Annotated in this window: 73 protein-coding genes; 28 read left to right on the forward strand and 45 right to left on the reverse strand. The window is 70.1% G+C overall.

Features of this window, described 5'->3' with window-relative positions; genetic code table 11:
* Positions 1-130: 130 nt before the first annotated feature.
* The gene (locus ABZY89_RS18700; RefSeq protein WP_355229587.1) at positions 131-1027 is read left to right on the forward strand and encodes a LysR family transcriptional regulator; all 897 of its coding nucleotides are present in this window, start codon (positions 131-133) and stop codon (positions 1025-1027) included.
* Positions 1028-1044: 17 nt separating this feature from the next.
* Here ABZY89_RS18700 and ABZY89_RS18705 read toward each other — a convergent pair whose 3' ends face one another.
* Complete coding sequence (locus tag ABZY89_RS18705) at positions 1045-1977, reverse strand: AraC family transcriptional regulator (protein ID WP_355229589.1); 933 nt, start codon at positions 1975-1977, stop codon at positions 1045-1047.
* Positions 1978-2168: 191 nt separating this feature from the next.
* On the opposite strand from ABZY89_RS18705, the gene ABZY89_RS18710 reads away from it, so the two are divergent.
* Both ABZY89_RS18710 and ABZY89_RS18715 read left to right on the forward strand, forming a co-directional pair.
* Positions 2169-2744 carry a flavin reductase family protein gene (locus tag ABZY89_RS18710; protein ID WP_160027567.1) on the forward strand — a complete coding sequence of 192 codons (576 nt, stop codon included), beginning with the start codon at positions 2169-2171 and terminating at the stop codon, positions 2742-2744.
* A gap of 32 nt (positions 2745-2776) precedes the next feature.
* Positions 2777-4357, forward strand: a complete 1581-nt coding sequence (locus ABZY89_RS18715) for a 4-hydroxyphenylacetate 3-hydroxylase N-terminal domain-containing protein (protein WP_355229591.1) — start codon at positions 2777-2779, stop codon at positions 4355-4357.
* 54 nt (positions 4358-4411) lie between these two features.
* Here the strand turns inward: ABZY89_RS18715 and ABZY89_RS18720 are convergent, their stop codons facing one another.
* Positions 4412-4747 carry a hypothetical protein gene (locus ABZY89_RS18720; protein ID WP_355229592.1) on the reverse strand — a complete coding sequence of 112 codons (336 nt, stop codon included), beginning with the start codon at positions 4745-4747 and terminating at the stop codon, positions 4412-4414.
* Between the two features lie 57 nt (positions 4748-4804).
* Between ABZY89_RS18720 and ABZY89_RS18725 the strand changes: the two genes are divergently transcribed.
* Positions 4805-5263: a MarR family transcriptional regulator gene (locus tag ABZY89_RS18725; protein ID WP_355229593.1), complete on the forward strand. Its 459-nt coding sequence runs from the start codon at positions 4805-4807 to the stop codon at positions 5261-5263.
* 122 nt (positions 5264-5385) lie between these two features.
* Entirely contained in the window at positions 5386-6144 is a 759-nt protein-coding gene (locus tag ABZY89_RS18730) for an SDR family NAD(P)-dependent oxidoreductase (RefSeq protein WP_355229594.1), read from the forward strand.
* 12 nt (positions 6145-6156) lie between these two features.
* Here the strand turns inward: ABZY89_RS18730 and ABZY89_RS18735 are convergent, their stop codons facing one another.
* On the reverse strand, positions 6157-6504 hold the full coding sequence (locus ABZY89_RS18735) for a metalloregulator ArsR/SmtB family transcription factor (RefSeq protein ID WP_355229596.1): 348 nt from the start codon (positions 6502-6504) through the stop codon (positions 6157-6159).
* A gap of 89 nt (positions 6505-6593) precedes the next feature.
* Here ABZY89_RS18735 and ABZY89_RS18740 point away from each other — a divergent pair, with 89 nt between their 5' ends.
* Entirely contained in the window at positions 6594-7916 is a 1323-nt protein-coding gene (locus ABZY89_RS18740; RefSeq protein ID WP_355229597.1) for an NAD(P)-binding domain-containing protein, read from the forward strand.
* Here the strand turns inward: ABZY89_RS18740 and ABZY89_RS18745 are convergent.
* Both ABZY89_RS18745 and ABZY89_RS18750 read right to left on the reverse strand, forming a co-directional pair.
* Positions 7903-8352: an arsenate reductase ArsC gene (locus ABZY89_RS18745; RefSeq protein WP_355229599.1), complete on the reverse strand. Its 450-nt coding sequence runs from the start codon at positions 8350-8352 to the stop codon at positions 7903-7905. The two genes, ABZY89_RS18740 and ABZY89_RS18745, sit on opposite strands and share 14 nt — an antisense overlap.
* A gap of 33 nt (positions 8353-8385) precedes the next feature.
* Complete coding sequence (locus tag ABZY89_RS18750; RefSeq protein WP_355229600.1) at positions 8386-9093, reverse strand: ArsR family transcriptional regulator; 708 nt, start codon at positions 9091-9093, stop codon at positions 8386-8388.
* Positions 9094-9103: 10 nt separating this feature from the next.
* On the opposite strand from ABZY89_RS18750, the gene ABZY89_RS18755 reads away from it, so the two are divergent.
* Both ABZY89_RS18755 and chrA read left to right on the forward strand, forming a co-directional pair.
* Entirely contained in the window at positions 9104-9820 is a 717-nt protein-coding gene (locus ABZY89_RS18755; RefSeq protein WP_355229602.1) for an MIP/aquaporin family protein, read from the forward strand.
* Between the two features lie 36 nt (positions 9821-9856).
* The gene (gene chrA, locus ABZY89_RS18760; RefSeq protein WP_355229604.1) at positions 9857-11221 is read left to right on the forward strand and encodes a chromate efflux transporter; all 1365 of its coding nucleotides are present in this window, start codon (positions 9857-9859) and stop codon (positions 11219-11221) included.
* On the opposite strand, the gene ABZY89_RS18765 is transcribed toward chrA, so the two are convergent.
* The 7 genes from ABZY89_RS18765 to benA all read right to left on the reverse strand — a co-directional run bounded on the left by ABZY89_RS18765 (position 11208) and on the right by benA (position 21819).
* Positions 11208-11939, reverse strand: coding sequence for an alpha/beta hydrolase (locus ABZY89_RS18765; RefSeq protein WP_355229606.1), 732 nt, complete (start codon positions 11937-11939; stop codon positions 11208-11210). The two genes, chrA and ABZY89_RS18765, sit on opposite strands and share 14 nt — an antisense overlap.
* A 2-nt stretch (positions 11940-11941) precedes the next feature.
* A complete protein-coding gene (locus ABZY89_RS18770; protein ID WP_355229608.1) occupies positions 11942-13159 on the reverse strand; it encodes a benzoate/H(+) symporter BenE family transporter in 1218 nt (405 codons plus the stop codon).
* Positions 13156-15822 carry a LuxR family transcriptional regulator gene (locus tag ABZY89_RS18775; RefSeq protein WP_355229610.1) on the reverse strand — a complete coding sequence of 889 codons (2667 nt, stop codon included), beginning with the start codon at positions 15820-15822 and terminating at the stop codon, positions 13156-13158. Before ABZY89_RS18775 ends, ABZY89_RS18770 begins: the two co-directional genes overlap by 4 nt.
* A gap of 20 nt (positions 15823-15842) precedes the next feature.
* Complete coding sequence (locus ABZY89_RS18780; RefSeq protein WP_355229611.1) at positions 15843-17135, reverse strand: aromatic acid/H+ symport family MFS transporter; 1293 nt, start codon at positions 17133-17135, stop codon at positions 15843-15845.
* Between the two features lie 70 nt (positions 17136-17205).
* Positions 17206-19911 (reverse strand): benzoate 1,2-dioxygenase electron transfer component BenC, encoded by a 2706-nt coding sequence (gene benC, locus ABZY89_RS18785; RefSeq protein WP_355229613.1) that lies wholly within the window; start codon positions 19909-19911, stop codon positions 17206-17208.
* Positions 19912-19921: 10 nt separating this feature from the next.
* Positions 19922-20449: a benzoate 1,2-dioxygenase small subunit gene (benB, locus tag ABZY89_RS18790; protein ID WP_355019247.1), complete on the reverse strand. Its 528-nt coding sequence runs from the start codon at positions 20447-20449 to the stop codon at positions 19922-19924.
* Between the two features lie 2 nt (positions 20450-20451).
* Positions 20452-21819 carry a benzoate 1,2-dioxygenase large subunit gene (gene benA / locus ABZY89_RS18795; RefSeq protein WP_355019248.1) on the reverse strand — a complete coding sequence of 456 codons (1368 nt, stop codon included), beginning with the start codon at positions 21817-21819 and terminating at the stop codon, positions 20452-20454.
* Between the two features lie 193 nt (positions 21820-22012).
* Between benA and ABZY89_RS18800 the strand changes: the two genes are divergently transcribed.
* The 4 genes from ABZY89_RS18800 to catC are packed head-to-tail and all read left to right on the forward strand — an operon-like array spanning position 22013 to position 25214.
* Complete coding sequence (locus ABZY89_RS18800; protein ID WP_355229615.1) at positions 22013-22924, forward strand: LysR substrate-binding domain-containing protein; 912 nt, start codon at positions 22013-22015, stop codon at positions 22922-22924.
* Entirely contained in the window at positions 22921-24024 is a 1104-nt protein-coding gene (locus ABZY89_RS18805) for an enolase C-terminal domain-like protein (RefSeq protein ID WP_355229617.1), read from the forward strand. Before ABZY89_RS18800 ends, ABZY89_RS18805 begins: the two co-directional genes overlap by 4 nt.
* Before the next feature lie 36 nt (positions 24025-24060).
* Positions 24061-24936 carry a catechol 1,2-dioxygenase gene (gene catA, locus ABZY89_RS18810; protein ID WP_355229619.1) on the forward strand — a complete coding sequence of 292 codons (876 nt, stop codon included), beginning with the start codon at positions 24061-24063 and terminating at the stop codon, positions 24934-24936.
* Positions 24936-25214: a muconolactone Delta-isomerase gene (gene catC, locus ABZY89_RS18815; protein ID WP_355229621.1), complete on the forward strand. Its 279-nt coding sequence runs from the start codon at positions 24936-24938 to the stop codon at positions 25212-25214. The genes catA and catC overlap by 1 nt, the downstream gene beginning before the upstream one ends.
* Here the strand turns inward: catC and ABZY89_RS18820 are convergent.
* The gene (locus ABZY89_RS18820) at positions 25211-28429 is read right to left on the reverse strand and encodes a BTAD domain-containing putative transcriptional regulator (protein ID WP_355229623.1); all 3219 of its coding nucleotides are present in this window, start codon (positions 28427-28429) and stop codon (positions 25211-25213) included. The genes catC and ABZY89_RS18820 overlap by 4 nt on opposite strands.
* 99 nt (positions 28430-28528) lie before the next feature.
* Between ABZY89_RS18820 and ABZY89_RS18825 the strand changes: the two genes are divergently transcribed.
* The gene (locus ABZY89_RS18825) at positions 28529-29236 is read left to right on the forward strand and encodes a dienelactone hydrolase family protein (protein ID WP_355229624.1); all 708 of its coding nucleotides are present in this window, start codon (positions 28529-28531) and stop codon (positions 29234-29236) included.
* Between the two features lie 206 nt (positions 29237-29442).
* A complete protein-coding gene (locus tag ABZY89_RS18830) occupies positions 29443-30483 on the forward strand; it encodes a 2-oxoglutarate and iron-dependent oxygenase domain-containing protein (RefSeq protein ID WP_355229625.1) in 1041 nt (346 codons plus the stop codon).
* Here the strand turns inward: ABZY89_RS18830 and ABZY89_RS18835 are convergent.
* The 7 genes from ABZY89_RS18835 to ABZY89_RS18865 are packed head-to-tail and all read right to left on the reverse strand — an operon-like array spanning position 30467 to position 39564.
* Entirely contained in the window at positions 30467-32539 is a 2073-nt protein-coding gene (locus ABZY89_RS18835; protein ID WP_355229627.1) for an MMPL family transporter, read from the reverse strand. The two genes, ABZY89_RS18830 and ABZY89_RS18835, sit on opposite strands and share 17 nt — an antisense overlap.
* 49 nt (positions 32540-32588) lie before the next feature.
* On the reverse strand, positions 32589-33590 hold the full coding sequence (locus tag ABZY89_RS18840; RefSeq protein WP_355229629.1) for an SDR family NAD(P)-dependent oxidoreductase: 1002 nt from the start codon (positions 33588-33590) through the stop codon (positions 32589-32591).
* A complete protein-coding gene (locus ABZY89_RS18845; RefSeq protein ID WP_355229631.1) occupies positions 33587-34933 on the reverse strand; it encodes a TIGR01777 family oxidoreductase in 1347 nt (448 codons plus the stop codon). The genes ABZY89_RS18840 and ABZY89_RS18845 overlap by 4 nt, the downstream gene beginning before the upstream one ends.
* Positions 34930-36279: a deoxyribodipyrimidine photo-lyase gene (locus ABZY89_RS18850; RefSeq protein ID WP_355229633.1), complete on the reverse strand. Its 1350-nt coding sequence runs from the start codon at positions 36277-36279 to the stop codon at positions 34930-34932. Before ABZY89_RS18850 ends, ABZY89_RS18845 begins: the two co-directional genes overlap by 4 nt.
* Positions 36276-37544, reverse strand: coding sequence for a cyclopropane-fatty-acyl-phospholipid synthase family protein (locus tag ABZY89_RS18855; RefSeq protein ID WP_355229635.1), 1269 nt, complete (start codon positions 37542-37544; stop codon positions 36276-36278). Before ABZY89_RS18855 ends, ABZY89_RS18850 begins: the two co-directional genes overlap by 4 nt.
* Positions 37541-38296, reverse strand: coding sequence for a DUF1365 domain-containing protein (locus tag ABZY89_RS18860; RefSeq protein WP_355229637.1), 756 nt, complete (start codon positions 38294-38296; stop codon positions 37541-37543). The genes ABZY89_RS18855 and ABZY89_RS18860 overlap by 4 nt, the downstream gene beginning before the upstream one ends.
* Positions 38293-39564 (reverse strand): FAD-dependent oxidoreductase, encoded by a 1272-nt coding sequence (locus ABZY89_RS18865; protein WP_355229638.1) that lies wholly within the window; start codon positions 39562-39564, stop codon positions 38293-38295. Before ABZY89_RS18865 ends, ABZY89_RS18860 begins: the two co-directional genes overlap by 4 nt.
* Before the next feature lie 102 nt (positions 39565-39666).
* On the opposite strand from ABZY89_RS18865, the gene ABZY89_RS18870 reads away from it, so the two are divergent.
* The 4 genes from ABZY89_RS18870 to ABZY89_RS18885 all read left to right on the forward strand — a co-directional run bounded on the left by ABZY89_RS18870 (position 39667) and on the right by ABZY89_RS18885 (position 43149).
* Positions 39667-40104: an SRPBCC family protein gene (locus tag ABZY89_RS18870; protein WP_355229639.1), complete on the forward strand. Its 438-nt coding sequence runs from the start codon at positions 39667-39669 to the stop codon at positions 40102-40104.
* Between the two features lie 8 nt (positions 40105-40112).
* Positions 40113-41009 carry a MerR family transcriptional regulator gene (locus tag ABZY89_RS18875; protein WP_355229641.1) on the forward strand — a complete coding sequence of 299 codons (897 nt, stop codon included), beginning with the start codon at positions 40113-40115 and terminating at the stop codon, positions 41007-41009.
* Positions 41010-41113: 104 nt separating this feature from the next.
* Complete coding sequence (locus tag ABZY89_RS18880; RefSeq protein WP_355229642.1) at positions 41114-41497, forward strand: DoxX family protein; 384 nt, start codon at positions 41114-41116, stop codon at positions 41495-41497.
* 392 nt (positions 41498-41889) lie between these two features.
* Positions 41890-43149, forward strand: coding sequence for a DUF222 domain-containing protein (locus ABZY89_RS18885; protein ID WP_355229643.1), 1260 nt, complete (start codon positions 41890-41892; stop codon positions 43147-43149).
* A 677-nt stretch (positions 43150-43826) separates the two neighbouring features.
* Here ABZY89_RS18885 and ABZY89_RS18890 read toward each other — a convergent pair.
* Positions 43827-44276 (reverse strand): MarR family transcriptional regulator, encoded by a 450-nt coding sequence (locus ABZY89_RS18890; RefSeq protein ID WP_355229645.1) that lies wholly within the window; start codon positions 44274-44276, stop codon positions 43827-43829.
* A gap of 64 nt (positions 44277-44340) precedes the next feature.
* Between ABZY89_RS18890 and ABZY89_RS18895 the strand changes: the two genes are divergently transcribed.
* Positions 44341-44925: a hypothetical protein gene (locus ABZY89_RS18895; protein ID WP_355229647.1), complete on the forward strand. Its 585-nt coding sequence runs from the start codon at positions 44341-44343 to the stop codon at positions 44923-44925.
* A 31-nt stretch (positions 44926-44956) separates the two neighbouring features.
* On the opposite strand, the gene ABZY89_RS18900 is transcribed toward ABZY89_RS18895, so the two are convergent.
* A complete protein-coding gene (locus ABZY89_RS18900) occupies positions 44957-45706 on the reverse strand; it encodes an enoyl-CoA hydratase/isomerase family protein (RefSeq protein WP_355229648.1) in 750 nt (249 codons plus the stop codon).
* 274 nt (positions 45707-45980) lie between these two features.
* On the reverse strand, positions 45981-47873 hold the full coding sequence (locus ABZY89_RS18905; protein ID WP_355229650.1) for a right-handed parallel beta-helix repeat-containing protein: 1893 nt from the start codon (positions 47871-47873) through the stop codon (positions 45981-45983).
* A gap of 233 nt (positions 47874-48106) precedes the next feature.
* Here ABZY89_RS18905 and ABZY89_RS18910 point away from each other — a divergent pair, with 233 nt between their 5' ends.
* Positions 48107-48871 (forward strand): FadR/GntR family transcriptional regulator, encoded by a 765-nt coding sequence (locus tag ABZY89_RS18910; protein WP_355229652.1) that lies wholly within the window; start codon positions 48107-48109, stop codon positions 48869-48871.
* Between the two features lie 35 nt (positions 48872-48906).
* Here the strand turns inward: ABZY89_RS18910 and ABZY89_RS18915 are convergent, their stop codons facing one another.
* The 3 genes from ABZY89_RS18915 to ABZY89_RS18925 are packed head-to-tail and all read right to left on the reverse strand — an operon-like array spanning position 48907 to position 52052.
* On the reverse strand, positions 48907-49779 hold the full coding sequence (locus tag ABZY89_RS18915; protein ID WP_355229653.1) for a carbohydrate ABC transporter permease: 873 nt from the start codon (positions 49777-49779) through the stop codon (positions 48907-48909).
* Positions 49779-50753 carry a sugar ABC transporter permease gene (locus tag ABZY89_RS18920; RefSeq protein WP_355229655.1) on the reverse strand — a complete coding sequence of 325 codons (975 nt, stop codon included), beginning with the start codon at positions 50751-50753 and terminating at the stop codon, positions 49779-49781. The genes ABZY89_RS18915 and ABZY89_RS18920 overlap by 1 nt, the downstream gene beginning before the upstream one ends.
* A gap of 39 nt (positions 50754-50792) precedes the next feature.
* Complete coding sequence (locus tag ABZY89_RS18925) at positions 50793-52052, reverse strand: extracellular solute-binding protein (protein WP_355229657.1); 1260 nt, start codon at positions 52050-52052, stop codon at positions 50793-50795.
* Between the two features lie 215 nt (positions 52053-52267).
* Between ABZY89_RS18925 and ABZY89_RS18930 the strand changes: the two genes are divergently transcribed.
* From ABZY89_RS18930 to ABZY89_RS18940, 3 genes are all read left to right on the forward strand, one after another.
* Positions 52268-53254 (forward strand): hydroxyacid dehydrogenase, encoded by a 987-nt coding sequence (locus tag ABZY89_RS18930; RefSeq protein WP_355229658.1) that lies wholly within the window; start codon positions 52268-52270, stop codon positions 53252-53254.
* Positions 53251-54726: a hypothetical protein gene (locus ABZY89_RS18935; protein WP_355229660.1), complete on the forward strand. Its 1476-nt coding sequence runs from the start codon at positions 53251-53253 to the stop codon at positions 54724-54726. The genes ABZY89_RS18930 and ABZY89_RS18935 overlap by 4 nt, the downstream gene beginning before the upstream one ends.
* A gap of 74 nt (positions 54727-54800) precedes the next feature.
* Entirely contained in the window at positions 54801-55496 is a 696-nt protein-coding gene (locus ABZY89_RS18940; protein ID WP_355229662.1) for a TIM barrel protein, read from the forward strand.
* A gap of 19 nt (positions 55497-55515) precedes the next feature.
* On the opposite strand, the gene ABZY89_RS18945 is transcribed toward ABZY89_RS18940, so the two are convergent.
* The 7 genes from ABZY89_RS18945 to ABZY89_RS18975 form a co-directional block, all read right to left on the reverse strand.
* Entirely contained in the window at positions 55516-58179 is a 2664-nt protein-coding gene (locus ABZY89_RS18945; RefSeq protein ID WP_355229663.1) for a right-handed parallel beta-helix repeat-containing protein, read from the reverse strand.
* 93 nt (positions 58180-58272) lie between these two features.
* Positions 58273-59121, reverse strand: coding sequence for an amidohydrolase family protein (locus ABZY89_RS18950; protein ID WP_355229664.1), 849 nt, complete (start codon positions 59119-59121; stop codon positions 58273-58275).
* Positions 59114-59437, reverse strand: coding sequence for an L-rhamnose mutarotase (locus ABZY89_RS18955; RefSeq protein ID WP_355229665.1), 324 nt, complete (start codon positions 59435-59437; stop codon positions 59114-59116). Before ABZY89_RS18955 ends, ABZY89_RS18950 begins: the two co-directional genes overlap by 8 nt.
* Positions 59438-59470: 33 nt before the next feature.
* Complete coding sequence (locus ABZY89_RS18960; protein ID WP_355229667.1) at positions 59471-60076, reverse strand: LUD domain-containing protein; 606 nt, start codon at positions 60074-60076, stop codon at positions 59471-59473.
* Complete coding sequence (locus ABZY89_RS18965) at positions 60063-61499, reverse strand: LutB/LldF family L-lactate oxidation iron-sulfur protein (RefSeq protein ID WP_355229669.1); 1437 nt, start codon at positions 61497-61499, stop codon at positions 60063-60065. Before ABZY89_RS18965 ends, ABZY89_RS18960 begins: the two co-directional genes overlap by 14 nt.
* Complete coding sequence (locus tag ABZY89_RS18970) at positions 61499-62230, reverse strand: (Fe-S)-binding protein (protein ID WP_355229700.1); 732 nt, start codon at positions 62228-62230, stop codon at positions 61499-61501. The genes ABZY89_RS18965 and ABZY89_RS18970 overlap by 1 nt, the downstream gene beginning before the upstream one ends.
* Before the next feature lie 5 nt (positions 62231-62235).
* Positions 62236-63186 (reverse strand): aldo/keto reductase, encoded by a 951-nt coding sequence (locus ABZY89_RS18975; RefSeq protein ID WP_355229670.1) that lies wholly within the window; start codon positions 63184-63186, stop codon positions 62236-62238.
* A 149-nt stretch (positions 63187-63335) separates the two neighbouring features.
* On the opposite strand from ABZY89_RS18975, the gene ABZY89_RS18980 reads away from it, so the two are divergent.
* Genes ABZY89_RS18980 through ABZY89_RS18995 form a run of 4 tightly spaced genes read left to right on the forward strand, consistent with a single transcriptional unit; the run spans position 63336 to position 66652 of the window.
* A complete protein-coding gene (locus ABZY89_RS18980; RefSeq protein ID WP_355229672.1) occupies positions 63336-64196 on the forward strand; it encodes a fumarylacetoacetate hydrolase family protein in 861 nt (286 codons plus the stop codon).
* Positions 64193-64960 (forward strand): SDR family oxidoreductase, encoded by a 768-nt coding sequence (locus ABZY89_RS18985; protein ID WP_355229673.1) that lies wholly within the window; start codon positions 64193-64195, stop codon positions 64958-64960. Before ABZY89_RS18980 ends, ABZY89_RS18985 begins: the two co-directional genes overlap by 4 nt.
* Positions 64961-64976: 16 nt before the next feature.
* Positions 64977-65675, forward strand: a complete 699-nt coding sequence (locus ABZY89_RS18990; RefSeq protein WP_355019285.1) for a FadR/GntR family transcriptional regulator — start codon at positions 64977-64979, stop codon at positions 65673-65675.
* Positions 65672-66652: a D-glycerate dehydrogenase gene (locus tag ABZY89_RS18995; protein ID WP_355229675.1), complete on the forward strand. Its 981-nt coding sequence runs from the start codon at positions 65672-65674 to the stop codon at positions 66650-66652. Before ABZY89_RS18990 ends, ABZY89_RS18995 begins: the two co-directional genes overlap by 4 nt.
* A gap of 46 nt (positions 66653-66698) precedes the next feature.
* Here ABZY89_RS18995 and ABZY89_RS19000 read toward each other — a convergent pair whose 3' ends face one another.
* The 10 genes from ABZY89_RS19000 to ABZY89_RS19045 all read right to left on the reverse strand — a co-directional run bounded on the left by ABZY89_RS19000 (position 66699) and on the right by ABZY89_RS19045 (position 78715).
* Positions 66699-69101: a glycoside hydrolase family 95 protein gene (locus ABZY89_RS19000; protein WP_355229677.1), complete on the reverse strand. Its 2403-nt coding sequence runs from the start codon at positions 69099-69101 to the stop codon at positions 66699-66701.
* Between the two features lie 163 nt (positions 69102-69264).
* Complete coding sequence (locus tag ABZY89_RS19005) at positions 69265-70158, reverse strand: amidohydrolase family protein (protein WP_355229679.1); 894 nt, start codon at positions 70156-70158, stop codon at positions 69265-69267.
* Entirely contained in the window at positions 70155-71453 is a 1299-nt protein-coding gene (locus tag ABZY89_RS19010; RefSeq protein WP_355229681.1) for an L-fuconate dehydratase, read from the reverse strand. The genes ABZY89_RS19005 and ABZY89_RS19010 overlap by 4 nt, the downstream gene beginning before the upstream one ends.
* Positions 71450-71923: a MaoC/PaaZ C-terminal domain-containing protein gene (locus ABZY89_RS19015; protein ID WP_355229683.1), complete on the reverse strand. Its 474-nt coding sequence runs from the start codon at positions 71921-71923 to the stop codon at positions 71450-71452. The genes ABZY89_RS19010 and ABZY89_RS19015 overlap by 4 nt, the downstream gene beginning before the upstream one ends.
* Positions 71920-73089, reverse strand: a complete 1170-nt coding sequence (locus ABZY89_RS19020) for an extracellular solute-binding protein (protein WP_355229685.1) — start codon at positions 73087-73089, stop codon at positions 71920-71922. The genes ABZY89_RS19015 and ABZY89_RS19020 overlap by 4 nt, the downstream gene beginning before the upstream one ends.
* The gene (locus ABZY89_RS19025; protein ID WP_355229687.1) at positions 73086-74240 is read right to left on the reverse strand and encodes a CaiB/BaiF CoA-transferase family protein; all 1155 of its coding nucleotides are present in this window, start codon (positions 74238-74240) and stop codon (positions 73086-73088) included. Before ABZY89_RS19025 ends, ABZY89_RS19020 begins: the two co-directional genes overlap by 4 nt.
* A 19-nt stretch (positions 74241-74259) precedes the next feature.
* Positions 74260-75360 carry a Gfo/Idh/MocA family oxidoreductase gene (locus ABZY89_RS19030; RefSeq protein ID WP_355229689.1) on the reverse strand — a complete coding sequence of 367 codons (1101 nt, stop codon included), beginning with the start codon at positions 75358-75360 and terminating at the stop codon, positions 74260-74262.
* Positions 75360-76310, reverse strand: coding sequence for a carbohydrate ABC transporter permease (locus ABZY89_RS19035; RefSeq protein WP_355229691.1), 951 nt, complete (start codon positions 76308-76310; stop codon positions 75360-75362). The genes ABZY89_RS19030 and ABZY89_RS19035 overlap by 1 nt, the downstream gene beginning before the upstream one ends.
* Positions 76310-77278 (reverse strand): sugar ABC transporter permease, encoded by a 969-nt coding sequence (locus ABZY89_RS19040; protein ID WP_355229693.1) that lies wholly within the window; start codon positions 77276-77278, stop codon positions 76310-76312. The genes ABZY89_RS19035 and ABZY89_RS19040 overlap by 1 nt, the downstream gene beginning before the upstream one ends.
* Positions 77279-77380: 102 nt before the next feature.
* Complete coding sequence (locus ABZY89_RS19045) at positions 77381-78715, reverse strand: hypothetical protein (protein ID WP_355229694.1); 1335 nt, start codon at positions 78713-78715, stop codon at positions 77381-77383.
* Between the two features lie 246 nt (positions 78716-78961).
* Here ABZY89_RS19045 and ABZY89_RS19050 point away from each other — a divergent pair, with 246 nt between their 5' ends.
* Positions 78962-81727: a hypothetical protein gene (locus ABZY89_RS19050; RefSeq protein ID WP_355229695.1), complete on the forward strand. Its 2766-nt coding sequence runs from the start codon at positions 78962-78964 to the stop codon at positions 81725-81727.
* 40 nt (positions 81728-81767) lie between these two features.
* Here the strand turns inward: ABZY89_RS19050 and ABZY89_RS19055 are convergent, their stop codons facing one another.
* Both ABZY89_RS19055 and ABZY89_RS19060 read right to left on the reverse strand, forming a co-directional pair.
* A complete protein-coding gene (locus ABZY89_RS19055; RefSeq protein ID WP_355229697.1) occupies positions 81768-82787 on the reverse strand; it encodes a LacI family DNA-binding transcriptional regulator in 1020 nt (339 codons plus the stop codon).
* A 76-nt stretch (positions 82788-82863) separates the two neighbouring features.
* Complete coding sequence (locus ABZY89_RS19060) at positions 82864-84042, reverse strand: CoA transferase (protein ID WP_355229699.1); 1179 nt, start codon at positions 84040-84042, stop codon at positions 82864-82866.
* Between the last annotated feature and the right edge of the window lie 210 nt (positions 84043-84252).

An 84252-nucleotide genomic window follows, 5' to 3' on the forward strand; every position in this document is an offset into this window, starting at 1 on the left:
CTTCCAGCGGCCGCCGACGCCAGGCACCTCGGCCTGGCCGCCCAGCATGCCCTCGGTGCCGACCTCGCGGGCGACACGCGTCACCTCGTCGGCGAGTGCCGGACGACTGAGACTCTGCGAATATGAGTGCATGGAGCTGCGCCATCTTCGCTACTTCGTCGCGGTCGCCGAGGAGCGCCACTTCGGCCGGGCGGCGGAGCGGCTCCACATGGCGCAGCCGCCGCTGTCGCAGCAGATCCGCCAGCTCGAGGCCGAGCTCGGGCTGACCCTGCTCACCAGGACGACGCGGCGGGTCGACCTGACCCCGGCTGGTGCTGCGTACCTGGAACGGGCGCGGGAGATCCTCGGCGCCGTGGACGCCGCAGCCCACGAGGCCGCCAGCATCGCCTCGGGGCGGCGCGGGCGGCTGCTGATCGGGTGCGTCGGGTCGGCGACGTACTCGCTGCTCCCGGCCCTGGCGCGCACCCTGCGCGCCGAGCTGCCCGAGGTGGAGTTCGGGTTCCGCGGCGAGATGCTCTCGCCGGACCAGGCCGCGGCGCTCATCGACGGCAGCCTCGACCTCGGCCTGCTCCGCCCCCTGCCCACGGGCAACCCCGGGGGCCCCGGCCTCTCGATCACCCACCTGCGCCAGGAGAACCTGCTGGTGGCGATGCCGAAGGACCACCGGTTCGCCGGCCGTCGCCGCGTACGCATCGCCGACCTCGACGGTGAGGGACTCGTCATCCACGCCGGCAGCGGCCGCTCGGCGATGAACGCGATGATCCAGGAGCTCTTCGACTCCGCCGGGATCCGCAGCCACATCGCCCACGAGGTCGCTGAGACCTCCACCTTGGTCACCTTCGTGGCCGCCGGCCTCGGCGTCGCCATCGTGCCCGAGCCCACCGCGGCCCTCGCCGTCCCGGGCGTCGTGTACGTCCCCCTCACCGGCACCCCCGGCGTCGAGCTCGTCGCTGCCACCCGCGCCGGCGACGAGAGCCCGCTGCTCACCCGCGCGCTCGCCATCCTGGCCGGACTCAGCAACAGCTAGGCCGAGTCGGCGAGCGGTCAGCGGCAGCGCAGCGTCTGGGAGGGGGTGACGCCGTAGGCCTGCCGGTAGGCGGCAGCGAAGCGGCCTAGGTGGGTGAAGCCCCACCGGTAGGCGACCTCGGCGACCGTGTCGCCGCGGCTGGCGAGGAGGTCGGCGTGGACGCGTTCGAGGCGGATCTCCTGCAGCTTCTGGGTCGGGGTGCGGCCGAGGTAGCGCTGGAAGCCCTGCTGGAGCCGGCGGATGCCGACGTCGGCCTCGCGGGCGAGATCGGAGACGGCCCATTCTCGCGCCGGGTCGGCCTCCATGGCCTCGACGACGCGGGAGACGATGCGGGGACGGACGGAGCCGACGGCCGGCTCCTCGGGGAAGCAGGCGGCGACGAAGGCCGCGGTGAGCGTCCCGGCCAGCCGGTGACGTACCCGCTCGTCACCCACGAGCGCCGGGTTGCGCATCGCCTCGGTGCCGAGCGATCCGAGCAGGCCGATCCAGGCGCGGGCGCCGTGGGCACGCAGGTCGAGCTGAGCGGGCAGCCGGTCGGTGTGCAGGCCGACCAGGGCCGCGACCTCCTCGACCAGGTAGTCACGTTCGACCCGCATCCCGACGATCGAGCAGTCGGCAGACCAGCGCGTCATCTTGGTCTGCCGGTCGGGCGGGCACACCGTCGCCTGGCCGTCGAGCGAGAGCACGTGGGCGCCACCGACGTTGGCCTCGAGCACACCGCTGCGCGGGACGTTGACCGCCCAGGCTCCAGGGTGGTCCGACTCCACCGAGACCTCAGCGCCCCACCCGATCCGCGTCAGCCGGACCGGGCCGAGATCGACCGCACGCAGCTCCGCCGGGCGCGCGGGCCGGCCGCGCATGGTCAGGGCATGCGGGAAGTACGCCCGGGCGACCTCGTCGGAGAAGCTCTCCAGGTCGCCGGACGATGCGGTGAGAGTGCCGGTGCTCATCTGTCACCCCCTAGTGACGTCCTTCACATTAACAGCGGATCCGGCAGTCGCCGAGGGCGTCCGGAAACCCGGTGCGCAATCCGGACAGCCCGTTCGCAGAGCGGATCGCCGCCCTCGTGATCCGGATCTAGCGTCGTCCTCCGACGTGACCGCCGCCACACATCCCGCGGCCCCGACGAAGGAGGAGCTCCATGGACCCACGCACCCTGCGGTCGACCTTCGGCCGCTTCGCGACCGGCGTCACCGTGATCACCTGCCGCACCCCCGACGGCGCCCACCATGGCGCCACGGTCACTGCCTTCACCCCGATCTCGCTGGACCCGCCGCTCGTGCAGGTCGCCCTGACACGTACGTCCAAGGCGGCCGCCTATCTCGAGGGCGAGGCCTTCGCGGTCAACGTCCTCGCCGACGACCAGAGCGACGTCGCCATGCACTTCGCCGGGCGCCCCGGCAGCGACCCGCTCCCCTGGCGCGAGGGCGCCACGGCGCCGCGGCTGGGCGGGACGGCCGCGACGCTGGTGTGCCGCCCGTGGCGTACCGACGACGGCGGGGACCACCTGCTGTTCCTCGGAGAGGTCGTCGAGGTGATCACCACCGACCGCAAGCCGCTGCTCTTCCACGACAGCGCCTTCCACCACATCGGCAACCCGTCCTCCGAGGTCGTCTGGCTCGGCTGCCAGGACGACCCGAGCACCGGCTGGTTCGACGCGACCACGTCGTTCACCGCCCTCGATGTCCCCGCGATCCCGCGATCCACCCACTACTGATCCGACCGAGACCCGACCAAGGAGAACAGACCATGACCGATACCCTCGCCCCCGAGCAGCACTCAGGCCCCCCGACCACCAATCCCGCAGCCGGCTCCCCGGCCAACAAGCAGACCAACTTCGCCTCCCGCCCGATGACCGGCGACGAGTACATCGAGAGCCTGCGCGACGGCCGCGAGATCTACCTGCACGGCGAGCGGGTCGAGGACGTCACCACGCACCCGGCCTTCCGCAACCCGGTGCGGATGACCGCGCGCCTCTACGACGCGCTCCACACCGGCCCGCACGTGGACGAGCTCACCGTGCCGACCGACACCGGCAACGGCGGCATCACGATGCCGTTCTTCAAGACGCCGACCTCCTCGGCCGACCTGCTCAAGGAGCGCGACGCGATCGCACGCTGGGCTCGGATGACGTACGGCTGGATGGGCCGCTCCCCCGACTACAAGGCCAGCTTCCTCGGCACCCTGCACGCCAACAAGGAGCTGTACGCCCCGTTCCAGGACAACGCCGAGCGCTGGTACCGCGAGTCCCAGGAGAAGGTCCTCTACTGGAACCACGCGATCATCAACCCGCCGGTCGACCGCCAGCTGCCGCCGGACGAGGTCGGCGACGTCTACATGAAGGTCGAGAAGGAGACCGACGCCGGGCTGATCGTCTCCGGCGCGAAGGTGGTCGCGACCGGTAGCGCGATCACCAACTACAACTTCATCGCCCACTACGGTCTGCCGATCCGCAAGAAGCAGTTCGCGCTGATCTGCACCGTCCCGATGGACGCCCCCGGCATCAAGCTGATCTGCCGCTCCTCCTACACCGAGCAGGCCGCGCAGAACGGCGAGCCGTTCGACTACCCGCTGTCGAGCCGGATGGACGAGAACGACACCATCTTCATCTTCGACAAGGTGCTCGTGCCCTGGGAGAACGTCTTCATGTACGGCGACGTCGACCGGATCAACTCGTTCTTCCCGCAGTCGGGGTTCCTGCCGCGGTTCACCTTCCAGGGCTGCACCCGCTTGGCCGTCAAGCTCGACTTCATCGCCGGCCTGCTGATGAAGGCGCTCGACGCCACCGGCTCGGGCGGCTTCCGAGGCGTACAGACCCGGGTGGGTGAGGTCATCGGCTGGCGCAACCTGTTCTGGTCGCTGACCGAGTCGATGGCCCGCGACCCCGAGCCGTGGGTCGGCGACGCGGTCATCCCGAAGCTGGAGTACGGCCTGACGTACCGGATGTTCATGATCCACGGCTATCCGCGGGTCAAGGAGATCATCGAGCAGGACGTCGCCTCCGGGCTGATCTACCTGCCCTCCGGCGCCGCCGACTTCAAGAGCCCCGAGGTGCGGCCGTACCTGGACAAGTACGTCCGCGGCTCCAACGGCATCACCGCCGTCGACCGGGTCAAGGTCATGAAGGCCCTGTGGGACTCGATCGGCTCCGAGTTCGGCGGCCGTCACGAGCTCTACGAGCGCAACTACTCCGGCAACCACGAGAACGTGAAGGCCGAGCTCCTCTTCGCAGCCCAGAACCGCGGCGGGGCGGACGCGATGAAGGGGCTCGCCGACGAGTTCCTGGCCGAGTACGACCTCGACGGCTGGACCGTGCCGGACCTGTTCTGACCGACAGGTCTTCCGCTGAGGGCGGCGCCCCCATCCCCCTGGGGGGCGCCGTCCTCAGCGCAGCACGATCCAGAGGCCCACAGCGGCGGGCAGGATCCCGAGGATCAGCCAGGGCGTGAACGGGCTGCGCCGGTGGATGAGGAACCCGCCGGCCAGTCCCAGCACCCCGAAGGCCGCCGCGATGATGCACAGCCCGATCCGCGAGCTCTGGTAGACCGGATCGATCGCCACGGCGCCGATGACCAGCCCGATCGCCAGGTGGGCGACGGTGAACACGACGAGTACGGACGCCACCCACTGCTTCACGTGAGTGAGCGACTTGTCGTTGACGGGCCGGATCGGGTTGTCCGGGTCCATCAGGTGGCGTGGTCGTCGCGCTTGATCGTTCACGGTCTCATACTTACCAGGCAAACTGTTTGTGCACCAACTATTGGTACGCTAACTCACATGCCGACGAAGAAGGATCCCCTCTCGGAGATCGAGAACCCGCTCGCCCTCGATCAACAGGTCTGCTTCGGCCTGGCTGTCGCCGCCCGCAGCGTCATCGGCCTCTACCGGCCCCTGCTCGAGACCATGGGGCTGACCCACCCGCAGTATCTGGTCATGCTGGCCCTCTGGGAGGAGGAGCCGCTCCGCGTCTCCGAGCTGAGCCGCAAGGTGCAGCTCGACCCCGGCACCCTCTCCCCGCTGCTGAAGCGCCTCGAGGCCCAGGACTACATCCGGCGCGAGCGCAACAAGCTCGACGAGCGCTCGCTCGCCGTCGTCCTGACCGAGCGCGGGCGCGCGTTGCGCGACGACGCCGAGAAGATCCCGCCCGCGATCGTCGAGCGTCTCGACATGAGCGTCGACGACCTCATGGAGCTCCACCGGCGACTACTGGAGGTCATCGCCGCGGCGACCCGGTGACCCGACCCAAGAGGCATAGATCACCTATGCAAATTGGAAGAGCGCGCCCTCCCGCCAGCGTTACTTGAATGTTGGATCAAGTAACGCCCGGACCCTGGCCCGGACAGAAGCGAGGAGAAGAAATGACGTTCCAGAACAAGGTCGCACTGGTCACCGGTGGCGGTAGCGGACTCGGGGAGGCGATCGCGAAGGAGCTCGCCGGGCTGGGTGCGAAGGTCGTGATCACCGACATCAACTTCGAGGGCGCAACCAGGGTCGCCGAAGAGATCAAGGCGAACGGTGGCGAAGCGACCGCCCTGCAGTCGGACACCTCGAAGGTCGAAGACGCGGAGCGCTCGGTCGCCTTCGCCGTCGAGACGTACGGAAAGCTCAACTACGCGGTCAACAACGCCGGGATCGGCGAGCGGCCGGCACCGGTGGGCGAACTGGTCCCCAGCGACTGGGACCGCGTCATCGGCATCGACCTCTCGGGTGTCGCGTACGGCCTGCGCTACCAGGTCCCCGAGCTGCTCAAGACCGGCGCCGGCGAGTCCGCGATCGTGAACATGGCCTCGATCCACGGCGAGGTCGCCGCGCTCGGCAACCCCGCCTACACCGCCGCGAAGCACGGGGTCATCGGCCTCACCAAGAACGCTGCCGCCGAGTACGGCCCGGCCGGACTGCGGATCAACGCGGTCGGCCCCGGCTACATCGACACCCCGGCCGTCCAGGCCGTCTCCGCCATCGAGGGCGCCCACGAGGCCCTGGTGGCCAAGCACCCGCTGGGCCGCCTCGGCCGTCCCGAGGAGATCGCCACGGTCGTCCGGTTCCTGCTCTCCGAGGACGCCTCGTTCGTCACCGGTGCGTACTGGAAGATCGACGGCGGCTACACCACCGTCTGACTCCGGCACCCCTCAACGGGACGCCAGCGCACCCGCGAGCGAGTCGAGGACGCCGGGGACGATGGAGAAGTAGGCCCACCTGCCACGCTGCTCGCGGGTGACGAGCCCGGCTTCGACCAGCAGCTTCATGTGATGGGAGACCGTCGACTGGGAGAGCCCGACCGGCTCGGTGAGGTCGCAGACGCAGGCCTCCTTGTCCTCGGCGGCCGCGATGATCGAGAGCAGCTTGACCCGGTTGGGGTCGCCGAGCGCCTTGAACATCCGCGCCAGCGCCTCGGCCTGGTCGTCATCGAGCACGCCTGCGGTCACCGGCGAGCAGCACGCGACGGCGGCGGACGGAAGCACGGGAAGAACGGTCATGAGGACGAGTCTAGCGAATGATATTGACGACCGTCGATACGTAGCCTAAGGTCGCCGTCATATCGACGTTCTTGAATCTGAGGAGCATCATGACCGACCTGCCCGTTGCCGTCATCGGCGCCGGCCCCCAGGGCCTCGCGGCCGCTGCCCATCTCCTCGAGCGCGGGCTCACCCCGCTCGTGCTCGAGCAAGGGAGCGAGCCTGCGGCAGCCGTCGCCGAGTGGGGCCACGTACGTCTCTTCTCGGCCTGGCCCGAGCTGGTCGACAAGGCCGCCGCCCGGCTCCTGGAGCCGACCGGTTGGACCGCACCCGCTCAGGGGTACCCGACCGGTGCGCAGTGGCGCGAGAGCTACCTCGCCCCGCTGGCCGACACCCTCGGCGACCACGTCCGCTACGGCGCCACGGTCACCGGCGTCTCGCGCAAGGGCCGTGACCGGCTGGTCGACGCCGAACGCGCCGAGCAGCCGTTCGTCCTCCACGTGACCGGTGCGGACGGCGTCGAAGAACGCATCGAGGCGCGGGCCGTCGTCGACGCCTCCGGCACCTGGCGCCGGCCCAACCCGGCCGGTGCCGACGGCCTCCCGGCCCTCGGCGAGCGTGCCGCACACGCAGCGGGCGCGCTCGGCTACGCCGTCCCGGACCGCGCCCGTCCAGACGCGTACGCAGGCCGGCACACGGTCGTGATCGGCGCGGGCGACTCCGCGTTCAACGCCGTCAACGAGCTCACCGCCATCGCCAAGGAGCACCGCGGCACGAAGATCACCTGGGCGATCCGCCGCGCGGTCTCGACGAACACCTTCGGCGGCGGCGAGGCCGACGAGCTCCCGGAGCGGGGTGCCCTCGGCGTACGAGCCAGGAAGGCGGTCCAGGACGGGTCGGTCGAGCTGATGACCGGGTTCCGCACGGAGCGGGTCGACGGTGCCACCGTCATCGCCGAGGACGGTCGCGCCATCGAGGCCGACCAGATCGTCGTCCTCACCGGCTACCGTCCCGACCTGGGCTTCCTGAGCGAGATGCGCCTCGACCTCGACCCGACGCTGGAGGCGCCGCGCAACATCGCGGTCCAGATCGACCCCAACCTGCACTCCTGCGGCTCGGTCAGCGCGACCGGAGCCAAGGACCTCGCCCAGCCCGAGCCCGACCTCTACCTCGTCGGGATGAAGTCCTACGGCCGCGCGCCGACCTTCCTGGCGATGACCGGCTACGAGCAGGTGCGCAGCGTCGTCGCCGAGCTCGCCGGCGACCACGACGCGGCCGCCCGGGTGGAGCTCGAGCTCCCCGACACCGGGGTGTGCGGCGGCGCCGGCGTCTTCGACGACCCCGAGAGCGCCAACGGCGGCGGCTGCTGCGGGACCCCCGCGCCGAGCGAGGAGATCTTCACGATCAGCCGGGCGCCGATCACTCTCTCGTGATCGAGCGCTGCGGGGTCACGCCGAGCTCGCCGAGCAGGGTGAGGACTCGCTGCTCGATCTCGTCGCGGATGCCGCGCACGTGCTCGATGCCACCGCCCTTCGGGTCGGTGACCTTCCAGTCCTCGTAGCGCTTCCCGGGGTAGAACGGGCAGGAGTCGCCACAGCCCATGGTGATGACCACGTCGGCGCTGCGTACGACCTCGTCGGTCCAGGGCTTCGGGAACTCCCCGGAGATGTCGATCCCGAGCTCGGCCATGACCTCGACGGCGACCGGGTTGATCGCCGCGGCCGGAGCAGAGCCTCCGGACCAGCCGATCGCCTGGTCGCCGGCGTAGTGGGCGAAGAAGCCGAGCGCCATCTGGGAGCGGCCGGCGTTCTCGACGCAGAGGAAGAGGACGCCCGGCTTGTTGTCGGTCGGTGATGCATCAGCGTTCATCGAGGCACTCCTGCGGGTGAGGGGATGTGGGGGTCAGGAATCGAAACGGGAGGCAAGCGTCCTGATTCGGCGCTCGAGCTCGATGTACGCGGCGTCGAAGGCCTCGGGGCCCTTGCCCACCGGGTCGGGGATCGACCAGTGCAGCTCGCCGCGGACCTTCGGGGTCTCATGCGCGCGGTCACAGACGGTGACCACCAGGTCGTCCGGGTCGAGCACATCATCGAGATGACGGGGATCGACGATGGGGAGCTCCAGGTCGTGGCGGGATGCGACTTCGACCGCCCCCGGATTGATCTGCTCGGCTGGGTGGGTGCCGGCGGAGGCTGCTGGGATCGGGCTGACCTGGCGCCACAGTGCCGCCGCGAGGTGGGATCTGGCCGAGTTGCCGGTGCACACGAACAGGACACGCCTGGGCACCGCCACGGGGGACGCGGTGCCCAGGCTCTCGAGCGCGTCCTGCTCGAGGTGCAGGTACGTGCGTCTCCCGTCGCCCTCGGAATGATGACGGGACACGACGCCTGCGCTCACCAGGGTCTGCACGTGGTGAGCAAACAAGTTCGACGGGACATTCAGCATCCCGGCGAGCTCTGTGGGGGAGGCATCACTCATCTGGAGGCTGTCGACGATCCGAAGTCGCACCGGATCACCGAGCGCTGCGTGCATCTTGGCCCGGCGTTCCAGCTCCGGCTGTCTCTCAACCTCCATTGACTCAATATTGACTGAGTAATCATCGAACGTCAAGAATGCGGACGTGACCTCTTCCCTCCCGCGCCGGCTGCTGGCCGAGTTCCTGGGCACCGCCCTGCTCGTCGCCGTGGTCGTCGGCTCCGGCATCGCCGCCCAGCAGCTCTCCCCCGACGACGTCGGCCTGCAGCTTCTGGAGAACTCGATGGCGACCGTCTTCGGGCTGGCCGCGCTGATCCTGATGTTCGGCCCGGTCTCGGGGGCGCACTTCAACCCGGTGGTCTCACTGGCCGACTGGTTTCTCGGGCGCAAGGTCGGCAAGGGGCTCTCGCTCGCCGAGGTCGGCGCCTACGTGGTCGCCCAGGTCGCGGGCGGGATCAGTGGCGCGGTGCTGGCCAACCTCATGTTCGACCTCGACGCGGTCACGATGTCGACGAAGGACCGCGCCACGACCGGCCACTTCGTGGCCGAGATCGTCGCCACGGCAGGTCTGGTGGCCCTGATCTTCGCCCTCGTACGCAGCGACCGCGGCGCCCTCGCCGCGCCCGCGGTCGGCGGCTACATCGGCGCCGCCTACTGGTTCACCAGCTCCACCTCGTTCGCCAACCCGGCCGTCACGATCGGCCGGGTTTTCTCCGACACCTTCGCCGGGATCGCGCCCAGCTCGGTGGCTCCGTTCATCCTCGCGCAGCTCGTCGGCCTGGTCGTCGGCGTACTCCTGATCCTGGTTCTCTACCCTGGTGCCAGCGACAAGGCCGACGACGTCGTCGTCCCGCATCCCTGAGCTGCGACCTACCCTGCCCACCGGAACGGATACGCCATGACGCTCGAGAAGGCACGCATGAACGACGTGATCCCGCTACGGGAGGCGACCCGCGCGTGGTTCGCGATCTCCTTGCAGACCTTCGGCGGGCCCGCGGGTCAGATCGCGGTGATGCAGCACAAGCTGGTCGACGAGAAGCGCTGGATCGGACAGCAGCGGTTCCTCCATGCCCTCAACTACTGCATGCTGCTGCCCGGCCCCGAGGCCCAGCAGCTGGCCATCTACGTCGGCTGGCTGCTCAACGGCACGCTCGGCGGGTTCATCGCCGGCGTCCTGTTCGTGCTGCCCGGCGTCGTCGCGCTCCTCGCCCTCTCGGCCCTGTACGTCGGCGCCGGATCCACCGCGTTGGTGACCGGGCTCTTCGCCGGCCTCGCGCCCGCGGTGATCGCGATCGTGGTCCAGGCCGTGCAGCGCGTGGGCAAGCGGGCGCTGCACCATCCGATCCTGGTGGCGATGGCGATCGCCTCGTTCGTCGCACTGACCGTCTTCAAGATCCCGTTCCCGGTCGTGATCCTCGTCGCGGCTCTGCTCGGCTGGCTGGCCGGCACTCGGGTCCCCGCCTTCACCCGGACCAAGGGTCACGGCAGCTCGGACGACGGCCCCGAGCCGCTGATCAGCGATGACGCCCTGCACCACGATGCACCCTCGAAGGCTCGTGGCCTGAAGATCCTCGTCCTCGGCCTGGTGCTGTGGTTCGCCCCGGTCGCGGTGGCGGCGATCGTGTTCAGCCGCGACAGCGTGTTCGTCGACCAGGGCCTGTTCTTCTCCGGCGCCGCCGTCGTCACCTTCGGAGGCGCGTACGCGGTTCTTGCCTACGTCGCCCATCAGGCCGTCAACGTCTTCGGCTGGTTGAAGGCCGGCGAGATGGTCCGCGGCCTCGCGCTCGCCGAGACGACACCGGGACCGCTGATCATGGTCGTGCAGTTCGTCGCCTTCGTGGGTGCCTACCGCAACCCGGGCTCCCTCGACCCGTGGGTGGCCGCCGTCATCGCGTCGCTGCTGGTGACCTGGGTGACCTTCGTCCCCTGCTTCCTGTTCATCTTCCTGGGCGCTCCCTATGTCGAGCGCCTTCGGAACAACCACCACCTCACCGCGGCGCTCACCGGGATCACCGCGGCGGTGGTCGGCGTGATCGCCAACCTCGCGCTGTTCTTCGCGCTGCACACGCTGTTCGACCGCTCCCGCACCCTGGCGCGGGGGCCGATCGACCTGGACCTCCCGGTCCTGTCCTCGTGGGATCCGGTCGCGTTCGCCATCACCGCGGTGGCGATCGCGCTGGTCTTCTGGCGCAAGTGGAGCACCATGCGGACCCTCGGCGTCTGCGCGGTCCTCGGACTCGCCTCGACCCTCATACCTCTCTGACCGCGGTGAGCAGGTGCGGCCAAGCCGCCGAGGTCGGATCGCCCCAGGCGGTGTGGTCGGCACCGTCGACCACCTCCAGACGTACGCCGGGGTGTGCTGCCGCGTAGCGCTCGGAGATCGCGAGCGGGATCACCGCGTCGGCGGCGCCGTGCAGGATCCGCACGGGGACCTGGGGCGCGAGGCCGAGCGGGTCGGCGGCGGCGTACGCCTCGGGCGTCTCGGACGGGGTGCCGCCGAGGAACTCCTCGACCGCACCGTCGCCGAGGCCGTCCTGGCTCATCATGGCCAGCGCCGCGGCGGGGGCCAGCGCCACGACGCCTGTGACGAGGGTGCCCGCCCGGGAGGCCGCCCACAGGGCGAGCTGGCCGCCGGAGGAGTGTCCGACCAGGGTGATCCGCCGGGGTGCGTCGTTGTGGATGGTCCACTCCCGGCCGCTGAGCTGGATCGACTCGATCGCGGTCTCGAGGTCCTCGAAGGCCTGCCGCCACTGGCCCGGTCCGTGCCGGTACTCCACGGTCGCGGTCAGATGACCGGCCTCGGCGAGCGCCCGGCCGGCGGACCAGGTGCGCATCCGGTCGGAGTCGCGCCACATCCCGCCGTGGAGCAGCAGGACGAGCGAGTCGGTCGCCTCCGCCGGCTCGAAGACGTCGGCGACCTGACGGGCGGTGGCTCCGTAGCGCATCGTCGCATCGGGGTAGGTGGTGTCGGTGGTGGTCATGACTACTCCCTGCTGTTGTTTCGGCTGTCGTGGTCGAGCAGCACGCTGACCACGACGCCGACCACCAGCCCCCAGAACGCGGAGCCGATGTTGAAGACGGTGATGTCGGCGACGGTCACCAGGAAGGTGACCAGCGCGCCGGTGACGTACGGCCCGCTGAAGGCGGCCTGGAAGGCGCCCTGGAGCGGCTTGAGCATGGCCAGGCCGCCCAGCACGGCGACGTACGCCTCGGGCATGGTGGTGATGACCCGCACCATGCCGGGAGCGAGCAGCCCGAACCCGATCGCGAGTACGCCGCACCAGATCGCCGCGGCATAGTGCCGTCGTCGCTCGCCCGAGGCGGTGACCAGTGCGTTGGTCGGCCCGGCCAGGCAGGTGGACACGCCGCCGAACGGGGCTGCGACCAGCGAGGTCACCCCGCACCAGCCGGTCACCTGGTTCATCCGCGGGTCGTGGCCGGCGGCCCGCAGGACAGCCATGCCCTGACCGTTCTGGACGACCAGGACGGTGATCAGCAGGGGGATGGTGAGCTCGATGAAGGCGGACCCGGTGAAGGCCGGCGTGGTCCAGACGGGGTCGATCACCCAGCGGCCGGAGACCTCGACGGCCGGTCGGTCGGCGAGGCTCACCGCGACCGCGCCGACCGCGAGCGCGACCAGCACCGCCGGGAGCCAGCGGGGGAGCCGTGGGACCGCGCTGACGGCGACGAAGGCGACCACCATCGGCCCGGCGATCGCCAGGTCGCGGTCGACGGCGAGGACCAGGTCGGTGCCGAAGCGGAGGAAGACGCCGGCCACCATCGCCATCACGATCGGCATCGGCAGCAGGTGCATGACCCGGTCGACCTGCCGGGTCAGGGCCAGTGCGCCCAGAAGAACCGCCGCCATGACGAAGCCGCCGACCGTCTCCGGCCAGGTGGTGCCGGCGGCCATCGCCTGGCCGACGACCACGGTGCCGGGGATCGTCCAGAAGTAGACCAGCGGCTGTCGGCTCCAGCGCGAGGCGATGATCGTCAGCACTCCGTTGAGGCAGAAGACCGCGCTCACCCAGGAGGCGACGACACCGGCGGAGAGCCCGGCACCCTGGCCGACGGCGAGAATCACCGCGACTGGGCCGGTGCAGGAGAAGAGGAAGCCGATGAAGCCGTTGACCAGCTCGTGACGGCCCAGGTCGTGCCGCAGACCTGCCCGGGACTCTCGGACGTCGAGGTCGGTGCTCATGGCTCCTCCGTCGGCTCGGCCGCCATCGCCGCGAGCTCGGTCCGGCTGCGGACGCCGAGCTTCGCGTAGATGCGGGTCAGGTGGTACTGCACGGTCTTGGGCGAGACGAACAGCTGCGCGGCCACCTCGCGGTTGGAGAGCCCGGAGGCGACCATCTCCGCGACGGTCTCCTCCTGCGGGGTCAGGTCCACCGGTCCGCGGTGGCCGCGCGGCGCCCGCACTCCCCCGGCGCGCAGCTCGCGCTGGGCGGCGTCGACATAGGTCAGCGCTCCGATCCCGTCCCACAGATCGCGCGCGGAGGAGAGCAGCGCCTCGGCGTCGCGACGGCGGCCGGCACGGCGCAGGGCCTGGCCGTAGGCGAAGGTGACCCGGGCGCGCTCGTAGCGCAGCGGCAGCCCGTCGAGCAGGCCGAGCGCGCGGTCGAACGTGTCCCGAACGCCGGCGAGGTCGCCACGGGCGCCGTGCCAGCGGCCCCTGGCGGTGGCCAGCCTGGCCTGGGCGGAGCGGTGCTGCTCCTCACGGGCGCGGGTCTCGTGCGGGCGGAGGAACTCATCAGCCTCATCCAAGCGGCCCTCCGCGATCAGTGCGGCGGCGTACGTCTCGGCCCAGGGCCAGATGGCCGGCTCGGCCAGCGCGCTGCCGGCCGGGGCCTGGGTGAGCGGCTCGAGGATGCGGAGGACGGCACGGAAGTCGCTGCGGGCCTCGGCGATGTGGGCACGGGCGAGCAGCGCGGGGACGCGCATGATCTCGTAGCCCTGCGCCCCGATCTCGGCGGCGCGGGCGGTGCGGGCGGCCTCCTCCCAGCTGCCACGCAGCAGGTGGGTCTCGGTTGCCGTCCACTCCAGCAGCGGGGTGACCAGGGCGATGCCCGACTCGGCAGCCAGCGCCCGCCCGGCTGCGACCGTCTGCAGGGCGGCGTCGCCCTCACCGGTCAGGAACTGCACCCGAGCCAGCCAGGCCAGGGCCCACATCGAGATCCGGGTCGAGCCGCCGAGGACCCGCGGGTCGGTGACCCCCTCCAGGCGGCTGCGGGCCTCGTCGGGCTCGTCGCAGAGCACATCGAGCCATCCGCGGCCCATCGTGACCCGCTGGGTCTGGGCGCTGTGGCCGACGAGGCGGGCGGCCAGGGCGTACGCCTCGTGGGCCTCCTCGAACCGGCCGGCCATCGCCAGCCCGAGTCCGCGGATCGCCGCCGCCTCGACGCCCGCTGCCGAGTCCCGGCCGGCAAGCGAGATCGCCCGGTCGGCCCAGGTGACCAGCTCGTCACCGCGGCACAGCGCCAGCGAGTGCAGGACGTGCCGGGTGGCGATCAGCGCGGCGGTCTCCGGCTCCCGGTCGGCGTTGACGATGTCCCAGGCCCGCTTGAGCCGCACCTCGGCCTCGGTCGCGCGGCCGCGCAGGATCGCCAGATAGGCGAGCACCGCGTCGCGCAGCGGCGTCTCGCGCAGGCTCTCGACGATGGGGACCAGCGCCGCGGCGCCCATGCCGTCGCCCGCCGCGACCAGCGCGTCGACGGAGCGGATCAGCCGGTCGTCGCGCCGCACCGGGTCCTCGGTGAGCCGGCTGGAGTCGCGGTAGAGAGCCGCGGCCTCCGCCCAGGCGCCCTCGTCACCGCGCCGTTGGGCCAGCCGGGCGACCTCGTCGGCGAGCTCGGCGTCGGGCAGCGGGGTGGCGGCGACGAGGTGCCGGGCCCGGCGGACCTCGTCGTCGACGATCGCGGCGGCGCGCTGGTGCGCGTCGGCGGCCCGGCGAGCGCCCATCGTCGCCAGCACGGCGACCCCGACCAACGGCGTACGCCATCGGGGGCGGTGGTCGCGGGTGATCTCGACGAGCCCGGCCGCGGCCAGGGCGTCGACCGCGGAGAGCGGGTCGTCGAGACCGGCGAGGGCCGCGGCCTGGCCCAGCGACGCGTCCTCTCCCAGGATCGCGAGGGCCTCGGCGAGCGCGCGTCCGGCGTCACCGCATCCGGCAAGGGCGAGCTGGACCTCGTCGCGTACGTGGACCGGGGCGGGCAGCTGGGTGTCGGGCCGTGCCCAGCGGGTCGGCGGGAGCTCGTCGAGCAGCGCGACCGCGTCGCGCGGGCTGCCCGCCGTGTGGCGGGTCAGGACCTCGGCCATCGACGGGTGCAGGACGCGTCCGCGCAGCGCGGCGAGCTCGCCGACCGCGGCCGCGTCCAGCCCCTCGATGCGTACGGTCTCGGCGGCGATCTCGCCGAGGAACGCGGTGCTGCGGGTGGCCGCGAGCACCACGAGCACCGGTGCGTCGCGGTGCCGGCGGAGCGCGGAGGCGATCGCCTGCAGCGAGACCGTGTCAGCGAGGTCGGCGTCGTCGACCAGAATCAGCCCGGGCTCGTCGGCGCACCCGGCCAGGGCTCGCGCGACCAGGGCATCGGCCGCGGCGACCGGGTCTGCCGGCGGCGCCTCGCCGAGCAGCTGGCGCAGCACCGCACCGGGCGAGTCCTGCTCCCATGCGCCGGCGCGGGCCCTCAACGCCGGCGTCGCGACCCGGTCGGCCAGGCCGCGCAGCAGCGCGGTCTTCCCCAGCCCCGGGTCTCCGAGGACCAGGACGGCGGCGGAGCCGGCGGTGGGGGTGAGGGCCAGCCGCGAGGTGAGCTCGACGAGCTCCTCCTCGCGACCGACACACCCAGCTCGTTCTATGAGCACGGTCACACCCTAGGCCCCTCTCATGCTGGTACGCCGTCGTCGATCGTGACGCTCACGACGGTCTCTTCCGGGGACCGGGGCACGGCGGAGGCGACCACGGCACCGAGCACCGCGACGCCCGCGAAGATCTGGAAGGCGGTGGTGCCGCCCACCCCGGCGGCGACCAGTGCACCGCCGATGATGGGTCCGACGATGCCGCCCAGCCGGCCGAACCCGGCGCACCACGCGACGCCCGCGCCGCGGGCCCGGGTCGGGTAGTAGTTGGCGACGAGCCCGTAGATGAGCACCTGCGTACCGATCGTGCCGACGCCGGCGATCGCGACGGCCGGGAACAGGACGGCGAGCGGCAGCCCGAGGGGCAGCAGCAACAGCATCAGGGCGGCGAGCACGAAGGTCGTCGAGACCACCTTCTTGGCGCCGGTGCGGTCGGCGACGTACGAGGCGAGGAGGCCACCGAAGATGGCGCCACCGTTGAGCACCAGCAGGAAGGTGAGGGCGTACCCCTTGCCGTAGCCGTTGTCCTCCATGATCTTCGGCAGCCAGGTGTTCAGGCCGTAGGTGAGCAGCAGGCCGGAGAAGCTCATCAGCCCGAGCACCAGGGTCGGGAACGCGAGCGGGCGGCGGGCCAGGGCGCTGAAGCCGACCGCCTCCTGGGCGGTGGTCGACGCGACTCGACCGCGGGAGTCGAGCCACAGCTGCGACTCGGGCAGCTTGGCGATCGCGAAGGGCAGCAGGAGCACCAGCGGGGCGGCGCCGATCGCCATCAGGATCCGCCAGTTGGAGCCGCTCGGATCGATGATGAGCGCCATCACGGAGGCGGCCACACCACCGGCGGGGATGCCGCTGTAGACGATCGCATTGAGCCGGTTCTTCCGCTCCGGCGGCGCGAACTCGGCCACCAAGGCGCCGACGGTCGCCAGGATCGCGCCCAGCCCGATGCCGGTGAGGAAGCGGAGCATGCCGAAGACGGCGATCGACTGGGCGAACGCGGTCGCGGCCATCCCGAGAGAGAACCAGGTGATGCTGGCGAGCACGACCTTCCGGCGGCCGATCCGGTCGCTGACCGCACCGGCGCTCAGCGCGCCGACGAGCACCCCGACCAGCGCATAGCTCCCCAGCGTGCCCGCCTGGCCCGCGGAGAGCTGCCCGATCTGGGATGGATCGGCCATCAGGGTCGGCAGCACCGTGCCGTAGACCACGAGGTCGTAGCCGTCGAACATCAGGGCCAGCGCGGAGAGCGCGACGACCCAGGCGAGCTGGCGCCCGGTCTTGGCCCGAGTGATTTCATCGGTGTTTTCGGTGTTGTCGGGCATGGGTGATCTCCATGGGTGACGCGAGCGTGCTCGCGAAGGGAGGAACGGCCCCGAGAGAGGACCTGGTGGCTCAGCCGAGGTCACCGCCGGCGACGGGAAGGACCGTGCCGGTGATGTAGGAGGCTTCCTCGGAGGCGAGGAAGCAGATCGCGGCGGCCTGCTCGTCGAGCGTGCCGTAGCGGTGCATCAGTGAGGTCTCGAGGGTCTGGTCGATGTGGGCCTGGAACCAGGCCTTCTCGGTGTCGGTACGCGGCTGTGGTGTGCCCCGGGAGATCCGGCGCGGTGGAGCCTCCGTACCTCCCGGTGCCGTCGCGGTGACCCGGACGCCCGCGCCGGCGTACTCCAGCGCGAGCGAGGCGGTGATCGCGTTGATCCCGCCCTTCGCCGCGGAGTACGGGATCCGGTGGATGCCGCGGGTCGCGGCCGAGGAGACGTTGACGATGACGCCGTGCCCGCGCTCGACCATGTCCGGCAGGGCCGCGCGGCAGGCGTACAGCGTGGTCATCAGCGACCGGGTGATCTCGGCGTCGATCTGCTCGGCGGTGAACTCGGTGAACGGCTTGAAGTTGATCGCGCCGCCGACGTTGTTGATCAGCACGTCGATCCGGCCGTACGTCTCCACAGCCCGCTCCACCAGCGCGGCCGCGCCCTCGTAGTGCTCGAGGTCGCACTCGACCGCGCTGACGCTCGCGCCCTGGCCGGTGAGCTCGTGGGTGACCTCGGCGACCAGCGGGGAGCGGTCGGCGAGGACGACCTTTCCGCCCTCGGCGGCCACCCGGCGGGCCACCTGGGCGCCGATGCCCTGGGCCGCCCCGGTGACCACCACGACCTGGCCGGCGAACCGGTCCGGGGTGATGAACCGCGGCCTGGTCGCGGCGGCCGACTCGGCCATCGCGCGCCGCATCGTCTCCTGCGACCGCTCGCTGTGGGCCTTGATCAGCTCGCGGGCCGCCGGGCGGTCGCCGCGCTCGAAGGCCTCGACGATGTCGAGGTGGTCCTGGGTGCACCGCGGGTGGCACCAGGTGGCGTTGCGCAGCACGTCCTCCATCCGGCCCTTGACCCCGAGCGCCTGGTAGGCGGCCAGCAGGTGGCTGTTGCCGGTGAGGGTGAACAGGTAGTCGTGGAAGGCCGCGTTCGACTCGGTGTAGCCGTGGGCGTCGAGGAACCGGTCGCCCTCGACGTACGGGAGGGTCGACTCGGCGAGCAGCCGGTAGCCGGCCAGCTGCTGGGAGTCGAGCCGCCCGATGGTCAGATCGAGCGCCCCCACCTCCAGCGCCGCCCGGGCCTCGAAGATCGCGTCCGAGGCCGAGATGTCCGGATGCTCCTCACCGATCGTGTAGCCGTCCGCAGTGGTGTCCACGCTGGTCGAGCTGCCGGAGCCGCTAGGCGAAGGCGTGTCGAGACCAACAGAGTCGTCTCGAGCGAACACCTCCTGGCCACCGATGCTCCGCGCCTCCATTGCGACGATCAGGTCTTCGACCGTGTTGGTCTCGACACGCTCGCTAGCGCTCGCGGCTCGACCAGCGAATTGAGCCGGTGCGACCAACTGGCCCGCGACCCGGCGTACGACATCGCCGTCGTCGCGAGCCGCGCCCGCCGACCCGCTGGGTCCGAGGTCGAGGGCCGGAAGCACCTGCTGCCCCGCGATGGCCCGCGCCTCCGGATGGGTCTCCAGCTCGACGGGCACGGGTGACGCTTCGGCCGACGCGGGCGACGGCTCGGCCGACGCGGCTGACGCCTCGGCGGGGACTGCCAGGGCGAACTTCTCGTAGTAGAAACCGGTGGGCTGGAGGCCGGCACCGGCGACATGCGTACGCACCGCCTCGACCATCGGGGGCGGACCGCACAGGTAGATCGCGACGTCGCCGTCGTGCAGGTCGTCGTCGCCGATCAGGCTCATCACGTAGCCCTTGTTGGCCGCGGTCGAGGCGGGGTCGGAGACGCAGTGGTCCCAGCTGAACCCGGGCAGCCGCGAGACCAGCTCACCGACCTGGTCGAGCTTGACCAGGTCGTCGTCGGTGCTGACGCCGTAGACCAGCCGGCCGCCACGGTCGCAGCCGTCGACCTCGAGCTGGCGCAACATCGAGAGGACGGGCGCGAGCCCGGTGCCACCGGCCAGCATCAGCACCGGCCGGCGCGCCTCGCGCAGGAAGAAGGAGCCGTTTGGCCCGGTGAAGGTGACCTCGTCGCCGACGGCGGCTCGCTCGGTCAGCCAGGTCGACATCGCACCGCCCGGGGTGAGCTTGACCAGGAAGACAATCCGCTCCTCGTGCGGGGCGTTCGCGAAGGAGTACGACCGGGTCACCTCGGTGCCGGGCACGGCGATGTTGACGTACTGCCCCGGCAGGAAGGCCAGCTCGCCCCGGTTGGGGATGTCGATGGAGAGCTCGACCGTGGTCGGGCTCAGCCGGTCCAGGCCGACGACGGTGCCGGTGTAGCTGGCGGCGCCGGTCTTGGCGACCTCGGAGGTGGTGGCGATCTGCAGCGCGAGGTCCGAGCGCGGCTTCATCGAGCACGGCAGGGCGTACCCCTCGGCGGCCTCCGCCTCGGAGAGCGCGTCCTCGATGTAGGTGCCGCCGTCGTACTCCCCCGACTCGCACAGCGCCTTGCAGGTCCCGCAGGCGCCGTCGCGGCAGTCCAGCGGGATGTTGATCCGCTGCCGGTAGGACGCGTCGGCGACGGTCTGGTCCTCACGCACGGTGATGAACCGGGTCACCCCGTCCTCGAAGGAGAGGGCCACCTGATGGGTCGCGATCTCGGTCTCGATTGCAGTCATCGCAGGCGCCTCAGACGTGGTAGATGTCGACGACGTGGTGGATGTAGTCGTTCTTCAGCACCACGCTCTTGCGGCGGATCAGCGGCTGCTCGCCGGAGAAGTCGATGGTGTAGAACGACGTGCCGTAGTAGGGGTCGACGGTCTTGTAGCGGAAGTACATGGTGTGCCAGTTGAAGCGCACGTCGACCAGGTCGCCGCGGCGCTCGATGACCTCGACGTTGCTGATGTTGTGCGAGGTACGCGGCTCGGGAAGAGAGGTGGCCGAGGACCGCTCCGTACGGATCCGGAAGACCCGGTCCTCCAGGCCGCCCTTGTTGGGGTAGTAGATGAGTGACATCTCGGTCTGCGGGTCCTCGGTGAGGAGGTCGGCGTCGTCCCAGCAGGGCATCCAGTAGACGACGTCGTCGGCGTAGCACTCGAGCCACTTCTCGAACTCGCGGTCGTCCAGGAAGCGCGCCTCGCGGTAGAGGAACTGCTCGATCATGCCGTGGGTGATGAGCTTCGCCCCCGCGGGAGCGGCGTTCTGCGTGATCGTCATCGTCAGTTGCCCTTCTCGTTCGCGATGGCCGCGCGCATCTGCTCGGTCCACTGCGCGTGCATGACCGGGTAGAGGCCCTCGTCCTCGTTCTTCGCGCCGGCCGAGATGACGCCCGGCATCTCCAGCGCCTCGGCGACCTCGTCGGGGCCGGTGTGCCAGTGCTCGGCACCGCGGCTCATGTCGTTCCACGGCGCGGCGGAGGCCTGGTAGGTCAGGAAGCAGGAGCGGAACTCCTCCAGGTCGTCGGGCGTGGCCATGCCGGAGGCGTTGAAGAAGTCCTCGTACTGCCGGATCCGCCAGGCCCGCGACTCAGGGCTCTCGCCCTTCGGGGCGATGCAGTAGATGGTGACCTCGGTCTTGTCGACCGAGATCGGGCGGAAGTGCCGGATCTGGGTCGAGAACTGGTCCATCAGGTACACGTTCGGATAGAGCAGCAGGTTGCGCGAGCCCTTGACCATGAACTCGCCCTTGGCCTCGCCGAACTTCTCCTTGAGCACGTCCATCTGGTCCCACAGCGGCCGGTCGGCGGGGTTGGCCGCCCAGGTCCACAGGCACAGGTGGCCGTTCGGGTAGGACCAGTAGCCGCCACCCGCCTTGCCCCAGCTGCCGGCGTCGACGGTCTTGGTGGTGTTCTTCGACTCGCCGGTGTTGCGACGCGAGGTGGTCGCCGCGTAGTTCCAGTGGGTCGCGGTCACGTGGTAGCCGTCGGCGCCGTTCTCCGCCTGGACCTTCCAGTTGCCGTCGTAGGTGTAGGTCGAGGAACCGCGCAGCACCTCGAGCCCCTCGGGCGACTGGTCGACGAGCATGTCGATCACCTTGACGGTGTCGCCGAGGTGCTCCTCGAGCGGCAGTACGTCCTGGTTGAGCGAGCCGAACAGGAAGCCGCGGTAGCTGTCGAAGCGAGCCACGTGAGTGAGGTTGTGGGAGCCCTCGGTGTTGAAGCTCTCCGGGTAGCCCGCGTCGTCCGGGTCCTTGACCTTCAGCAGGGTGCCGTCGTTGCGGAACGTCCAGCCGTGGAACGGGCAGGTCAGGGTCATCCGGTTGTCGGTCTTGCGCCGGCACAGCATCGCGCCACGGTGGGCGCAGGCGTTGATCATGCAGTGCAGCTCGCCGTCCTTGTCGCGAGTGATCATCACCGGCTGCCGCCCGATGTAGGTGGTGAGGTAGTCGCCGGGGTTGGGCACCTGGCTCTCGTGGGCGAGGTAGATCCAGTTGCCCTCGAAGATGTGCTTCATCTCGAGCTCGAAGACCTCCTCGTCGGTGAAGATCCGGCGGTTGGCGCGGTAGATCCCGGCCTCGCGGTCCTCGACCACGGCGTCCGACAGGACGTTCTCGATGTGGCCCAGGCTCTCGGTGAGCGGTGCGGTCATGGTGATGCCTCCAACGGGTGACGGTCACCACACCCTCGCAAGACGTGGCGGCCGTCACACCAGGCGAATGCCCAGTTCCGACCTAGGCACCCATTGATCATTCGAATCGATCAATAGGCGGCAGTTTCGTCCTTGTTGTTTATCTATCGCAGACCTAGTGTGGCGGTCATCACCACCTCGTGAGGAGCGCTTCATGGAGCTACGCCACCTGCGGTACTTCGCCGCGGTCGCCGAGACCTGCCACTTCGGGCAGGCCGCGGCGCAGCTGCACATCGCCCAGCCGGCGCTCTCCCAGGCGATCCGCCAGCTCGAGTCCGAGCTCGACGTCACCCTGTTCACCCGGACCACCCGCCAGGTCTCCCTCACCCCGGCCGGAGAGTTCCTCCGCACCGAGGCCGCCCGCGTCCTGGCCGCCGTCGACGACAGCGTCCGAGGCGTACGCCGCATCGGGGCCGGCCGCCACGGCCTGGTCCGCCTGGGACTGACCGGCACCGCCTCGTTCTCGCACCTGCCGGGCATCGCCCGGGTGGTCAAGCGCGAGCTGCCCGAGGTGGCGCTCGAGATCCATGCCGACCTGCTCACCCCGGCCCAGTGCGAGCGGCTGCAGAGCGGGGCGCTCGACCTCGGCGTACTGCGGCCGCCGGCCACCGGCGAGGGACTGACCCTGCGCACCCTCGAGGTCGAGCCGCTCGCGCTCGCCATCCCCGTCGACCACCGGCTGGCCGTCGAGCCCGTCGTGGCCCTGGCAGACCTGCGCACCGAGCCGTTCGTGGCCTACAGCGCCCGCGACTCGGCGGTCAACGAGGCGGTCCTGCGCAGCTGCCGCGAGGCCGGGTTCGTGCCGCGCCGCGAGCACGAGGCGCCGAGCACCGCGGTCCTGCTGGCTCTGGTCGCCGCGGGCCTCGGCGTCGCGGTCGTCCCGGCCTCGGTCCGCGCCCTTCCGCTGGAGGGCGTGATCTTCCGCGACCTGCTCAACGCGGGCAGCGTCGAGCTCTCTCTCGCCTACCGCACCGACGACGACAACCCCGTCGTCGACGCCGTCATCGAGGTCCTCGAGGCAGCCGACCTGTTCACCGCACCCCGTCTGGAAGCTCCCCGGTCATGAAGATCACCAAGGTCGAGGCGATCCCGTTCGCCATCCCCTACCGCAAGCCGCTGCGCTTCGCCTCCGGCGAGGTCCACACCGCCCAGCACGTGCTCGTCCGGGTGCACACCGACGACGGCGTCGTGGGTGTAGCCGAGGCGCCGCCGCGGCCGTTCACCTACGGCGAGACCCAGACCGGGATCATCGCCGTCATCGACCAGCTCTTCGCCCCGCAGCTCGCCGGGCTCACCCTGCTCGAGCGCGAGACCGCCCGAGTCCTGATGGAGCGCACCGTCGGCAACCCGACCGCGAAGGCCGCCGTCGACATGGCGATGTGGGACGCCCTCGGCAAGACCCTCGACCTGCGGGTCGTCGACCTGCTCGGTGCCTTCACCGACCGGATGCGGGTCTCCCACATGCTCGGCTTCGACGGGCCCGAGGCGATGGTCGCCGAGGCGGAGCGGATGCGGGAGACGTACGGGATCTCGACGTTCAAGGTGAAGGTCGGCCGCTCCCCCATCGAGCTCGACACCGCCGTCGTCCGCGCGCTGCGCGAGCGCTTCGGCACCGAGATCGAGCTGTACGTCGACGGCAACCGCGGCTGGACCGCGGCCGAGTCCGCCCGCGCGATGAAGCAGATGGCCGACCTGGACCTGCTCTTCGCCGAGGAGCTCAACCCCGCCGACGACGTGCTCGGGCGGCGCTGGCTGGTCAGCCAGATCGACGTGCCGTTCATCGCCGACGAGTCGGTCCCGACTGCGGCCGACGTGACCCGCGAGGTGCTCGGTGGTTCGGCCACCGCGATCAGCATCAAGACCGCACGCACCGGCTTCACCGGCTCGCAGCAGGTGCTGCATCTGGCCGAGGGCCTCGGGCTGGAGGTCGTGATGGGCAACCAGATCGACGGCCAGCTCGGCAGCGCCTGCTCCATCGCCTTCGGCGCGGCGCACCGGCTCACCTCCCGCCGGGCCGGTGAGCTCTCCAACTTCCTCGACATGGCCGATGACCTGCTCACCGAGCCGCTCGAGATCCGCGACGGCGAGCTCGCCGTACGTCCTGGTGCCGGCCTCGGGGTCGAGATCGATCCGGAGAAGCTCGATCGATACCGCACCGACAACTGAACACCTGACCCCACCGCAACACGAGAGGACACACCCATGACCACCGACCAGACCCTCGAGTCCACCGAAGCAGCCTCCGCGGCCGCCTCGGGCGCTTCCGCCACCGAGCGCTTCGCCGCCGACAAGTCGCCCTTCGACGCCGTCAAGGACACCCCGCCGGAGCGCGTCGACAGGCTCGCCAAGCGCGTGCTCAACGCCGTCTACGACACGATCCGCGAGGAGAAGGTCAGCTACGACGAGTACAACGCGCTCAAGGCGTGGCTGATCCAGGTCGGCAAGGACGGCGAGTGGCCGCTCTTCCTCGACGTCTGGGTCGAGCACGAGGTCGAGAAGGTCGCCACCGAGCACCGCGAGGGCAACAAGGGCACCATCGAGGGCCCCTACTACGTCCCCGCTGCCCCGGAGCAGGGCGCGAACGGCACCATCCCGATGCGCGACGGCGAGGCCGGCACCCCGCTGACCTGGACCGGCACGATCACCTCCACCGACGGCACCCCGCTCGACGGCGCCAAGGTCGAGTTGTGGCACGCCGACGCCGACGGCTTCTACTCGCAGTTCGCGCCCGGCATCCCGGAGTGGAACCTGCGCGGCAGCTTCACCGTCGGATCCGACGGCGCCTTCGAGATCCACACGATCCAGCCGGCGCCCTACCAGATCCCGACCGACGGCTCCTGCGGCAAGCTCATCGCCGCCGCCGGCTGGCACGCCTGGCGTCCGGCGCACCTGCACGTCAAGGTGTCGGCCCCGGGCCACGAGCTGCTCACCGCCCAGCTCTACTTCCCCGGTGACGAGCACAACGACGACGACATCGCCTCGGCGGTCAAGCCCGAGCTGGTGCTCGCACCCGTGGCCAACGGGGACGGCTCGGTGGGCGTCGACTACGGCTTCGTGCTCGACCCGGTTCGCGACTGATGCTCTATCACGTACGCATGGACGTCCGGATCCCGCACGACCTGGATCCGGACGTCCGCGACGACACGATCGCCCGCGAGAAGGCGTACGCCCAGGAGCTCCAGCGCGCCGGGAAGTGGCCACACCTGTGGCGGATCGCCGGGGAGTACGCCAACTTCTCGGTCTTCGACGTCGACTCCCACGACGAGCTCCACCAGATCCTCTCCGGCCTGCCGCTGTTCCCCTACATGGACGTGCAGGTCACCCCCCTGGCCAAGCACCCGTCCAAGGTCGACTAGAGCCTTTCGAGCACCCGGTCGGCTTCGCGCCGCAACGGCGCGAAGCCGTGCTCGGCGGCCAGCTGCCGGCCCCGGCGGGCGTGGACCCGGGCGGCCGTGGTGTCGCCCTCCGCGTGGAGCGCCTGGGCCAGCCCGATCCGGGCACGGGTCTCGGTGAACGAGGCGACGTGCGTGTGGCTGAGCCGGACGGCGTACTCATACGTCTCGGCGGCGTCGCGGTGGTTCCCGGTCGCATCGAGGGCGGCGGCATAGCTGCACGCGGTCGAGGCGACGAAACGTACGTCCCCGTGGGCCCGCGCGGTCAGGTGGGCCCGCTCGGCGAGCTCGAGCGCGGAGGCATGGTCGCCACGGACCAGGGCGAGCAGGCTGAGCTCCTCGAGCGCGTTGGCCTCGGCGAACGGGCTCCGGTTGCGGATGGCCTGCGCCAGCGCCGACTCCAGCCGGGCGCCGGCTGAGTCGAGCAGGCCGAGCGCGCGCTCGGCCGCGGCCAGCGTGGCGAGCTCGAGCGGGGTGGCGCTGCCCTGCACCTCGCTCAGCTCGACCGCCTGGAGATGGTGGCGGCGTCCCTCCTCGAAGCGGCCCTGCTCGGTGCAGGCGATGCCGAGTGCCTGATGCGCCCAGGCCCGCAGCCCCTCGGTGCCCTCGACATCGCCGAGGATCTTCAGCGCGTGCGTATAGGCGACCTCGGCCTCGCGGCCGGAGTCCGCGACCCGGTGGCGGTGGCCGTCGACGATCGACGCGAACGCCAGCCCCTGCGGCCATCCGCTCGTGTCGAGCAGACTCCAGGCGCGGTCCGATTCCGCCCAGGCCTCCTCCATCCGCCCCAGGACCCCGAGCACATCGGCTTTCAGCGTACGCAGGAAGGCCTCGGCCCGCGCCTCGTCCTCGAGCATGGCGGCCTCGGCCCCGACCGTCACGAGCTCGAGGTAGGTGGTCACGTCGAGGCGGGTGCGGTAGTGGATCCGGGCTTGGTCGACGAGCTTCCAGGCGTAGTGACGCCGGTGCGGGTCGGCCGCTGTCTGCTTCGCGAAGGCGATCAGCAGCTGCGCCTCGCGGTCGAGCCAGGTGCGAGCGTTGTCGGCCGAGTCGAAGCGGCTGTCGGGCGAAGGCTCGATCTCCAGCGCGCGCAGGCGGCCCGGATAGGCGGTGCCGGCGGCGCCGACCGTGGTGTCCAGCAGCCAGTCGGCGAGCCGGCGCTGCGCCTTCGGTTGCTCTTGGTCGGCCGCGGCCAGATCGCCGGCGTGGAGCCGGAGCAGATCGTGGTAGTGGTAGCGCCCGACGCCGTCGGCGGCTCTGCCGTTGGGACTGGCCGTCTGCAGCATGTTGGCGTCGACCAGGTCCTCCAGCAGCCGCTGCGTGGTGGCCGGGTCACGGTCGAGGAGGGCGCTGGCCGGAGCGGGGTCGAAGTCGTAGGCCGAGATCAGCGAGCACAGCCGGAACGCGCGCTGCGCCTCGGCGGGCATCGCGGCGTAGGAGATCTCGAGGCTGGCCGCGACGCTCACCTCGCCGACGGCCAGCTCGGCGAGCCGGTGGGAGCTCTCGCTCAGCCGGTCGGCGTACGTCTCGATCGACCATTCCGGGCGGCTCAGCAGTCTGGCCGCGGCGATCCGGAGCGCCAGCGGGAGCCGGCCGCACGCCAGCGCCAGCGACACGCTCGCGCGCGGCGCCGTGGCGACGCGCTCATGGCCGACGATCGCGCCGATGAGGTGGACGGAGGCGTCGGTGCTGAGCTCGCCGAGGTGGATCTGGCGGCCCAGGTCGATCGTGCCCGCGAGGGCCGGCAGCCGGTGGCGGCTGGTGAGGATCGTCCGGTTGGCGCCGAGTCCGGGCAGCAGCGGGATGACCTGGCCGGGGCTGTCGACACTGTCGAGCACGATCAGCATCCGGCGGTCGGAGAGCTCGCTACGGAGCAGGGCCGCGGCGTCGGCGGCGTCGGTCGGGATCTGCTGGCCGGAGAGGCCGAGCGAGCGCAGGAAGCGCCGCAGCACGGTGCCGGGGTCGACCGCTTCGCCCGAGACGCCGTGGAGGTCGGCGTAGAGCTGGCCGTCGGGGAAGTCGTCGGCCAGCCGGGCCGCGGCGGTCAGCGCCAGCGCGCTCTTCCCGGAGCCGGCCGGCCCGGTGACCAGCACCGCGGCACCGCCGCTCTCGCCGAGCCCGGCCGTCAGCATCGCGAGCTCGGCGTCTCGGCCGATCAGCGCCGGCGCCGCCGGCACCTCCCGAGGTACGTCCCGCCGGCGCGCACCCTCGACCAGCGTCGGGCGCCGGGTGTGCCAGCGTCCTTCCAGCGTCCCTTGGCGGACATCCTCGAGGACCGGGCTCGGGTCCAGCCCGAGCTCCTCGGCCAGGACGGACCGGACCGTCTCGTAGGCGGCGAGCGCCTCGGCCTGCCGCCCGGCGGCCGCCAGCACCTTCACGTACGCCGCCCACAACGGCTCGTCCAGCGGCCGCAGCCGGGCGAGCTCGCCCACGACCGGGAGCGCCTCGATGGCCAGGCCCTCGGCAACGCCGAGGGTCGCCCATCTGAGCACGACCGCGACGTACTCGTCCTCGATCGTGCTCGACAGCCAGGGCGCCTGGTCGAACCCGTCGGGACGCCCACGCCACACGCCGACGGCCTCGGTCAGTGGGGCCATCTCGTCGGTCGTGGTCAGCTCACGGAAGCGGACCAGGTCGAGCTCGTCGGCCGAGGCGTCGAGGCGAAGGGCGCTGCCGTCCTGGACGACCGCGATCGGGGCGACGAGAGCGCGCAGACGCCGGAGCAGCTGGGCCAGCCGCCTGCCCGACTCGGCCGAGGAGAGCTCGGGCCACAGCAGGTCGAGCAGCTCGTCGCGCCCGACCCTCTCCCCCGGCTCCAGGGCCAGCCGCCGCAGCAGCAGCCCGACCTGATCGGGTACGTCGACCGGCACCCTGTCGCGGACCACGACGGTCGGGCCGAGGACGGCGATGCTCACCACCGCGCCTTCGGCCTCGCGGGCGGGTGTGAAGGCCGCGGCGAACCGGGCCGTCTCGTCCGCGCTCAGGTCCAGCGCCTCGGCGAGCGCACGCAGCGAGGCCGCCCGCGGACGCCTCGTTCTCCCCTGCTCGAGGTCGCGGATCGAGGCGACGCTGAGCCCCGCGGCCCGCGCCAGCGCGCCCTGTGTCAGCGAACGCGACTCACGCAGCTGGCGGAGCCTGGGACCGAACATGCCCTCATGGCGCACCCCGGCCTCCGTCAAGACCCCGAGCCTGGCGAATCACCACGAAATCCTATCGGGTCGCGCGGCATCCGGCCTGCAGGATCGTCGGACCTGCGAGGATCGCACCGAGGTGATGAGATGTCGATGATCGACTATGCCGCTCCCGCGGGTCCGACGCGTGGCTACCTCTCGGTGCCCGAGGGTGCCGGGCCCTGGCCCGGCGTGGTGGTGGTGCAGGACATCCTCGGCATGACCTCGGACATCAAGCGGATCAGCGACCGCTTCGCGGCCAACGGCTACCTGACGCTGACTCCGGCGCTCTACGAGCGCGGTCCGAAGGTCGGGTGTGTCGTCAGCACGATGAAGTCGCTGGTGACCGGCAAGGGCGCCGCGGTCGACGATCTGATCGCCGCTCGCGACCACCTCGCCGAGGATCCACGCTGCACCGGCAAGGTCGGTGTCGTCGGCTTCTGCATGGGCGGCGGCTTCACGCTCCTGCTGGCTCCGCGGGGCATCTTCGACGCTGCCGCGCCCAACTACGGGGTGCTGCCCGGGAGCCTGTCCGCGCTGAGCTCCTCGTGCCCGATGGTCGCGAGCTACGGCGCCAAGGACCACCTACTACGCGGCACCGCTGCCAAGGTCGAGGCGGCGCTCGCCAAGGGCGACGTGCCCCGCGACATCAAGGAGTACCCCGCTGTCGGGCACAGCTTCATGAACGACTGGGGCTTTCCCCGGCCGATGCCCGATCTGGAACGCGTGGTCGGCTTCAACTACTCCGAGCCCGAGGCGGAGGACGCCTGGCGGCGCATCCTCGCCTTCTTCGGCGAGCACCTCGACCCGAAATAGCGCCGAAACCTCGGCGTTCTACTGTGGTGGCGCCCGAGTTCAACGGACAGCAAGGCCTCCTGGCCGGGAAAGCGGACACCTCCGGGCACGTCCACCCGTCTGCTCCGAGCAAGGAGAACATCCGTGAGCGAGCGTCAGCGAGCGAACCGTCCAAACATCACGCGACCGTGTCCGTATTCTGGCGCTTGCGCTACGGGGGCGGTCGCGTGAGCACCTTCCACGTCCCCGCCGTCGACATCGCTGCGTACGTCCGAGGTGGAACGCCCCAGGAGAAGGCGGCCGTCGCGGCCGCCATCGACACCGCCTGCCGTGAGGTCGGCTTCATCCAGATCCTCGGCCACGGCGTGGCTCCGTCCGCGGAAGATGGTCTCGCCGCCGCCATGGACGACTTCTTCGCCCTGCCGCCGGCGGAGAAGACCCGGTGGCGCCGCCCGGCCGCCGAGAACCGTGGCTACACCCCGCCCAAGTCGGAGACGCTCGCGCTCAGCGCCGGGGTCCAGTCCGAGACGCGGATGAAGGACTTCTTCGAGGCCTTCAACGTCGGCTCCTCGGTCTCCGACCACCCCGGCGCCGATCTCGTCGAGGCGCACTACGCGGAGAACACCTGGCCGTCGGTGTCGGACTTCCAGGCGCGTATCGACGCCTGGCGCGCCGAGGCCGCCCGGGTCGCGCGCACCATGGTCACCATCTTCGAGGACGCGCTCGACCTGGAGCGCGGCGCGATCGCGAGCCTCGCGGCCCACCCGATCGAGGTCCTGCGGATGAACAACTACGCCCTCCAGGAAGGCACCCGGGTCGAGGTCGACGAGGACATGATCGGGATGGGCGAGCACACCGACTACGGCATCGTCACGATCCTGTGGGCCGACCGGGTCAAGGGTCTCCAGGTCCTGCACGGCGGCGAGTGGCACGACGTCAGCCCGGCCGAGGGGGCGCTGCTGATCAACCTCGGCGACCTCACGACCCGGCTGACCAACGAGCAGTGGCTCTCGACCCTGCACCGGGTCAAGCCGCCGATCGTCGACGGCACCATCCAGCGACGCCGGTCGGCTGCGTACTTCTTCGACGGCGACGCCGAGGCGGTCATCGGCCCGCTGCCGGGGTTCGTCGACGACGAGCATCCCCGCCTCTACCGCGACGTCACCGTCGACGAGCACATCGCCGCCAAGCTCGCGGGCTCTCGTGCCGGCGTCCTCAACGTTGACGCCGGCCGGGAGGCAGCCCGCGTGCTCACCGCGGATCGCTGACCAGCGGTTCCTTGGAGTGCCGGCGGGCGATCGGGGCGGGCCACCAGATCTTGTCGCCGACCAGGGCGAAGACCGCCGGCACCACCACGGTGCGGACGAGGAAGGTGTCCAGCAGGATGCCCAGGCCCACGATCAGGCCCACCTGGGTCAGCGTGATCAGGGGCAGCACACCCAGCACCGCGAACACCGAGGCCAGCACGATGCCGGCGCTGGTGATGACGCCACCGGTCAGCCCGACCGCCATGACCATCGCATCGACGGTGTCGTGCTCGGCAGTCTCCTCCCTCGCCCGCAGGACGAGGAACACCGTGTAGTCGACGCCGAGCGCCACCAGGAACAGGAAGGCGTAGATCGGGGTGCTGACATCGAGCGCAGGGAACCCGAAGACATGCGTGCTCATCCAGGCGCCCAGGCCGAGGGCCGCGAAGGTGGCGATCACGCTGATGGTGACGAGCACCAGCGGCGTCACGATCGACCGCAGCACCGCGAAGAGCACGAGCAGCACCACCAGCAGGATCAACGGCACGACAACCTTGAGATCGCGCTCGGCACCGTTGCGGCTGTCCAGGTCCTTGGCCACGCTGCCACCGACCAGCGCGCCGGTGCCGGCCAGCTCGCTGCGCATCGTCTCGATCGTCTCGATGCTCTCCGGGGTGGCCGGTGCGTCCTCCAGCGTCGCGGTGATCTTCACCAGGTCGCCGCTCTCGCCCGACGGGCGAGCACTGTCGACGCCGTCCATCTGGTTGACCTGCGCCAGAACCGCGTCGGCCTCGTCGGCGCCGACCACGATCGTGACCGGATCCGAGGCACCGGGCGGGAAGTGCTTCGAGAGGGTGTCCAGACCGTCGACGGACTCGGCGTCGACCCGGAACTGGTCGGTCTGCGAGAGCCCGACCTTGACGCCCAGAAGACCGGAGGCGAGTACGCCGAGGATCACCGCGGCCACGGCCAGCACCACTGCCGGTCGGCTCACCACGGTGCGGGCGATCCGGAACCAGACACCGTCGCGAGACTTCTCGTCCTCGCCGTTGCGCGGCACGAACGGCCAGAATAGGCCACGACCGAACAACGACAGCGCGGCGGGCAGGGCGAAGAGAGCGAAGAGCAGGGCCACCAGCAGGCCGATCGCAGCCGAGACCCCGAGGGACCGGGTGTTGGGAGCGACGCTGAACACCAGTGCCAACAGTGCGAGTACGACGGTGAGGTTGCTGGCCACGATCGCCTCGGCGGAACCGCGCACCGCGGCGGCGAGGGCATCGCGGTGGTGCTCGTGCCGCCGGAGCTCCTCGCGGTAGCGCGAGACCAGCAGGAGCGCGTAGTTCGTGCCGGCACCGAAGACCAGCACGCTGGTGATGCCCGACGTGGAGCCGTCGAGCCCGTTGCCCGTCCAGTCCGCGACGATCTGGGTCACCACCGAGGCGGTGCGATCGGCGACCGCGATCACGATCAGGGGCACGAGCCACAGCACCGGAGAGCGGTAGGTCAGGATCAGCAGGATGGCGACGACCGCCGCGGTGACGAGGAGGAGCCGCACGTCGGCACCTTCGAACGCCGAGGAGATGTCGGCGGCGAAGGCGGCACCGCCGGTGAGCTGCACCGTGAGGCCGTCGGGCCGGTCCTCGTCGACCGTCTCCCGCAGCTCGCCGACGAGCTCGGTGAGATCGAGTCCGGTCACATCGGCATCGACGTTGATCGCGACGATCAGGGCATCGCCGTCGGTCGCCGGGATCGGCGGCGAGACCTCGTTCCCGGTGATCTCGGCCCAGCGCTGCGACACATCGGCGACCCACGCCCGGTCCTCCGCGGTCAGCCCACCCTCACGCTCGACCACCGCGACGGCGGGCAGTACGTCCCCACCCGGAAAGCTCTGCTGGAGCTCGGCGACCCGGGCCGACTCGGCGTCCGCCGGCAGCGGGTCAGGTGCCGAGCTGGCGGACTCCAGGGAAGATCCGATGACCATCACCGCACCGGCCAGGAGGACCGTGACCACCAGGACCAGCCACGCGGTGGCCTTTCTCGTGGTCAGTTGTGCGAGAGCTGCTAGCGCGGAGCGCATGGTCGGGCCTTTCCAGTAGGGGTGATGAATGCGTCGGGTGGCATCGGAGCTAAGGCCTCTCCAGGCCGGCGGCGGCCGCCGCCCAGCTCCACAGCGCCTCGGCCCCGCCGCGACCCGGGCGGGTCGCTGACCGATAGCTCGTGGGCCGCTGGCGACGGTCGTGCCAGAAGGTGCCGGACGGCGGGGCGGGCTCGGTGGCCGCGAGCCACACCGCCGTGTCCGCGCCCTCCTCGGCCGGGCGCAGCAGCGGTCGGGTCAACGTACGGAAGGCGGGGAGCGATCGGGCGAGGCCCGGTGTGTCCGCCCAGCCCGGGTGCATGACGAAGGTGGAGATCCGGTCCGGTGACCACCGCCGGTCGAGGATCGGTGCCAGCTCCACCTGCATGCGCTTGGACCTCGCATAGGCCACGGCGCCCTTGTAGGTGCCTTCCTCGAACTCCGGGTCGTCGACGGGAAGCGGCTGGGTGTACATCCCGCCCGAGGCGACGAAGACCTGCCTGGCGCCGCGCTCCGAGCGGCGCAGGGCCGGCAGCAGATGCTCGGTCAGCCGGATCGGCCCGAGCACATGGGTGGCGACGGACAGCTCGTGGCCCTCGACCGACTCGGTCCGCTCGGGCGGCATCACCCCCGCGTTGTGCACGAGTACGTCGAGGGCGGTGCGGCCGCCGTCGCGCGCACAGAATTCTTCGGCGAACGCGTCGATCATCGCCGGATCGGAGACGTCGCAGCGCTCCGTCCGAAGGTCGGCGGCCCGCCCCTCGTCGCGGAGCAGCCGCTCGATCCTCTCGACCGCGGGTGCGGCGCGTTCGGGCGAGCGTACGAGGAGGTGGACGCGCGCACCGAGCCGGGCCAGGCCCAGCACGGTGGCCTCGCCGAGACCGCTCCCGCCGCCGGTGACAAAGGCGGTCCGCCCTGCCAGCGCTCCGGGGCGCGGGTCACCCTCGGCCCAGCGACGGCGACGGATCGTGTAGCCGAGGCGGGAGTAGCCCAGCACGACCGTTCGGTCGAGCAGGCGGTCGAGACCCTGGTCAGATCCTGCGGCGTGCTTCATGTGCGTACGCTCCCGAGGACGTGTCGCAGCGCCTGCTCGGCCTCGACGAACCGGAAGCGGTGGTCGAGCCCGAGGAGTCGTTGCGGGACCACCCGCTGGTTGGCGAAGGCCACCTCCTGCGCTCCCTCCCTGCCCAGGAGCAGACGGGGGCCGAGCGACGGTGTCGGCAGGATCGCCGGACGGTGCAGTGCTCGGCCCAGGGCGGCGGCGTAGGCACGCTGCCGCAGAGGCTCTGGTGCGACGGCGTTCACCGGGCCCGACTGGCCGGGGTCCACCAGCGCACGGTGGTAGATGTCGACGAGGTCGTCGATCGCGATCCACGACTGCCACTGCTCCCCCGACCCCATCGGGCCGCCGAGGCCGGTGGCGAACAGCGGCCGCTGCAGGCGCAGAGCTCCCCCTCGCGGGCTCTGCACGATTCCGGTACGCACCAGGACGACCCGCATCTCCGGGTCGACCGAGGCCAGGGCCGCCTCCTCCCAGTCGCGGACGACGTGGGCGAGGAAGTCGTCGCCGGTCGTGGAGTCCTCGGTGAGGACCTCCTCGCCGCGGTCGGCTCCGTAGATCCCGATCGCGGACGCGCAGACGAAGACACCCACTCCTGCCTTCGCGCTGGCCCGGGCGAGCAGACGGGTGGGCCCGATGCGCGAGCTGCGGATCTGCTCCTTGTGCCTGTCGGTGAACCGGCCGGCAATGCTGTGCCCGGCCAGGTGGATTACGGCGTCCACTCCGGCCAGCGAGGCCGGGTCGGGATCGTCGGGGTCCCAGGCACGCTCGTCCGGAGCGGTCGGCCGGTGGCGCACCAGGCGGACCACTGTGTGTCCGCCGGTCGTCAGGAAGGCCGAGACCGCGCTCCCCACCAGGCCGGATGCGCCGGTGACCGCCACGGTGAGCCGAGGTGTACCGGCCGCTGAGCGGTGAGCCGCCAGGTCGTCGGCGAGCTGACGCTGCCGGTAGGCGAACATCGGCTCGAGCAGCCGCCTCGGCAGTGTCGTCGTGACCCTGTCGATCACGGTCGTGCCCTCGCCGACGCTCTCGAAGTCGTGGCGATGGTGCCATGACACCGGCACCAGGAACGGACGCGAGACCAGGCGGTCGGCGAAGCGGTGACCGGCGACGTACTCCTCGGGGAGGTGCTGGGCCACCCAGCGCCGGCCGACCGGGAAGTCGAGCACCGCCGTGCCTCCGGCGAGGTCCTGGGCCTCCTCGGCGATCCGGACCGGCTGCCACGGCGGAACCAGCCGCTGGAACGCGCCGGATCGGCCGTGCCAGTCGAAGACGACATCGGCCGCGGCCGGCACCGTGTGGCGGAACTCGTGGGTCGTCGTACGCAACAAAGTCATAAGGTCGAGTCCTTCAGCTCTGTCAGCCGGGCCAGCGCCTCGCGGCGCTCCTCGGCATGGTCGACGATGCGTTCAGGGTAGCCGTTGGTAAAGCCCTCGGGGTGGCGCCACGGCTCGTGGGCGGCTGCCCCCGGAAGGTGGCGAAGCTCAGGTACCCAGCGCCGGACGTAGTCACCCTGCGGATCGAACCGGAGCCCCTGGGTGATCGGGTTGAAGACCCTGAAGTAGGGCGCGGCGTCGGTTCCGGTCCCGGCCACCCACTGCCAGCCGTGACTGTTGGAGGCCAGGTCGCCGTCGAGGAGATGGTCGAGGAAGTGCCGGGCGCCGGCCGGCCACCAGATGTGCAGGTCCTTGATCAGGAAGCTCGCGACGACCATCCGCACCCGGTTGTGCATCCAGCCCTCCGCGAGCAGCTGCCGCATGCCGGCATCGACGAACGGGAAGCCGGTGGTGCCCGACTTCCAGGCCTCCAGCAGCTCGGGGTCCTCGTCGTACTGCATGCCGCGCAGCCCTCCCCGCAGGTCACGCCAGGCCGACCCGGGGTCGTGCCAGAGCACGTCGGCGTAGAACTCGCGCCAGGCGAGCTCGGCGACGAAGCGCTCGACGTCCTCTCCGGAGGCACCGCGGCCGTGCTGATCCAGATCGGCGAGGAGCGTACGCGGATGGATCTCGCCGAACTTCAAGGCCGTCGAGATGCGGCTGGTCGAGTCGAGGTCGGGCCGGTCCCGGGCTGAGGCGTAGCCGGCCAGGTCCTCGGCGCAGAAGTCCTCCCATCGGTGGAGCGCCGCACGTTCGCCGGCCTCCTGGTCCAGATGCTCGGGATGGTCCGGCAGCGGGTCCGACTCGAGCTTCGTCATCCACTCGACCTCAGCGTCACCGGCGGGTGCCCTCCACCCGTGCTCGCGCCAGGCCCGCAGGAAGGGCGTGAAGACGCGATAGGGCGCCCCGCTTGCGTTCCGGATCCTGCCCGGGGTCACGGCGTAGGGGCTGCCGGTGCCGACCAGGCCGATGCCGGTATCCGCCAGCCGCCGCTCCACGGCCTCGTCGCGCCGCCGGCCGTAAGGGGTCGTCTCGGTCGAGATGTGCACCCGGCTCGCTCCGGCCTCGGCGGCGACCTGGGCCACTACCTCGGCCGGGTCGCCCTGACGGATCACCAGTGCCCCGCCCGTCTCCTCGCGCAGCGCGGTGAGCGAGGCCAGCAGCCGCTCCCACCTCCGCCCGGAGCCGGCCAGGCGCGGGTCGAGCACGAACAGCGGCACCACCGGCCCGTTGGCGGCCGCGGCCTGCAGGGCGGGATGGTCTCCCAGCCGCAGGTCCCGCCGGAACCACATCACGGACGTCGTCATGAGTGGTCCCGATCCTCGGCCTCCAGCCGGATCTGGGCGACGTCGATGGCTCCGGCCCGGAAGCCCGCCTCGCAGTAGGCGAGGTAGAACTCCCAGGTGCGACGGAACTCCTCGTCGAACTCCTCGGACCGGATCGCCGGCCACGCGGCCAGGAAGGCGGAGCGCCAGCGGCGGAGCGTCTCGGCGTAGTCGGCGCCGAACCGGTCGGTGCGGGTCACGCTCAGCCCGACCTGGCCGGCCTGCTCGGAGATCGCCGTGGTGGACGGGATCAGGCCGCCCGGGAAGATGTGCTTCTGGATCCACCCGTAGGAGTTCCGGGTCGTCAGATAGCGCTGGTGCGGCATCAGGATCGCCTGCAGGGCGACGGCACCCCCGGGACGGACCAGACGGGACAGGGCGGCGAAGTAGTCGGGCCAGTAGCGCTCGCCGACCGCCTCGATCATCTCGATGCTGACCACGGCGTCGAAGGTGCCGGCGACGTGTCGGTAGTCCTGCACCACCACCTCGACCCTGTCGGTGTACCCCGCGTCCTCGATCCGCTCCCGGGCCAGCGCCGCCTGCTCGACCGACAGCGTGATGGTGGTGACGCGGGCGCCGCGACGTGCTGCCTCGATCGCGAGGGTCCCCCACCCAGTACCGATCTCCAGGACGTCGTCACCGGCACCGACGCCGGCCAGGTCGAGGGCCGCGTTGACCTTGCGCAGCTGTGCCTCTTCCAGGTCCTGATCGGCCACCGGACGGCTGCGGTCGAACAGCGCCGAGCTGTAGCTGAGGCTCGGGTCGAGGAACGCGGCGAACATGTCGTTCCCCAGGTCGTAGTGGGCGGAGATGTTCTCCTGGGTGTGCTCGACGGCGCCGCGCTGGTCGGCGGGGATCGGCAGGTCGACGAGCCGGCTCAGCCGCAGCATCCAGCTCGGCATCAGCCCGGAGAGGCGTTCGGCGTACGGTGCCAGCGCGTCCGCGAGGTCGGTGTCCTCGGCCGCGTGCCAGTCTCCGGCCGTGTAGGCCTCTCCGAGGCCGATCTTCGGGTTCTCCGCGAGTCGTCGGTAGAGCGACTCCGGGCGCCGCAGGACGATGCCCGGCCGCCCCTCCGTACGCGACCCACCTCGCTGGTTGAGCAGGCCGCCGTCCGGGAGCACGAGGTCGACCGGGACCTGCCGGGTCACCAGGCGCAGAATCTGCTTGGCGACACGGGCTCGTAGGCTCGCGGCGGCCGCGGGCTCTCTCTGCATCGGCAGCTCGAGCGACACCGGCTCTGCACTCATGATGTGACCTCCTTAGAAGTGGTTGGACGAGGGATGATGGGCAACCTGCGCAGCCACAGCCGGATCCCGTGGAACCGGATGAGCGCGCTGACCCGGTGGGGCATCAGCAGGTGGGTGAGGCTGACTCGCAGCAGCGCACGACGCGTCGCGGGCTCCGGGATCCCGCGGGTGGTCGCGGTCAGCACGCGGGCGCCGTCGCGGTCGAGGCCGACGGTCACGGCGACCTGACCTGGGTCGACCTGTAGCCGGATGTCATAGGTCCCGGCCATGTCGTTGAACGGCGAGACGTAGAAGGCCTTGTCGGTGCGGGCGCGCCCTTTTCGATCGATGTCGAGCAGGTAGGCGTGACGGCCGCCGTAGGTGTTGTGCACCTCGAAGACGACCGCGCGCAGCACGCCGTCGTCCGACTGCACCCAGAAGACGGTGAGAGGGTCGAAGACGTGGCCCAGGACGCGGGCGTTCGCCAGCATCAGCACCCGGTCGGTCGGCGCGAGGTCGAGGCCGTGGCCGGCGAGGAACGCGCCGAGGTCGCCACGGACACCACGTCCCGACGAGCCCCCGTCGAGATGGTCCTCTGCCCGGAACCCGGCCAGGGGACGCAGCCAGAACGGCAGTCGAGGCAGATCGTCGATGTCGATGAGCCACTGGTAGCTGCGGTGGCGGAACGCGTGCCGCAACGGCACCTCTCTGGTGTGGCTGACATGACCGACGACCAGCGCGGGCACCTCGGGAAAGGCCGGCGACGGGATCACCACGTCACCCCGAAAGACTCTGCCGCCTCGACGCCCGAGCGACAGCCGTCCTCGTGGAAGCCCCAGCCGAGGTGGGCACCGGCGAAGGCCAGGCGAGGTCCACCGGCCGTACGCAGCCGGGCCGCTGCCGCGACCGCCTCGGTGGTGAAGACCGGGTGCTCATAGCTCATCCGTGCGGTGACCTTGGCCGGGTCGACATGCTCGGTGGCGTTGAGCGTCACCACATGCTCGTCGTGGTCCTCGAGACCCTGGAGCCGGTTCATCCAGTAGCTGACGACGACCTTGTCGGCGCCTCCGTCGCACGAGTCGAGGCGATAGTTCCACGATGCGCGGGCACGAGGCGAGGCCGGCAGCAGGGCGGCGTCGCGGTGCAACCAGGTCTCGTTCCGCGAGTACCCGATCGCGGCCAGATCCGCCTTCTCCTCCGGGGACGCATCGGCCAGGAGCCGCAGGGCCTGGTCGGCGTGGGTCGCCAGCACCACACGGTCGAAGTGCCTGGACCCGGCCTCGGTGCGCACCTCGACCCCGTCGGCGTACCGCTCCACGGCGGTCACCGCTTCACCGACACGGATCTCGCCCAGTCGCTCGGCGATCTTGTCCACATAGGCACGGGAGCCGCCCACGACCGTGCGCCACGTGGGCGACCCGGTGACCTGGAGCATCCCGTGGTGGTCGAGGAAGGCGAACAGGTGCCGCGCCGGGTAGGCGGCGGCATCCTCGTCGCCGCACGACCAGACGCAGGAGACCAGCGGCACGGCGAAGTGCTGGACGAAGTAGTCGCTGAAACCGCCCTCGTCGAGGAACTGCCCCCACGTCAGGTCGCTGTCGGTCTCGAGCAGACGGCGGGCGCGACGGTGGAACCGCGGCACCTGCGCCAGCATGCGGAGGAAGCGCGTGTCACCGAGGCGACGCGGGTCGGCCAGGATGCCGCCCAGGCCCTTGCCGCCGGCGTACGACAGCCCGCAGTCGTCGCAGTCGATGCTCATGCTCATCTCGGTCGGCCGGGTCTCGACGCCGAGCTCTCCGAAGAGGCGGAGCAGGTTCGGGTAGGTGCGCTCGTTCATCACGATGAAGCCGCTATCGACCCGGAGGACGGCTCCCGACGCGGTCGGGACATCGTGGGTGTGTGCATGGCCGCCGAGCCTCGGCTCGGCCTCGAAGAGCGTGACGTCGTGGCTGCGGCCGAGGAGGTACGCCGCGGTCAGCCCGGAGACTCCGCCACCGATCACGGCAACCGTTGGTCGCCGGGTATGGGCCGCTCGGCTCATGGGAACTCCCTCGTCGTGCAACGGCATGGCCGCTGGCTAGTTTCTGAGATTGAACGTACAATGTTTGTTCAAGGTATGTCAAAGGTTTGAAAGGGGCACGACATGAGGATCGATCGCACCGTGGAGACCTCCGCACCGACCGCCCAGGTGTTCGACTTCCTGGCCGACTTCACCAACACCGAGGAGTGGGATCCGGGCACCGTGCGCACCGACCGCATCTCCGGCGACGGCGGCGTCGGGACGGCGTACGCGAACACCTCTCGCTTCCTCGGTCGCAACACCGATCTGACCTACGTGGTCGAGGTGTACGAGCCCGGGAAGCGTGTGACGCTACGAGGCGAGAACAAGACGGTCGTGGCCCATGACACGATGACCTTCGTACCGACAGCCACGGGCGGCACCTCTGTGCGTTACGTGGCCGATTTCGAGCTGAAAGGCATGGCCAGGATGGTGGCCCCACTGCTGACCCCCGCGTTCACCCGCCTGGGTGACTCCGCCTCCGAGCAGATGCGCGCGACCCTGGACCGACTGGGCCGGTAGCCGAGCAGATGTACACCATCAAGCACGCGGCACAGCGGGTCGGCATCACCACCGCGACGCTTCGTGCCTGGGAACGCCGGTACGGCGTCATCGCTCCCCACCGGTCCGAGAGCGGCTACCGCCTGTACGGCGATCACGACGTCGCCGTGCTGCGCTCGATGAAGCAGCTCGTGGACCAGGGATGGTCGGCCGGCCTGGCTGCGGCCGAGGCGATCCGGCTCGATCGCGCGCAGCCCGCTGACCAGATCGCCATGGACGGGCGGGGCGACGGAGCCAACCCCTCCGCCGGCCTCGCAGAGCGACTGACGACCGCCGCGTCGGCACTCGACACCACCGACCTGGCTGCGACCCTCGACCAGGTGTTCGCCCTGGGCGGCTTCGAGACGGTGATGACCGACCACGTGTTCCCCGCCCTGGAGGAGCTCGGGGACGCCTGGGCCGACGGTCGGGTCAGCATCGCCGGCGAGCACCTCGCCTCGAACGCGGTGATGCGGCGCCTCGCCCTCGCGTACGAGGCGGCGGCAGCCCACGGCCACGGGCCCCGCATCGCCCTCGGGACGGCACCCAACACCCGCCACGAGATCGGTCTCTTCGCCTTCGCCGTAGCCGCCCGACGGCACGGCATGGACACCGACTACCTGGGTGCCGACCTGCCGATCGACGACTGGCTCGGTGTCGTCGACGATCCCGACCTCGCCGCCGCGGTGCTCGTGATCCCCACCACCGCCGACATCATCGCCGCCGCCGCGGTGATCACCGCTCTGCACGACCACCGCCCCGATCTCGTCGTGGCCGTCGGCGGAGCCCAGCAGAGCCACGCTCCCGAACCCGCCGTACGCCTGGGCCACGACATCGTGGCCGGCGCACGGACCCTTGCGGCCCTGATCTCCCAGAAGCAGCGCTGACCTCCTTCTCTCTGACCGCAACCGGGGCGGCGGCCTGCCGTCGTGTCACACGGCATCGCGTCATCTCGTCTCCAGTGGTGAACCCACGGACAAGGAGAGAACTGATGCACGTCGCCCTATGGATCACCGCCGGACTGCTGGCTCTCATCGCCCTCGCAGGAGGCATCACCAAGACCTTCATGCCACTGGAGAAGCTCACCCAGCACGACGGCGCCGCATGGATCCGTGACGCCAAGCCTGCCTTCGTCAGGACCCTCGGCGTACTCGAGATCCTGGCGGCGATCGGACTCACCCTTCCCGCCGTGCTAGGTGTCGCACCTGTCGTCGTGCCCATCACCGCCGCCTGCTGGATCGCGTTGATGATCGGCGCGATGATCACCCACGGCCGCCTCGGCCAGGCAAAGCTGGTCATGGTCAACGTGGTCTATCTCGCCCTGGCCCTCTTCATCGCCGTGGGGCGCTTCGGTACTACGCCGTTTGTTGCCTGATGTCGGGGCTCTATCGCGACTGTGTTTTGGGGTTGGGGTGGGCCGCCGACCCGTTCTTGGAGGGTCTTCTCGATCTGGTCCGGAGTCCAGGACCGCGAAGCGGCCGGCGAAGCCGGCGGGCCGAAGGCCCGTCCTTGACGCCGGTCCAGATCGAGAAAAGATTTGGCTGGCTATCGGGGCGGCGGCCCGGGTGTGGCGCAGCGGATTCTGCTTGGGACAGGTGAGGTTGATGGGGTGGAAGGGTGGCCCTTCGGGCCACTTACCATCCACAAAAGCGATGCAGGTCGCTCACCGCTAAAATTGGCTTTGACCTGGGAAAATAGGTAGTCACTGGAGTGCTTGAGGCGTAGAATCAGACGCATCACAACACCTCTTTGAAGGGAGGGATGGCGATGAGTCTCGACCGCGACACCAACCCCGACAATGCGATCGACGCAGAACTGAGCGCCATCGAAACCTCCCTCGACAGACTGCTCACCCGAGACCCTGCCTACTGGCGCACCGGGCAGAAGAAGGACTCGCTGGAGCGACTGGAGAAGCTCCAGGCCAAGCTGGCCGCAGTGACACTCCGGGTGCTCGCCACGGCAGGCGACATCGCCGAAGAAACCGGCGCCAAAGACGCCTCCGCGTGGATGCGGACTGAGTTGTTGGTCGACAAGGCCGTGGCACGCTCCCAGATCAAACTCGCCGCCGGTGTCGCGAAGTACGACCTCGTCGCCGCCGGCCTCGCCGAGGGTGTCGTGTCCCTGGACAAGGCCCGGGTGATCACCAAGGCGCTGGACAAGGTCGAGGCCAATCCGGTCGCCAGTGCCGAGGACCTGGTCCTGGCGGAGAAGCTGCTGGTCGACTACGCCACCGGGTTGACCGCGAACGAGCTCCGCGTCGTCGGCAAACGGATCCTGGCCGAGATCGACCCGGTCCGGTTCGAAGACGCCGAAGCCAAAGCACTCCTCGCTGAGGAGGAACGCGCCCACCAGAAGACTGCTCTGCGGGTGTGGGACAACCACGACGGCACCGTCGGGTTCGAGGGTGTGTTGCCGACCTCGATCGGGATGCGGTTCAAGCGGCTGGTCGAGGCCTATGCCCAGCCCCGCAAGCAGCAGCTGGTCGGCAAGGGCGCCCCGCTGCCGCCGTGGGAGCGGTTGATGGGCCAGGGGTTCGCGCGACTGATGGAGACCGTCGACCCCGCCGCGTTGCCTCGGCACGGTGGTGACGCGACGACCATCAACGTGGTGATCAGCCTCGAGGAGCTCCGCAAGGACCTCGGCATCGCCACGTTGGGTTACGACGAGACCAACGGCACCACCATCAGCGCGGCCGAGGCCCGGAGGATGGCGTGCAACGCGACCATCATCCCCTGGGTGTTGGGCGGCGACAGTGAAGTGCTCGACGCCGGCAGGGGCAGCAGGTTCTTCCAGCCCATCCAGCGCAAAGCGCTCCGGTTGCAGCAGAAGTGCTGCCAGGCCGAGGGTTGCGACATGCCACCGGAGTGGTGCGACGCCCACCACCTCGACCCCTGGGCCGAAGGCGGGAAGACCAACCTCAAAGATGGCGCCCTGCTCTGCCCCCACCATCACCGCCTGGCGCACAACCCTGCCTACGTCCATGAGCGACTACCCGACGGCTCCATCCGGTTCACCCGCCGCCCGTAACCGGCTGGGCACGGAATCACTCCACCGGTTCCTGCCGTCGGGCCACACGACCCCACCGCCGAACGGCTCAGCACTCGCTGAAACCGTCCGTCCCGGTGCCCCAGGAGCGTTCGGGCCAGCTCCCTCGACTCCACACTGGCCGCTTCCCTCCCGATGGGGACATCTCCCCACGGCGGCGGAGGTTCCCCACGCTCCGGAGGGTGGGGAACCTCCGCGCCCGTGGGGAACTCTCCGGGTCAGTGGGGAAATCCTGACCCTGCCGGCACCGAACCCGACCCGTCCAGAGCGACGGCTGGCTTGTGAACGATTCACAAGGTCTCGTCCACTGTCATAGGCCCCCACGAGGCACCGAGCCACCCGCACATGACCAGCCCACAGCCTCAGGCCCGCACCCAACTGAATCCGTTGCACCACACCCTCGCCGCCGACCCGATACAGGCCAAATCTTTCTCGATCGGGTGCCGGGTCAAGGATCGCCGGAGGCGACCGGCGAAGCCGGCGGGCGAAGCCCGTCCTTGACGCGGTGCGCGATCGAGAAACAATCGAACCAAGGGTCGGCGGCGAAACGCTGAAACGAAACCACGGCAACTTCAGCGCGCCCTCCCGAGACCAACCAGCAGCTGGCGACGATCCCCGACACCTACACCTACCCGAGCGAACGGCCGAGGCGCTCGACCTCAGTGGTCGCCTGACTCCAGACGCTCGGTCTCGATCCGGAGAGCCTCGATCACACCCGTGATCCAGCGTCCGATGGCGGCCAGCTCCTCCTGATCGAAGCCTTGGTTCATCTCCTCGATCCGCCGAGCGAGGCCGGCCGCCGTCGGGCGTGAGGTCTGCTGGAAGTGAGGCGTGGTGTGGATCCGGAACGACCGGCGATCACGTGAGCTGCGCTCTCGGCGTACGTAGTCGGCGGTGACCAGCTTGTCGACGATCTTCGTGACGGCCGCGTTGCTCAGGCCGGTCGCGGCCGAGAGCTCGCCGGGGGTGATGCCGTCGGGGTGGCGGGCGACGAGATCGAGCATCTTGTGCTCGCTGTTGCTGACGCCCAGCCGGTGAGCGATGGCCTCATGGAACATCACCACATGGAGGCTCAGCTCGGAGCCGAGCCGGTTGCCGTCCTCCGACATGCGGCCTCTCCCGTCTTCCCGAAATTTGTTTCACCTTAGTGAAATAACAGGTTATTCTCCACCCATGGAGATCGAGCTCTCGCCACCCCGGACGACCACTGATTCCCCCACCTTCGCCAGCGCACTGCTCCGGTGCTACGTCGCGGCACTGCTCGTGGGAGCCCCGCTTGCGGCACTGCTGCTGACCCCGGGCCTCATGCGGAGCCGGGTCGCCCTGGTTCCGGGGATCACCTCGTTCGGCATCACCGCGTTCATGGTGCTGTCGTTCCTGCTGGTCGCGGTGGCGCCACGGCTCTCGGCCCGGGTCGCGCCCGGCGCCGGATGGCGGCCGGGGCTCGTACGCAAGGTCGGGCCCGCGCTCCGTCGCGAGCTTCCTCGCCAGTGGTGGAGCCGCGCCGGCGAGGCCCTGCTGATCTTCGTCGCCTCCCAGCTGACCGGCGGCTTCATCGCGTGGATGATGCCCTACATCTGGGCCGACCCGGCCTCGCCCGACGACCACGTGATCTGGGTGCTCCACTACCCCAACTACGCGACCCAAGCCGTCTCGATGTACCTCGTCATCTGCCTGGCGGCCGCCTGGTTCGGCACCCGGCTGCGCCAACTGGCCCTCGGCATCGACTTCGTCGACCACGGACAGCCGGTGTCGTAGGCGGCTGCTCCGGCCAGCGCTCGGCGCAGGCTCAGCGCCCGAGCACGGCGCGGAGCCGGCCCACCTGGGCGGTGCGCTCGGCGAGACGCTGCTCGTCGAGGCTCCGGCTCGACGCAGCCGCCAAGAGCGCATGCGTACGCCGCACCGCGGTCGCATCGTGGGCGACGAGCGACCCGACCAGGTCGGCGAGCGTCGAGTCCAGCTCGGCGGCCGGCACGACACTCTGCGCGAGCCCGATCCGCCCCGCCTCCGCAGCGCCCACCCTGCGCGCGGTCGCACAGATCTCGAGCGCTCGCGAATAGCCCACTGCCTCGACCAGAGGCTTGGTTCCGGCCAGGTCGGGAACCAGCCCCAGCGCAGGCTCCTTCATACAGAACCAGGCGTCGTCGGCCATGATCCGCAGGTCGCACGCCAGCGCCATCTGGAAACCGGCCCCGATCGCGTACCCGTCGACCACCGCGATCGAGATGAACCTCGGTTCCGCAAGCGCCGCGAACGGCCGCTGATACTCCCCGATCAGATCGACGACCTCCTGGTCGCTCCGCCCCAGCGTCGCAACCAGGCTCCCCGCCACCTCGGTCTGACCCGGGTCGACCAGCGACAGATCCAGCCCCGCGGAGAACGTGCCACCCGCCCCACGCACCACCACGACCCGCACCTCAGCCGGAAGCGACTCGAGGAACTCGGCGATCGCCGCCCACATCGCCGGATGCTGGGCGTTGCGTACGTCAGGACGGTCCAGCAGCACGGTCGCCACCACACCGTCGATGCTCAGATCCACACCTGGTTCGTTCATGTTCATGGCTTCGCCGTTCCCTTCGGGCAGGAGTACGTCGAGCGACGCGTCACCAACCTAGAGGACCTCTACGTTGGCGTGGAGACGGCAGTGCCTATGCGTCCGGCGGGAGCATCGCGCAGCCACCACGGTCATAAGGACCTCTTATCATCGCTCGAGTCCCGGCAGAGCGATCCAACCCGAGACGGCTGCAGGCCCGGCGCAACGCGCCGGGCCTGCGGTGGTGGTGCTCCCAGCACGAAGCCGGGTCAGCGGATCCCTAGGAGCGGGCCGCCTCGATCTGGGCGGTCACGTCGTAGGGGAACTCCGAGGTGATGCCGATCTTGTCGTACTCCATCTTCGAGGCGTCGAACCCGTCGTTCCAGTTGCCGTTGGTGACCTCGTTGCACTGGTAGGACTGGTAGGACTGGTCGGTGGTCTCTCCGACCTCGATGTTGGCGAAGGAGAACCCGCAGCCGCCGGCGTCCATGTGGATGCCGCGCGTGCCGGAGTCGGGCATCTCCCCGACCGGGTCGGTCAGCACGTCACCGATCACCATCTGCTCCACCTTGTTCTTGACGGGGTGCGGATCCTGGTTGGCCACGCCGTACGTGTAGAACGCGCCCATGTCACCCGAGTCCAGGCCGGCGTTCTGGATCTCGATGTAGCGGAAGGTGTTGTTGTCGGTGTACTGCTCGCCGTCGATGACCTCCGGACGCGACTCCAGGCTGATGCCGTACCGCGCGGAGTGGTTGACGAAGACGTTCTCGACCAGGTTGTTGCCGGTGTCCATCAACTCGATCCCGGAAGCGTCGCCGGGCACCAGCTCGCCGATGTGGTCGATGAACACGTTGGAGATCGTGTGCCCGTGGCTCAGGTCGCCCTCGCCGGGCCAGCCACCCTCGATCTTGATCGCGTCCGCGCCGATGTTCTCGAACCAGCTGTTGGTGACCTTCAGCCCCTCGTTGGCGAACAGGGCGTAGACACCCATGAACCCGGTGTCGGAGACATGCAGGTTGGTCAGCGTGATGTCCTTGGTGTTCTCCAGCGTGATCGCACCGAACCGGTTGCGCGGCATCTCGATCTGCCGGTCGTACTCGGGGTACTTGTGGGGCTCACCCGAGTCGCCCGCCGAGATCCATCCCGCGCGGTACCAGTCGACGAAGTCGCTGTGCTGCAGCCCGATCCCGTCGAAGGTGATGTCGTGTGCGCGCTGCTCCGGCGTCGCACCCTTCACATCGACCAGCTTCTTCACCGTCGGCGCCATGATCCGCACCTTGCTGATGTCGCCCTTCGGCTTGTAGTAGACCTCGTTGTTGGCGTAGTCGAAGTAGTACTCACCCGCCTGGTCGAGGAACGGGAGAGCGTTCTGGATGAAGTAGCGCGAGCCGCCACCGCTGTTGACCAGCGCGTAGCGGGTCCAGTACTTCAGGGTGGCGAAGCCCTTGCGGTAGTCGGCCCCACCGAGCGGCACGGTGTCGGTGAACCAGCTCCAGGAGCCACCGGACCACACGGTCACCTGGGCGTTGGCCAAGGGGTTGCTGGTCGGGGTGTCGTCCCACGCCGGGTCCCAGTCACCTTCCTCCCAGTACAGCCACTGCCGCACAGCCTCCTTCTCGGGCTCGCCGAGCTTGGAGAAGAGGTACGGCCCGTGCGAGTCCTCCGACCCACGGTTGGGATAGCGGGCGACCTCTGCTCGCGCGCCGTCCTCGAACAGCGTGTAGAACCGCTGCCCGGGCTCGACCTTGGTCTTGTAGATCCCGTCGCGGAACGGCTCCCACCCGGTCAGCTCCTTCGCGCCGGTCAGAACCGCCTTGCCCGGTCCGTCCACCGACCGATAGACGACGTCGTGGCCGTTGCTGCCGCTGTCGCGGTCATCGAGCTCGAGCGTGGAGTCCACCTGGTACTCGCCGGCCCGGACGTTGACCGTGACGTCGCAACCCATCTGGGCATTGAGCTTCTTGTCGCGGATCTGGTCGCGGGCACGCTCCAGGGTCGCGAACGGCGCACTCTCCGACCCGGCAGCCTTGTCGCTGCCGTCGGGCGAGACCCAGAGGGCCTTGCACTTTCCTCCCGCCGCGTCGGCGGTCTGTGTGGTGACGGCGAAGCCGGTGACCGCTACGACGGCCGCCGCGGCCAGCGCGCCCAGGCGGCGCGTCATTGGTTGCTGCATGGTCCGTTCCCTTCTCTATGGGGGCGGAGCGCCCGGCGCGAGGCAGAAGGACCACCCGAGGGTGGCCGTGCGGCCTCCGAGACGAGCTCCGTGTGACATACGCCACGCAACTAGGGTGATGTCATACATATGACGTGTCAAGAGCTGACTGGATGATGAGATGCCTCGCTTGGGTCCACGCCGCACGGTCAGATCAGCGTCGCGGCGACGTACGATGTCCTACACTTCCGGTTATGCCGCAACCGCTTTCACGGACCACCACGGTCCTCTCCCAGCCGCGTGACCGGCAGCCGATGCTCGGCGTGGTCGTCGTCGATGAGCTCGTCGACGCGATCGTCTCCGGGCGCCTGGCTCCGGGCGACGCGCTGCCGCCCGAAGGACCGCTCAGCGAGCAGTTCGGCGTGAGCCGCACTGTCGTACGCGAGTCCGTGAAGCGCATCGAGGAGAAGGGCCTCGTCACGATCGCGCGCGGGCGTGGCACCGAGGTGCGCCCGATGACGGCGTGGAACACGATGGACCGAGTGGTCCTCTCCGCCTTGATCAAGCACGACGAGACGCTGGGCATCCTCGACGAGCTCAGTGTCGTCCGCGCCCAGCTCGAGTCGGTGATGGCGGCAGAGGCCGCCCAGCGGCGATCGGACGAGCAGGTCGCCGAGCTCGACCGGGCGATGCAGCGGATGCGGGAGAGCACCGCCGACGAGGACGTCTTCCGCGCCGCCGACGTGGCCTTCCACGAGACCGTCATGGAGCTCTCCCGCAACCGGCTCGCCGGCAACATCGCTCGTACGCTCATGGACCACGCGCTGGAGAGCTCCCGCTACCACGGGGTCGACACGCCCGACGCTTTTGCGGTGACCCTGCGTGAGCACGAGGCCGTGCACGCCGCGATCTCCGAGGGCGACTCGGTGCGGGCACAGGACGCGATGAACAACCACATCCTCGAGGCGTGGCGCCGCCGTAGGTTGCCGCTGCCCGAGGCCGGCAAACGCGAAGGCTGAACCCGCGTGTGGGCGGCCACCCGGCCGCCCACACCTCACCCCTTGACCGCTCCGGCGGCCAGGCCGCTCATCACCCAGCGCTGCGTGAGCACGAAGATCACCAGGATGGGCAGCACGGCGAGCAGGAGAGTCGGAAACACCTGCGTGTAGTCGGCGGAGTACTCCCCCACCGAGGCGTAGACACCGGTGGTGACCGTATAGAGGCCTGAGCCGGGACCCAGGATCAGCTGCGGGCTGGCGAAGTCGTTCCACACGCTCAACGCGTTCAGGATGAACACGGTCGCCACGATCGGCTTCATGAGCGGCAGGATGATCGTCCACAGCGTCCGGTAGGGACCGGCGCCGTCGATCGCCGCCGCCTCGTCGAGCGAGGCGGGCAGCATCCGGATGAACCCGGTGAAGACGAAGATCGTGAACGGCACCGTCGCCGAGGCCATGAAGAGCACCAGCCCGGGGAACGTCGACATCAGCCCGAGAGCCCGGAGCACGAAGATCACCGGCACGAGGATCACCTGGGTCGGGATGAACATGCCCGAGATGAAGAACAGCAGCGCCGCGCCGAACACCGGGCGCGGCGAGCGCGCGATGACGTACGCCGCGGGCGCGCACACGCCGATCGAGACGATGTTGACGCAGATGACCAAGCCGATCGTCACGGCGTACCCAAACGCGATGTCGAAGTCCGGGTTGTTCCAGGCCGCGACGAGATGCTCGAGCGTGAACTGGCCGGGCGAGAGCGAGAAGGGCCTGCTGACGATGTCACGCTGGTCCTTGAACGCGTTGACGACCAAGAGGTACATCGGCACCAGCATGAAGAGGCACAGCGCTGTGACCGCGGCGTACCAGGCCGGTGTACGACGCTCGCCGGTCAGGCTCCGGCGCCCCGTCAGTGCTCGCAGGGCGCTCATTACTGGACCCCCTGGTCGTGACGGCGTCGCAGCGCGAGCACGCCGAACGCGAGGATCGCGGCCACCAGGATGAGGACCACGGCCTCAGCCGAGGCCAGCCCGACCTGCCGCTTGGGGAACTCCACAGCGAGGATCTGGTAGGCGAAGGTCTTCGTGGAGCCTGCCGGACCGCCGCCGGTCAGAGACACGACGACGTCGTAGGTCTTGATCAACGAGATCATCGAGGTGATCAGGGCCACCGTCACCGACGGCGCGAGAGCCGGCCAGGTGACGTGGCGGAAGGTCTGCCAGCGGTTGGCGCCGTCCATGCGCGAAGCCTCCAAGAGCTCGGCGGGCACGGCCTGGAGCCCGGCGAGATAGATGAGCAGCTGGACGCCGAACTGCGCCCAGGCGATGACGAGGATCAAGGTGGCGAGCGCCCAGGTCTCGTCGCTGAGGAACGGGAGCGGGCTGCTCCCCACGCTCTCCAGCAGCGAGTTGACGGCGCCCTGCGGGCCCAGGATCGCCGACCAGAGGAAGCCGACCACGATCAGGCTGAGCACGTGAGGGTAGAACATGACCACCCGGGCGAACGCGGTGAAGCGCGTGGTGCGCCACAGCAGGAGAGCCAGGCCCAGTGCCGCGGCGTTGATAACCATCGACCCCGCGACCGCGACGATCGCGGTCACGACCATGGAGCCTCGGACGTCAGCGGACTCGAAGAGCCTGACGTAGTTGTCGAAGCCGACGATCTCCGGGGTCTGTGTCGGGAAGCCGTTGTAGTCGGTGAAGCTGTAGTAGACGGCGTACCCGACGGGCACGACGAGAAGGCCGACGAAGACCACCAACGCGGGCAGCACCATCGAGGCCTCCACCCACCGCGAGGTGCGCGGACGGGAACCGGATGACCGGCCGATCGGCCGGCGGGGCCGGCCCCCTCCCTCCCGCGGCAGGTCCGCTGCCGCGGGAGGGCTGTCGGTGTTGCTGGCGCTCATGAGAGCCATCATCGTTCTCCTCGTCGTGGCCCCGAGGGGTCAGCCATTCTGCTCGGCCCAGTCGTCGAGCGCCTTCGCGGCGTCCTCGGGGCTGGTTCCGGTGTAGAGGCTCTGCACGATCTCGGTGAACTTGTCGTTGAGTCCCACGACGGGAAGGCGGATGTCGCCCGCGCCCTCACCCACCGCCACCAGCTCGGGTGCCTCGTCGATGATCGCCTGGATCTCCGTCGCGACCGGGGACTGCTCGACGGAGGCTCCGGCACGGAACACGCCGTCGGCGGTCAGCTGACTCTCGATCGCGGCCTGGTCGGTCACGAGGTACTCGACGAGCTGGAGGGCTTCGTCGGAGCGCTCGCTACCGGCGTAGACCATGTAGGGGCTGGCCATGGTGGCGCCCTGCGGCCCGGGGTAGGCCATGCCCTCGTCCACCGGCGGGGAGAAGACGCCCACCTCGAAGGGGAGCTCGCCCGCGTTGTCCAGGCTGGCGACGAGCCAGCTCCCGAGCGGGTACATCCCGACCTTGCCGTCCATGAAGTTGGCGTCGGCCGTGGTCGGGTCGAGACCGACATCGGTCTTCTTGATGTAGCCGTCGCCCAACCAGGTGGCGTAGTTCTCGAACATCGGCTCGAACGCGTCGCCGAGGGTCAGCTTGCCGTCGGCGACGGCCGACTGCCACTCGGGCTGCTCGGTGTTGAGGGTGGGGTGCCACAGCTGCTGGAGCTGGAGGCCGGTCTCCCACTGGCCCGCGGTCTGCAGCGGGGTGTAGCCGGCGGCGGCGAGCTTGCCGAGCGCGGCGTCGAACTCGTCCCAGGTCTGCGGCGTGGCCTTGATGCCGGCCTTCTCGAAGGCCGTCTTGTTGTAGTAGACGAGCGACTGCGCCTGGGAGCCGACACCGGCGACCAGTCGCTTGCCGTCGATGGCGTAGGTGTCGACCATCGGCGTGTCCTCGACCCAGCTCTCCTCGGAGAGGTCGAGCACCTCCGGGGCGATCTGGTCGTCCGGGAAGATCGACTGCACCACGTCGGGGGCAGTGCCCGCCGCGAGCTGAGAGCTGAAGGTCTCGCTCACGTTGGTGCCGGTCGGCCCCTCGATCTTGACGTCGATACCGGTCTCGTCCTCGAAGGGCTTCACCAGGTCGTTCCAGAAGTCCTTGGTGAGGTTGTCGGTCAGGTTGACCAGCACCCGCACCTCCTTGCTGTCGTCGCTGGCAGCGCCGTTGCCTCCACAGGCCGCGGTCGCGATCAGGGGAAGCAGAACCGCTGCGACAGCACCCGCCCTCCACAAGCGTCGTGTCTCCACAGGAATCTCCGTTTCGTCGTCCGTCGATCTTCATCCGACGGAGGTTGTTCGCGTGGACTCTGGCGATTCGGACTGCCGACCACCGGAGTGAGGAAAGCGCTATCCCGGGCGCCAACGTGACGAAGATAACACATCTTATGTTTAAATGGGCAAGCCCAGATCTCGCCGTTTCCGAAACGGCCCCGACAGCCTCGACGACCGAGAGGATCCGCCTCGTGCGCGCCGCTTTTGCGATGACTCCCCATCTTCAGCATCGATTCTTCGATGCACCCCTCCTGGCCGAGCTGGGCGAGCTCGTCGACATCGATGCCGACCGGGTGCTGACGTCCTACGACGATCCACGTGCCGCCGAGGTGGAGGTGCTCATCACCGCCTGGGGCACGCCGACCATCGACGCGTCGGCGCTCGCCCGGATGCCACGGCTGCGCGCCGTCGTCCATGCCGCCAGCTCGGTGAAGTACTTCCTCACCTCGGCAGCCTGGGAGCGTGACCTCCGGGTCACCTGCGGCGTGGAGCCCAACGCCCGCCCCGTCGCCGAGTACGCCCTGGCCGCGGTGCTGTGGGCGACGAAGTCGGTCCTGCCGCTGACCGAGCGGTTCCGCGCCGAGCGCGTGGCTTCCGATCTCACCGTCGATGACACCATCGACGGTGCGTACGGCACGACCATCGGCGTGCTGGGCGCCTCGGCCACGGGCCGGGCGTTGATCGAGCTGCTCGCCCCGTTCGACCTCACCGTCCTGGTCAGCGACCCCACGATCGACGCGACACGCGCCGCCGGGCTGGGCGCCGAGCTCGTGGACCTCGACCAGCTCTTCGCGCGCTCGCGCGTCGTCTCGCTGCACGCACCGCTGCTGCCGCAGACCCGGCACCTCGTCGACGCCCACCTGCTCGGGTCGATGGGCGACGGCGCGACGCTGATCAACACTGCCCGGGGAGGGATCGTCGACCACGACGCGCTCCGCGCCGAGCTCGTCTCGGGCCGGCTGCGCGCGGTTCTCGACGTGACCGAGCCCGAGCCGCTGGACGCTGAGGATCCGATGTGGAGCCTCCCCAACGTCACCCTGACCCCGCACATCGCCGGCTCGCAGGGCAGTGAGCTGCACCGCCTGGGCCGCGGCGCCGTCGACGAGGTGCGTGCCCTGATCGAGGGCCGGCCGCCCCTGCGCCCGGTCGACCCCACCAGCCTGGCCACCAGCGCATGACCGACACCTTGAAACCGGAGACCGACGTGACGACCCCCACCCCTGCGCCCGACCTCGCCCACCTGACCCGCTGGTTCCTGACCTGGGTCACCGACGAAGGGGCGATCAACGGCTTCCACAACCACAGCGTGTGGGGCACGAACCCCGCGACCTTCCTCGACTGGACGAGCGGACACGCCGCCTTCTCCGCGCCGGCGCTCGGCGCCGTCGCACAGCTCCTCGCCGTGCAGCCCGATGAGCGGGCCGCCGAGGTGTGGCGCCGGATGATGCGCTTCCAGAGCAGCGCCCTGCAGGACGACGACCAGTACAAGCACGTCGGCTTCCAGGTCGGGGAGTCGGCCACGACCGGCCTGATCCACAACGCCACCGGCAGCATCGGTCTGCTCCTCGGGCTCAAGCACGCCCGGCACCTGCTCGACGACGCCGAGGTCGACCGCATCATCGACGTCGTCCGCCGCAACCTGGTCGCCCTCCACTCCTTCGGCGGCGGGCGCCCGGCCGAGGACGGCACCTGCAACCAGGAGTACGCCCGCGTGTGGGTCAAGCTGCTGCTCGCCGAGGTGACCGGCGACGACAGCGGCCTGGCCGAGATCGGCGAGGACCTCGACCTCCTCATCGCCCGTCACCACGAACCCGGAGTCCCGGACGCCGACTCCTCGGGCACCTGGCGACAGGCCGAGGATCGGGTCGCCGGCGGGATCCTCGAGCCCGCGGAGTACTACGGCCTGATGATCATGCCGCTGCTGCTCGGCCACCTGCGGCTGGGTGAGCAGCGCTACCTCGACGAGGCGGTCCGGCTGTGCCGCCACGTCGCCCGCTCGGCGTGGACCGACGCGGACGGCCAGACCCGCTTCCACCGCTACTGGTACGTCGCACCCAGCACGACCCTGAAGAGCGACACCCCCATGCTGATCGCGGGCATGGGACTGTCTCTGCACGGCATCCGCGAGGTGTGCCGGATGCGCCCCGACGCCGAGCTCGAGGAGTTCATGGCGCGTTGCCGGGCGACGTACGCGCACTATCAGGCCCCGGCCGGCTACTTCGCCTCGGCGACCCACTGGGGCACCGAGGCCGACGTCGCCCCGAGCACCGCGTGGCACGCCCACGACCTGGTCTTCCTCGCCGACGACGTCGAGGACCCGGGCCCGGACTTCTGGACGACGGTGCTCACGCCCGACGAGCGCCAGTCGGTCCTGATGACCAACCGGGCCGTATGGGCCGAGCACGGCGTGCACTGGTGCATCCGCAGCCCGCTGACCGCCGGCGACCTCCACCTCTACGGCCGCAAGGACCGGGCGGTGTTCGGGCGCGACTTCTTCGCGTGGACCGACAAGGTGCCGCTCGACGACGAGCTGCGCTACCCCGAGGCGCCGCTCTTCCTCGAGACCAACGACGGCATGCGTCGCGTGGACACCTCCGATCGCCCCACCGACGTCTCCACGCTGGGCACGACCTACCGGGGCGCGCTCTGAGCGCGACCGCCGGCCGGCCCCTGCTGCGCCCCGGGCTGTGCTCGGTCACCGCCCGTCACCTCCCGACGGACGGGGTGCTCGAGGCCGCCGCGGAGGCCGGCCTGGCCTGCATCGAGTGGGGCGCGGACGTCCACGCCCCGCCCACCGGCGACCTGCGCGGCCTGGCCGATGCGACCGCTGCGGCAGGGCTGGCCGTCGCGTCCTACGGCACCTATTGGCGGGCCACGCCGGACGACGACGGGGTCGCGCTGATCGGCGCGGCGCTGGCGTTGGGGTGCACGCGCCTCCGCATCTGGGCCGGCACCACCGGCTCGGCCGACGCCTCCCCCGCCGAGCGCGCCGAGGTCGTACGCCGCGTTCAGAGACTGGCCGAAGAGGCGTCCGGCCACGGCCTCGAGCTCGCCTTCGAGCACCACGACCTGACGCTTGCGGACACCGTCGAGTCCACCCTCGACCTCCTCGCCGAGGTTGACCGGCCGAACGTCGGCACCTACTGGCAGCCCCGGGTGGGCGAGCCGGCAGAAGTGGCCCTGGCCGGGCTGGCCCGGCTGCTCCCGCACGTACGTGCGGTGCACGCGTTCTCCTGGTGGCCACGTCACGAGCGGCTGCCGTTGGCGGCCCGCGCCGACCTGTGGCCGGCGGCCCTGGAGATGCTCGCGGCCACCGGACGGCCGACCGACGTACTGCTGGAGTTCCTGCCCGACGACGACATGTCGCTGCTGGCGAGCGAGGCAGGTCGCCTGCGCGAGTGGATCGCGCAGACGACCTGACTGCTCTGCCCGGGAAGGCTCAGCCGGCGGCCGGGCCGCCGGGGAGCCCGATGCCGTCCCTGGTGACCAGCCGGTTCCAGGTCGCCACCCACTCCCGACCGAAGGTCTGCGCGACCTCGCCGGTGAAGCTGAAGCTCAGGGTGTCGAGGTCGAGCCCGGCGGCCTCGAGTGAGGCGGGCTTGCTGAGGTTGGTGTTGATCTTGTCGCTCCACGTGGCGAGGCGATAGGTCGCGGCCGGACTCGCGAACGAGTTCTCCCCGGCGCGGTACTCGCCGCCGCCGATGATGACCGAGCGGTCGATCGCGTTGCGGGCGGGCACGTAGAGGGAGTTGGGGTTCTCCCACACGGTCGCGCGGTCGCAGCCGTTGGTGGCGTCGGCCGCGTAGTCGGCCTTCTTGCAGTCCTCGCCGGTCGCGGTGACGCGCGGGACGTACCAGTCCCCGATCTCCGGGAACACGATCGGCTTCCCGTCGGAGTAGCGGGCCTTGCCGCCTGTGTAGTGACGGTGCCAGCGGGCGACGTCCTCCTCGGTGGCCGAGTACTTCTCGCCCGACCGTACGTCGAGGAACGAGTTGTAGCGGCTCTGCACCACCCAGCCGTTGGGCACGGGAAGGCCGGTCTCGCCGTTGCGGTGGTAGAGCTGGTCGTGGCCGGTCTGGGCGACGTCGATGAACACGTTGTCCGTCGCCTTGTTGCTGTGGCCCGACTGGAAGAACACACCCGAGTGCGCGTTCTTCACCACGTTGTGGTGGAACCGCATCCCCGAGACGCCGTCATCCATGTAGAACGCGTCGTTGGAGCCGCCGATGGTGTCGAAGAAGTTGTACGCGACCTCGTTGCCCAGATAGGTGTAGTCACGCCCGGTGTAGACGACGCCCTGGTCGCCGGCGTTCTTCACCAGGTCGTAGAAGAAGTTGTGGTTGACGCGCATGTCGTTGCCCATGATCTGCACCGCCATGTGGGGCGCGTCATGGACGTAGTTGTTCTCGAAGCTGTTGCCGACGCCGTACAGGTAGCCGGCCGGCGTGTAGGTCGCCAGCCGTGAGAAGCGGGCGATCTCGTTGTTGCGGGCCACGTTGTCGCCGCGCTCGAGAGTGCTGCGATCACCGCCGCCGAGCAGGACTCCGCCGCCGCCGAGGTCGTGGAGGTAGGAGTTCTGCACGACGTTGTCGTGGCCGCCGCGTACGGTCTCGTAGTCGGGCAGCGCGGTGATGGACTCGGTGGTCTCGCCGATGCGGATCGCGTCCATGCTGACGTTGGAGATGTCGACGCCGTCGATCAGCGTCTTCTCGGCGTCGAGCAGCTGGACCGCGCTGATCAACGAGTCCGACATCGACAGGCCCTTCAGGGTCACGCCCGTGGTGCCCTCGAGCCGGAAGATGTTGTCGTCGAAGGCGCGGAGCGTCGCGCTCTTGCCCTCCATCGTCCCGCCCGACGGCTTGTAGTAGACGACGTCGTTGCCCGCGTGGCGGTCGATGTAGTACTCACCCTCGGCGTCCATCTCGGAGAGGATGTTGAGCGCCTTGACCTTGGTGTAGTCGTTGCGAGGCCAGTACATCGAGGGGTACTTGGCGTACATCGTGGTGCCGCTCCAGGAGACCAGCCGGACCATGTCGTTGGCGTAGTTGTTGCCCAGGTAGCCCGAGAGCCAGGCCTCGGTCTCGTACGTCGTGTTGTCGACGTCGGTGAGCTCCTGCGGGTCGGCCTGTACCGGGATGTGGGAGTAGGCACCGAAGCCGCGGGTGCCGTGATCGATGATCTCCGGCACGCCCTCAGGCGCCCAGCCCTGGTAGCGGTTGTTCTCGAGCAGACGGCCACCGACCTCGTAGAGGGGAGGCGTCATCTTGCGCATCTCGTCCTGGGACCAGGTGTCGCGGTCCGCGGGGTTGGCGAGCTGCTGCTTCTTGTCCTCGAACTGGGCGCGTGGCGTCGTCCCGCTGACCGCCCAGTCGGGCTCCATCCCGAACCGGTCTCGCAGCGTCCACTGGATGAGGTCGTTGGTCGCGGGCACCTTCCACTTGCCGCCGTCGCCGTAGAGGTGACAGCTGGAGTCGGCGCCGGTGCAGCCCTCCTGGTTGGGGAACTGCGCGAGCGTCTGCGTCCCGCCGTCGACGACGAGCTCGGGGGCGAAGGGCTGCGGCAGCCAGTTGAACCCGTTCTTGTAGAGCGTGCCGGGGTCGATGCCCTCGGCGCCCAGGTCGTAGACCCACACGCCCTCACGCAGGGCCGGCGAGTCGAGTCGGGCGTTCGAGGAGAACTGCGGCTGGGCGAGCTCCTCCTCGGACAGGTCCGCGAGCGACCGCCAGCCTTGAGCTTCCAGGGCGTGCGCGCCCGTGAGGCGGACCTTCTCCCCCGCTGCGGCGCGGTAGGTGACCCAGGAGTGCTCGGGGCCGGTCAGGTCGATCGCGTCGTCGAGGACGTACTCGCCGCCGTGGACGATCACCGTGCCTCGGTTCTCCGCGGAGGTACGTCCGGCCAGCGCGTCGCGGGCCGCTTCCACCGTCCTCAGCGGCTGGCTCTTCGTGCCTGGGTCGGCGTCGTCGCCGTCAGGGGCGACGTGGACCGTGAGGGTCGTCTCGGCCGCGGTGGCGGGCTGCGTACCGGCGACGAGGACCGTCGAACCGAGTGCTGCCAGGACCACGGCCGCCGCGGCGCGGGCGCGGCGTGTCGTGCGAGTCTGCATGTCCGTCTCCTTGAGATATGACGTATGACATGTGTCTAACATCACAAACGAGGTACGGGCAAGCGTTTTCCAATGTTTCCGGCCGACGCCGATTCAGGTGGCGAGACCGTAGACCCGAGCGGCCGTGCCGCCCCAGACGTCGGCGCGGCCGGTGTCGTCGAGCCCGGCGAGCACCGTGTCGGCGAGGTCGATCACCCCGCCGTAGGACGAGCGCAGCAGGCAGACCGGCCAGTCCGATCCGATCATGGTGCGCTCGGCGCCGAAGACGTCGATGACGTGCGCAGCCCAGGGAAGCACCGCGTCGATCGGCTGGTCCGGGGCGAGCTCGGTGACGAGCCCGGACAGCTTGCACGCCACGGAGTCGTGGCGGGCGAGCGCGGTGACATGTTTCGCCCACTCGTCGAAGGCGGCAGGCTCGATCACGGGCTTGCCGACGTGATCGAGCACCCAACGCCCGCCGGGGATCTGCTCGACGGCGCCGACGGCGGCCGGCAGCTGGGGCTGGCGCACCAGCAGGTCGTAGACGAGACCGGCGTCAGCGACAGCGGTGAGCCCCCGTAGCACGTCGTCACGGAGCAACCACTGGGGATCGGGTTCGGACTGCACCAGGTGCCGGATGCCGACCAGGAGGTCTCCCCCGGGGCGCTCGCGCAGCTCGGCGAGCCGGTCGGCGACGTCCGAGGCGGTGAGGTCGACCCAGCCGACGACCCCGAGGATCTCGGGCGTGGCCGCCGCCAGCGCGAGCAGCTCCGGGGTCTCCTCGGCGACCGCGACGGTCTGGACGACGACGGTCCCGGCGATCTCGTGGTCGACCAGGTGGGGCCGGAGATCGTCGAAGGAGAAGGAGCGCCGGATGGCCGGGAGATCGCGCGTCCACTCCTGGTCGCGGACCTCGAGGTCCCACACGTGGTGGTGGGCGTCGATACGCCGGGGCTCAGTCAAGGTGAAAGACCTCGGCCATCGTGGACCACTGCTCGTCCTCGGAGGCGGTGGGCAGCCGCTCCTGGCACGGGGCGGTGATCTCCCACCATCGCTGGGTCACGTCATGGGCAGCGATCGCGGCCATGTCCGCCTCGTAGTCGGTCCCGACGTACTCGAAGTAGCTGAAGAGCCAGCCGTCGCGCAGGAAGATGGAGTAGTTGCGGATGCCGCTGGCGGTCAGGCGCTCGAGCACCTCGGGCCACACAGCGGCGTGCAGCTCGACGTACTCCGCCTCCTTCTCGGGGCGCAGCCGGACCACGGAGCCGTGTCGGGTCATGGTGAGGGTCCTCTCGGTGGGGTGGGCGAAGGCTCAGAGGTCGTCGACGAGGACGACGTGCAGGGTGCGCGGGCCGTGGACGCCCTCGACGCGGTCGAGCTCGATGTCGCTGGTCGCCGACGGGCCGCTGATCCAGGTCTGCGGCCGCGCCGGGTCGAGCCTGCCGACGGCCTGCGGGACGCCGGCCACGACCTGGGCGGCTCCGAGCACGCACACGTGCAGGTCCGGCACGAGGGTGAGCGCGCGACGTCCCTGACCAGGGCCGTGGTCGAGCACGACCGTGCCGGTGGCGGCGATGCCGAGCGCGGCCGCTGAGACGACCGCATCGATCGCGTCGAGCTCGCCGGCCGACTGCCCGGTGTCGTCGACGGATCCGGGGACCGGCCACGGCAGGCCCGCGGGTACGACGACGCTCCGGCCGGCGACCGCCCGTGCGAGCACCTCGGCGACGTCCGTCGCACGGCACCGGGTGACGGTGGCGCGGTAGTCCTCGACCCTCTCCACGAACCGGGCGAGCACGGCGGACCGGTCGAGGTCGTCGCCGACACCCCGGTAGCCGCGCGGCACCTCAGCGGTCGGGTGGGGCGTGTCGCCGAGCGCCTGCCGGACTCGGCCCAGGATCTCCTCACGGGTGCTCATCGGCACCTCCTCCGGTGCGGCGCCACCAGGCGCGGAAGGACTCGGTGGGCGGGTCGGGCAGGTCGCGGGCCTGTGTCCAGGGGCGCGCGCCGGCGCGGCGGGCAAGCCTGATTCCGGTGCCGGCGAGGCGCTCGGCGAGGCCGAGCCGGCGACCGGAGGCGAGCGTCGCGCCGGCGGCCTTCATCGCCACCGCCTCGGGCTTGGGTACGCCGCCGCGGTGGGCGTCGACGACCTGCGAGCGCAGCTCCACGAGCACCGAGGGGATGTCGATGCGCACGGGGCAGGCCTCGAAGCAGGCGCCGCACAACGTCGAGGCGTACGGCAGGGAGTCGGTCTGGTCGTCGTGCCCGACGCCCTTCAACAGCGGATTGAGGATGGCGCCGATCGGGCCCGGGTAGACCGAGCCGTACGCATGGCCGCCGGTGCGCTCGTAGACCGGGCAGACGTTGAGGCAGGCCGAACAGCGGATGCAGCGCAACGCTTGGCGGCCGACCTCGTCTGCCAGCGCGCGGGTGCGGCCGTTGTCGAGCAGCACCACGTGCACCTCCTGCGGGCCGTCGTCCGGGGTGACGCCGGACCACACCGAGGTGTAGGGGTTCATCCGCTCCCCCGTCGCCGAGCGCGGCAGGAGCTGGAGGAAGACGTCGAGGTCGTCCCAGGTCGGCACGACCTTCTCGATGCCGACCACCGAGACCAGCACCTCGGGAAGGGTCAGGCACATCCGGCCGTTGCCCTCCGACTCCACCACGACGAGGGACCCGGTCTCGGCGACCGCGAAGTTGGCGCCCGAGACACCCACCTTGGCGCGCAGGAACTTCTCGCGCAGGTGCAGGCGGGCGGCCTCAGCGAGCCGCGCGGGCTCGTCGGTGAGGTCGTCAGGAGCGGGACGGCCGACCTCACCCATCGCGGAGGCGAAGATCTCGCGGATCTCGGCGCGGTTGCGGTGGATGGCGGGAACCAGGATGTGGCTCGGCAGGTCGTCGCCGAGCTGCACGATGAGCTCGGCGAGGTCGGTCTCCCAGGCGTCGATGCCGCGGGCGGCCAGCGCCTCGTTGAGGCCGATCTCCTGGGTCGCCATCGACTTCACCTTCACCACCTCGGTGGCGTCGTGTGCGGCGGCGATGTCACCGACGATGCGGCATGCCTCCGCGTCGTCGCTCGCCCAGTGGACGGTCGCGCCGGCCTTGGTGAGCGACTCCTCGAGACGTACCAGATGCTCGTCGAGGTGCAGCAGCACGTTCTCCTTGATCGCCGCACCGGCCAGGCGCAGCTCCTCCCACTCCTCGACCTCGCCGACGACGGCGGCGCGCTTGGCGCGGATGGTGCCGGTGGCATGCGCGAGGTTGCGGCGCAGCTGGGAGTCGCCGACCGCCTCGCGTGCAGCCTTCGGGAACACCGGCATCCCGACGAACGTGCCGGCCATCAGGCACCCACCGCGGCAGGCTCGGTCTGGGCGAGGACGTCGGCCAGATGCATGACGCGCACGCCGGCACGCTGCCGTGAGAGCAGGCCTCCGACATGGGTCAGGCAGGACCGGTCACCGGCCACCAGCACCTCGGCCCCGGTCTCGCGTACGTGCCGGGCCTTGTCGGAGCCCATGGCGATCGACGTGTCGGAGTTCTTCATCGCGAAGGTGCCGCCGAACCCGCAGCACTCGGTCGCGCCGGGCAGGTCCACCAGGTCGATCCCTCGGACGTGCTGGAGCAGCCGCATCGGCCGGTCGCCGACCGCGAGCATCCGCAGCGAGTGGCAGGTCGGGTGGTAGGTCACCCGGTGCGGGAAGTAGGCACCGACGTCCTCGACGCCGAGGACGTCGACGAGGAACTCGCTGAGCTCGTAGACCCGCTGGGACGTCTCACGGGCCGCCGCCCGCAGGCCCTCGTCGCCGCTGCGGCGGGCCACCAGATCGTGCTGGTGCCGGGCCGACCCGGCGCACGAGCCCGACGGCGTCACGACTGCGTCGTACCCCTCGAAGGCACGGACGAAGGTGCGGAGCACCGGCACCGCCTCGTCGAGGTAGCCGGTGTTGACCATCGGCTGGCCGCAGCAGGTCTGGGCCTGGGGGAAGTCCACCTCGACGCCGAGGCGGCGGAGGAGCCGGACGACGTTGCGCCCGGTGTCGGGGAACAGGGCATCGTTGATGCAGGTGACCATGAGGGCTACGCGCACGACGGCACCAGCCCCTGGCCGGCCAGGTCGGCCCACAGCGCGTCGGGGACCGTGGCTGCAAGACGCTCGAGGTTCTGCCTCACCTGCTCGGGCCGGCCTGCGCCCGCCACCACCGACACGACCCGCGGGTCCTGCAGCGGGTAGTGCAGCGCGGCGGTGGCGATCTCGACCCCGTGCGCCTCGCACACCTCGCCGATACGCAGCGCGCGCTCGAGGATGTCCTCGGGCACCTCGCCGTAGTTGTACATGGCACCCCTGCGTGGGGTGGTGGCGAGCAGGCCGCTGGAGAACACGGCCGCGGCGACAATCCTGGTCCCGTGCCGGTCGCACGCCTCGAGCAGGCCGTCAGCGACGGACTGATCGAGGAGCGTGTAGCGGTTGGCGACCATGACCACGTCGGCGAGGCCGGTCTCGACCGTCGCGGTGAGCGCCTGGACCGACAGGGATCCGGTCCCGATCGCGTCGACCATCCCCTCCTCACGGAGCTTCGCCAGGCCGGCGAGCGCGGTCTCGACTGCCGTCGGGTCACCGGACAGCTCGGGGTCGTGCACGTAGAGGATGTCGACCCGGTCGAGGCCGAGCCGGGTCAGCGACTCCTCCAGGCTGCGGCGTACGCCGTCGGCGGAGTAGTCCAGGACCCGGTGCGAGCTCGCCGGGACCGCGAAGCCCATGTCGTCCTGGGACTCCCCGTCCCAGGTGGGGTTGGGCCGCACGAGCCTGCCCACCTTGGTCGAGACGACGAACTCCGACCGCGGACGCGTCGCCAGGAACCGCCCGATCCTCTCCTCCGACAGTCCCAGCCCGTAGTGGGGCGCGGTGTCGAAGTGACGTACGCCTGCCTGCCAGGCCGCGTCGAGCGTGGCGTGACAGTCCTCGTCGGTGCGCGGCCGGAACAGGTTGCCCATCGGTGCACAGCCGAGTCCGAACAGCGGGATCTCCATCCGCCCTCCTCAACCTCTGACTCCACGGTCATCCGACCGCCACGTCGAGGCTAGACATCTGATGTTTGGGCTGTCAATATGCATTGAGTGCCGTATTCGGCGCTTGCAGACCACCATAGATCCGATTAATCAATGTTGGAGGCCACACCATGAAGTTCGCCCGCCTGGGACCCGCAGGTGAGGAGCTGCCCGTCGTCGTGCTCGAGGACGAGGTGCGCAGCCTGGCCGGTCTCACCGACGACATCGACGGGGCCTTCTGGGCCTCCGACGGACCGGCGCGAGCCGCCGCTGCCCTCGCCGCGGGCGATCTCCCTCTCGTCGAAGGGGCCGACACGCTCCGCGTCGGTGCCCCGATCACCCAGCCGGGCGCCATCGTCTGCATCGGCATGAACTACGCCGCGCACGCCGCCGAGTCCGGCTCGGAGCCGCCCTCGGTGCCGGTCATCTTCTTCAAGGCCCCCAACACCATCGCCGGGCCGAACGACACCGTCACGATCCCGCGCAACAGCACCAAGACCGACTGGGAGGTGGAGCTCGGCGTGGTGATCGGGAAGCGCGCGTCCTACCTCGACTCCCCCGACCAGAGCCTGGAGCACGTCGCGGGCTTCGTGGTCGCCAACGACCTCTCCGAGCGCGAGTTCCAGCTCGAGCTCTCCGGTGGCCAGTGGAGCAAGGGCAAGATCGCCCCCGGCTTCAGCCCGATCGGCCCCTGGGTCGTGACTCCCGACGAGGTCGAGCACCAGAAGCTCGCCATGCGCTCCTTCGTCAACGGTGAACCGCGACAGGACTCCGTGACCGCCGACCAGATCTTCGACGTCGCGACGGTGATCCACCACCTCAGCCAGTTCATGGTGCTCGACCCGGGCGACCTGATCATGACCGGCACCCCGGAGGGCGTCGCGCTCTCCGGCCGCTTCCACTACATCCAGCCCGGCGACGTCGTCGAGATCGAGATCGACGGACTCGGCCGCCAGCGCCAGGAGTACGTCGCCTTCGGGACGCAGTCATGAGGCCCCAGGAAGCGCGCGAGCTCGACGGGCTCGTCGCCCTCGTCACCGGTGGCGCCTCCGGCATCGGCGCCGCCGTCGTCGAGGTCCTGCTGGAGCGGGGCGCCCAGGTCGCAGCCCTCGACCGCGACCCCGAGGGCATCAATCCCAAGGCCCTCGGCATCCGCGCCGACGTCACCGACGACGCGAGCATCCGAGCCGCGGTGGAGCAGACGGTCGCCGACCTCGGCCGGCTCGACATCGTGGTCAACAACGCCGGCATCGGCGCCCAGGGCACCGTCGAGGACAACCCCGACGAGCAGTGGCACGCGGTCTTCGACGTCAACGTCCTCGGCGCCGTACGAGTCTCGCGCGCCGCGCTCCCGCACCTGCGGCGCTCCCCCGCTGCGGCGATCGTGAACGTCGCCTCGGTGGCCGCGACCACGGGCATCCAGCAACGAGCCGTCTACTCCGCGAGCAAGGGTGCCGTGCAGTCCCTGACGCAGGCCATGGCCGCCGACCACCTCCGGGAGGGCATCCGGGTGAACTGCGTGAACCCCGGCACCGCCGCCACCCCCTGGGTGCAGCGCCTGCTCGACTCGGCCGACGACCCCGAGGCCGAGCGTGCCGCCCTGGACGCGCGCCAGCCGCACGGCCGACTGGTCAGCGCGGACGAGGTCGCCCTGGCGGTCGCGTACCTGGCCAGCCCCTCCTCGGGGTCGACCGCCGGCGTGGCCCTGGCGGTCGACGGCGGCATGGCAACGTTACGGTTGCGACCGACCGAGTGAGAGGACCAGGATCCCGATGGCGCTGACCGACGAGGCGATCGAGAAGATCAAGGAGATGATCCTCGACGGCAGCCTGAAGCCCGGCGACCGTCTCCCGCGCGAGGCCGACCTGTCGGTCCAGCTCGGCATCTCCCGCAGCTCCCTGCGAGAGGCGGTGCGCGCCCTCTCGATGATGCGCATCCTCGACGTACGCCAGGGTGACGGCACCTACGTCACCAGCCTGACGCCGGAGATCCTGCTGGAGACGATGGGCTTCGTCATCGACTTCCACCAGGACTCCAGCGTCCTGGACCTCTTCGAGGTACGCCGGGCGCTGGAGCCGCTGGCCGCCGAGAAGGCGGCCCTGCAGATGCCGCCGGACGAGGCCACCGACCTGCTCGCACTGGTCGACTCGGTCACACCCGAGACGTCGCTGGAGGAGGTCGTCGCCAACGACCTGGAGTTCCACCACCGCATCGCCCGCGCGTCGGGCAACACGGTGCTGTGCTCGTTCATCGACGGCGTCGCCAACCGCACCCAGCGGGCCCGGATCTGGCGTGGCGTGACCCAGCAGGACTCCTTCGACCAGACGCAGCGCGAGCACCGCGGCATCGCCCTGGCCATCGCGGACCGACAGCCGAGCATCGCCGCCGCGCTGTCCCTGGCCCACGTCGCGGGCATCGAGAACTGGATCCGCCGCAGCCTCGCCGAGGACCGGGAGGAGGAGCAGGAGTGAGCACACCGACCCAGGGCCGGCTGCACGTCAGCTTCCGGCCCAGCGACCGCGCCCACCAGGCACTGGAGACGCTGCCCGGGCCGGTGACCTGCGCCGCGGATCCTTCCGGGCAGACCCGCGCGGAGCTGCTCTCGGACGTACGCGGGGCCGCCGCGCTCGTCTGCCTGCTGACCGACCGCGTCGATGCCGAGCTGCTCGACGCGGCCGGTCCGTCGCTGCGCATCGTCGCCAACATGGCGGTCGGCCACGACAACATCGACGTCGCCGCCTGCGCCGCTCGCGGCATCACCGTGACCAACACACCGGGCGTGCTCGACGAGGCGACCGCCGACCTCGCCTTCGCGCTGCTGCTCGCGACCTCCCGTCGCGTGGTGGAGGCCGACGCGTTCGTACGCAGCGGCGAGCCCTGGTCCTGGCGGCCGGACCTCTTCGTGGGCCTCGACGTCAGCAGCGGCGCGACCTTGGGCATCGTCGGCCTGGGCCGGATCGGGCTGGCGATGGCGCGGCGCGCCCGCGCCTTCGACATGCGCATCGTCGCGACCCCGTCCCGCTCCGCCGGCGAGGAGGCGGCGCGCCTGGGCATCGAGACCCTGCCGCTGCCCGACCTGTTGGTCACCTCGGACGTGGTGTCGCTGCACTGCCCGCTGACCCCCGAGACCCGACATCTGATCGGCGCCGAGGAACTGCGGCAGATGGGACCGGGCTCGGTCCTCGTCAACACCGCTCGCGGCCCCATCGTCGACGAGGCCGCCCTGGCGGCCGCGCTCGCCGACGGCACGATCGGCGCAGCGGGGCTCGACGTCTTCGAGGACGAGCCGGCTGTCCACCCCGACCTGCTGGCGCTCCCCAACGTCGTCCTGCTGCCGCACATCGGCAGCGCCGGCCGCGCCACCCGCGACCGGATGGCCATGCTCGCGATCGACAACGCCCGCGCCGTGCTCGCCGGCGAGCCCGCGCCGACCCCGGTCCACCCGTAAACAGAGGCCGGCCGCGGGCTCACCCGCGGCCGGCCTTGGTTGGGTCCTAGCGCGGAACCACGGTGTAGGTGCTGCCCCGCCTGGTGCCGAACTCGACGACGTTCTCCTCCGGGCGGGAGACGTCCGTCCCCGCCACCTTGACCGGCTGCTGCGTACGAAGGCGGAGCCGGTTGCCGAGCAGCGACCGGATCCGTGCCACCTCGACCTTGCCGTCGGCCCACTTCAGGTCGACCTCGAAGCCACCGCGGGCGCGCAGGCCACGTACCTTCCCCTCCGGCCATGCCGCCGGCAGCGCCGCCAGGAGGAAGACCTCGCTGGAGTGGCTCTGCATGATCATCTCCGTGATCCCGGAGACGGCGCCGAAGTTCCCGTCGATCTGGAACGGCGGGTGCAGGTCGAAGAGGTTGGGCGCCGTCCGGGACGGGTGCAGCATGTGCTGGACGTGGAGGTAGGCGTTCTCGGGCTCGAGCAGGCGCGCGCGGATGTTCATCTTCCACGCCAGCGACCACCCGGTGGTGACCGCCGGGCCGCGCAGCTCGAGCGCCTTGCGGGCGGCGTCGGCCAGCTCCGGCGTACGCAGCGGGCTGATCTGGTCCGAGGGGAAGACGCCCCACAGATGGGAGACGTGGCGGCTGCGCTCCAGGGCAGCCTCCTCCCAGTCGATCAGCCACTCCTGGAGCTGGCCCAGGTAGCCGATCTGGTTGGGCGGCAGCTGATCCCGCATGGCCACCGCCTGTGCGACGAGCGGGTCGTGCTTACCGAGCGCCTCGGCTGCCTTCTCGAACGCGGTGAACAGGTCGCGCAGTATCTGGCAGTCCATCGTCGGGCCGGCGCAGATGCTGACGCCCTCGTCGTCCTGCTCGTGGTGCTTGATCTCCGGCGAGTGCGACGGGCAGGTGACCATGTAGCCGGACTGCTCGTCGCGCACCATCGTCTCGAGGAAGAACTCGACCGCGCCCCGCAGCGTCGGGAAGTGCTCGGCGAGGTTCGCCTTGTCGCCGGTGTACTCGTAACGCTCCCAGAACAACAGCGAGAGCCAGGCGCCGCCCATCGGCCAGACCCCGTAGTAGGCGAAGTCGACCGGAGCGGTGCCTCGCCAGCCGTCGGTGTTGTGGTGCGCGACCCAGCCCTTGTCCGAGCCCCACATCTGCTTGGCCGTGTTCCGTCCGACCTCCGCGAGCTCCTCGGTCATCGCGAACATCGGGTCCCAGCACTCGGCGAGGTTGGCCGGGCCGGCGGGCCAGTAGTTCATCTGCGCGTTGATATTGAGGGTGTACTTCGACTGCCACTCGGGCTGCATCTTGTAGCTCCACAGGCCCTGCAGGTTGGCCGGCTGGCCCGGGGTCCGGGAGGAGGAGATCAGCAGGTAGCGCCCGAACTGGTACCACAGCGCAGCCAGCTGCGGGTCGCCGCCGTCACGGAACACCGCCACCCGCTCGTCGGTCGGCTTCTCGATCGCGGCGGAGGTGCCGAGGTCGATGTCGACCCGGCCGAAGAGCTTCTGATAGTCCCGCACGTGCGCCGAACGCAGCTGGCCGTAGCCTCGCCCGGTGGCCGCCTCGAGGGGCTTCTCCGCGCGGCGTACGTGGTCGGCGTTCACGTCGGCGTAGTTGCGGTAGCTGGTCGCCATCGTGAGCAGCAGCGTCACCGAGGTGGCGTTGCGCACCCGCAGCTGGGTATCGGCGCACTGGACCGTGCCGCCGTCGGTCTCGGCGCGGACGAGGCTGATGAAACGGACCGCGCCCTCCATCCCCTCCGTGGCCCCGCTGATGCCCTCCAGAGCGAGCGTCCGCGCATCGTGGGGCTGCACGTCGCTCTGCTGCGGCGACTGGAAGGTGGCGTTGAACGAGACCTTTTCGGCCTGGTCCGCGGTGAGGCGGACGACCATCACCTGGTCCGGGTGGCTGACGAACGACTCGCGGCGGTAGCGCACGCCGCCGACCTCGAACTCCGAGATCGCGGTCGCGGTCCGCAGGTCGAGCGAGCGCCGGTAGGTCGTGGGCTCGCCGTCGAGACCCAGGAACTCGAGCAGCAGGTCACCGACCGGCTGGTAGAAGGCCTGCTCACTGGGCCGTCCCATGAACTCCTTGTCGGCGAGACGCTGGGCGCCCACCCAGTTGTCCTCGAAGATCATCCTGCGGATCTCGGGGAGCGCCTCGGCTCCGCCAGGCGGGTCGTAGCTGTGCGGATGACCGGCCCAGACCGAGTCCTCGTTCAGCATCAGCTTCTCGCTGGCCACCCCGCCGAAGACCATCGCGCCCATCCTGCCGTTGCCGATCGCCAACGCCTGGAGCCACTCCTGCGCCGGCTGGCGATACCAGAGCTCGAGGGGATTGGTCTCCGGCTCGTCGGCGGCCGCGGCCGCCTGGGTCACGACCGGCTGCACCAGGGCACCACCGGCCACCGCCGAGGCTGCCTGCAGCACCCGTCGTCTCGTGAAGTCCACCATCAGCTTCCTCCTGACTCACGCCCACCATGGGGCAAACATCGGTTGTTTCAATGTAATAGACATCACACGTCATGTCGATGCTTGCTGAGATTCAAGGCAGTTTTGGCCGGAGTCGGCCTTGTCGACCAGTCAGGCCGAAGCAAATGATCTGATCTCTGACGGGTCAGAGAACTTCCCGAGCCGACGCCTCCGCGGCCGCGAGCCGTTGCTCGTCGAGCCCGTAGAAGCGCCGCGCGCTGCCGGCGTAGATCTCCTCGCGCTCGTCGCTCGACAGACCGGCCAAGGCGTCCCGGAGCCCGGCGAAGACCCGCGCGTAGCCGCCTGCGGCGGTGGAGATGGGCCAGTCTCCGCCGTACATCAGCCGGCTCGGGCCGAACACCTCTACCGCCCGGTCGACGAAGGGCTGGATGCCGGCCACGGTCCAACCGTCGGGGACCGCACCCGGGTACAGCCCGGAGACCTTGCCGAACACCTTCGGGTTCTCCGCCACCCGCTCGATGAGGCTCCACCACGGCTCCCGCTCGGCCTCGCCGATCGGTGGTTTGGAGAGGTGGTCGATCACGATCCGCAGGTCCGGATGCCGTTCGGAGAGTGTCACGACGTGCTCGAGGTGCCGTGGCAGCACCGAGACATGGTCGTAGGTGAGCCCGAGCCGTTCCAGCAGCCCGAGCCCCTCGGCGACATCCGGACGGAGGATCCAATCGGGATCGGGGATGTTGTGGATCAGGTTGCGTACGCCGACCACCCGGTCGTCTCCGCGCAGCGACTCCAGCCGCTCGGCGGCCAGGTCCGGCCGGTCGAGCGGCACGTAGACGACGATCCCCACCACCTCGGGATGTCGGTCGGCGACCTCGATCATCAGGTCGGTGTCCCCGTCGTGGTCGTCGGACTGGACCAGCACGGTCGCGTCCACTCCCTGCGCCCGCAGCTGCGGCTGGACCTCGTCGAAGGTGAACGTCCGGTTGTACTCGGGCACGTCGGGACCGAGCCACGGGTAGGGCGAGCGGGAGAGATCCCAGACGTGCTGGTGGCTGTCGATGATCATCTGAGACGTCACCGGTTCGCCCAGTAGCTGCCGTCCGGATAGGCGTAGGTCGCCACCGACGCGCGATGCATCTCCGCGCTGTAGCCGGGCCGGGACGGCAGCCGGTAGGCGCCGTTCTCGACGATGCACGGGTCGGTGAAGTGCTCGTGGAGATGGTCCACGAACTCGGTGACCCGGTCCTCGAGCGTGCCCGAGACGGCGACGTAGTCGAAGACGGACAGGTGTTGCACGAGCTCGCACAGGCCGACGCCGCCGGCATGAGGACAGACGGGGACGTCGAACTTCCTCGCCATCAGATAGACGGAGAGGATCTCGTTGATGCTGGCCAGCCGCGCGGAGTCGAGCTGGCAGAAGTCGATGGCCTCCGCCTGGAACATCTGCTTGAAGAGCACCCGGTTCATGCCGTGCTCACCGGTGGCCACACCGATCGGGGCCACCGCCTTGCGGACCGCGGCGTGGCCGAGGATGTCGTCAGGGCTGGTCGGCTCCTCGATCCACCACGGCTCGAAGCGGGCCAGCGCGTTGACCCACTCGATGGCCTGCGGCACGTCCCAGACCTGGTTGGCGTCGATCATCAGCTTCGCGTCCCAGCCGATCACCTCCCGGGCGATCTCGCAGCGCCGGATATCGTCCTCCAGGTTGGCGCCGACCTTCAGCTTGATGTGCGTGTAGCCGGAGTCGACCGCTTCGGCGGCCAGCCTGCGCAGCTTGTCGTCGGAGTAGCCCAGCCAGCCAGCCGACGTGGTGTAGCAGGGGTAGCCGGTCTCCTCCAGGTGCCGGATCCGCTCCTCGCGGTGGGGAACGCCGGCACGAAGGATGTCCAGGGCCTCCTCCCGGGTGAGGGCGTCGCTGAGGTACGTCAGATCTGCGACGTCGACGAGCTCCTCGGGAGTCATGTCGGCCAGCAGTCGCCACAGCGGCTTGCCGGCTTCCCGGGCAGCCAGATCCCAGACCGCGTTCATGACCGCGGCGAGGGCCAGGTGCTCGACCCCCTTGTCCGGGCCCAGCCAGCGCAGCTGCGAGTCCGAGGCGAGATCCCGGTAGACCCCGCCCAGGTCACCCACCACATCGCTCACCTCGCGCCCGACCAACGGCTCGCCGCGGCGCTGCGCCGCCAGGGTGCAGATGTCGTTGCCGCGCCCGATGGTGAAGGTGAAGCCGAAGCCGGACAGCTCCGGGTCGTCGGTGCTCACCACGACGTACGTCGCCGAGTAGTCACCGTCCTTGTTCATGGCGTCGGATCCGTCCATCGACACAGAGGTCGGAAAGCGGACATCGGTGACATCGACGGCGGTGATACGGGTCACGAGGGATCCTCCTGTGGAGATGGGTCGCGCTTGTTGACGAGGTAGAGGTGGGTCAGCACCAGCACCGTCTCGCCACGCTGGTTGGTGACGGTGACGAGCTCGTGGACGTACCCGAGCTCGTCCGGCTTCTTCCGGTGCTGCGACGTCTCGGTGATCTCGGCGGTGACGGTGATGGTGTCGCCGATGAACACCGGACCGATGAACCGGATCCGGTCGTAGCCGTAGGACATGGACTGTGGGTTGATGTCGGTGGCCGTCATCCCGACCGCGACCGCGAGGATCAGCGTCCCGTGCGCGATCCGCTGTCCCGCCGGCTGGGTGGCCATCCACTCCGCATCCATGTGGTGCGGAAAGAAGTCGCCCGTCTGGCCGGCGTGCAGGACAATGTCGGCCTCGGTGATCGTGCGTCCCAGGGTGGTCCGGGACTCCCCGACCACGTAGTCCTCGAACCAGCGTTCCTCGACTCTCACCGGGATGCTCCTTCCTCGACGCCGTAGGCGTCGGCTTCCATGACGAGCAGGCGCTCGGCGAGCTCACCGGCCCGGCGGACCAGCTCGGCGTCGGTCATCCGGCCGGCCAGCGCCTCCGTCACCCACGGGGAGACGGTGTCCTGGAACTCCAGATATCCGGCCGTACGCGGCCGCACCCACGCGCCCTCGAGGGTCGCCCGGGTGCCACGGAAGAAGTCCCAGGAGTCTTCGTTGAGCCGGTCGTCGTCCCACGACGAGGCGTAGCCGGGCTGGCCACCGGCGTCGTAGTAGATGCCTGACTGGACCTCCGGCGAGGCGACCCAGAGTGCGTACGCTCGGGCCGCGTCCAGATCTCTCGACCGGGCCGAGACGGCGACGCCGGCGCCTCCGAGCTGCGAGCCGGACACCCCTCGCGGACCTGAGGGCATGTCGACGTACGTGAGGCGATGTGGCCGGAACCCGGCCCGGGAGTAGTTGCTGTACCCGTACATCAGCGGCGCGTAGGCCCACGGCTCGGCGGCGTCGGCCGCCAGCGCCTCGGCGACCTCGATCGGGTTCGCGTCCAGGCACCACGACGGCACCTTCTCGCAGAGCCGATGCATCAGGTCGAGCACGCTCAGCGCATCCTCCTCGGCCAGGAAGCTCCCGGGCTCGGCGTTGACCGGCGTCCCGCGGTTGGCCGCCAGGGTGCACAGCGTCGAGTAGGCGTCGATGGGCTTGCAGGGCCAGAGCACCCTGCCCTCGGCCGCCAGGTCGAGCACCTCCTCCCAGCTGCGGGGCGGAATCGGCAGGCGGCCCGGGCGGTACGCAGCCACCTGAGCGGCGGCGTCCGTGGCCAGGCCGTACTGGCGCCCGCCATGGCGGTACGACGCATGGCTGCTGCCCACGGCATCGGCGGCCAGGGCGGCCAGCTCGTCGTCGAACCCGGCGCCGTCCAGGGGCGCCAGCACCCCTTCGGCGACGGCCAGGGGCACGTGCGGGTGGTCGATGACCATCAGGTCGAAGCGCTCCGCCAGCTCGGCCAGGGGCGCGTCGGCGAACGCCTGCAGAGAGCGGAACTCCCAGCGCACCTCGACCCCGGTCCGGCGCGCGTACTCCTGGGAGGCCGCCACCTGGCAGTCGTAGCCACGCGGGTGCTCCCAGGTCATGCCGTGCAGGACGGTCATCGGTCCCCCTCGAGGTCGTGCTCGCCCAGGCGTGGAGCCGGGCGCGGATTGGTCAGCCGCTCGCCGTCGATGCGGATCGGGCTGCGGGTGGTCGTCAGGGTGAGGCCGTCACGACGAATCTGCTGGGTCATCGCGATGGCCTCGAAACCCTTGTGCTCCACGAGCTCGGAGAGGGTGAGCACCGGGGCGCACCACACGTCCTCGGCGTCCAGGACGGCCAGCCAGGCATCCCGGGTGTCGCTCCGGAGACGGTCACCGATCGCCTGCTCGATCTCCGACTGCCGGTCCCACCAGGTCTGCGGGTCGGTCATCGACTCCAGCTCGGGGAGCCCGAGCAGCCGCCCGATGGTGGGCACGGGGTTCATCGCGATGGCCAGGTAGCCGTCGCTCGTCGGGTAGATGCCGTAGGGAGCCGAGAGGAAGGCGTGGGCCGACCGGGGTCCCTTGCGGCGGACCTCGACCGACGGGTCGTTGAGCCGCGTGGTCAGCAGCTCGAACTCCAGGTCCAGCAGGGACTCCATCAGGCTCGTCTCCGTCAGCCCGCCCTTGCCGGTCCGGAACCGCCGGACCAGCAGGGCGGTGATGCCCTGGGCCAGGTGACAGCTGGCGAGGTGGTCGGCCACCGCGAGCCCGACGGGGACCGGTGGGTCATCGGCCGACCCGTTGAGCCAGGGCAGCCCGGCGATCGCCTGGGCGAGCAGGTCCTGTCCCGGCCGGTCCTGGAACGGGCCGACGCCGCCGTACCCGGTGACGCTGCCGTAGACGATGCTCGGGTTGAGCGCCCGGACGGAGTCGTAGTCGAGACCGATCCGCTCCATCACTCCGGGTCGGAAGTTCTGGACGATCACGTCGGCCTCCGCGACCAGTCCGCGTACGCGCTCGAGGTCGGCGGGATCCTTCAGATCGGCCGCCACGCTCTCCTTGTTCCGGTTCATGGCGTGGAAGGAGAGGCTGTCGCCGTTCACCGTCCGCCCGGCGAAGGCCAGGCTCCGGCCCGCGTCTCCCCCGGCGGGTCGCTCGATCTTGATGACCCGGGCGCCCAGGTCGGCGAGCCTCAGCGCCGCCACGGGACCGGCCAGGAACTGGCTGAAGTCCAGGACCGTGACGCCCTCCAGAGGCAGGTCGGAGGCGCGCAGGCGGGTGCCACTCATCGGCGTTCCTTTCAGATGGTCACTGGTCATACGCCGGCGGCTCTCCGCCGCGGGCTGCGTCCGTGTACGCCGCCTCGACGACCGCCATGGTGCGGAAGACGTCCTCGACCCCGGTGGGCAGAGACGGGATCGACCCCTCGAGAAAGCGTTGGACCACGGCCATGGAGCCGATGAAGGCGTCGGGGAACCAGGACCCCTCGAACGGCACCGGTCGCCAGCCGTCGTCGAGCCGGTCGTCGGTGACCAGCTCGAGCGAGTCCTCACCCCCGCGCGGGTAGTCCAGCAGCAGACCGAGCTGCGTACGGATGGCGCCGCGGGTGCCCTCCCACTTGACGAAGGACTCCTCGTGCCGGGGCCCGTAGTGGTGGTCGTGGTTGGTGGAGACGACCACCCTGATCGGTCGCTCGCCGTAGCTCAGCGCGATGTCGGAGCGGCTGTTGGCGTGAGACTTCTCGGGGTGGCGCACGGTGACGGCGTGGACCCCGGTCGGATCCCCCAGGAAGGAACGCACCAGATCCAGGTAGTGGACGCTGTGCATGTTGATCTCGAGCCGGTCCAGATCGAGCACGTACGGGAACATCTCCCACGGGGTCCGCACCGAGACCCGGACCTCCAGGTCGTAGAGCTCCCCGATCGCGCCGGCAGCGATGAGCTCGCGGGCAGCTACGACGTACGGCGCGAACCGGAGCTGGGTGTTGACCGCCGCCACGAGGCCCTTGCGCCGGCACACCTCGCGGGTGCGGACTCCCTCGGCCAAGTGGTTTCCCAAGGGCTTCTGCAGCAGGACGGCAGCCCCGTCGGGCAGCTGCTCGAGGACCTCGACGTGCGCCTCGGGCGGAAGGGCGACGTCGTAGACCGCGTCGGCCGGAGCCGACCGGACCGCGTCCGCGACGCTCTCGTGCATGGCATGGATGCCATACCGTTCGGCGAGGTCCCGGGCCCGCTCGGGGACGAGGTCGGTGATGCTGGCGACCTCGAACCCCGCCTTCGCGTACGCTGGCAGGTGAGCGTCTCGGACGATCCCGCCGGCGCCCACGAGCACGATCGGGCGCGGGGTCTTCGGCAGCTCGGCCGAGTAGCCAGGGTGCGGGTCGAACTCCGGTGGTGGATGCGGGGCCATCAGCCCTTCACCGCCCCCATCGTCTCGCCCCGCATCAGGAACTTTTGCGCGCCGAGGAAGACGATCAGCAGCGGCAGCATCGAGATGAAGGTCGCCAGCGCCAGCTGCGGCATGTAGAGCTTCACGTCGAGCCCGGCGGCGACGGTCGGGTTGAACAGCGGACTCGCGCCGATCAGCTGCTGCAGCCCGACGGGGAGGGTCTGGTTGTTCTGGTTGGAGGAGAGCAGCGCCAGCGGCAGGAAGAAGTTGATCCAGTTGGCGACGAAGGCGAAGAAGCCGACCAGCACCGCGGCCTGGCGGGAGATCGGGAGCGCGACCCGCCAGAAGATCGACACCTCGCCGAGACCGTCGATCCGGGCTGCCTCGACGAGCTCCTGGGGCATGGTGGTCATGAAGTGGATGTAGGCCAGGTAGACCCCGAACGGGAAGAAGCCCATGATCAGCCCCACCGGCCAGAGCTCGCCGACCGCGCCGATGGCGTTCACCTCGAGGAAGATCGGGATGACCAGCACGGTGTTCGGCATCACCATCGTGATCAGGGTGATCAGCAGGACGGGCCGGCGGGCGCGGAACCTCAGCCGGGCCAGCGCGTACCCCGCCGGTAGAGCGGCGACGACCGCCAGCAGCGCGCCCCCGCCGGCCACGGCGAGCGTGTTGAGCAGCCAGCGGGTGTACAGCCCGCCGCCGCCGGGGCCGAAACCGTTGACCTGCGACCAGCTGTACTGCGCGTTGTCCCAGGACATGTCGCCGAAGCCGAACGGTCCGCCGGCCCCGGAGGCGACGCCCTCGTTGGAGCGGAACGCCATCGCGATGAAGCCGGTGATCGGCAGGACGAACATGCACGCGACGAACAGCATCGTGACGACGCGAGCAGTCTTGCCGACGCTCCAGTCGAACATGCCTCGCTTCGCCCCGGGCGCTCGGCGCCCGGCCACGGTGGTCTGGCTCATCAGTGCTCCTCCTCACCGAACAGGCCGGTTCTGAAGACGACCAGCAGGCCGATCCCCAGCGTGATCACGAGCAGGATCAGCGACATCGCGGCGGCTGCGGGGAAGTTGTAGTTGCTGAAGGCGAAGGCATAGCCCAGCTGGGTGGGCGTCCAATGATCGTCCAGCGCGTTGCTGGCGACCTGGTCGAGCAGCTGTGGCTCGAGGAACAGCTGGAACCCGTAGGCGAGGTTCATCAGCACGGCGTACCCGATCCACGGCCGGATGATCGGCAGCTTGACGTGCCAGGCCAGCTGCCATTCGTTGGCACCGTCCAGCCGCGCCGCCTCGAGCGTCTCCTCCGAGATCCCGTTGAGGCCGCCGTTGACCACGATGACCCACTGCCCGACGCCCTGGAAGAACATCATCGCGGCCAGGATGAACGGCAGATTCCCGGGGCCGGCGACCGCCTGCTTGATGGTGTCGACGCCCAGCGCCTGCCAGAACCCCTCGATCGGGGACTGGCTCGGGTTGAGCAGGTAGACCCAGAGGACGAGGTTGGCGACGCCGGCCAGAGCCCCGGGGATGTAGTAGACGAACCGCATCGACGACCCGAACCATCCGGGACTGGCATGGACCAGCAGGGCCAGCCCGACGATGCCGATCGTCATGATCGGAAGCCAGACCACCAGTGTCGCGAAGATGTTCACGAACGTGTCGACGAACCGGTAGTCCGTGACGACGGTCCTGAAGCTGTCCACGCCCCCGAAGCCCCCGCTGGGGTCCAGCGGCGTCGGCGCCTTCTCCAGGGATGTCTTGATCGCGTACGCGACGGGGATGATGCCCGCGATCATCAGCAGGACGAGGTAGGGCGCCATCAGCACCCAGGCGCCACGCGTCTCGCTGGGCCGCGCGACGCGTCGCCGGGGACGACGCCGCGCGCCCGGTTCAGGCGGCGAGGTGGCGACGTCCTCCATCAAGGCGGTCGACATGTTGCTCCTCCGATGTGTCCGGGCCACCGTGAGGCCCCGATGTGACTGGGATGGCGTCCCTTCGGCCCGGTACCGGGCCGAAGCTGCTCGTGCGCGGCCGTGCTATTCGACCGTGTAGCCCATCGCCTTCGCCTGGCTGACCAGCTCGTCCCCGAAGGACGTCCAGGCCTGGTCGACGTCGCCTCCCGAGGCAAGAGCGGCGGCCATGGTCTCGGTCCACACCGCTCCGGTGTTGTAGAGCATGTAGGCGTGGCCGTCGACGACGTAGTCGTTGGCCTTCTTCATCGCCTCGAACGTGGCCTCGTTGTCGGCGAAGTAGTTGGCCTTGGCCTGCTTCTCCGCCCATGCGTCCTGCACGGGACCGTACGCCGGCAGACCGGTGGAGAGCTCGACCTGCCACTTCGGGTCGGTGGCGACGAACTCGGCGAACTTCAGCGTGTTCTCGAGCTGCTTGCCCGTGATGTGGTTCGAGACGCCCCAGAGGCCCCCGCCCTCGTTGCCGGTGGAGGGCTCGCTCTCACCGTCCCACGCGAGAGGCTCCACGGCGGTCATCTCACCGGCGGGGATCTTCCAGGTCTGGTTGAAGAGGTAGTCGCCCCACCACGCAGCGCCGGGGCTCATGACCAGGTCCTTGCCGACCTTGGCCGCGTCCGGATCGAAGATGCCGACGGTCGAGAGTGCCTTGCCCTCCAGCATCGTGCCGATCAGGTCTACCGCTCGGGTGCACTTGGCGTCGGCGGTGTCGATGTGGACGACGGTCTCGGACTGTCGGTCGTTGGTCGGGCAGCCCGACCCCCACAGATAGCGGTCCGGGGCGTACGCGTCGCCGGTGAAGCCGCTGATCTTGCCCGGGTGCTCCTTGGCGATCTGGATGGCCAGGTCGCCGTACTCCTCCCAGGTCGTCGGCGCCTCATAGCCGTTGGCGTCGAAGAAGGCCTTGTTGTACCAGAACACGTCGGGGGCCGCGTCGTTGCGCAGGCACCGGACCTGGCCGTCGATCTCGCAGGCGGAGTTGATCGAACCCTCGTAGCCGTCGAGCACGTCGGGCAGGTGGTCGCTCAGGTCGAGCGTGTAGTCGATCTGCGCACCGGAGGCCCAGGCGATGTCGTCGTTGGACGGGAAGAAGATGGCGTCCGGCCAGCCCTGTCCGGCCTCGTTGAACTGGGCGAACTGCTGCTGGAGAGACTTGCCTCCGACGGTCCCGTCGATCTGGTTGATCTTGATGTCGATGTCGGGGTACGCCTTCTTGAAGGCGTTCGCGGCAGGCACTCGCGGCGGGTCGACCCAGACGGTGATCGCGCCACCGGAGTCAGTCTTCTCGCCCGCGGCATCATCTCCTCCGCCGGAGCCGCAGGCGCTCAGCACCGCGGCTGTCAGCAGGGTCACGGCGGCCACCAGGGCCGCCCGGTGACGTGAACCGAGTGGATTTCGCTTCATGGACATGGCTCCTTCGACGATGTGTCCCGAGCGGGGTGCAGTGTGACGCAGACCACTGCTCAAACGTTAGAGCAGATCCCTGCGGGTGGTCAATCGTTTGAGTGGATCTTCCTCGCAGGCCTTGACGATCCGCGGCTGACGACGTCAAAGTGATCGGCGTCACTCAAACGATTGAGCAAGTCAAACGATTGATCTCACTGCGAGCCGACACCCACCCGACGGCGAGCCGGCTCGGGAAGAAGGACCATGCGTACCACTCGTTCCCTGGTCACCTTGACGACACTGCTGACGATGCTGGCGACCCTGTTCGCCGCCTCCCCCGCGAATGCAGCCGACGGGACGCCCGCGGCATCGCGAACCACCTCCGCCTGGCTCCACGACGCCCTCCGGGTCGACACCGCGGACCTGCTGTCGCGCTCCGACCTCGTCCTCGCCACAGCACCCTGGCGCGCCGACCAAGCCGTGCCGCTCGCCAACGGCGAGCTCGGCGCCGGCGTCTGGGCAGCCAACGGCTGGACCGCTCAGCTGAATCGTGGCGACACCTTTCCGGAGCTGAAGTCGGCCGGCCAGCTGGTGTTGCCAGACCTCTACGGCCTCTCCTCCGCCGAGGACTATCGCGGTCGCCTCTCGTTGCACGACGCGACGCTCACCCAACGCGGCAACGGCATGACGGTGCGCAGCTACGTGCGCGCCGACTCCGACCAGCTCATCGTCGAGGTGGACGGTGCCGACCCCGATAAGCAGCAGACCGCCGAGCTCGGCCTGTGGGAGGGCCGTACGCCGACCGTATGGGCCCACGGTGACACTGCTGTCGTCGCGGAGACCTTCACCGACGAGTCGAACGCCCGCTCCACCGGGCAGCTGGCCGCGGTGACCGCCCAGGCACGCGATGTGCGGGCCGAGGTCGTCGACGAGCTCGGCGTACGGCTGAAGTTCCGCCCGGGTGCTGACGGACGCTTCCGCATCGTGCTGGGCGTCCCGTCCTGGACCGGCGAGGACGTGGCCCGCGCGGCCGCGACCGCCACCCGGGTTCCGTCGCACCCGCAGCAGGACCACCTGGACGAGTGGCATCGCTACTGGGAGGGCGCGGCACCGATGCGCCTGGACAGCCCCGACGGGTCCGCCCGCTACTTCGAGGCGCTCCGGGCCATGCACCTCTACGTCGCGAAGGCCTCCAGCGGCGCCGCGGTGCCGGCCAGCCACGGCGGGGTGACGAGCCTGTGGTCGTCGTACCGCGACGACATCCACTGGTCCTCGGACGCCTGGTGGCACTTCAACCTGAGGCAGCCGGTGTGGGCGAACCTGGGCGCCGACACCGCCGACCAGAACGCCCCGTACTTCGACCTCTACCTCGACCGGATCGAGGAGATGAAGGCGTGGACGAAGGCGAACTGGCCGGAGGCCGACGGGATCTGCGTCCCCGAGTTCCTGGTGTACGACGGCACCGCCGAAGCATGCGTGAGCGCGATGGAGCCGTCATGGCTCAACCGCATCCTCTCGACCGGGGCCGAGCTGGTCGAGAACGTCCGTCTCCAGTCCGACTACACCGGCGACCGCGAGCTCCTGGACCGTGCCTATCCGCTGCTCGAGGGCGTCGCCGAGTTCTACCTCTCGGTCCTGGAGGAGGGCGACGACGGGCGGCTGCACCTGCACCACGTCAACGCGCTGGAGACGCAGTGGGACACGACCGACCCGACGCCCGACGTGGCGGGCATGCGCACGATCTTCCCGTTCCTGGCCGAGGTCACGAAGGAGCACGGGAACCTGCGTCTCGCCGAGCAGATCGAGGCGGCGATCCCGCGGCTTCCCGAGCTGCCGACGACGGTCCGCGACGGCAAGGAGGTGATCGCCTGGTCCGCGACCGACGAGGAGGACCACAACACCCAGAACCCCGACCTCGAGGCGATCTGGCCGTGGCGAGTGGTCGGCGCAGAGGACCAGATCGCCCACGACACCTTCACGACGCGCGTGTTCGACCAGACCCGGGAGTGGGCCTCTGACGCCCAGCAGGCCGCATGGCTGCACCGCTCCGATGACATGGTCGACCTGCTCGAGCAGGGTACGAGCGACTTCCAGGTGTTCGACAACGGGTTCGCCGCACACAGCAAGAACCACGACCCGCTGCGCGGCGGTGGCTTCTACGACACCTGGAACGCGGTCGTCGCCTCCACGGTCCAGGACGCCCTCGTGCAGGACGACCACGGCACGGTACGGATCGCGCCCGCGATCCCGGATGACTGGAGCGTGACCGGGGCCGTCCAGATCCCGGGCGGGCACCGGGTCGACGTCGAGGTCCAAAGCGGTGAGCCCACGCTCGTCGGCATCGAGGCCGGGAGCCAGGACCGGATCGAGGTGGCGAACCCGTGGCCCGGTCAGCGGGTCGAGGTGCGGGACGCTCGCGGCCGGCTCGTCGAGCATGGCTCGGGAGGCGTCCTTCGGTTCGCCACCACCGAGGGTGCGTCCTACCGGGTCGCGCCGGCCGGCGCGAGCTATCGCTTCGTGCCGCTCGGCGGCTCTGCCGCCCAGGCCCCGCTGGAGCTGGGCGCCAGGACGTACGGCGTCGCGACGAGCACGCCTCAGGTGGTCAGCGACACCGTGAGTGTGCTCGCCCCGAGCAAGCTGCGGGCAATGTTGCGCGCGCAGGAAGGTGCGCCGATCTACGTCGATCGCGCGTACGTGGTCAGCGACCTGCCGGACGAGCTCGCCGGGACGGTCATGGTGAGGGGCGCCAACGACGACTCCAAGGTCGTCTCCGACGAGTACCTCACCCTGGAGATCTCCGAGCCCACCACGGTGTGGGTCGCGTTCGACGATCGCGGCGAGAACGTGTGGTGGCCGCAGTGGCTCACCGACGGCGGCTGGACCCGTACGTCGTCGACGGTGGGCACCACCGACCGGCAGCTGGTGCTCTTCCGGAAGGAGGTGCCGGCCGGCACGCTCACGCTCGGCGGCAACTCGGGAGTCTCAGGTCAGGGCGGATCCAGCTACGTCACGTTCGTACGGGAGCCCTGAGCCCCGCGGCTGGGTCGTTTGAGAGCTCGGCCTCGAGTTCTCAGACGGCCCGGCGCGGTGGCGCCGTGGACTCCCGCACGATGAGCTCCGGGGCGGGGTCGGTGATCATCTCGTCGGCCATCTCACCGGTCTCGATGCGGCGGACGACGCTGCGTACGGCCGCGCGGCCCATGTCGTAGAACTGCATCTTGACCGCGGTCAGCGGTGGCCAGGTGTTCTCAGCGGTCCAGGAGTCGTGCACGGTGGCCACGGACAGGTCCTCGGGGACACGGATCCCGTCGGCTCGGGCGGCCGCGAGGAGACCGATGGCGGCGTTGACGTTGGCGACCACGATCCCGGTGGGCCTCGGGTCCCGCTCCATCAGCCGCCGCAGGGCGGTGCGGCCGTTGTCGGCGGTGTAGCCGACCCGCGTCTCGTAGTCCTGCCGGACCGGTAGCCCGGCCTCGACAAGGGCCTCCTTGTAGCCCACCCGGCGTCGCTTCGCCGTGAACGACCGGGGAAGACCGTTGGCGAATGCGATCCTCTCGTGGCCGAGGTCGATCAGGTGCTGGGTGGCGATCCGGGCACCGGTGCGGTCGTCGAGGGCGACCGAGCCGACGTGTCCCGGATAGGTGGAGTTGATCAGCACAATCGGAGCGCCCGAGGCCAACAGCTCCCCCATCCCCGCCGGCGCGACACCGTCGCCCACCTGGATGACCATGCCGTCCACGCGTCCCTCACCGATGAGCCGGGCGATCATCTCGCCCCCGGGACGTACGTCGTCGGCGCGGCCGAGCAGCAGGGTGTAGCCCCTCGCGGCGGCCTCGTCCTCGGCTCCGTGCATGAGCTCGGTGAACAGGGCGTTGGTCAGGTCGGGCACCACCAGACCGACCACCTGGGTTCGCGCCGACTTCAGGGCACGACCGGCGAAGTTGGGGCGGTAGTGCAGGTCCTTGGCCGCCTGCACGATCCGCTCGCGGGTCGCCTCGCTCACCCGGGCCGACGGCGCGTCGCTGAGCACCCGCGAGACAGCTGAGATCGAGACACCGGCAAGGGCTGCGACATCGCCGAGGGTGGCCATGGGCCGCAGCCTAGCTCTGCCCGGCAGCGGCGGCTTGGGACTCGGCGACTCCGGCGTGGCAGGAGCCGGTTGGCCGTCACCGGCCATGCGGGTCACCCCCGAGCGGGTCGGCTCCCTCGCTCAGGATGCCGTGCTCACCGAGCCGAGGTGCGCCCCGACGTCGACGGAGGATCTCGCCGTCGACGCGGATGGGGCTGCGCGTGGTCTTCAGGGTCACCGGTGTGCCGCCCGGTTCCGGGGCCGAGCGCTCGACCTCCTGGGTCATCTCGAGCGCAGCGAACTCCGGTGAGGCGAGCAGCTCCTCGAGGGTGAGCACCGGAGCCAGCCACCAGCTCGGCCCGTCCTGCGCAGGCAGTGCGTCCAGCCAGGCGGCCGTGGTGTCACGTCCCAGAGCGGAGGCGATCAGGTCGTTCACCCGGTCGGGCTGCTTCTCCCACTCCCCGGTGGCCGCGAGCTGGGTCAGCTCGGCGTCGCCCAGCGTGGTCGCGAGCAGGTCGAGGGGTGCGCCGGACAGCGCGACGTAGCCGTCCTTGGTGGCGTAGATCCCGGTCGGGGTCCAGGCGGACATCGGACGGGGCGAGCCCGCCAGATCCTCGCCCTCGGGTCGCGTCAGAAGCGTCGCCTGCAGGTCGAGCATGCCCTCGAGCAGGCTGGTCTCCACGAGCCCGCCCCGGCCGGTCCTGGCCCGGCGTACGAGCAGTGCGGTCACGCCTTCGGCGAGGTGGCAGCTCATCAGGTGGTCCGCGAGGGAGAGCCCGATCGTCATCGGCCGGTCCGCACCGGCGAGCCACGTCGCCCCTGACACCGCCTGGGCAAGAAGGTCCTGGCCGGGTCGGCTCACCCAGGGTCCCGTGTCGCCGTAGCCCGAGGCGCTCGCATAGACGAGCCCCGGATTGAGCTCGCGCACGCTCGCGTAGTCGAGGCCGATGCGTTCCATGACCCCGGGCCGAAAGTTCTCGATGATGACGTCGGCGCGAGCGACGAGGTCCTTCACCCGAGCCAGGTCCGCCGGGTCCTTGAGGTCGGCGACGACCGCCTCCTTGTTGCGGTTCATCGCATGGAACGAGAGCGTGTCCCCCGCCGCCGAGCGACCTGCGAACGCAAGCGTCCGACCGATCTCGCCGGTGTGCGGCCGCTCGACCTTGATCACCCGCGCGCCCAGATCCGCCAGCCGAAGCGCTGCGACCGGGCCCGCCAGGAACTGGCTGAAGTCCAGGACCACGGTCCCGGCGAGAGGCAGATCCTCCGGTTGCATCGCCACTCCCCCATCGCGCGATCAATCGTTTGCGCAATAGTACGGGTCCGCCCGCACGGAGAGCAAGAAGTGCCGAGGCGTCGCCTGCGTCGGCCGAGGCGTCACGTACGTCGGCCGAGCCGGCAGGGCGCTGCCGACTCGGGATGCAAGCTGGGAGAGCGGGACCTCGATCGTATGCGCGAGGCCAACCGCCGGTTCGCGGAGGCGGTG

It is taken from the genome of Nocardioides sp. NPDC006303 (assembly GCF_040613175.1).
Taxonomy (GTDB): Bacteria; Actinomycetota; Actinomycetes; order Propionibacteriales; family Nocardioidaceae; genus Nocardioides.

Bases quoted from the DNA above. Each gene is read 5' to 3' on its own strand.
- benC (WP_355229613.1), bottom strand. From the start codon at position 19,911: ATGACTGCAATCGAGACCGAGATCGCGACCCATCAGGTGGCCCTCTCC.
- ABZY89_RS18905 (WP_355229650.1), bottom strand. From the start codon at position 47,873: ATGCAGCAACCAATGACGCGCCGCCTGGGCGCGCTGGCCGCGGCGGCC.
- ABZY89_RS18740 (WP_355229597.1), top strand. From the start codon at position 6,594: ATGACCGACCTGCCCGTTGCCGTCATCGGCGCCGGCCCCCAGGGCCTC.
- ABZY89_RS18910 (WP_355229652.1), top strand. From the start codon at position 48,107: ATGCCGCAACCGCTTTCACGGACCACCACGGTCCTCTCCCAGCCGCGT.
- ABZY89_RS18850 (WP_355229633.1), bottom strand. From the start codon at position 36,279: ATGACGACGTCCGTGATGTGGTTCCGGCGGGACCTGCGGCTGGGAGAC.
- ABZY89_RS18970 (WP_355229700.1), bottom strand. From the start codon at position 62,230: ATGGTCACCTGCATCAACGATGCCCTGTTCCCCGACACCGGGCGCAAC.
- benA (WP_355019248.1), bottom strand. From the start codon at position 21,819: ATGACCGCACCGCTCACCGAGAGCCTGGGCCACATCGAGAACGTCCTG.
- benB (WP_355019247.1), bottom strand. From the start codon at position 20,449: ATGACGATCACGCAGAACGCCGCTCCCGCGGGGGCGAAGCTCATCACC.
- ABZY89_RS18710 (WP_160027567.1), top strand. From the start codon at position 2,169: ATGGACCCACGCACCCTGCGGTCGACCTTCGGCCGCTTCGCGACCGGC.
- ABZY89_RS19060 (WP_355229699.1), bottom strand. From the start codon at position 84,042: ATGCAACCGGAGGATCTGCCTCTCGCCGGGACCGTGGTCCTGGACTTC.
- ABZY89_RS18745 (WP_355229599.1), bottom strand. From the start codon at position 8,352: ATGAACGCTGATGCATCACCGACCGACAACAAGCCGGGCGTCCTCTTC.
- catC (WP_355229621.1), top strand. From the start codon at position 24,936: ATGCTCTATCACGTACGCATGGACGTCCGGATCCCGCACGACCTGGAT.
- ABZY89_RS18835 (WP_355229627.1), bottom strand. From the start codon at position 32,539: ATGCGCTCCGCGCTAGCAGCTCTCGCACAACTGACCACGAGAAAGGCC.
- ABZY89_RS18845 (WP_355229631.1), bottom strand. From the start codon at position 34,933: ATGACTTTGTTGCGTACGACGACCCACGAGTTCCGCCACACGGTGCCG.
- ABZY89_RS18770 (WP_355229608.1), bottom strand. From the start codon at position 13,159: ATGAGCACCGACCTCGACGTCCGAGAGTCCCGGGCAGGTCTGCGGCAC.
- ABZY89_RS18880 (WP_355229642.1), top strand. From the start codon at position 41,114: ATGCACGTCGCCCTATGGATCACCGCCGGACTGCTGGCTCTCATCGCC.
- ABZY89_RS18890 (WP_355229645.1), bottom strand. From the start codon at position 44,276: ATGTCGGAGGACGGCAACCGGCTCGGCTCCGAGCTGAGCCTCCATGTG.
- ABZY89_RS18960 (WP_355229667.1), bottom strand. From the start codon at position 60,076: ATGAGCACCCGTGAGGAGATCCTGGGCCGAGTCCGGCAGGCGCTCGGC.
- ABZY89_RS18975 (WP_355229670.1), bottom strand. From the start codon at position 63,186: ATGGAGATCCCGCTGTTCGGACTCGGCTGTGCACCGATGGGCAACCTG.
- ABZY89_RS18985 (WP_355229673.1), top strand. From the start codon at position 64,193: ATGAGGCCCCAGGAAGCGCGCGAGCTCGACGGGCTCGTCGCCCTCGTC.
- ABZY89_RS18725 (WP_355229593.1), top strand. From the start codon at position 4,805: ATGCCGACGAAGAAGGATCCCCTCTCGGAGATCGAGAACCCGCTCGCC.
- ABZY89_RS18885 (WP_355229643.1), top strand. From the start codon at position 41,890: ATGAGTCTCGACCGCGACACCAACCCCGACAATGCGATCGACGCAGAA.
- catA (WP_355229619.1), top strand. From the start codon at position 24,061: ATGACCACCGACCAGACCCTCGAGTCCACCGAAGCAGCCTCCGCGGCC.
- ABZY89_RS18855 (WP_355229635.1), bottom strand. From the start codon at position 37,544: ATGAGTGCAGAGCCGGTGTCGCTCGAGCTGCCGATGCAGAGAGAGCCC.
- ABZY89_RS18735 (WP_355229596.1), bottom strand. From the start codon at position 6,504: ATGACCGTTCTTCCCGTGCTTCCGTCCGCCGCCGTCGCGTGCTGCTCG.
- ABZY89_RS19020 (WP_355229685.1), bottom strand. From the start codon at position 73,089: ATGACCGTCCTGCACGGCATGACCTGGGAGCACCCGCGTGGCTACGAC.
- ABZY89_RS19035 (WP_355229691.1), bottom strand. From the start codon at position 76,310: ATGAGCCAGACCACCGTGGCCGGGCGCCGAGCGCCCGGGGCGAAGCGA.
- ABZY89_RS19045 (WP_355229694.1), bottom strand. From the start codon at position 78,715: ATGAAGCGAAATCCACTCGGTTCACGTCACCGGGCGGCCCTGGTGGCC.
- ABZY89_RS18870 (WP_355229639.1), top strand. From the start codon at position 39,667: ATGAGGATCGATCGCACCGTGGAGACCTCCGCACCGACCGCCCAGGTG.
- ABZY89_RS18915 (WP_355229653.1), bottom strand. From the start codon at position 49,779: ATGAGCGCCCTGCGAGCACTGACGGGGCGCCGGAGCCTGACCGGCGAG.
- ABZY89_RS18825 (WP_355229624.1), top strand. From the start codon at position 28,529: ATGTCGATGATCGACTATGCCGCTCCCGCGGGTCCGACGCGTGGCTAC.
- ABZY89_RS19025 (WP_355229687.1), bottom strand. From the start codon at position 74,240: ATGAGTGGCACCCGCCTGCGCGCCTCCGACCTGCCTCTGGAGGGCGTC.
- ABZY89_RS18800 (WP_355229615.1), top strand. From the start codon at position 22,013: ATGGAGCTACGCCACCTGCGGTACTTCGCCGCGGTCGCCGAGACCTGC.
- ABZY89_RS19050 (WP_355229695.1), top strand. From the start codon at position 78,962: ATGCGTACCACTCGTTCCCTGGTCACCTTGACGACACTGCTGACGATG.
- ABZY89_RS18705 (WP_355229589.1), bottom strand. From the start codon at position 1,977: ATGAGCACCGGCACTCTCACCGCATCGTCCGGCGACCTGGAGAGCTTC.
- ABZY89_RS18805 (WP_355229617.1), top strand. From the start codon at position 22,921: ATGAAGATCACCAAGGTCGAGGCGATCCCGTTCGCCATCCCCTACCGC.
- ABZY89_RS18715 (WP_355229591.1), top strand. From the start codon at position 2,777: ATGACCGATACCCTCGCCCCCGAGCAGCACTCAGGCCCCCCGACCACC.
- ABZY89_RS18935 (WP_355229660.1), top strand. From the start codon at position 53,251: ATGACCGACACCTTGAAACCGGAGACCGACGTGACGACCCCCACCCCT.
- ABZY89_RS18780 (WP_355229611.1), bottom strand. From the start codon at position 17,135: ATGCCCGACAACACCGAAAACACCGATGAAATCACTCGGGCCAAGACC.
- ABZY89_RS18895 (WP_355229647.1), top strand. From the start codon at position 44,341: ATGGAGATCGAGCTCTCGCCACCCCGGACGACCACTGATTCCCCCACC.
- ABZY89_RS18980 (WP_355229672.1), top strand. From the start codon at position 63,336: ATGAAGTTCGCCCGCCTGGGACCCGCAGGTGAGGAGCTGCCCGTCGTC.
- ABZY89_RS18965 (WP_355229669.1), bottom strand. From the start codon at position 61,499: ATGGCCGGCACGTTCGTCGGGATGCCGGTGTTCCCGAAGGCTGCACGC.
- ABZY89_RS18840 (WP_355229629.1), bottom strand. From the start codon at position 33,590: ATGAAGCACGCCGCAGGATCTGACCAGGGTCTCGACCGCCTGCTCGAC.
- ABZY89_RS19000 (WP_355229677.1), bottom strand. From the start codon at position 69,101: ATGGTGGACTTCACGAGACGACGGGTGCTGCAGGCAGCCTCGGCGGTG.
- ABZY89_RS18875 (WP_355229641.1), top strand. From the start codon at position 40,113: ATGTACACCATCAAGCACGCGGCACAGCGGGTCGGCATCACCACCGCG.
- ABZY89_RS18865 (WP_355229638.1), bottom strand. From the start codon at position 39,564: ATGAGCCGAGCGGCCCATACCCGGCGACCAACGGTTGCCGTGATCGGT.
- ABZY89_RS19040 (WP_355229693.1), bottom strand. From the start codon at position 77,278: ATGTCGACCGCCTTGATGGAGGACGTCGCCACCTCGCCGCCTGAACCG.
- ABZY89_RS18730 (WP_355229594.1), top strand. From the start codon at position 5,386: ATGACGTTCCAGAACAAGGTCGCACTGGTCACCGGTGGCGGTAGCGGA.
- ABZY89_RS19055 (WP_355229697.1), bottom strand. From the start codon at position 82,787: ATGGCCACCCTCGGCGATGTCGCAGCCCTTGCCGGTGTCTCGATCTCA.
- ABZY89_RS18765 (WP_355229606.1), bottom strand. From the start codon at position 11,939: ATGACCACCACCGACACCACCTACCCCGATGCGACGATGCGCTACGGA.
- ABZY89_RS18700 (WP_355229587.1), top strand. From the start codon at position 131: ATGGAGCTGCGCCATCTTCGCTACTTCGTCGCGGTCGCCGAGGAGCGC.
- ABZY89_RS19030 (WP_355229689.1), bottom strand. From the start codon at position 75,360: ATGGCCCCGCATCCACCACCGGAGTTCGACCCGCACCCTGGCTACTCG.
- chrA (WP_355229604.1), top strand. From the start codon at position 9,857: ATGACGCTCGAGAAGGCACGCATGAACGACGTGATCCCGCTACGGGAG.
- ABZY89_RS18990 (WP_355019285.1), top strand. From the start codon at position 64,977: ATGGCGCTGACCGACGAGGCGATCGAGAAGATCAAGGAGATGATCCTC.
- ABZY89_RS18920 (WP_355229655.1), bottom strand. From the start codon at position 50,753: ATGAGCGCCAGCAACACCGACAGCCCTCCCGCGGCAGCGGACCTGCCG.
- ABZY89_RS18955 (WP_355229665.1), bottom strand. From the start codon at position 59,437: ATGACCCGACACGGCTCCGTGGTCCGGCTGCGCCCCGAGAAGGAGGCG.
- ABZY89_RS18945 (WP_355229663.1), bottom strand. From the start codon at position 58,179: ATGCAGACTCGCACGACACGCCGCGCCCGCGCCGCGGCGGCCGTGGTC.